This is a genomic window from Chryseobacterium sp. HNCC26DJ241, assembly GCF_057180505.1.
Genome location: NZ_JBXUGL010000004.1, coordinates 57,672 through 139,910, shown reverse-complemented (window position 1 = coordinate 139,910; position 82,239 = coordinate 57,672). Strand labels below are relative to the sequence as shown.

Below are 82,239 nucleotides of genomic sequence, written 5' to 3'. Positions count from 1 at the left end.
ATAAAACGGGGATTTTGGATTTCATAACTTAGTGGATTTACCTCTGCTAATTCGATAATGGATTTTCCTTCCGGAGTTTCGTCTGACATGGAACTTAATACTACCGCTTTTTGAAAATGTTTTTCATTGGTTCCGTTTATGGGATGAAAATGGGTAGCTTTTCGGTTTCCGATAGTGATGGTTCCTGTTTTATCTAGCAACAATACATCAATATCTCCCGCAGTTTCCACTGCTTTACCACTTTTCGTAATTACATTAGCTCTCAAAGCTCTGTCCATTCCCGCAATACCGATTGCTGATAACAATCCGCCGATTGTGGTAGGAATTAAACAGACAAATAATGAAATGAAGGCTGCTATTGTAATGGGTGTATTGGCATAATCTCCGAAAGGCTTTAAAGTAACCGTAACGATAATGAAAACTAATGTAAACCCTGCCAATAAAATAGTTAAAGCAATTTCATTTGGAGTTTTTTGCCTTGAAGCCCCTTCTACCAAAGCAATCATTTTATCAAGAAAACTTTCTCCTGCTTCAGTAGCTACCCGTACTTTTATCATATCAGAAAGGACTTTTGTCCCACCCGTAACACTGCTTTTGTCACCTCCAGCTTCACGAATTACAGGTGCACTTTCTCCGGTAATGGCACTTTCGTCTATCGTTGCCAAACCTTCAATAATTTCACCATCAGAAGGAATAATATCTCCCGGTTCACAAATAAACAGGTCTCCTTTTTTCAATTGGGAAGACGGAATAATTTCTATTTCATCATACATAATCTCCCCATTCGGATTTATCCATTTTGCGGGTGTTTCTTCTCTTGTTTTCCGTAGAGAATCGGCCTGGGCTTTTCCTCTGGCTTCTGCAATGGCTTCTGCAAAATTGGCAAACAGTAATGTGATAAACAGAACGGCTGTAACAATAATATTATATGTTAAACTTCCTTGGCTTTGTTCACCGACCGCAATCCAAATACAGACTCCTGTCATTACTAAAGTTCCTATCCAAACCATAAACATTACCGGATTTCGGAGCATTTTAGAAGGATTTAGTTTTATAAAAGATTGTTTCAGCGCTTCATTCACTAATTCCGGTTGAAACAAATTATTAGGGTTTTTATTTCTTTTCATTTTTTTGATTATAAAAAGTTATAGTGAAAAATATTCTGCAATAGGACCTAAAGCTAGTGCAGGGAAAAAGGATAACGCTGCAACAATGGCAATCACAGCAAAAACCATCAATCCAAAAGTAGGAGTATCTGTTTTCAGAGTTCCTGCACTTTCCGGGATGTACTTTTTAGCGGCCAGACTTCCTGCAATGGCAACCGGACCAATAATTGGTAGATATCGTGCAATCAGCATCACAATTCCGCAAGCGATATTCCAAAATGGGGTGTTGTCTCCTAATCCTTCAAAGCCACTTCCGTTATTAGCACTTGAAGAGGTAAATTCATACAGCATTTCACTGAATCCATGGTAACCGGGATTATTCAGCCAGCTTGCATACGTTTCTGGATTATGTGCATAAGTATAGCTTGCGATTGCTGTTCCGGCAAGAATCAAAAGCGGATGGAGAAGTGCAATAATCATGGCAATTTTCATTTCTTTCGCTTCAATTTTTTTACCAAGAAATTCCGGTGTTCTTCCTACCATTAATCCGCTGATGAAAACGGCGAGAATAATGAATATATAAAAATTGAGAAATCCAACACCCACTCCGCCATAGAAGGCATTTACCATCATTCCGAGCATGGTGTTCATTCCTGAAAGTGGTGTTAAACTATCATGCATTGCATTTACCGATCCATTACTTGTAACAGTGGTATTAATCGCCCAATATGCAGAAGCCGCCGAACCAAACCTTACTTCTTTTCCTTCCATGCTTCCCATATCTTGAGAAATTTCCATTTTTGCAAAGGCAGGATTTCCGTTCATTTCATTAACTACAGTAGGAATTAACAATAATAAAAAACCTATCATCATTACTCCAAAAACAGTTAAGGCTAATTTTTTTCTTTTTAAAATATATCCCATCGCAAATATCATTGCCATTGGAATCAAAGTAATAGAAATTGTTTCAAGAATATTGGTGAAATAATTGGGGTTTTCTAATGGATGAGCAGAATTGGGTCCGAAGAAACCGCCTCCGTTGGTGCCTAATTGTTTGATGGCAACAAATGCGGCAACTGGACCACGGCTTACCTCTACTTTATCTCCCTGTAGATTAATGATAGAATCTTTTCTTTCAAAAGTCATAGGGACTCCGTTGAAAACTAATAATGAAGCCATAACAACCGTAATAGGAAATAAAATTCTTGTACAGCTTCTTACAAAAAGGAAATAAAAATTTCCTAATTTATCAGTAGTTCTTTCTTTCATTGCAAAGAAAACTACGGCTGCAATTGCTATTCCGCAACCGGCACTGATGAACTGCCAAAGCATCAATGTAAGCTGACCTAAATAAGACATTGCTGTTTCTCCGGAATAATGCTGAAGATTGGTATTGGTGATAAAACTTACTGCTGTATTGAATGCCAAATCTCCGTTCATGGAAGGATTATGATCTGGATTTAGTGGAAGCCAGCTCATGTTGGTTAGCACAAATATTGCGACTAAGAACCACAACAAATTAATGGTAAGCAATGCTATCAAGTGCTGTTTCCAGTTCATTTCCTTTTCAGTATTGATACCGCTTAGTTTGTAAAAAAGTTTATCAATGGGATTAAAAATTATATCCAACCACGTTTTTTCGTTACTGAATATTTTACCGATGTATCTGCCCAATGGTATTGCCAAAGCGATTACTAAGACAAACATCAATAGTATTCCTAAAATTTCTGAATTCATTTTTATTATTAATTTTCAGTATTAAAATTTTTCCGGTTTTACAAGCACATAGCACATATATACAAATACGGCAATGGCAATAATAAATAATGCAATCATATCTTTTCAAAGTATTTTACGGTTAGAAAGAAGAGGGCAAATAGTAAAATGCCCGTAATAATTACTAAAGCTGTCATAATTTATGGATTAAAAATTCTATATATAATTCCTATAACAATAATGCTGCTGTATAATAATGCCAGCAAATGCCACGGCTTACCTTTTTTTCTGATCAGATAGTTCCAATTTTTTCATTTTATATAAAATTTTTTGCAAGAATAATCACAAATCGGATTCCATTATAATGACATTAATTACAAAATGGTGATTTACAACAATTTAATCTCTTTTTAAAAATTCAACAAATCAAAAAACCCTTTCAAAATGAAAGGGTTTGGGCTATTATTTTGGAAGGGTTTATCTAATTTGATATTCTTCCAGTTTTCTATATAAAGTAGTGAGGGCTATGTTTAATAGTCTTGCAGTTTCAGTTTTATTTCCGTTGGTATAATTTAAAACTTTCTGAATATGAATTTTTTCAGCACTTGCCAGTTCAAAGGCAGAGAGTATTTTAGATTTTGTATGTTGTGGAATATTTTGTTGGAATTCGGCAGGTAAACTTTCCATATTTAATTGAGTGTCATCGGTGAGAATCACGCTTCTCTCAATTACATTTCTAAGTTCGCGGATGTTTCCTTTCCATGAATGTTGTTTTAAAGCTTCAAAATATTCCTGCGAAATCGAATTGATTTTTTTTCCAATTTTATGAGAAAATATTTTCAGAAAATGATTCGCTAAGTTTTCAATGTCCACAATTCTTTCTCGCAAAGGAGGTAATGGAATATTGAAAACGTTAATTCGATAGAATAAATCTTCCCTGAAATTTCCGGCTTCTATTTCTTTTTGCAGATCACGATTGGTAGCGGCAATAATGCGGACATTAACCTTTGTGGGTTTGCTATCCCCAACTTTCAAAAATTCTCCCGATTCCAAAACGCGAAGAAGCTTTGCCTGTAAATCTAATGGCATTTCTCCGATTTCATCCAAAAAAACTGTCCCGTTATTAGCTTCCTCAAAAATCCCTTTGGAATCTTTTATGGCTCCAGTAAAAGCTCCTGCTTTATGTCCAAACAATTCATTTTCCAGCAATTCTTTACTTAAAGCAGAGCAATTTACAGCAATGAAATTATGTTTATTTCTTGTACTTGCGTTGTGTATTGCCTGTGCAAATATTTCTTTTCCGGTTCCGGTTTCACCTGTTAAAAGAATGGTTGCATCTGTAACTGCCACTTTTTTACTAGATTCAATGGCACTTTTGAGAATTTTAGATTTGCCGATAATATTTTCAAAAGATTGTTTACTACCAAGTTGTTTTTCGAGTTGATTTATCCTTTTGGAAAGTCCTGCTTTTTCAGCAGCTTTGTAAAGAAGGGGAATGATTTTATTATTATCATCTGCTTTTGTGATATAATCGAAAGCTCCATTCTTAATTGCCAGAACACCATCAGGAATATTACCATATGCCGTAAGCAATATAACTTCTATCAAAGGAAATTTTTCTTTTATGATTTTTGTAAATTCTACTCCAGTTCCGTCAGGAAGTTTTACATCACAAAGCACAACATCTATTTCCGAAGTTTCTAGTCTTTTCAATCCACTTCTTAAATCTGATGCCTGAAATATTTCAAAGCCTTCCAATTCGATTATTCTTGAAAGTAAGGTTCTTATTTTTTCTTCGTCGTCAATGATGAGTATTTTGTTCAATTTGGTAGTTTTGAAGTATAAAGATAAAGATTTAGATATAATTTATGGAGAATTTATAAGTAGTGTTTAAGGGGGTGAAGTAAATATCTACCTTTCATTGTTCTCGAACCATCCATTTTTCATTTGGATTATTCTTTAAAAATCAATAATACAAATGGATTTCAGAATTTTGAATACTAATTTTCTTTACCGAAGTTGAAAATTTACCATTAAAATACCAATTAGTATCAAATCGATTTTTTGCATTTTTTTACTTTTATAAGTATTTGAAAAACAAAGATATACAGGGATTGTCTAAAGCGAAATCCCGCTTAAAAAAGCGGGATGACCTATGATGGGTGGATGGCAGGTCACACCTCGAACCGCTTATCGCTGATTATCAAAGTTTTACATTGATTCACAACCCTTTATGGGTCTCGAACCATTTTATTTTTCTAAACAGTGACTGATTTTAATTTTTGCTTAGTTCAACGCTTACTTTTCTAAACTCTTTAAAAAGTTTGCTTAATTCCAAAGCAGATTTTCTTGCTCTTGTTCCTGCTGCTTTGTTTCCTTTTTCTGATTGCTGTTCTGCTTCTTTAGAAAATAATTCAAATTCCGCATTGATTTTTTCGATTAATTCTTTCATCGTTCTTGATATTAAAAGTTAAAATTGGAGTGCAAATATAGAATATTATCAGAATTTCACCTTTCATTGCAAGATAATTTATCAACTTTTAGCTTGTAAAATTGATATTGTATTAAAAATCTAAAAAATAATATCCCCAAAAATAAATTCTCAATATCGCATTTAGAATATCTAGACTTTTGCTGAAACAAATCCTTCTTAGTCTTTCGTGAATCTCCAACCACTTGTTTTTTAATCTTTGTATCTTAATTAAAAAAAACAGACATCCTTATCTTTATTTTTACAACTCTAACAATTTTCTCGTTTATATATGTTCTGTTCGTACAACGAAATCATTCTAAAAACTCTAATAATTAAGAATATAAACGAAACAAACACTCCAATTGTTAAGCCTAACCAAATACCTTTTAATGATATAATATTTGATAAATACAAAGATAGTGGAACAGAAATAATACAATAAGCTATTGATGTTACAAAAAAAGGAATATAGGTGTCTTTTATTCCTTTCAATGTTCCTAAAACTATTGTTTCTAAACTATCTATTAGTTGAAATATAGACAAAAAAATAAGTGTATTTGCAACGGTTATGATTACTGAATTATCATTTATATAAATTAATGGAATTTGGTGTTTGAAAACAAATATAATTATTGTAAAAATAAATGAACAAGATAATGACAAAATAGAAAGCGTTTTTACTGAGTTTTTAAAAAATAAAATGTTTTTCTGGGCTAAAAATTTACTTGATTGTATCGCTGACACCGTTCCCAAACTAAAAGGTATTGCAAACATAATAGCTGATAAACTCAGCATTATTTGATTAGATGCTTGATAAGTTGTATTTAATTTTCCAGATAAAATAACTGTTGATGTCAGTAACACTATTTTAAAAAAGACTTGAAAACTTGAAAATGAACCTAAACTTATTATTTGTTTTGCAGAACTAAAATTAAATTTATGATTTATTAAATTTTTAAAAAAAATATTTGTTTGTCTATTTTTTAATAAACAAATCAAAAAAAGTAAAAATAAAAAACATCTTGATATCAATGTTCCTATTGCAGAACCTAATATTCCCAATTTAGGCAGTCCAAACTTCCCGAAAATCAGACAATAATTAATTGATACATTTAATATTAAAGAAATTAAAATACAATACATCGCTATTTTTGTTTTACTCAAACCATCTGAAAATTGTTTTAGCATTTGAAACAAAAATGCAGGTATGAATGAGTAAAGTAAAACCGACAAGTAAGGTTTTGAAATTATTACTACTTCCTCAGATTGTCCTAAACTAGAAATATTTAATAATGCCATTTTAAGTAAGAAAAATAAAAAAAAACCCAAAGTTAAGTATACTATAATACCGTGAAAAAAAATATTTTTTGTTTCTCTTATTTTACCTAAACTGTGCATTTCAGAAATCAGAGGAGTAAACATCATGGTAAATCCAATATTTAAAGCAAAAGCTAAAAACATAATATTGTTACCTAATGAAAAAGCTGATAAAGATACCGCTCCTAGTCTACCTATCATTACATTATCAATAAACCCAATTAAAGTAAAAGATATTTGTCCTAAAAATATTGGTATCGCAAGTCTTATGTTTTGCTTTAGAACTGTCATCATTGTTCGATATTTTTTAAATAATCATCAATTCTGCTTAATATTTTATCTTCCAGCACGTTATTTAAAAAAAATCCTTTTTTTAGAGCGACATTTTTACTACACCTTTTGAATATTGAAATGTGATTATTTAGAACTTCTAGGTTATTTTTATAGTCAGTCGAAAAGGTTGTTTTTGAAAGTTGTAAGATAGTATCTTTTTCTGCCCATGAGTTTATTTTTTTTCCATAATAGAATAAGTCATCTTTATTGTCAAAAAAATATTTACTTTCCCAAGCTATCATCTCTACCATCCTATTTTTAAGCACATTATCAAGTAATATTAATCCGTAGTAAATATCACCCCTTACAATTTTTCCTAAAAATCGGTATGCAGTTTGCCAAAATTCATCATAGCATTCTAAAAATTTTTTCTCATCTAATTTTTCTTCAACTATTGGAAAAAATTGATTAATGTCTGAAACCGTTTTCTTTATATTTTTTTTATCATAAACAATAGAGTATCCTCTTTTTAAATATGCATTGAAAGTTGTCAGTTCCTTTTCAATATTCATATAGTCTGGGATAAACTTATTTAATTTCATCTTTTTAAAAAACAAATAAATTTTTATCAAATTAAACTTGCTGTAACTAATTAGAATAACATCTACACTAAAAAGATTTTCATACATAATACGAGTAATCATATTCCCTTCAACTGGATTTTTTATAGTCAATACCGAAATAGGCTTTCCAAGACATTTAAGCCATCCGATATTATCTATGTTTAATGAAATGTTCGGATTCTTTGTAAAAACAAACAAATCCAAATCTGAGAACTCATCATTATGATCTTTATTAGAAGCACCAGAATGAAATGAGCCAAAAGATATAATTCCTTTGATATTACTATCATTTAATTGTTTTGCAATAATATCTATCATACGATGTCGTTTTTAATAGTAGATAGTTCTTCTATTCTTGTATTTGATTTGATTACTAATTTTGATCCAATTGAACTATAATTTCCTATGTAACAATTATTTTTCACTTCAGTTCTTTTACCAACAATACACTTTTTTCCAATAATAGAATTGTCTCCAATAATAGAATTGTCATCTAATACGCTTGCATCGTAAATTCTAACATTTTCCCCAATTATACAGTTAACGCCAATTGTAACACCAAATCCTATTATTGAGTTATTTCCAATTTTAACACCTTGTGCAATTTTACAACACGCTCCAATTTGTACATAATCTCCAATTTTTCCCATTTCTAATACTAGTTTACGATTTTTTACAAAGTGACCACTAATCAATGTTGAGTATCCTATAAATATATCTTTACCAAAAACGAATCTATCTGGATCCAATATTAAAACTCCAGACGCCATAACCAAAGATGAAATGTTTTTTACCCCAAGAAGTCGATAGTATATAATCTTAATGAAATCGATTCTATTTGTAATATTATTTAAAAAACTCGAAGACAATACAACATCAGATATTAAATCTCTCAAGAACCATTTAATAAATGGCTTAGAAAATGGAGGATATGCTCCTACACCAACCTTTGGTGTAACCCTGTATAGTAATCCTGAAAATAAAATAATTATCAAAGGAACAATTAACAATGAAAATATTATTAAAAATAATTTTAATAAAGAAGTCTCAGTAAAAACAAGAAAATAAGCAAGAGGAATTATAGAAATTAAATAGATAATAAATCGGACAAGGAAAATAAAAACAAATCGGATAAAATAAATTTTCATAATTTTTTTGGTTAATAAAATGTTACATTTGTTTTTAATTTAAATATCTAAACAAATGGAAAACATTATTGATAAAGTTGCATTGATTCATATTAATAATTATAAGATTTTAAGCACCATTTCTAAAAGTAAAGACCGATATTTTTTGCCTGGCGGAAAAAGGGAAAATAACGAAACCGATTCCGAGTGTTTGAAAAGAGAAATTTTGGAGGAACTAAATGTAAAATTAATTGATGATTCTATAACTTTTTTTGGTTGTTTTGAAGCTCCAGCATACGGACATTCTGATAATGTAATTGTACGGATGTTATGCTATTTTGCTGATTTCACGGGTGATTTAATGCCTAATAATGAGATAGAAAGTTTTAGTTGGCTAGAATTTAAAGACAAAGAAAAAACATCATTTGTTGATCAATTAATTTTTGATGACTTACATAGCAAAGGGTTAATCAGATAACTAATGTTTTAATTTTTGTATTTCACTGGTATTGTCTTTTTCTGTCCTTTTAATTTCTGGGATAAGAAAATTTTTCTCAAGAATTTCTAATTTTTTATTTTTTATTAATTCAATCATTGAATTGTCATATTTATTCATTGCTATAATATACTCACTAGACATAATCCAATCATTTCCATTTAAATCAACAACAACACCTCCAGCTTCTCTAACAATACAGACTCCAGCACACGAATCCCATGGTGCTAAAGTACCACTCAAAATAACCTCAGTATTACCTTCCGCTAAACAAGCAAAATCAAAACTAGAACAGTGATGAATCTTGGTTGTACTCATTTGTTCAATTAATTCAATAATTGCCTGCTGTTTCTCTTGATACTTATAAGTAGGCACTGAATAGCAACCGTCAGTATAATCTAATTTTGAAACTTGTAGTTTTTTCTCATTATTATATGCTCCAAGCTCGTGTCCAGCATACACTAATTTATTCAATTTTGGAAAATACAGAACCCCTACAATTGGAGTTTGGTTTTTTGACAAACCAATACTTACCCCCCACATTGGATATCCTCTAATATAATTATATGTTCCATCTAAAGGGTCAATATACCAAGTGTACTCTGAATTTTTATCAATCAATCCGCTTTCTTCACCACAAAGATTATGCGAAGGAAATTGAACACTGATCATTTTCATAATCAACTCTTCACTTTTTTTATCCATTTCTGAAACATAAGCACCAATATCATTAAATTCATTTTTTTTTGAAAATACATGATTGGTTTCATGATTAAGTAATAAGTTACCAGCCCTGTATGCAAGACCAATAGTGTAATTCAATATTGATTCCAAATCCATTTTAATCTTTTTTAATTAATTTTTCAAACATGGTTTTATAAAGTTTTCTTTTTTAACCTTTTCAAGATGTCTCGAAAATATATATTTAGATTCTATCCCATCAATTGACTTTGTAGAATCATTTTGAACAACACCTGTGTTATCAACATTTACTACAAAATAAGTTAGCTTTTTAAAACCAAAGTCTTCAAAATTCTTTTTCAAATCATCTAAGGTATTAACTTCAACAATATTAATATCCCACGCTTTACCTAAATATTCCCACTTAAGATCATTCATTGTTGTTTCGATGCCACCTCCAGATTCCAGTATCCTATTATTTATAACTATTATAGATAAATTGTGTATTTTTTCTTTAATAGATGAGATAAGTGACAAAATACTAATACCCATTAAATTACTTCCATCCGTATCAATAGCAATAACAGGCTTATTTTCTAGTCCCAATGCAATCCCACAAGATATTGAAACAATATCCCCCATAGAATCCAAAAATAATGTTTGGTTGGGTAACACATTATAGACTTCTTGGGATGTTCTACCTAAAGAACTAACTATAGAGGTATCTTTATCAATTTTATTACTGAGATAATTAATTACTTCTCTACTTGTCATTGTTGATGTATTTTAAAACATTAGGCTTCAATATTATTGCAACACTTGATTGTCTGGCTTGAAAATCATTCACAGCATCTTTAAATACTTTCTTAAAATCTTTTATATCATCAATAAAAACGTATCTAAATCTTAACAAATCTAACAACGGCTGCATCGTGGTTGAATGAGCTTGTCCCCACCAATTTCTCTCCCCAAAGTCTCCTCTAAAAGATATTAGGTAGATATTATACAATGCATGGGATAAGTGAAATCGTGCAATAGTTTCACAAGCATTTCTAATTCCAGAGTTTTCCATTATTACAACACTTAAATTATTAGTAATATTCAAACCAGTACTAACACCTACGCAATCAGATTCATGTGTAGCTTGCACATAAAAAATAGATTCATTATTTTTAATTTCGTTGATTAAAGGAGAAGTTAATGAATCTGGTAAACATATAGCATATTTAACCTTTTCTTCTACCAAACAGTTATGAATAGTTTTTTCAGGTTTCATCGGCTAGTTATCAATTCCTATATTATGCCCCATAATATTATTTTTAACAGAAAGATAGTCTTTGTTAAATGGAGTAACTGAAGAATTTATTTTCACTCTTTTCACTTCTATACCTTCATTTTCTAGATCTTTTATTTTCAACGGATTATTTGTTATTAGTCTTACTTTGTTAATGCCGAGACTTTTTAATATTTGTGATGGTAATACATAATTCCGATCATCTACAGGAGTTTGTATTATTTTATTTGCATCTATCGTATCGAAACCTTGTTGCTGAAACTTGTAAGCTCTTAATTTATTCCCAAGCCCTATTCCTCTTCCTTCATCTCTCATATATAAGATTATACCTCCTTTACCTTTCTGCGTCTCTTCTCCTATAAATTTAAAAGCCCTGTCTAATTGTATTCCGCAATCGCACTTACTAGATTTAAAAACATCTCCAGTTATACATTCTGAATGTATTCTCACTAAAACATGCTCATCTACATTAATGTTACCAGAGATAATTGCTAAATGTTCTTTCCCCTTATGATCCATATACACGTTAAAAAACATTTTACCATATTCTGTGGGTATTTCAACAGAGTCTTCAATACACATCCACTTTGGCTTTACTGACAGTTTTGCCTCCTCTAGGTTTTTAAATTTATTCCTAATATCCATTAGAATCCTGCCCAAAACATTTTTCCCTAACCCATCACTCCCGATTCCCCAAAAACTATCTGTAGGAGAATTTTCTTTTATTAGTAGTTTGCCAGTTTCCAACAATTTTTCTTTTAAAAAATCATGTTGAGAAAATTTCTCATAAACTGCCCTTTCCATAATTTGGACTCTTATGTTCTCCCAATCATCTACTCGACTTTCTTTAAGATTATTACCTAATAAGTATGCCTCCTCAGCTGTTTTTGCTAATCTAATTTTTTCTTTTGAAGAGTCATTTGTGAATTTTTGTGCTTGATAGAAATGTTCTGAAGTCAACCAAAAAGCCCCATCAATTTTAACTGGTAATGGATAAAAGTTACTAAATTCAAAAAACAATCCATCTTCGTCATAGAATAAAATATCGTTACTATCTTTCATCTTCTATAATTTTTTATCAATCTTCACTAAATGTTGCTTTGAACTCAACAACTATATTCTTGTACTCTTGATTATCATTATTAACTAATCTATGAGGAATGTCCTTTTTTCTAAAATCAACAATTCCAATTTCATCATCTTGATTTTCAATTTCTCCATTAATATATTCTGTAGCAACTTTTCCATTCTTGACAACAACGAACATATAATCCATTTGGTGTTTATGCCATTTGGTTGCTTCGCCAGGAGCTAAAGTTAAATCCCAAACTTTTACGTGTTCAGTCTCAAATAATACTTTTGTTCCAATTTCTCCGATTTTTACATCAATTTGTTCCATAATTTAAAATTTTAATTAGTTGTTAATTTGTTTAATTTTTGTTCACATATTTTTTTTAAACCAATATCTTTAATCTCTTCATTTATTGATTTCACTTTTATAATAAATTCGTTTCTTTCCAAATGTTCATTATTTGATAACATTAATTTATTCCACAGATCGTTATCTTGGAATGTCGCTTCGTTAAATAAATCTGTTCTATTTTGTAGGAAATTGTCAATATCTATAGAACTTGATAATTCATATAACTTCATCCAATAATTTGTTAGATTTTTTAAATATAAACTAGGCTCAAAAGTTCTTGAACCTCCATCATAGATTACACATCTTTCAAAAAAAGAAGAAAGATTATTCATTCTTTCAAATTCAAGTTCAATTGTTCGAGGATAATTCTTTATAAAAAAATCAGTTTCAATCAAATTCAATTCTTTATAAGGAATATTTCCCTTATTAAGATCAAAGATCCCCTCTAAAAATAAAATACTTATTCCTTTAAAATCAGATCCAAACTCTGATTCAAATTTCTTTGATATACTATCAATCACTTCAATAGTGTAATTTGTGCCGACAGTAATTAACAATACACCTACAGGGCGTTTTTTTTCATTCTTATACTGCTGTAAAGCCAGATCTATTACAAAATTAAATGTCGTGCCTGTAGCACTTATGTCTCCAATAACCAATAAAGATTTATCATGAAGATTCCACTTATTATAATTGGTTTCTGAATTAAATATTCTATCATCTTCAACTACTCTTTGACTCGAACAAAAGCTAACTTCACAGTTTGTATTTCTTTGAGATGGCAGAGTATGAATATTAAAATTCAGTCCTCCTCTTAAAATATAAATAATGTCTAAACATATAGATTCATTAATTAGTTTTGTCGCCAAAAAGTCATTATTGTTTTTTAATTCCGATAATGAATTATCAATTCCTTTGGAAAATTTTTCCTGAAAATCTATCCCTCTTATTTCAGGATTAACAATCAATTCTCTAAAATCGGAAGAACCACTAATCAGGATTTCTGTTTTCGTTCTAAAAGTATTTATTCTGTGTATTTTATTTTTTATCATATCGTTATTTAAAGCAAATTAATCTCGATTATATTTTGAAACTTGTGATACAAATCACATTTTAATTAAAAAAATAAATCTTAAACACATTTAATACTACAAAAAACGCACAATAACAACGGAATAGATGAAATACTCACAATTTGAAATTGTCTTATTTAAAAAAATTCTCATTTATCTATATTCAATAGTTATAAACAAATTTTCATAAACCTCATAAAGACAATGGTCACTTGCTCTAATAATTTGAGCAAGTGACCATTGTTATATATTTTAATATTGTAGCTATAGTTGAATTTCAATAAAATGTCATATTACAAAAATTAATGATATTGAAAATCAATAAATTAATAAAGTTTAAATATGTCTAATTATTTTGGTTCAACTATAGCTGATAAGAAAATTTAAATAGATAATATTATTTTCTTATTCCGAGTATAAGTTTCCCGTGTAATTCCTAAAAAAGAAGCTAAGATATTATCACTTACTTGATTTATTAAATTGGGAAAATCTTTCTTTAAATGCATTAATTTTTCATTTACATCCACCGTATTTAAACTTTCAAAACGCCTAATATGCAAACTATTATATTCTTCTAATATATCAGCATAAATACTTTTAATGTTTAAAGAAGATTTTAAAAGGATATCAAAATCGTCTTTATTAATACACAAAATCTCCCCATTCTCAATACATTCAATAATTTCGTTATTTTCTGAATGATTTTTAAAACTTCCTATGTTTGTCAAAAATCGCTTTTCCCAAGCAATCATTCTAGTAATTTCTTTACCTTTTTGATTAATATAGTATGCCCTTAAAAGTCCTTTGTTTATGAAAAATAGCTTATTACAAGGAGAGTGATTGAAAACAAGAACTTGATTTCTTTTTGTTTCAACAGGCGTAAAATATTTTTTTATATTCTTTTCCTCATTCTCTGATATTTTCCCATATTTTTTTATTTGGTTAATTAGTTTTTCATGCTTCATTGTGTGTTATTAATAATTTGTGATTTTTTATACAATATAGTTATTAAAAATAAATTTTACTATAATAATTTCCATCAACTACTAAAAAATAATAAAGGTGTGTAATTAACATCACCCTTATCTCAGGCTACTCGAATAACCTACTCAAGAAATGAAGTAACACACACCCAAAGGGTGCATACCACAATCATATTTCTTGAGTTTATGCTACAAGCACAAAATATTTCGAGTATTTTGAGATAAGAAAATGAATTGCAAATGCAATATTTATATGTTAATGTATGATCCTGTTTATTCTTATATGTTTATTTTTTATTGTTCTAACAAATATAGAAAGAAAAAATAAGTTTAGGAAAACTCATTTTTAATATTCTATTTTAAACCTAAAGTGTTTTACTGTTTAATAAAAACACAATAATATTTTTAAATTACATTTTATTTTACTATTAATTATAATTTTAGCCTAATTTCTCCATCCATTTTTTTTGTAGGATCGTTAAATAGTGTGCAAGTAAAACCCAACGATTCGTAAAACGAAATTAACCAAATAAAATCAGAGGAATCTGTTGGCGATAAGTCGCCATAGATTTCTTGCAACTTATAATTCTTAGCTTTTTCAATAAGAAATTTCATCAAAAATCTACCATAGCCCTTATCTTTAGTGTTGGAAATAAAATCCTCTATTTTTAGATTATTTCTATGTAAACTTAGATTAATTCTTGAATCATTTGTGGGGTGGTCTCCATATTCTCCGAGTAAATAGATACTGTCGAAAATATCTTTTGAATTATAGTAAACAATAAGAATTTCATCATTACGACTGAATATCTCCCTTGTGTAAAAATTATCCCGTTCGAGAAGGTCTATGATTTTATTTTTATTTTTTTTATAATTTTCATTTTGCTGGGTGACGGCATCCAATTGGGCTCTAATCTGCCTATTAGTCTTATAAGATGAATCTAGCATTTTCTTTTTTAATTCAAATTCCTCTTTATTGATTCTGTATGCTATCCGTTTGATCACAAAAAGAAATAAATGCACTGGAAGAAGGAAAATATCTTTTATTATTTGTAGCATTAAGTATAAAAAGTATTTTATTTGAAGTCATAAATATGTCCTTTTTGAGGCTCTCCTTTTTCTTTATTAACAATTGTAGGCATTATCCAAATTAGTTTTATATCACTGAAATTTTCTCCAAATTTTTGATTTCGCCAATGTCCTCTTCTCCAATGAGGAGCAACTTCTCCCCCAGAACTGTTAATGGGCTTGGTTGTTTTTAATTTATATCCAACATATTTAATTTTAGTAAATCCATTCTGTGAAATTTCAGAATGTGCAACTTCTTTTTTTCGTTTTGTATTAGCATTTTCTAATTTGGATTTTAAATGAATAGGTAAGTCAATTGGATATCTTTCATCAACATCAAACTCTTTTGTTGTTAAATATAGAAGGCAATTAATGATAAAATTAATGGTTCTATCTACAAATTGTTTGTGAATACTATATAAGCCATCTTTAGTAATTTCATCTCTGTCATCGAAAATTGGACTGCCTACAAACCCGCTCTTATCAAAATTTATCGCATCTTGAACAGTTCTTAGATTATCTTTTCTATCAAGAAAAAGCAAAATAGAATGGAATCCACGTTCAGTATCCCAACATAAGTCCTTGTTAACGTTCCAATATTTTTCGATGTATTCTTTACTGACAAAATCAATATTTATTGCCCTTTCATAATCATCTCCATCGTGATAATCATCTCGGATAAATGCTCCTTCAATTATTTCAGAACTATTTTCTTCAAAAGGAATTTTTGCAGATGATAAATCAATATAAAAATTTGAATAGGGCAATTTAATAAGGGAGATATCAATATCAAGAACATCTGTTTGTTTTAATAGTTCGGTTATATTTTGAGAAAAATGAAAAATGTTTCGTCCTTTGTCTTTCCATTCTTTCCAAATATAAAATTCCTGCAATAGATAGGCTCGTTTTACACCTTCTTTCTCGGAGACATCTCCAAGATCCAATTTTGTTCCCCAATTACCCTCATCTTGATAATAAGGCACTTCTTTTCCACTGCAAAACTCTTTAAACCTTTTAATATCTTTAAGATGCTTTTCAAATTTATTTCCGATTGCAAGCTGATTGGGATAATATTCAGTGTATTTTTTTGACATGATTTAATGTTACAATGTATTGGCGAAATGTGGAATAGAATGAAATAAATCAATTTCCATTTTTTAAATTTTCATTTCATACTCCCTATTCTATACCATAGTTTTTTTCTAATATTTTAAAAATTTCATCTATAAGGGTGTACCAATTATCAGTATAGTGTTTTAGATCTTTGATATTGAATTTGAAATTATCGGCCGTTCGATAAGAGATTGATATTTCATCATTCTCCAAATTCATTGGAAATTCGACAATTAAATTTTCGTAGTGCATTATCTGATTTCTTGGAAGTACTGCCAATTTTATCCATTGATGATAATTTTCAAAAATAAAATTTAGTAATTTATCTTCAGATTGATGCTTTGCGACATAACTCATAAAGCCTTTAGCTTTTCCATCCTCATTAATATGTCCAAATGTTGAACTGGAAGCAAATCCTTTGTAAAATATTGAAAGTATTTTTACAATTCTATCCAAAGACATTTTAATGTTTATTAATAAATTATTCACTTCAAGTTTTAAATCTAAGACAGAATTGAACATACTATTTTGGTCAATCGCTCCCTTTGACATCATATCTGCCATTTTGGTCTCAAAATATTCTTCTTCAGTTTTAATGAGTTTTTCTAAAAAGAATTGTGGAGCAATATAATTATACCTAAATTCAACTAAAATCAAACTTAATTTTAAAAATTCATCAGAACCATAAACCTTTCGGTTTATTGATTCATTTATTTGATTGAATTTTTCAATTCTTTGATTTAGTATTGTTTGTTTCATATTCTTTCTTCATTGAGATATTTATTCGTAATCATCATTTATTTTAAGCAATTCAATAGTTTCAATATTTAATTCATTATCAATCAATAATGAAACTTCAAAGGCTATATTTACTGTATCAGAAACAGCAATAACATGATCATTCCAATCTAAATCAATAATACTGAAAGTTGTTTCATTGGTACTCCAATAATCACTTTTATCAACATAATATTCTATATCAACATCTATATTCATGGTCAGGTCAACCAAATATTCTTGAGAATTAATCTTTTTAACCTCTAATTTTGATAATTCAAATTCTTCATTTACATAGCTTACAGTGGGATCATCATTTGACAATGGAGCAAATGAATAATAATTATCAATATAGCTTCCTTCAAATTTTTCTTTTAGGAATTCAAGAACAGCAGGAGTAATCGTAAAATCCCAAAACTCATTTTTGACCAACTTATTTTTAAATGCTTCTGAATGAATGAAATAGTAATTCAAGAACTTATCTTTAAACTCAGATAAAGTTTCAATAATTTCAACCGATTCAGAATTTAAAGATTGATTTTCTAAATCTTCAATTAGATCACTATGGATATTATTATTTTCTATGAAGTCTTTATGATTTTTTGTTATAAATATTAATTCTGGAGTTGCGGGGATTTCAATATCTTCATTGGAAATAAGGCTTTTAATATTTTCCCAAATAAGATTGTCCCGATAACCTTTTTCATTTTCGTTAAAAGGTTTTTTCTTTAGCATCGCTTTTTTTGCCAAATACTCGTGAGATGTGTTTGGGTATTCTAAAATCTTAATGTTATTTTCAGTTATTGTTTTGTTCAGATAAACTTTATAATCCTCGAATATTTTATCTTCCGTTTCTTTTGTAATAAGAATGGAAGTTATTTGCTTAGATAATTTTTCAAATGACCTGACTTCTTTTGAAATGTTAGAAGAATGTGCTCTTATTCTTTCGTTAAATTTATTACAGACTTCATCAAGAACAACCTTCGGAATATATAAATCAATTTGACCACTTTTTGAGTTTTCAAGTAACATTTTGGATGGAATTGATTCCAACCAAAAATCTGAAATGATAATATTTGAGTCAATTACAACTTTCATTTCATAAAATAACTTTAAGAATTTGTAGAAGCTATTTGATGTTTTTCTTTTTTTCCTAATTTTGTAAGAGATAAATAATTAATTATAAGTCTTTTATTAACCATCATTATTTGTAATTTTTTAATTGTCTCATCGTCAGCTTTTTCTTCCTCCATATCATGCCATAAATTTTCAGTTGCAAATGAAAATCCTGTATGAACAATTTTTGATCGAAATGTATATAATTTTTTGTATTCCTTTTTCAGGTCATCACTTTCTCCTACAAAGTATAAAAGAAAATCAGTATATCTTTTTGCAATTGAATATCTTGATTGCCCACATTCTTTACAGTTTTCTGGTTTAAAGTCTTTATAGTAGAAATTCATTAGAGTTTCAATCGAAGTAAAAGCAGACAGAACTCCAATAGTGGTTTCCGATTCAAGGTTTTTCATACAAATATTCGAATATTTTATACTTGTATCTATAATCTTTTTTTCCTCTGCATTTAAATCAAAATACCCATCTAAACCATAATTAATGATATGGGGAAATTTGATTGTGTCCAATACATTATAGTCATAATTGGGATCATTAGAAAAGTACTCATTATAATCAACTGGTGGAACTTCATTAAATTCTTTAATAATCTCATTACTGAAATCATCAATAATACATTGATTTTTAAAATCTTTCAGAAAAAATAATTTATAAAGAAAGTCTGAATGCTCGATGCTTCTTATATCATCTTCTGTTTTGTCAGAAGTAGCAGGAATTATCCAAAAGCCATCATTGTTTTTATATCGAAAGAACAAATTTGTACTAAACAGATTAATCAAATCAATTATACGGTCTAGTTTAGTCATTGCAGTAGCTAAAAGTTCATATTCCTCTTTGTTAAAAATATCTCCAACAAAAGAAAAATCTTTTTTAGGTGATACCCATTCAGAATCTTCTATTTTAAATTCAATAACTATCGGATGATGCTTATATTTTTTTACACGATCCAGATATTCGCTTTTTAACGGATAAATTTGGAATTCATCTTTATATCTAAAATATCCCTCAAATTTAGTTTTTGAAAAGATTATTGATTTGTAGTACTTCATATAACCAAATTATGAAAAATGTTTAAACAAAAAAAACATTTGTAGTTGAATAAAATCCATTGTCTTAAAATTTATTTGATTTTCAACCAAGTTTTAATTTTTTCAATAAGCTCTTCTTTTGTATGGGCTACAGCTGTTTTAAAAATCTTTTTTTGGATATTATTATATTTTTTCTCAATAATACCATCTTTAATAAAAGTTAAAAGTTCCGCATTATTCATAAAAAAATAATTTTCACTATTCTCAGAACCGATTATCCATCTTAAATTATTTTCAAAATATAATGGTCGCTTGGATAATATTTCAGGTTGAAAACCCTTGCCTTTTCCTTGACCTACGCCAAGTCTGCCATGATTACTTTTATGATATTTAATTTCAATAAAATATAGACTTGGAAAATCGTTATCCTCATTACAAATTATCATATCGACAGCTTTCTTGTTTTCTAAAATGTGAAAATTCGGATTATCTATTAAGATTTGCTCAGCAATTATTTTTCTGATATGGGTTTCAAATTCTAATTCACTATTTATTCCTTGCACTATGATTAAATATTATCATTCAAAATTATAAATATTAAAAAAAAATTAATTACACTTGCAATAAAATTTCGCTCTTGCAATCTGTTTTTGATTTGATTAGTATAAATGGTTGTTTTATCTGTTTTTACTAATTCTATGAAATCGTATACTCTAAAATCATTCAACAGCGGTCAGGTCACTTTGCCGAAAAAATGGAGAGACCAGTTTAATACCGATCTGTTTATAGCAGAAGAAACCAAAGAAGGACTGTTAATAAAACCGATTCTTTGAAACTCCCCTGCTCAAACTTCCGACAAGGTGATCGCTGATTTTATCGAGAATTTTAAAATCCAAGCCAAAAAACAAGGTTTTTCAGAAAAAGAAATTGAAGAAATGGTTTCAAAATTGTAAAATTTGGGCAAAAAACAGTTGATAGAAGTTCATCTTTTTAGAAAATGTAAAGCCGATTTTTTAGACATCGTAGAGAAAACGAAGTTTCAGACTTTATTTTTCTTTTTTCAAAAAAATGAAAATTCTCTTGATTTTATCAATTCAATCAATACAACTAATTTAGTCAATTTGACTAATTCTTTTATCTCTTTTCCCACATCCCAATGTTAGAAAACGAACTTATCAGCCATCTTCAAATGATTGCCAGTCAAAAAGAAGAAAGCATCAAAAAAGAAGTGGCTAAAGAATGTTTAAAATCCCACGAAGTAAGGTATTTCTTTCAAAAACTCTGTTATGAAGGTTGCCAAAGCGGAATGATTGACCATCTCAAAACTCCTTCACAAGCCCATCTTTTCTTTGACAGGTATCAGAAGGAAATTAATGCCCTTACTGTGGAACCTAAAGAAAACATTTCAACTCCTTTAATTATTACGGGAGATATTAAAACTTCGCTTGCTTATTTCGCTTTTGATGAAGTTGGGTACAGGTTGAGCCAGGAACTCGGATTAGAGCTTTAGGCTCTTTTTTTTAAACTTCATTTTAAATCTTTAATTTTCTGTTTTTCATCTTTCTCCAAACTCTTTTTCCAATTTAATATCAATGGCAATGTTTAAATATTTGTTGACGATTCCATTTTCGTAATCTTTTTCCACCAGTTTGTACAGAAAGGTATTATTCTGCTGAAGCTCCTCTACTACGGACTGGGTAAATTCGGGAGTCAGGAACTCCTCTCTTAAGATTTTAAGTTTTTGTTCTCTTTCCAAACGCGATTGTTCCGTCTGCTGCTGCTCCGATTGTTGCTGTACTTTGGTTAGTTCTTTTTTTACTTTTTTAGTGGCTTGCTCGTTAATTTCTTCTTTGTAGTAGCCTTCTTTTAAGGCTTTGAGGAAAAACCCGCTTTTCTGTTTGACGGCAACAGTTTTAAAATATTCTTTACAGTATTTAAGGGTTTGTATAATAAACTCTTCTTCATAATTTCAGATAATCTGTGATTCTATCGTTGCTTTCGATACGCCGAAAGCCTTGATTTCATCATACCAAGAAACAGTTTCAGAGGGATTGTCGTTTTTTGGCGGATATTCTTCCTCCTCATGAGTTTCAATAACTACCTTTTTATTTTTGTAGATGGCAAAAGCAATTTTTTCGACACGTCTTGAAGTTTCGGAGATTTCTTCAAAGCTAAAACGGATGTCGGTGTATTTTTCCAGATCCTGCTGAGATTTGAGCAGTATCTTTTTTTTGAAGTTTGCATATTTACCATACTTATCTTCTACACACAGGATTTGCTTTAACTCCTCTACTCCAAAAATTCTTTTTCAGATTCATTCATAGGATTTTAAAAGCTCGTACATTTTTATGGAATTTGAAGAAGTTAATTTGAGAATATTTTTAATGTCATAGAGTAAAAATCTATTTTTTAACTGCAAAAGAAATGGTTTCAGCACAGGATTAAAATGAACTTCAAGCATTCCGCTTCCATTCTTTGCATATTTGAATGAACCGAACAAAGTGGTTTTTAGTTCCTTATCAATATCATTTTCTTTTACTGGAATGGTAATTATTTTTTTGAGCATGGAGGTGGATAGCTTATCCATTTCGGCATAAATGGTTTTTGACTTGATATCATATAGGCTAATCAGATTCTTAATCGGGATTTCATACTGTTTAAAATCCTCGTCTTTATCATCAATCAAGCTGACAACCATTGTGAAGAATCTAATTTCCATCAATGAAAATCAAAATCTTGCCGTAACCAGCTCATGGGATTTCTTGACCATCAATTGTGTATTCATTATGGATGATTTTAAATGATAAATTGCCTGTAGCGTATGTTAAAAGCTACATTGAAAGGCTACGGTAGTATTTCAGGGTTATATTGTAATATAATTTTTAGATTTTACCCCGAATTGGTAGCCTTTAGTAGAACCCCCAAATTGGTAGCCCTTACACCCTGTTTTTGTAGCTGTTGAGTACCAAAACAGTACTCTTTCGCCCCAAATTAGTAGCCTTTGACCCCAAATTGGTAGCCTCTCGCCCCATATTAGATACCTTATGCTTTGTAAATCGTTTGTGGTAGTCATTTCTTGTACACTATAAACAATATAAATATCTAAATTATATAACAACTTAAAACAACTCATTTTCTAATTGATGTTGTGCTTTTTTGAAGTTTGTCTCTAAGAAGAAGAAATAATACTGTAGGAAACACCTTTTATCATTTGCTAATCATCAATTATCGTTAATCATTCATCATTGATAATGATGGAACGGCTACTTTTTCGGGGTATGGGTTTTGTAGTTATGGCTACCTTTTCGGGGCGATGATTTCATTTTTAATTTTGAAAATCTCATACTCCTCTGCTTTAAAATTTCAGGTTTCCTGTGGCGACAAGAACAACAAACAGGAGCAATACAACAGATACAGCAATAGAAATAATATAGTAAGTGGTGGCTTTTTTGGAGATTCCAAGCATTTCTCAGTACATAGTAGTGATTTGATTTTTAGCTTCCTGTTGGTTCATCAGCAGTTGCGAATTGTTTTCTTTATAAAATTCAATGATTTGGTTGTTGGACTTGATCTCCTCTTCCTGTTCCTTGATTTTGAGTTGAAGCATAAATTTTTCCTGTACAAATTCTTGGGCTTCTCACTCCTCTGCTCCTCTGCTTTCCGTTTTCGGATATTCTTTTTCAGGGGCGGATTCTGTTTTCAATGTTTTCCCCATTGCTTCTGCCATTTTCTCCAAATCGGATTGGACAAGGTAACTACTCTTTCCTTTGGAGTCTACTTTATTGATGAATTTGATATTCATTTTGTTTGCCCGATTGTACAAGGTGGTGGAACTTACACCCAATAATCTTTCTGCCTCTGATTTTGAAATTTCCATAGAATTATTTTTATAGGATAAATACTCGCTTTTCTCACGATAACTTTTGGTTATCATACAGAATACAATCAATTGAATGCTTGTTTTTAGTTACTTTGCTCTACGTTTGACAATAGATGATTAAATCTTTGTCATAGGTTTTACAAAACTTCTTCAAACATTTGTCAAGGTTTTATTAAAGGTTGTAATACCCCTTTTTAATCCCTTACGGATTTATAAGCATAGAAAAGGCTTTTTCAAGTGATTTACCTTAACAATCCCTTGACATTCATTGCATAAGATTTGTTAAAGGATTAATAAAGTTGATGTAAACTTTGACAATGCCTTGTTAAGGTGTAGCAGAGGAGTGTATCAACCTTTGACAAACGCCTTGTTTATTGTTGTTGAAAAGCAAGTATTTATCTTATTGTTTCTATGTATGTAATCTTTATAAAGCTGTGAAAAGCATTGTCAATGTTGCAGGCAGAAGAGAGGAGTGAGGATTCAATGTAACAATCTACCAATGTAACAGTTTAACAATGTTTTGGATAGTATATTTTATTTAGCATATTGCTAAACTTTCAGATTGTCATATTATTAAAACCGTTGTTTTCTTATTTCATTTGCAATTCTAGCCGTCATCAATGGAGGAACACTCATTCCACAGACATAGCGGGTCGATATGTTACAGAAATCAAAATCACTCGGAAAACTGCTCATGCGGATGTATTCTGTATCATTCAAATTGCGGACTTCATTGTAATAAACAGCAGTTCCACTCGAGGTTAAAGTAGGAGCAACAATGTTATCGTACAAAATATAAGTGCTGAAAAATGCGTTGTAAGTGCTTAGGTTTCTGTATTTGGCATCCGCAAATTTCAGATTTTGGTCTCCAAACTCTACATACGGCCGTCTTTTGACAATAGAAGGTCGAAGATGGGGATGAGAAGTTGAGTTTCTGTCGGCAATTTTCCCGAAATATATAGGGGATTCATTGAAATTTAAAATTAATTGGGGGAGCTCCAAGCTCTCTTTTCTTGCAATAAAGAAGATGCGTTCACGAGCTTGGGGAACTCCCATCGTGGCGGAATTTAGCATGAATACTTGCACGTGATATCAAAGCAGGCTAAGCCTGTCATAAACTTCAATCGCATATTTTTTTGCTCTTCCGGCAACGAGTCCCGGAACATTTTCCATCACGACCACTTTGGGTTGGAACTTGGCAACGGTCTCGCAGAACACAAACACGAGTTCATCCAATATCTGTTTTTTCTGTCCTTCCTTGAATACTTTTTCTTTTCCCCAACATTCTTCACGTTTTCAAGACATCGAGAAGGCACTGCAAGGAGGAGAACCATCCAAAATATCTAATTCGTAGAGTTCTTTTGGTAAATCAGTTCTTTGGTTAAAATCTCTGATGTCTTCATGATAAAAATGTTCGGGGGAGTGGTTGGTTTGGTAAATTTTTGCCATTTTGTTATCGATTTCCACACCCCCTAAGTGGCGGAATCCTGCTAGCTTATATCCCATTGTAGAACCGCCACCGCCTACAAAAGTTCAGAATACTTTCAGATTATTTGGAGGTGGGTAATGATGCTTTAAGTTTCGGTCATATTTTAAATTTTTCGTAATCTTTTCTGATTTTATGGATGGGGATTTCTTCGTTTTTGAAAACTCTCTGTTTCATTCTTGGTTTAATCTTACGCATCACGACATTTTTTCTTTGATGGTTGTATTTTGGTTTTGAGGTGTTCATTTCATTTTTGTTTTAAACAACTAAAAGATTTAGAAATTAAGAGATTGAATGATTGAAAATTAACATATCCACTCCATCGTTAAACTGTTACATTGATTTATTGTTACATTTTATATCGGATAATTCGCCACCAAAACTTCTGTTTTTCTTTTGTTTAGAGCTTTTTTGCTGTTGTGAGAGGCTGACAAAGGTTGGTCAAAGGTTTTTACATACCGGTTATGTTCCTTTACAAACCTGTCAAGTATTTTAGATGGAAAATTGCTCAGTAAAAATTTTCATTTGATTTGTGATAATACCGTGAGGTCTCTGATAAAATCTTCTTCGTGATAACCTCCGTAATGTCATTGGTTCGTCCCGATATAAGGAGGGTCGCAGTAAAAGAAGGTATCTTCATGATCTCTCGATTGGATGACCTTATCCGCCTGATTCTGTTCAATTTGCGTGTAAGAAAGACGGTTACTCATTTCTTCTTTAAAATTTTGTATTTTATTCTGAAATGTTGTAGGGCATTTGTTGTCCTTCGAATATCAAAAGCTACCTATACGACTGCAAAATCATTGATTGCATGAGACGTAAAAAGCTCGTGCTCTTATGATAGGATTGTCCGCAAAAAGCCGTGGAGTTTCATAAATGAAAAGTGCTTTTTTATAGGTTTCCCTGCTGTGAAGAGTGGCTTCGATTTTTTCGTATAACGCTTTGTAGTTTTTCTTCAAAACTTCGTAGAAATTAACGACATTCATGTTGGTGTCATTGATAATTTCAGAAGCAGAAGGCTCTTTAGCCCGAAACAGTGCACCGCCTCAAAAGTAAGGTTCAACATAGATTTTATGGGGAGGCGTCAATCAGAGAAGTTTTTTGACTAAATTCTGTTTCCCACCGTAATATGTAATCGGGGTTTTCATTTTTGCTTTAAGCAGGGGAGTTTTATTTTTTATTGTTATTTTATTTTCAGAGAAATTGTTCATTTTCACTTTTTGTAAATAAAGTAAATGTATCTATTGCAGGGGAGTGTTGCTTAAGAAAGTAAAATAGCCCGAGTAAAAAACTTGGGCTATTTCCATGAGTTCATTTTTGGAACGGAAACCATTCCCAGCCTTTGAATACCAAAGGCGTTACTTGCTTTTTTCAGTTTTCTTGTCCTCCTGCTTCCTACCGAAATGCGGTTTTTCTGAAGCAGGTTTAGAATCAGGATTGAAATTCTGTTTCTCTTCCAATTTATTAACTTCAGATGATACATCCAAGGATTTCGGAGATTCCGAATTGGTTTTGTTGGAATTTTCAGAAGCAGAATCTTGTTTTTCAGAAACAAATTCAGTTGTTGGAGTATGCTCCAAATTTTCTGATACAGTTTCTTCCGATTTTGATTTCAAGTTTTCTTCCGTTTCCTTTTCGGGAGAAGAATGTACTTTGGAATGCATCCATTCTTGAAGCGTTGGAAGTTGTGACACTTCTTTACTCCACCTGCTCATCACATAGGAAATGATTTTGAAGTCATCTCCGATAAGCTGTAAAAGTTCATTATTTTCCATTTCCACAAGGTTAAATTCTGATGGAACTTCGCCCTCGAAGTTGTGGGTAATGATTTCAATCAATTCTTTTCGGGAAAAATGTTTGACCATTTCCGTACTGATGGATTGATACTGAGGCTCAGATTTTACTCTGTCCTTTAGCACCGCTGAAAATATTTTCAAGAGTGCCGTTTTGTTTTCGTTCATACTATTGGATTTTAATTGTTAGATATTTTGTTTAAAGATTTTGTTTTGAATTTTGTTTTCGTGTTAATTTGCGCAAACCACCATGAAGCGTTCTCCTTCAACAAAGGAATTGTTTTCAGACAGCTTTCCGCTTCGGATAAGAGATCGTCTTACTTGATCAGCCTTTGTATAACTTTGATAAAAGGATTTCGGTTGAAAATAAACGATATCCAGACCGCTGGTTTTATGTACGATGATAAAAACGGTGAGGATAAATACACCATGATCCTGCCTGTTCATATCATTATCGTATAAATGATGACAAACTGAGTGGCATTTTCATTCGGAATAATCTGTTCAATTTTTTTCTCTTCATTGAATTGAGTTCCAAGACCGAAATTCACAAAGTCTACAAATTCCATAGGTTCTTCTGGAAAAGATTCAAGATAATTTTGATGCATTTCAGCATTAATAATCATGATTTGTTTTACTGTTTTTTTGTTTTCCATTTTTTTTGATTGATTTTTATTGTTCTTTTTCTGGTTTTACCCTGTACATTTTTTTGACAATACAGTTACTTTCGGTAACAGATTCTTCATTTTCTATTAATGAATTTCTGATTTCCAAGGCTTCTGCTTCGGTAAGATAATAGGGTTTGGGATGAATGTAGATCCAGTCAAATTCCCCATCATTATCTGCAAGAGCAATCACATAGACTTCCTCTAGAGTTGTCTTGTTGTTTTCTGTGTCCATACGGTTTATTTCTGCCATATCTTTTCTGATTCACTAAAGCCAATCCATCTGTTGTCTGCATCAAAGCCTCTGCAACCGAGTTCATGACGGATAATTTTATCCAAAGGAACTTGATACTTCAAAATAAATTTGAGCAGTTCGCCCTCCATTACCGATAACTTTCCAAGGATGTTTTCCCAATGCTCTAACATTTCGGGATCGCCTGCAATTCCTTTCAGATCGCCAAACGTCCAATGCTGGTAATTTTCGGGAAGCGAGTAATAATGACGAGCTATGTCCATCTCTTCGGCAGTTTGCAGATCGGCAACGGCATAATTATCCTCCGGTCCGTCAAACACCACAAACTGTTTGGGAATATTTCTGTACTCAAACTCCAGCCATAAAGCTCTGTCTCTGGCTTTATCCAGATTATTATAAAATTCTAATATTGATTGTTTCATTTTTGTTTTAAAAAATAATTGGATAAAAGATTACAGGCTTAGGATCTGGAGCTGATGTTCCTCAAACTGTTCTTCCGAAATGAGAAGTGATTTTTTAGACTCTGCTTCCCATTCAGTTGTATAATATTTGGAAAGAGGAACAGAAATATATTTGTCTTCTTCTTGTATAGAAGATTCAAATACGGCAAATAACGGTTCGGGAGTTCCCGCCTTTCGGCAAAGTGCCTTGAAATTGCTGTGGTCGTACTCGTCCCAATCCGCCAAAATTTTGGTCATCAGATAATGGGTTTCGAGTTGAAGTTGGCAAAGAACATCATAGACTTTCTGTGGCGTGATTTTCTCTTCCAATTCCTTTTTCCATTTTTCGATGGAATACGACAGAATATGAATATCGTCTCCGATGGCTTCAAGTAAATCTTGTTTATCCATCGTTTCCAAGTCATACGTTTCAGGTACTTTATCCAAATACAGCCACTTCAAAATGTTTTGAAGTTCTTCTTTGCTTAAGATACTGCCAAATACAGGACTTAGAGTTTCCACTTTGTCTCTTTCGATTCTTTGCTGTAGCATTTTCATAAAGCACTGCACCAAAAGGCGGTTTTTGTTTTTGTTCATTGTTTTTTAGATTTTAGGTTAGACACTAGATATCAGACATTAGAAGTCATAGCTTAAAGCCTACTGCATATTGCTTACTGCCCACTAAGTTGAGCATTGAAGCAAAAATTCGTTTTCATCGGGAAGTTGATCCAACGGAAATGACGCAATGATTTTGACAGGATAATAATCGTTTTCTCCATCATAGAGAGAAAAGAAACGGTCTTCTTCTGAAATCCCCGAGGTGTTGAGACCTTTGTACACTTCAAAAGCATTTTTATCGTAGTCAATCACATACGCCCATTCGCAGAACAGACTATCAGAAGCAAAATCATAAGCATCGGTGGTTGCCAGTTCATCAAGATGAGCGAACTCCAACAATACTTCCAAGATTTGCCCTTCTCTTAATCTTCCGTAGCGTTCACGGTAACGAAAGGGATACTTTTCTTTGAATTTGTCTTTCTGCCTTGAATTAAGAATTCCATTGGTACAGCCGATAGATTCTAGGAATTCGTCCTGTTGCTTTTGGTCTTTTTCATTCCAAAGACGTACTTTCGGAAGGATTTCTTTTAATTTTTCGGTGTTCTCAGGATTGCTAAAGAATTTTAATAATTTTACTCCAAGGGAATCGGGGAATCCGTCATACTGCCCATATTGAGCAACTTTCACTTCTTGGTTTTGTACCACCACGGTTAAGTTTCTTGTTCCCATTAGTCTTCTTCGTTTTCTGAGTTAAAGTTGTCTTCAGGTAAACAATACTCACAGATGGTCGCAATCGCATGATCGTAATCTCCGCTTTTGGCTTCTTCGAGGACGGCATCAATTTCTTGTTGCGTCCACTTCTCACGTCTTGCTTGTCTGGAGAAAGCTCCAAATATGGCAAAGATGTTACTGTCGATAGTTGTCAAATCCAAGTTGACGGTTTTGTTGATTTCGTTTTTGTTTTCCATTTTGTTTAAGTTTTTAGAATTTTTTGATTTTGTTTTTCTTGATTGTTTTTGATTTTTGTGTCACTTGTTGATTGTTACCTTGTTGATTTTTTCATTTTAAGGGGTTTTAATTTGTTAATGGTTAGTTTTTTGTTTCATTTTGTTTTAGAGATTTTTTGTGTTAAGAATTTTTTTCAGTTGACTGTTTTTGAGTTTTGATTTTGAATAGGTTTTGTTAATTTTTTGTGTTTTGATAGATTTTGAATTGATTTTTTTTTGATAGTTTGTTTTACATTGTTAGATTTTCGGTTGTTTGTTTTTCGTTTAGTTTTAGGATTTTAATTTTTTGAATTTTTGTTTTTGATACATTGGTAGATTGATACATTGATAGATTTTTTGTGTCTTTACATTTTTGTTTTAATTGATTTGGTATGTTTGCCGGCGATGGCGCTTGTATGGATTTTTGGTTGACTTGCAAGAGAAGTTGATGCAGTTTGACTTTACATTTTTACTTTTTAGAGATAGGAAGATGGCAATAATGGAAAGTGGAAAAAGGAAGATATTATGGCATAGAAATTGCAGTTAAAAACTCGATAAAAAGGGCGATTTCCGCTTTCCTTTGGAGGTTACCAAAAAGGTAGTCTAAAAGGTTCTCAATAAGGTATTCTAAAGTATATTGACATTTTTATTTGCAATCGTCAACCTTAATCGAAAGAACTTGACTTCCCATAAAAAATCCATAAGTAGCACCATCACTTTTGTGAGAAACTATTCCGATATATTTTAACAACCCATTCTCGGAAATTCGATCAAAAGCCAATACTTCTGTTCTTTATTTCCTTTATAAAACCATGCTTTTTTAAGCCAAGTTTTAATTCAAAAAAACAAATGCATCGTATTCTGTTTTATTTCTTCTGCCGAGTCAGGCAATTTGTTAAGTTATACCACTTAAATTTTTAAAATTCAAACCTGAATCCTTTAAAAATTTAATCTGAAAATTCAAACCGAAACTTAAACCCAAAACTATTTTATCATGAATTCAACCATCCAATTCTGGAACAAAACTTCCTTTCTATGGAAAATTAAAAACCAAGAACCTTATATTTTAGCAGGAAATTATTTTCTCGGAGGACATTCTTCGGGTCGGGACGCTTTACTTTCAGAACGAATAAAAGCAATCAATAAAAACCTCTCCCGACTGGATAGAAATTCAATTCATTACCGCAAAGAACTTCAAAAACGATTTCTGACCTTCAAGGAATTTGAAGAAATGAGAACCAAGAAAGCGACAAGCAAAGAAAAATTGGAGAGGGCAGTATGCGTTTCGCCTGCTTTGGAATATTGGAATCTTTTATTGAAACACCCGAAAATTTTATCTTCTTTTACCGGCGATGATGAACACGACTATCAAAAACTTCTTTCACTTTGTCTACCTTCGCTACACTCATTATTTTTTGCTCCAAAGCCTGTCCCATTTCCCGTTTCCGCTTTAGACAGGCATTGCTTTATTAGCGGCAGGACAGGTTCCGGAAAGACGGAATTTATGAAAGCGATTGCTTACCAAATTCAGCATCAATCCCAATTGAAACAGCAACACTCAATAATTCTTTTGGATCCTCATGGAGACCTATCCGAGAGCTTATTAGGATTCCGTATCAATCTTCAAAAGCCCGACCGTGTTTGGTACATCGATCCGCAATTGGAAAATGAAAAAATTCCCTGCATCAACCCATTTTGGCGGAGAGTCTCCGAGCCGTTTTTAATTGATGTGATGTCCCAGCAATTCGCCAAAGCGTTTTCGGAATTAATTCCCGAAGCAGGAATGTCGCTTCAAATGGAAGCGCTGTTGAAACCGTGTTTAGCAGTTTTGCTTGAAAGAGGAGGATGCGGATTATCCGACCTGCAAATATTTATGGACGATACCCAAAATGCAAAATGGGTGGAATTGGGAAAGAAATCTTCATTTCAGGTTTACCGCCAGTTTTTTGAAACGGCATTCCTCAGTAAGAAGTATGCTCCCACTAAACTGGCAATCTATACAAGATTGCAACACCTCCAAAACAATATGATGTTCTACCACATGATGAACGGACAGAGCAATATCGACCTAAAGAAAGGAATGCAGGAAGGCAGGATAATCCTGTTTAATTTATCCAAAGGAAAATTGGGAGAAGATGCGAGCAGAGCACTCGGAAGATTTATTTCGGCAACCATTCTAAGCATTGTATTTCAAAGAGCATTCGAGTCCGAACATTCAAGAAAGCCTTGTTATCTGTTTATTGATGAGTTCCATAATTTCACGACAGAAAGCGGAAGTATTCAAACCATATTTTCTGAGGCCAGGAAGTACAAACTGCGTTTGATTGTTGGAACACAAAGTGTCGGTCAAATCCCATTATCATTAAAGAATTCAGTTTTGAATAACTCAGCTGTTAAATTAGCAGGAATCAATGGCTTGCCTGCACTTAAAGAATTGGCAGGGGATTTTGGAGTTTCTTATTCGGCAATGCAGAGTTTGTTACCTTATGAATTCTACTTAAAGCACGATCATTTTCCAGCCATAAAAATTAAAAGCCCCGATTTTCTGATCAAACAGCCGAAAAGATATTTTTGCAACAAGGAAGAACTTAAGAAATTGAAAGCTTATTTGTTGTCCGAATCGGAAATTTACAGAGACATCATCAATGTCAATCCAATTCAAACGCAAACGCAGTTTCAAAATAAAAGCCAGAATCAACCGAACCAATCTACACTAAATCCGGTTCATTCCCCAACTTTGATTCCTTCAAAAACCAAATCGGATTCAGAAAATACAACTCATGAAACGATAAATCCGGCATCAGATTCCGAAATTATAATTCTTCCAGCAACAGAAAATTCTGAAATTGCATCTCAAAATTCCACGGAGTCCAGCGGAAGTATTAAACCTAGGTTTCATCTGTAATCAGTTCCTCTTATAAAGCAGATGGCTTTTTTTGCCGACTTTTTTAATTTTTTAAAACTCAAAAAAATGGTTACCAAAAGATTATTCTTTCAAACACTTTCTCCCTCACAGGAAAAAATTCTTTTAGCTTTAGCTCGTTACAAATATTTGACAGCAGGGCAGTTGCTCCGTCTCGGAATTATGTCGGACAGAGCGAATCTCAACAAGCAAATTGCAGAACTCAGACTTCGGAAAGATCCGTTGGTGGGTTCTATTGCATTCGGTGTTCATCCTGCAATAGGGAAACTCGAAAATGTACATTTTCTAAAAGCTCATGGTGCTGAAATTGTCAAAGATTATTTGAGAGAAGATGTTGTCAGGTTTCCGAAAAATGAAGGTCAATTTTATCAAAAGGATTACTTCCATAGAATGAACATGATTAATGTTCAAATCGCTTTGCATGAAGGCATTTCCAAAAATGACGGTTGTGAAATAGTGTTGTTCTCAACCTATTTTGATAAGGTTTCTACAGGAAAGAAGAAAGGTTACAGAGCGGAATCGTCCATTCAGATCTCTGAAAATGATTATCTGATTGCTGATGCACTTTGCATGCTGCAAACACCCAATAGAAAAGAGTTGTATGCGATTGAAATGTATAATGGAGATGATACAAGTCGTGTTCACAAATCGTTGTTCCATCATTTGAGGGCGTTATCGGTCGGGCAGCCGAGCAGAATGTTTAGGTTGGATTATGGAAGCCGTATTCTCTGTATCTTTGAACTGGAGGTGTATAAGCAAATGGCGATGAAGAGACTTCTTGAAGACGAACGTTTTACAGAATCGAAATTTCACTTCTTATTTAAATCTTTAGATGAGATTAAACAAAATGCTTTTGAGGATTGGTGGTTGTTTGACGGAACTCAAGTCAAACTATTTTAAAAATAAAAGAGAGCTATTAAAGCTCTCCGTATTTTGATCTGTATTTTTCAAGTTCATTTTTCTGTTGTCGCATTAGCTCTTCCATTAAAGTGAATTTATCTTCGTAGAGTTTTTTGATAAGCTCAATTTCTTCTAAACCAGAGCCAATAATAATGCTTCCACTATAACTACTTCCACTGAAATCTCCTTCAGTGTTAGTTATACTATTGAAATATTTCTGACTATCAAACTCTTTTATATCTTCGGGCTTTACTTCTAAAACTTCAGCTATTTGAACTAATTTTTCTTTGGATATTTTTATTTCTCCCTTCTCCAATCTACTGTATGCAGATTGAGAAATGTCCAACTTTTCTGCAACGAACTCTTGTGTAAGGTTCTTGAGCTCTCGAATATTCTTAATGTTGTTGCCAATCATAACTCATAAATTATGCAGGTTTACTCATATATTATAACCGTACAAAGGTAATAAAATCAATGAGATATAGGCATATTTGTGAGATAAAAAAAATAGAATGGTTTATTATGCCATTATCTATTAAAAATACAAAACTGAGAAATATGAAATTCAAAAAAAGATTAATGTCGTCCTTGATATTATTACTTACATCTGTTACAGCATACGGACAATATACTTATGACGAAGCTTGTGATATCTTACGTAAAAACGGTTATACAATTTCAGATGGAAAATATAATTATCTGCAACAAGGATATAGTTTTGACTACACAAGAAAATTTCAAGCAGGTAACCATTATGCTGTTATTGCTTACACAGGATCGGAATATGTTAAGGATATTGGCTTACTCTTATGGCTAGATAATGGGGAATTATTATTCCACCAGCCTTACCTTGGTTCAAACTCTGAATCAGCAAACTTTGCTGTGAAATGGGATCGAGAAGTCAAAATTGAAATTAGAAACGAATCATCAACTTATCCTGATTACAAATTCTATTGTGGATTTGTGATAGGATACAAAAAAATGGATGATCAACGTTCCAATGGAGACGGAAATCGTTCTATTGAAATAAAAAACATAAGAAAAAATTAAACCCTACATTATGAAAAAAACACTTTTAGCTTTTCTATTTTTAGGAGCATTCACATTTACTAATGCTCAGACTGAGTTCAATTATTTTAGCCGTTATGGTTTTTCTTATTTTTCGCCTTGTATAAATAATAATTTTGAGGATTGGGGCTATAATGATAGCTTAGGGATATTTTCCGCCAATCTGCTCGGCAATGGCACTGACTATAAAAATGATATTGAAGATATCGAAGTTTGGGCATGTCGTTCCGATAATAAGCAGTCTCAATACATTATCAAACAAAAATTTCAAATCCATAAAGATAATTATTATGGTACTGAAATCAATTTTTATGATCATAAAAACGGTTTTAGAGTTTTATATGATAAAAGTAAATATGATAACACCTCTTATAATTTTGTTATTTATAAAGAGGGATCAAAACATACGCACCTTGTTATGGGAAGTATTAAAGCACAATCCTTCAATAATTTCATCAATGTCCTTAATAACTTTGAATTTCTGTAAACTCTTATTTTTAGTATAAATCCATGAAATCGTTTCTTATAGGAGTTTTTATGTTGCTTTTTGCTTTATCTCAAGCTCAGCTCAATCAACTGCAAACTTGGAAAGACTTTGTCTTGCAGGGAAAAGTAAAATTTGTTGAGGAAAACTATGTTGCCAAAAAGAAAAAAAATAGAGAAACCACTACCTTGGAGTTCAGTCCGAAAGGAAAAATTTTGAAAAAAGAAGAAATTATTAAAAACAGAAAAACCAGCACTATTTTTTCGTATGATTCACAGAACAGACAGGAGAAAGTATGGTTTCGGAATTTTGATAAAAATAAACTCGTTACCGAAAGCATAATGACATTCAGATACAGGAACGATTCCGTTTTTGTACATACCGAAATAGTCGATAATGGAAAAAAGTCCAATAAATCTTTTACAGCTATTCTGAAAGATGGTCTTCTCATAAAGTATTTCGGAGAAAAGAAAGGGAAAAGCAGAGTAACTGAGTTTGTGTATGATGATCATAACAATGTGCTTTCGCAGACCAACTACAGAGACGGAGAAATAAGCAGAAGGTATGAATTTACCTATAACTACGATGAAAACGGAAGTATACTTTCACAAACAGATGTTAACGAAAACACAACCATTGAGTTTTTCCCTAATGGACTGAGAAAATCAGAGAACGAATTTACCTATGAGTATTCCCACGACTCATCTGGAAATTGGATACAGAAAATGGTATTCAAAAACGGAAAAAAATATTCAAAAAGTATAAGGAAGATTACCTATTATGATTGATGTTTTTCGATATACATAAATTCATAGGTATTATCCAAACAAATCAGAATGACTTCCGATCTGTGATAAAAAGCATATATCACCTTCAATATAATAGATCAGTAGTATATCCGGGGCAAGATGAAGTTCCCAAAAATCTTTAAAAGCTCATTGAAGTTTATGATTTTTTCGTTTGGGAGAAAGATTTCAAGACAATAATTGGGAGATACATTCTGAAAATTTTTCCAAAACCTTTGGCTGATTATGATATTTTTTAAACTGTCTTTTGAACTTGGAAGTCCTTTGAAATTTCATTTAGGCTAAAAGTTCAGACAATAAATCTTCTGCATTATTATACACAGGACTGTTTTTCTTAGCTTCTCCAATATCTAAGCGCCATTCTTCTGCTTTTTGCAACTGTTTAAAGTATTCATATTCTGTCGGGGTAAGAATTACTGCCTCAAGTTTGTTATTGAGCAAAACATATTTGGCTCCTGTATTTAAAGATTCAAGAACTAATTTCGTCTTATATCTCAGGTCACTTACCGATATCATTTGGTCTGCAAGCATTTTTTTCGTTTAAAAGATAAATTATGATGGAATTTATATGTAAATTTTGATGGATTGCAAGGGGAATTTTTTTATGGAACTTAACGATCTTCAATATAGTGTCTGAGATTTCTTATATTTCAGCAATTTTAACTTTGCATTTTCTAAAAAAATACTTAGAAAATATAGATTGGAAAACGTTTTTCGTCTCTTCGCACAATGAAACTTGTGCAAAGTAAAAGGTTTTTTTTGGCCTTAGAAAATTGATAAAGAATACTATATCAATTTAAAAAAGTAGCAGTTAAAATTTCACAATCACAAAACTTTCCGTATAGAATTTTTATAAGAATACTGTTATTTTCTGAAGTTTTCCAATTCTTCTTTAACCATTTCTTCTAATTTTAATGATTCTCTTAAAGCCGTTTTTAAATAGTCTCGATATTCAGGGCGAAGATTTTGTTCTTCTAATATTTTACTCATCTCATTGATTCCTATATGAATTATTTTTGAAGACAGTTCAAATTCTCGTAACCTGAAAAAACATACACTGATATCATAATAAGCATTTTCAATACCTTCATATCCATCAACATGCTCTGACTCAAGTAAGAATAGTTTTCTAATATAATATTGTACAGCCACATCCCATTTCCCATATTTATTAAAAATATCCCCAACAATTTGGTAATATTGATTCAAAATATCATATCTCAAATCTTCTATATTAAAATTAAAAGATTTTAGTTCTCCAACTTCTTGTAGACTATTGTCAAACACCATATTATAATCAACCCTAAAAACCTCCGCTCTTTTATCTAAAACCTCCGTCCAATTTTCTGTAGTATTCTTCCAATTAATATTGTCTTTCATATCTAACAAATCAGATAAAAAATCAAAGATTTTTTTTAGCATACCAAAAACAGGGGCTTGATGGGAAATATTTTTAGAATCACAGTATGTTTCAGCTAACAGAACATTATTTTTAATGAAAATTCGGATAAATGGTAAATTATTGGTATGGATGACTGTTTTTAATAAATATTCATTAAGATGAAATAGTTTTTCATTTACTTCCGCATTATCAGCTTCTTTTTCCAAATGTAATGATGAAGCAATACCGTATATTTCAGCCGCCATTTCAATCTTTCCTAAAAATACACAACACATCCCTAATCTGATATAGGCATTACTCAGAAAAAAATAATTTTCACCAATACTCAACAAAAATCGTATTTCTTTTTGAGCATAATCATACGCTTTTTCGATATCGTTGTTCTCATAATAGATGCAGGATAAGTGATGATAATATTCCCATAAATCCGTCGAGTTTTTATTTGCTTCAAATAATAAATCAAACCGGGAGTGTATACTTTTATCAATATTTTCTTTGGCATTTTTTTTCTTTTCTAATTTTTCGAGACCTATAACATCATTTTTATAAGAAATAAGGTTTGCATGATTGGGAGGGAATGTTTCACAAAGTTTCCTGTTTTTCTCAATATAATATTTTGCACTATCCAAATCTTCCCACCACAGATAAAGTGAGGTAAGAGAATGGTAATTGTTAAAAAGTACGTAATATTCATTGCTTAGTTTGGTTTCTAAAATTCCCAACATACTCTTTAAATATGCTTCCGCTTTTGTAAATTCCTTAAGTTCAATATAATAAAAACCAACATACCTACAATAACTTTCCTTTTGTAAAAAAATATCTTTGTAGACCTCAATTAAAAAAAGAAGGTCTTCAGGAAGATTCTTTTCAAAAATAGACAGCAACCGATCCCGAATGGAAATAGCTTGTTTCAAAGCATTTATTTTCTCATATATATTTTTATTCTTATCATTTTTGGTCGTGATTAAATGACAATTAAATGCCATAATTATTGACAAGACCTTTACTTCTAAATCTATATTTCCTTCAAAAACCGAAGTTGTTTTAATTTCAGCACTCTTAAGAAAAGTTTCAAGCTCATCGGTAATCATTTTAAAGTCATTTTCCCAAGTTTCAGCATCTAAAAGTGAATATACATGATTTGCATAGTAAAATGCTTGCTCATTATTACCCTGATTCATAGAAGTTACAGCTAAATTATGATACTTTGCAATTATTGCATGTATATTACCCATTTCAGGTATTTCGCTCATAATCGTTTTTGATTTTTCAAACAACCCCAAAGCTCCATAAATATTCGCCAGCACTTGTTTTAAATAGATGATGTCACTATTTTCTCCGTTAAATTGTTCCAATAAGGACTCCAGTAATCCGAGATATTTTATCATGACGGCCTCATTTATGGAGTTTTTATGCAATACTTTCTTAAAATACTGAATAGTAGAGTCAATGAAATCACTTCTGTAGGAAAATCTCTTAACAATAATATTTTTCACCAAACCGTGTAGTCGTATTCTTTCGTTTTCAACCTTAACCCAACCTTTTTTTACAAGAGTTTTAAGATTATAATTAAAAGCATCTGTGATGCTTTCTTCAGAAGAATTATTCAAGTAAACTTCCTCAAACAAATCCATAGATATAGAATCTTCTTGTAACAAGGCTATATTCAAGAGTATTTTAGATTGTTCTTCTTTTAATGAAGAGGTATCGAAGATAATATTGAGATATTCTTCGATATTTTCAATAGTAGCCCTTTTTCTTTCAATGCTGTGTTCTGCCTCTATTCCAATCTGCTCCACGACATTGATTCCTTTTTTAGTAAACCGATTAACTAGAGCTATAATGCTGAGACCTCTTTCATTAGAAGTTTTTGCTAATAATTCGATGGCTAAAGTATGATACTCAATAGCCGATAGTATTCGGATTAAATTGTCATCATCTTTCTCAACCTTATAAAAAGTGTAAAATAAATCCAGCGCTTCCCTTTTAAAATCGGGAGCGCTATAATTTTCAAAACCTTTTAGGTGATGTTGCGAAGTTCCTATAATATTCCAGTTTCTACTGAGGAGCGCCAATTCTTCTTTGTAACTGGAGATGCTGTCGTCTAAATTATCTAAAACCAAAAGGTTGTTTCCTTCAATTTTCGCTAAATTCCCAATGACTAAATTCATCAATCCTTTTTCATTTCCCAAATAAGAATAGTATTCCTTGGCAAGACCTAAGCCTCCAAGTAGCCCTATCCCTTTTTCCTGAGAAAAAGCCTTTGGAAAACCTTCTGTACAATTGAGCCAGACCATATTGGTAAATTGTCTCTCATAATGTTGCGAAAGGTGTTTGGCTAAAAACGTCTTTCCAATACCTGAAATTCCAGTGACATTCACTTTTCTGCTTTTCTCAAAAAGAGAAAAAATTTCTTCGAGAACATCCACTCTTAACACAGATTCTTCCAAATCTATAGTAGGAATAACGTTGAGTTGCTTATGAGTCGCTTCATTATCTTGAAATTCAACAGGTTCTTCCAAATCTCCCTTTCTTGAGGAGAGAATCTCTTTTAGGAAAGTTTTGTCATCATCCAGCATTTTTCTTAAAAACTTTACTGGGAAGATATTGAAGAATTCCTTATAGCCTCCGAAATAAAAGCTATAAAGTTCTATGGGCTGTTGGATGTTTGTTTTTGGTAAGCCATTTTTAAGATGTAATTGAATTGCTTTTTTCCCATAAGCAACATTTTTAGCCCCTTCTTCCCCCGCTAAAAATTGTTTAAAAGGATTGTATCGTATCTTATCTTTGAGTTTGTTTTGAAAATAATCTCCTGACTGCTTATGAGATTCTTCATAACAATTTTTTAATCGTGCCAGTTTATTTTCCATAAAATGGGCGACTTCTTTTACTTCGTGGGGAGAAATATTCTTAACAAGTTCCTCAAGTTCTTCAAATGTCTTTTGCATAAGGGCTTCGGTATTACATGGGTATAAATATACCAAATATTGCGTCTTTAAAAAAAAGGAGCATTAAAACTCCTTATATGATTGATATTTTTCTATAATGACGTCAAAAATATTCTTTTAGAATTGTTTATTTATTTTTTTGTTTACCAAGTGAAGGATCTACTTTCAGCAAAAATGATAAAGGAATTTTGTCTTCTCTATCTCCATTAGAATGCAAGATCGAAGCTTTGTTTTCGCTATCATATCTAACAATAGAAACAATTCCTTTTTCATCAATCTTATACGGGATCGATAAGTTTGCCCCTGTCAAAGCATGAAGAACCGTCATAATCAAATTAATCTTTTTTTCATTTTTGGGGTTGTCCAGAAAATTCTCGAATATGTAATCTTCTTCATATCATAATTGGTCTGCTACTGCCTGCATGAGCCTGAAATGAAATTCGTTGCTTTCTTCAATGTTTTCAAAAGATTTCGCATCTGCCTTTTTCAAAAGTGCGGTATAATTCTTATTTTTTTTCAGATTGGTAAATAATTTTTCTTTGCTGTAATCTCCCAAATCATTTTTTAGGTCATTGAGCATATAGGATTCTCCAGATGCTTCCAATGAACAAAATGTCATCCCGTTTAGGTTATGAATGGTAACGCCTTGTTTATTAACTCTATTGCTATAATTGACTCCTAAATATTTCATATACATTTCATAGCTGGATGGGTTACCTAAATCAAAGTGTGGTAGCCCTCTCTCTACAAGCCGTTGTAAAAAGCCTTCATTACGCCATTCCTCTTGCTCTCATTGGATGCGCGATTTTATATAGTTCTTCAACTTGTCCAAAGAGATGAATTTGCCATTTTTGTACAAAATATGGTCTTCTTGTTTAGCCTCCATCGTTTTCAGATTTGAATCAAATTGAACTCGTGCCGGAAATTTTCATTGGTATCTTTTGATTAGCCCATCAAAAAAATCTTTGTTTTCCTGCATAAATTCGAGAAAGTCTTTTCCTTCTTCTGGGGTAAGTGTTTCGGTTTCATCATCCAGTGTAAGGATAATTTTTTTGATATGCTCTTCTTTAAATTTGCTGTGCGGTAGAAGATGATCCACCAGTTTTTTTGCAAAATTACTTTGCAGGGCTTCATAAGGCCGGGTAATCGCACATTGCTTAACTTCTTTATCCAGTTGGAGATGGTTTTCGGGAGTTTTGGACATTGGATGGTAATACATATAAAAACAGCTTACTTGTAGAAATTTTACTCATTTTTTTCAGCCTGTCAAGAAAATGACGAGAATTTTCACTTCTTTTTTTCAAATCTTAATAGAAAAAATTTGGTTTTTAAGTCAAAAAACAACCTGTTTTCAGATTTTTTGAATAAAATTTCAAAATTTTTATTTTTAATTATTCGATTCAAAATGTTAAATATCAGCTACTTACACAAAGCCGTTATTTTATTCATTAGGTAAAAACCAAAATTTATTTTGATTTTCCGTGTTATTGGTGCTTTACAGCACCTTTCATTTTCAAATTTTCCTTGAATTTTCCCAAATCTTAAATTTTTCCCCAAATATTCTTCAAATTTTCTCTTAATTTTCCATTTAACAATTTATTTATCAGTTAGTTATAATTGTTTGTGCGATTTTTTCTTTATTACTTTGGGGTATAAATAACAACAAAAATTACATGAAAAATGAAAACACAAGCATTTATTTTAGGCTTCCCGAACGAATCTAAAATTTCTTTAAAAACTGAAGATATTTTTAAACTTCCTGTAATTAATAGTTTTTGCTTAACTATTGGAGTTACGATTCCTCCCACTACAATTGCAGGAGAAAACTTCCACAACACCCCTTGGATCAAGGCATTCAGCCAATTCTTCAAAAATAATGATGGCAATGATATTACTGCTCGTAAAATCTTTAATTCTGATCCTGAGTCGGTTGAGAGAACTATTATTGCGTGTAAAATCTGTGAAACCAATATAGAAAGCATCAACATTAAATTGAACAAATTTCTTGTACTACTTCGTGAGTTCAAGAGACAAAATGCATTGGAATATGTAACTGTTTCTATTGATGGTAAAGAGCTAAAACTTGACATTCAAATAGAATAATCCATATTTCTATATTCCTGCAATTTCTGACCGCATCCTTAGGTCAATTGCAACAGCCTCTTCCTAGTTCTACGAGGATTCTCCAACTCCGAAGAGGCTTTCTTTAAAAAATTACTAAAAAATCAAAATATCACATTATGACAGAAATTAACACCTCTCAACCCAGCGAAATCATTCTATTTATAACAGGCAAAGAGAATAGCTCTTTTATAAACTCCAAACAGCAACGTCATTTGGTTATGCTTGCTACCGCATCAGTTTTAGTTTCATTGCTCTTTGCTACATCTGCTTCAGTTTGGGTTTATCTCCATTCTAATAATTCATTTTTAGCAGTAAGCACGTGGGTTTTCTCTTTCATTATTTATACTATGTTAAACCGCGCTTACTTCTTATTCTCATCCGGAACCCATCAAAAAGGGAAATTAAAGTTTATTCTGGTTTATATTATTCTGTATTCCATTTCTGCTTATCTGATCGTTTGTGATGTATTCTGCTTTTATCTTTTAGAGGAAAAAATGGTTCTGTTACAGAATATAGATTCTCCTTTGGAGCGCTTCTCTGCTATGCAAACCGTTACGGAAGCTCTTCAACCCAATGAGCAAAAAGCCTATCGTCAGTATCAATTTAGCGTTTTAGCCATCGTTTTTATTATTTCGCTTATTCCACTGCTGATACAGTCTTTACTCATCCAACAAGACGCATTCAACAGCACGGAAATGAAATCCGATGAACTCAGACAACAGATTGTAGCAGAATTGGAAGCTAAAAAACGGGAATACACCCAACTTTTTAACGCTGTAGAATCTGACGGAGTATTCCAAGAAGATTTCCTATCCGGCGAAGATCGTAAAAAGAAAGCGGAAGAGCTACTTAATCAAATTAACCATTTAAAGCACAGTTTACAGGATATTTTGTAAAAACAGCACCCTTATCAAAAAATCCATTGTCACCAGAAATTAACACAAAAATTATACATCATGCAAAAGTTAAAACAATTCTTAGCCTCGCTTCTTCCTACCTTCAGAAAAAGAGACGAACTGGCCCGATCTAAAGATTTCCTTCAGCGGTTAATAAATTCGGAAACAGAAGATTTACGAAAGTTAGCCTTGACTAAAATCCCTCAAAAAATTTCAATTTTTGAATTTAAAGATAGTTCTATCGCAAGGTTTATCTCCGAACTCAACGTCATTAAAAACAAACACTTGGCTCAATGCAAAAACTTTAAAACTGATCTTAAACGCTATTTAAACTTTGTTTTACTTGAAGATAAAAGCAATGAAATAATGGCAGTTGTAGAGCAGAAAGAGCTGGATGAAGAAAAATTGAGGTTACACCAACTGCATCAAAATCATTCTGATCTTTTAGTAAGTGATATTCATGCTACACAATCGGATATTGCATTAAAAAAATTACAATCAGAATCTTTAAAGGCTACCGATCATTTAAAAATGGTAGAGATGAAAGGGACGGCTATTCATCTAGCACACGCAGAACACGAACGATTAAAGGAATTAAGTATTGAAAATCCTAAAAAGGCTTTAGAGGAATTGGGTTCCTTACCGAAAGAATTTGAAGCACTTCACTATCCTGATGCCCCTGAATTTGATTTGAATGTAAACATTGGTGTGGGTAATGAAAGTAACACTAACGCCACTTCTTCTTTTGACGTAAAAAGTAACCCAAAATATGCGGCAACTGCTCAAAAGAAAACTGAAAAAATTGCTGAGAAGCTAGCCAACTTCGCTCGCAAAATAGAATTTACCAAACCTGTTGATGAATTTACTTTATTATCAAATCATTTGGAAAAACAAATGACTTTTGGGTATCGATTCGGAGAAATTTACAATGAAGAGGAAACGCCTGAAGAGGATATTGTACTTGAACACAACACTTCTCAATCGATTCATATTCCACCCATAAAAGAAAATTCGGTGTTGGCTACTGTAGAAAAAAAGGAGGTTTATGTCATCAATGGAGTCAATTTACTGGCGGTAATTCCTGAAACCATTATTATGGCTACTGCTGTTTCTTTTATTTTTCATGTAGATCGTGAGAGTTGGAAGTTTTGGCTGATGGGTATGGCTTTCCTGTTATTCTCTAAGATTATTTCCATTCTGCTTATCAATCCAGTTTTGAAATACTTTAAACGAAACGGTCAATTATTCCGAATAAAGAAAATGGCAGTTAACCGACTGATGTTTACGGTATTCATACTCTCGTTTTTGTATTGTATTTCGGTATCGAACTTATTCCTTGAAATGTCCTACAACGAGCAATTAACCCAAAAATATGTTTTGCTTAAAAAGGAATATGTAAATGCAACAAAAAATGCAGCTCTGCAAGATGACGCTTCCACCGCTTCAGCACAGGAAATGAAAGATAATGAACAACAGTTGAAACGTCTAAAAGACAAACTATTTATCGCAAATAACGAACCTACACTTCTACAGATTATCACAATTTGTTGTACTATGGCGATTACGCTTTTATGTTCCAGTTTACTGAATGCCATCGGATTTATCTTGGGTACATCGCTTTTCCTGAGAAGAAGGCTGGAGATAGCAGCCAATAGCATAACGCATTTGCAGGAGCTTTTTGATACCACTAAAACAGAACTGGGATTATTCCGTGCTAAAAGCCAACGTATTATAAGACTGTATTTTGAATTGGAGTATCTGCATCGCTTGACGGACAATAACCTGTCTCCGCATACAACCATTCATCAGTCAAAAAAATTCGAGGAAACTTTCTTACCGCTTAATGGTAAAAACCACTCTTCTCATAATTATCAAAATCATACTTCTTAATATTTAATATTTAAAATTATCACAATGAAAAAATTCAATCCATTATTCATTAGAATTAAAACCGACTTAGTGAAAACTAACTTTTTAGTTTCAGTATTTTGTTTCCTGCTTTTATCCTGCAACAAAAAGCAGGAAAACAATTCCCAACAGGAAAAATCCGTCATCGTTGTCGTCCAGGATCTTTCAATGTCGATGAATCCTTCTTCGGCAGAAATCGCTCAGGAACGGAAGTTTGTATCTCGATTTTTAGAGAAAGAAATGAATTCTAACTCCGATTTGATGGTACTGTATTCTAATTCGACTTCAAATTCGGTCACCAATAATTTTAAAATCGAATGGCAAGTAACAGAGAAAGCCTCTTCTGGCTACCAAAGCACGAGTGCCAAAATGCTTGAGGAATCTGCAATAGAATCCGAAAATGAGGAGCAAAAATCGACAATGATTAATAAGCTGTGTAAAAAACTCTTTGATGAAATGCCGCAACAAAAGTCTTCACAGACGGAGATCATTGAGCTTTTGGCGGAGTTTGAGAAACTGAATGGGCAGTACTCCAATATAAAAGTGCTTTTTATCAGTGATATGGTACAGTCCAGCAATATGTCTAATTGGGATTCCGATCTCCCGAAAGACAAAAAAGATGCGGAGAGTAAAGCACAAATTGATACTGAAAAGCTGAAAAAGGTGTTTGGTCTTTCTGACTCGGCATTGAGTAAGGTCTCCCAAATCTTGGTTCTGATCCCGGATTCGGTGGACAGGCAGAAAACAATTACACCTCAATATTTTTACAATAAACTGTTTGGGAATTTTGGCTATCATAAACCTATTGAGTGGCACTCTTTATAATCTCATTCAACTTTCACAGAGGCGGTTGAAATAGTACTGCCTCTATTTAAAAAAATTTACAATTATAAAACAAAAACATCATGGAAAATTTATCACAAAAAAGTTATATTGACATCCTAAAAGATCTTGATACAGTGGAACAGAATTTTCACAGAAAGGAATATTTAATTTCCAACTTCTCAAGATTAAAATCTTCTGTCCCTTTTAGCCCTCGTTTAAATGACTGGATCGTGTCTTGGTTTGAGCAACATAAGTCGTTTTTTGAGTTTGTGGACGAGGATGATTTTGACCCGAAAGATATTAAGGGAACCTTGCAACGACACATCGATCGTTTTAATACAAAAAGAAAAATTCACGTATGGACTGGTGGTAGCAACTTGACTATTTTCGGAGAACCACAGATAAACCATTTTTTTAGAGCGGCACACGAGTTCCAGCACGTAACTAACAGACTCGGATTCAACTTTATACAAGAAAGCATGGTTTGCAGCATCCAAATGGCACAATTACCTAATGATTGGGTTTTTGAACGTCAATTAATCTTCAATGAAATTATTGCCCAGAACCTTTACCACCATTTTCAAAAAGATTATGTTTTAGATCAACGAAAATTTAGTATAAGTTTCATTCTAGACCCCTCAAAAGCAATCTTTACCAAACAGGTTTAATTTTTTTCTAAAACTAATTCAGAACTAATTTCAAATTTCCTGCTTTCGCACTCCTCTGCACTGCTGTATTCTCCAAAACAGCTATAAAATTTCAAATTTTCAGCAGGAATTACACAACTTCTCTGTTGTACCAAAAACCGCATAAAATCAGAGGTTTACAGCCCAGATTCTGCCCTCTTTCCTTTGATTTTCAACTTAATACCATTATGTTCGCATGAAATCAATATCGAACCCAAAAACCCCTAAAAATCAAGACAATACGCCAAAATACTCCGAAATGGAATGGGCAAGGATTGCCCAAAAACTACGGGTTTGGGCGTTGATTGAATATGAATGTTATCAACAAAAAATGAAGAAGAAATGAACGTGATTATTTACACCCGTGTAAGTACGGACGAGCAGGCAGACAAAGGTTTTTCTTTAAAGCATCAAAAGGAATCTTTAGAAAATTATTGTAATCAGAAAGGATACAATATATTAAGGCACTTTGAGGAAGACTATTCTGCTAAAAATTTTGAAAACCGTCCCGAATGGAAAAAATTAATGACCTATATAAAAGCCAATAAAAAAATTGTTGATTCGGTTTTGTTTACCAGATGGGATCGATTTAGCCGTAATACAGAGCAAGCCTATAGCGTTATTCGTCAGTTTAAGGACTGGGAAATTGGAATAAACTCAACAGAACAGCCATTAGATTTAACACAAAGCAGTGCTAAAATGTTATTGGCGATTAGCCTTACTTTACCAGAAATTGAGAACGATTCCATAAGTCTCAGAACAAGACAAGGATTAAGAAAAGGGTTAAAAGAAGGTTGCTATATGGGCGGTGCTGCTCCTTTCGGATATATAAAAATCAGAAATGATGAAGGAAAATCGACACTCACTCCCCATCCCGAACAATCCATTTTAGTGAAAAAGGTGTTTGCTGAGTATGCTAAGGGAATTTATTCTACGGAAGATATTCGAAAAAAATATTATAATAAGGGATTAAAGATGAGCAAAAACGGTTTTACGCACCTCTTAAAAAATGTGATGTATACCGGTAAAATCTATATTCCCGAATGGAAAAAAGAACCCGAAATGATTGTGGAAGGTTTGCACGATGCCATTGTCGATACGAATACTTTCGAGCAAGTGCAAAAAGTGATGGCTGGTAAATGCCCGAAGCCCAGAAGGGCAACCGAAAATATTGTGGAACAACTTCCTCTTCGTGGATTTCTGCTTTGTCCTGATTGTGGAAGGGTTTTAACGGGAAGTGCATCCAAAGGACGAAACGGGGTTAACTCTTATTGGTATTATCATTGTAATCCGCCTTGCAAGGTACGGTATAAGATAAATGAGGTTCACTCGCTGTTTAGTCAGTTGCTGGATGAATTTTCTATACAAGAGGATCAAATAAAGGTGCTTTACAAGAAAATCCTGACAGAAGTTTTTCAGGACGAGGGCGAAACGAAAGAGGTGCATATCCAGTCTTTAAAAAGGGAACTCGGTAAATTAGAATCCCGACTGGAATCGGTGGAACAGAAGTTTTTCGATGATGTGATTGATGTGAAAACATACAACGAGATGAAGCGTAAAACAGATGTTCAGATGGGCGAAATAAAAATGGAGTTGGAGCAGATCAAAAGCAGGGGCAAAGATTTTCAGAAGCATCTCGAAGAGGGAATTTCAATTTTTAAGAATGTAAACGGGTTTTATGAGAATGCTACCCTAGAGGGAAAAAGACAGATTATAAAGTCTATTTTTAACGAAAAACTCATCTACACACCCAAGTATTTTAAAACTTCCCATTTGGACGAAACTATTAAGCTGGTGCTTACACAGATGAAGAAACTTAAGTTTTTGAGGGTGAAGTGAAACCTTAGAGTCTTTTTCTTCATATTTAAATTGTCTCAATCCCTTTATTGTAAAGGGATTTTTTGTTACAGGGGAAACACCTATTATTTTTTAGGGAAAACCCTGTGTGATTTTTCTTATTTTTTAGTTAACTTTAGTGAAAAGTTATTTCAGCAAATAAAAAGATTACACAAAAGGGTAATTGACTAGCAATAATAAAAAAAATAATTTTGGTTAAATATAAACTGTAAGTTTAAATAACTGTTAGGTGCTAAAGAACAAATATTAGATAAAAAATAAGCATTATCTTAACTTAGTTAGTCACATCTATACGAAGGTGATTGATGCACTGCATAAATTAGAGAGTTGGTGGCAATTTTCGCCAAGCCCTATACTAAAAATATATTAAGCTTAACTACCTAAATATACTATTAAACCATAAAACTCTAAAAAATGAAAAACAAGCTTCTACTCTTTGCATTTTTATTTGCTTTTTTTTTCCAAACCAATGCACAATTTTTAAAGGATATTGGGAATTTTGTTTCAGGTGTAGCAAATACTACGATTAAAACATTAACAGCTCCAACAGAGATAGTAGTAAATACAGGAAAAGTGATTGTTGGTCAAGGGAACGCATCAGACATTTATAAACCTTTACAACAAGCTATACAACAAACAGGAAATACAACAGTACAAGGTTATAATATTTTATCTACTCCACAAGCATACTTTATGCAAGAAGCAGAGAAATTTGCACAGAATAGTGGTGGAAATACAGGTGCTTTCATTTTTGATGTAGGTGCTTTTTCAAATAGATACTATAACCAATTAGCACAATCAGGTGTAAATAGTGCTAACGGAATTCTTCAAGGACAAAATCCTTTACAAATTTCTGCAATACCTTTAGCCGCAGCAATAAGAGCAGCAAGAGCAAGGCATTATAATCAGTCAATGCCATTACCAGAGGATGTGAAAAATTCTTTGAGAGGTCATTTTAGCGACCAAATTTTAAATAAAGCAAGATATTGTATTGGTAATATTCAAATTACGCTTCCAAATTTCATAGGACAAGGTCAGAAATTGTTTGGAAATGATGCCTATGCCGTTACAGTGGATGATATAATTGTTTTTAACACAAACCCTGGTTCTTTTGCACAAAATGCTTTTTGGTGGACTCATGAAATAATGCACGTAGAACAATATTCAAATTGGGGTATAGAAACATTTGCATTTAATTATTTGAAAAATTATAATGGAATTGAAAATGAGGCTGATTCTAAAGCATCGCGTGTTACAGGAAATAACTTTAATAATCGTAATGCTTTGGTATCGAAAAGTTTTGACAGGAGTTCAAGTGCTATTGACCAAAATACTAATTTTAATCAAAATCCTGAGACTTATGTTGCCCAATGTGTTTTTCCTAACGACTTTTCTGGATTTAGTTATTTAGTAACCAATTACGGAAGAATAATTGCAGTCAATTCAATAAATGGCAGCTGGTATCATATTGGATACAGTACTCCCCCTTATGTAGCCAATTCTTCTTGGACATATTATATTCCAGCATACAATTGGGGATATTCAGTTGGAAACGATGGCAATATCTATAATCCTCAACCAGTTAGAGATTTTTATGGAAATATAATTTATCAACAGTGGAGTATAGTCGGCTATGTTGTAAGACTGTAAAAAACTACCGTCAACATCGTTACCTATAACTTTAACTAAATACAATCAAAAATGAGCATTTGTAAATTTTGTCAAACTAATGAAGCAGATAAGAAAAACACTCATTATTTAACTGATGCAATTATAAGGAGTTGCTTAAATCTTGAAGGTTCAAACAATAGAGAAAAAGGATTATATTTTGCAATTAATAGTAAAAATCCATTTATTGAATTAAATTTCCAACGATTAGATGAGCAAACAATCGAAAATGCCATTGGAAGGAAGCCAACTGACGAAGAAATAGAAAATGCAAAACAAATTCCCTTTTCCGTTGATTATATATTTTGTAATTATTGTGAGAAAAAGTTTACAGATATTGAGACTGAATTTATAGAAAAAGTATTGCCAAAATTCAGACAAAATAACTTAACAGGTTTAAATTCCATTTCAATCAAAGAGAATTTAATTTGTAGAAATTTTTTCTATCTTCAAATCTTTAGGAGTGCAATTTGTGAAGAAGTATTTGAGTTACCTAAAGATCTTATTGATAAACTTCGTAAAATACTATTTGAAAATATTGAAGATTATTCAATACCACTTTCTATTACTTATTTGCAAACAACTGGCGGACAAGAGAATTATACAGAGAATTATGTTGGATACACAAGTGACAAAAATCCATTTATTATTTTCATGAATGATTTTATTGTTCAATGTTATGATAGAAAAGAAAATATTAAATATGTGGAATTTTATGGTTTAAATGATGATGACTACAATAACTTTATTAATATCAACGAAGAAGAATTTATTTTCAATGTTTTTCAAAATAATGACCGAAAAGCATTTCTTAACAACTTAATCACAAACGAAAAAGTTAAGCAGACAATATTTAGTTTAGAAAATTACTTTGATCAAATTTGGATAAGATTATTTGGAGCCAAAGCTCCTTCTTACCAAAAACAAAAATATATTCTATCTGTTGCAAATCAAAGCCAAGAAAAACTGAATTCACTTTCGCAAGATGAGATGTATAATTTTACATTTTCTTATTTGGTTAAATTATTAAACATCAAAGAATAAAAACTACCGATAAAATCAACTATAAAACATTTAGTTAGCTGATATTTATAACAACTGTAAAAAATGGAAAATGTACTAAAAGGAGTTAATACCATAATTTTTTGTGACGAAACTAAGTTTTATAAAAACAATGGAGATATAGAAGATGAAATTTATTATTTTGGAGTAGCCTGTCGAAAAGAACAAGTTCTTAAAATAAATAACGAACTGAATAAACTATATTTAAAGCACAGATTACAAACAAAAATTTTTCACGCAACAACAGTGTTTCGAGAAAAGAAGCCTAGAGAGCCTCTAATTAGAGATTTTACAGACTTAATTATTGAAAACAAACTCTATTGTTTCTGTTATAAATATTTACAGCCACGACTATTTGACGTAACAAAAATTCTAAATAAATTCAATAATGATATTTTAGATTTTAACAAAGTCGAATTTCAGGCACTTTTTTATTATGTCACAACATTAAATACATACTTAAGAGATTTCGATTCAAAACTATTAGAAAAAGAAACATCTATGTATTTTGACAGGAATGTTTATGGAAAAGATGATACAGAGATGTTTAATTTTCCAAGTAAAGATTTTGTACTTAAACAAATGACTTTCTGTGAGAAATCAAAAATAAGTTTACTAGCACTTCCAGATTTTTTCGGATATATTTTTAGAAAATCAAAAATATCAAATAATAAAGTTCAAGCGGGAGATAATTCATTAGAAAAGTCAGTTCTAACAATTTCCAGTTATGAAAACCTAATTAGAATCTCGGACTCAGGACTATTTAAATTTATTGACATTAGAGAGGAAACGACATTAGAAGCATTAAAAATAATAGAAAATATAAAAAAGTAACGGTTAGTCAAAAGCAGCGCTGAACAGCTTCGATTGAGAATTTCTGTAATAAAATCCCCACTTCTGGAAATATTCAAACTGCATTCAAAAATTTCAATGGTTATAAAATGGGATTTCATTAAAATTTTAACCTATTTTTAATGAAATCCCATTTTGAATATTACTTTTTATTTTTTAGAAGTAAAAATTTATTAAATTTAACGTTTAATTCGTTTTAATGGTAAAGACTGAATTTGGAACATTTGATGGAGATAAATGGGAATCTATAAGTCAAATTTGTTTTAAACAAAATTTTAGAGAAGAAGGATATCAGGAAGTAAAAGCTACTCCAGGAGATTATGGCATTGAAGGTTTTACAAGAACTGGAAAAGTATTTCAATGCTATTGTCCCGACGAATTATATTCAAGTGCTGAGTTATATATAAAACATCGAGATAAGATTACTGCTGACTTAAATAAGCTCAAAACCTATGAAAGTCAGTTAAAGAAATTTTTAGGAGATACAAAGATCAATAAATGGTACTTCGTCACTCCAATTTATGGGAAGAATGATATTGTCGCTCATTGCACTTCTAAACGTGATGAAGTTAAGTCTTGGGGCTTATCAATTGTTGACAATGATAATTTTGAAGTAATTTTTGAAGACATTAATTTCCTACATCCACATTTAGCACTCGCTTTAGATGCTACTAGTCAAAAAATAAACTTATCTCCAAATCAACCAGTGACAGAAACAGATAAATTGAAGTGGAAAGGCAAGCAGATTTCATTGGTTGAAAATGCTCAGAGAAAGCATTCGTTAAGGTTCGATAGTAAGACAACTGATGTTGATAAGAAAGTTGATAGATTGACAGAAATAACAATAGCTTCTTTCTTGGGAGGAAATATATTATTGAGGATTTGGCAAAATGAATATCCCACTGAATATGAAAAGTTTTTGTCTATTGTAAGTTTGATTGAAAATGAAGTTATTGAAAAATGTATGTTTCCTACACAAGATAAAAATGACTTATACTTTAGTTTTAAAAGTTTGGTAGAAGAAAAATTAAATGCAGCTTTTCCTAAATTAGAACAAGAGATGATTATGAATCTAACAAATCAGGTACTTGCAGATTGGATTTTGCGATGTCCAATAAATTTTGAGTAGGATGAAAAAATTTGGAATAAAAGATTTAACATTTTCTAAAAAACCTATTTCAATTCCTGTTGATTATAGACCAATGTATAAAATAGCTCAAATAGTAATGATTCTCTCCATTACTTGTATAGGTAATAAATGCAGTTTATTAAAGTTACATTTGTTAAGTTGGGCTTTAAAAGATGATGAAAATAAAGATAAAGTTCTAGAACTTATAAAAAACAACTATGAGCCAGATATTGCGGTTTGGGGAATTGAACCAGCACTCAATAGGGCTCTTCTATTTTGTGTAGCTGAAGGTATTTGCATCATAGAACACGGGAAATATTTATTAACAAAAAAAGGAGAAGAATTTTTCAAATTGATTGTTAATGCTGACGTTTTTAAAGAAGAGTTTATATTTTTAAATTTTGTAGGCAAACGAAAAATAACAGACAATAGAATAGAATCTATTTCAAATAAATGGTCATTATTCAATGTTAAAAATTAATAAAATAAAATTTGAAGTAAATACAAGCTCAGGATTGTATGGATCAAAATATGAATTCAGTAATGGACTCAATATTATTAGAGCCGACAATACTAGTGGCAAAAGTAGCCTTTTTCAGGCGATTACCTATTGCCTAGGATTTGAAGAAATTATAGGTGGCAGGAATGAGAAAACAATGCAATCTGTTTTTAGAGACCAAGTTGAATATCCAAAAGATTCCTTTCATAAGGTTATACAGTCCTTTGTTTATTTGGAAATTGAAAATAGCGAAAATGAGATTGTAACGGTTAAAAGAAGTGTAATTAGTAATTCAGACAGAAAGCCTCAATTAGTAGATGTTTATTTTGGAAAATTAATTGACGATTCTGAAGATATTATTCCTGAATCCAAGCCGATGTACATTCATGATAAAGGAGGAGCTACTGATGAAATATATGGTTTCCATCTATTTTTAGAAAATTTTTTAAATTGGAATTTGCCCAATGTTTTAACAAACTCTGGAGATTCAAAAAAATTGTACATTCAACAAGTTGCTTCATCATTCATGATAGAGCAAAAATCAGGTTGGTCAGATTTCTTTGCTACAATGCCACATTTTAGCTTAAGCAATAAAGAAGCTAGAGCAATTGAGTTTCTATTGAAACTTGATGTCACTGAGAACAAGAAAAAAAAGCAACAAATAGCATTTAACAAAAGAATAATTGAAGATAAGTGGTCAACTTTAAATAATCAATTTATTAGACTGGCAGAAAAAGGAGGTGGAAGAATTAGTGGTATTGAACAAAAACCTGTTATTATTAATGATTACAGCGGATTGAACATTTTACTAACTAAAGATGAAGAAGAATACACAATTTCTAATTATATTGATTTACAGGTTGATGAATTAAATAATTTACAAACTAAATCCGTATTTTCAGTTGGTCAAAATATTTCAAATGATGAAAACCAGCTTGAAAAATTGAATAATTTCATCAATAAGCTATCTATAAATTATGAATTACTATCAACGGAATTAAGTTTTGATATAGACCGATTAAGCAGTTATAGATCGCAATTATCATTATTAAAAAGTGATTTGAGAAAAAACAAGGGAGCTTTAAAGGTAAAAAATTTAGGTGCTGATTTCAATTTAAAAACTTCCACTGAAATATGCCCAACATGCAACCAAGAAATTAATGACTCTCTATTGCCTTTAGAGGTTGAGCAAGTTCCAATGCGTCTAGAAGATAATATTGATTTTATTGACGCTCAAATTAAAATGATTAGTGTATATATTGAAGGTCAAGAAAAAACTATAAATGAAAAAGAAAAAAGAATAGACTTTTTTAAAACAAAATTATCTGAAGCAAGAGCCAATGTGAGGCTAATAAAAAAAGAACTGGTTTCGGATGAAAGACTCCCTTCAATTATTGAAATTGAAAATAGGTTAAATCTTAAAAAAAGAATAGAATTTTATAATAAATTCCTCGAGGATTTCAACGAACTGGTTAACCAATTAAAAGAACTCTCAAAACAATGGGAAAAAATTATTAGTGATGAAAGTAATTTACCAACCAATTTTTTTTCAATTAATGATCTTGAAAAATTACAGTTTTTGGAGTTGAAATTTAAAGCCCTTCTAAAAAAATTCAATTACACAAGTCAGCAAAGTGAATTTATTAAAATTTCAAGAGAGAATTATTTACCTGTTATAAGTAAGCCTTTTGGAGAAGAAACAAAAGATTACAGCATAAGGTTTGATTCATCAGGAAGCGACTTCATTAGATGTATTTGGGCTTACACATTTAGTTTACTTGAGACTTCAATTAAGTTTGATGGAAATCATCCTAGACTTATTATGATGGACGAACCCAAACAACAAGATGCAGCGATTGAGAATTTTCACAGTTTCTTAAAAACAATTTCAAAACATACAGAGTCTCAAATTTTAATTTTTGCTTCCTTTGAAAACTCTGATGAGGCTTTTAAAACGGCAACAAAAGAAGTAGATTTTAATTTGATTTACATTGAAGACAAATTAATAAAGCCTATTGATTAGACTACTCTATATTAACAATTTGTAAGTAAAATAATCGTTAAAAATATCACAACCTATAGTGGGGATCGAACCACTTCTTCTCAATCCCTTTCCAATAAAGGGATTTTTCATTTTTATTAGGGAACTTTCATACGATTTTACCCCTTGCGGTTCGATATGGAACGTAAAAAAAGCACTAAAAAAATCAGCAATATCGAACCGCTTTTTCCTGAATTTTTAGTTTTTGTAAATGTTTGAAAATTAAATATATACAAGGTTTATTTAAAGCGAAATCCCGCTTAAAAAAGCGGGATGACCTATGATGGGTGGATGACCGGGATCGAACCGGCGACCTTCAGGACCACAATCTGACGCTCTAACCAACTGAGCTACAACCACCGTTTTGTGGGTGCAAATATAACGTTTTTCGGGAAATTATAAAATAATTCCATCAAAATTTTTAAAAGCAAGTAGTTTTTCTGTTGTAAACCCTTCTGCATAAGCAACTCCGGAAAGTCTTCCTAAATCTTGCGCTCTGTATGTAAGACTTTCTAAAAAGTCTTTAGTGGAGATAGGAGTAAGAGGTTCATCCGATTCAGGATTATAAAATTGGGTTTTGTAAGCCAAACAAGAATTTATTTTTTTATCCAAAAAACCAGATATATCAATGACAAAATCAGGAACGATATTTTTCCATTGGATATAATGGAAGATTTGTTTTGGTCTCCAAACTTCTTGAGTTTGATTGTTTAGTTCTGTTTCAATTTTTCTTAAACCAGATAGAAAACATGCGTCGGAAACCAGCTTTGCTGCCTTTGCATGATCCGGATGACGATCATCGATAGCATTTGCTAAAACAATTTCCGGCTGGTATTTCCGAATCATTTTTATGATTCTTATTTGGTATTCTTCAGAATTTTGGAGAAAACCATCCTTCATTCCGAGGTTTTCTCTGGAAGCAAGTCCTAAAATTTCTGCCGATTTTTTTGCTTCTTCTCGTCTAATTTCTTCTGAACCTCTGGTTCCAAGCTCTCCTTGAGTAAGATCTATCACAGCCACTTTCTTTCCTTCTGAAACCATTTTTGCGATAGTTCCGCCACAGCCTAATTCTACATCATCAGGATGTGCACCAATTGCTAATATATCTATCTTCATTTCTATTTAAAATTCAAATTTATAAAAAAATCCGGCCAAAAATTGACCGGATTCTGATTATATTATAAAAATAATTATTTATTTAATTCTGCATTAAGTTTTACAGCATCCTGATAAGAAGGATTTAGTTCTACTGATTTGGCTACATATTGTTTTGCTTTTGTAACATCTTTGTCTTTTTCAAGATAAGCAATGGCAAAATATGCATAAGAAAGAGATTCTTTATTTGCTTCCACTTCCGCAGGCTTTACTTTAGAAATAAATTTTTCATAAGACATTTTAGCCATTTCATGGTTCTCTGCTTGCTGATAAGCATATCCTTGACTGTAATATGCAGGAGACCAGTCAGGAAGAAGATTAATCATCTTTTGCCAAGCAAGAATAGCTCCGTTCCAGTTTTTTACATCCTGATATCCGGTTGCAAGTCTGAACAATGAATCTGTATCTTGTGGATTTTCTGCCACTTTTTTCTTCAATGCTTCTATTTCTGGTGTAGTTGGTCCTGCATCTGCAGCAGCTTGTGATGCACCGCCACCTCCGGCAATTTTAGCTAATTCTTCATCCCATTTCATGGTATTATCTTTAGCATTTTTTGCAAGAGTAATTTTCTGTTGAGATTCTGCCATCAATGCAGATTTTTTAGCAGTGTCAGTTTCATTTTTAGCTAAACCTGCAGCAATAAGCCCCATCAAACCTTGGTCAGCAGGAAGTACCCTAGATTTGTCTACTTTAGATGTAAAATTGTCTATGTTTTGTTTTGCTCCTGCATAATCTCCATCTGCGTATAAAATATAGGCGCGTAGTTTATATTTTATTGGATCATCTACTTTATCAAAAATTTTATCCAAAGTGGCTTTTGAATTAGCATAGTCCTCATTTGTAAAGAAAAGTTTAGAAATCTCCAGTTGAGTGTATGGATCTTCATCAGCATATTTTGCATAGTTTAATAAATCCTGAGTAGCTAAAGCATTTTGCTGATATTTGATGTCAAAACCTGCCTTCGCTTTATAAGCCGGTGCATAAGTAGCATCTGCTGCAATTGCTTTATCAATATTTTCTTTTGCTTGTTTCCATTGTTGAGCAGCCATCCAAAGAGTTGCCATTCTTGTATATACAGAAGCCTTATTTCTTGCTACGGATAATGCATTATCATAAGCTGTCATTGCAGAACCAGCAACTTGTGGATTATTGGTAATTTTCAAACGATAAGCATCACCAAGTGTGTAATAGTAATATGCAGGAACTCCCGTACTTGGAGCTTTCTCAATAGCTTTGTTAATATATTCTACAGCAAGATCCGGATTGCTTGCATTTTCAAACAATGTCAATGCTTCACCAGCTCTATACATTACTTCAGAATTTTTTCCTTTAGATTCTGCAACGATTGCCTGAATGTCTGCGATACCGGATTTATCTCCTTTTCCTAATTTTACAGTGGCTAAACCTATTTTATTTAAGTAACTTTTTTTATCAATAGCTAAACCTTTATTGAAATTTTCTGTTGCTAAATCAAAATTAGGCTCAAACTGAGTAAGATAAATATTCCCTAAATAAAAGTAATTTTCAGCGGTAGGTGATTTTGCCACCATATCTGTGTATACTTGTTTTGCCTTTGCATATTTGTGACTATCTGTATTAGCAATTCCTTCCTGCAAAGTTTGCCCAAAAGCAAAATTTGAAAAAAATGCTACAGCAACACCTAATACAATCTTCTTTTTTAAATTCATCTTATCTTTTGTTTATTATGTTAGTAAATTTTTTAACAGTTTTGTATTAAAAAAACAATTTTCAGACCAAAATAATAAAATCATTTGGTGTAATATAATTTTTTTGATAAAATTAATGCATTTGTACTTCCCGTTTATAAATGTTGTAGGGTTGTAACCCTTCTTTTTCCACAATTTTTTGCCCTATTTGTGTGCAAGAAAAACGAATGAAACCATTAGCCATATTAAATCCATTTTCATTAACGAGGAAATAAAGAATCCGGGTAAAAGGATAGGTCATTTTGCTTAATGTTTCAGGATTGATATTGTATGATTTCCCTTTTTCTTCAACAGGCAGAATTTTAATCATTTCGCGAAGTTGTTCCGATTTTTTATCATAAGGTCTGCTAAAGGTATTTAAACCGATAACTCCAATTTTATTCGGATATTTATTAAGCTCTTCAATTAGGTTTTCATTTCCATTGATAATGGAAAATTTTAAATCTGAAGGTTTTTTATTAAGTTTCTGAGCAACGAAATTCAAGTTACTAGAATTAGTACCATCAAAGATAAAGTCTTTAGAATCCGACAGAAGTCCTTGTTTAATCTCTTCGACAGAAATACTAGATTTGGATGAATTTTTGGGTACAATAAATACTACTGCATCTGCTGCAAATTTTGCAGGAAGATATTTGAGCTCTGTCTGTTTCTGATATTCTTCTATTTCTTCTTTCGAAAGATTTCTGGACATTACAATTATCCTTGCCTTGTCATTCAACAAATCTAAAAAAGCTAAATCTTCTTTTTTGGTTTGTACCTTTATTTTTGTTTCCGGGTAATTAATCATATAACCATCAGCCAGAGCTTCCGATACACTTTTAAAGGAATCATCTGTGAGTATTGTCATTTCTCCCTTAAAATAAGAAGCATTATTTTTCTTTTCTTTTTTACAGCTTGTAAACAAGAAAAATAATAGCATAATTAAGAAAAAATTATTCTTCATTTTTTTGTTGCTTTATTTTATAAAACGCTCTGACTATTCTGAAAATTCCATATAAAATCAATAATGCACCCAATGGATAGGCAATATTGGGTTCAAGATAAATGATAAAGAATTTGTAGATAATCACCACGATTCCTAAAACGATATAAAAAAATCCGGTAACTAAAGATAACCAATTGAACATCATAGCAACAAAAATAAAAAAAAAGAGAGACATTGTCTCTCTTTATATCAATTAATTTGAATATCTTATTCAAAGTTCATTGTAAGTGGTAATCTGAAACGATAACGTACAGGCTGACCATTAATTTTAGCAGGAGCCCATTTGTTTTTAATAGACTTTACTGTTCTCACAGCTTCTGAGTTAAAATCTGAATTTGAACCTGTTGCTTTAACATCAGTGATGCTACCATCTCTTTCTACTACGAATGTAACATCAGCTTTTACAGTTCCTTCATCACCATTCATTACAGAAGTATCAAAGCTACTTCCAACCTTACTTCTAAATGCATTGATTCCTCCTGGAAATTCTGCAAGCTGTTCCACTTCTGCATATACCTTGTTTTCATCTACCTGAGGTTTAACTTCCGCAGTAGAAGTTTTTGTACCTGTAGAAGGTGGAGGTGGAGGTGGAGTATAGTTTGGAGTTTTCACACCTTCCTGATTCACCAAACCTGTTGTAGTTTCCAATTGTTGTGTAATTGGTGGAGGTGGAGTCTCAATTTTTGGAGCTTTCACTGGTTCCGGAACTACGTTCTGAATAATTTCTTGTTTTGGTGGTTCTTCCTCTTTTGGTGGAGGTGGAGGTGGTTCTTCCTCTTTTGGTTCTTCGATAACTTTATCTTCATCCAAAATGTTTACCAAGTCTGCTTTTACTTCTGTTTTATCAGGTGCAGTCAATCTTTTGATTGTAGCATAGATAAATGGAGATAATGCAGCAACAAGGAAAACTATTGTACCAATGATAAAAGATTTCGTTAGAAGTCTTGGATATGAAGTTCTTAAATCATACGCTCCATATTCCTTATTTCTGTGCTCAAATACAATTTCATCTAAAGTAAGATTGTCCTTGTATTGTAAATCATTTGCCATTCTATTAAGTTTTAGAAATATTTGTTAGTTTGTAGCAGCTGGAGCAGGAGAACTTGTTCCTACTTTTTTCTCATAAACAGCTTTTTCCCAAGGCTTGATTTCGGTTACCCCGTATCGTTCATTTTTGGTAATAGCCATCTCATCCAGAATGTCTACAAAATTCTTATATACAGCATCATCTGTAGGCTTGATAATTACAGTAAATTTGTCTTTATCTTTAGCTCTTGCTTTTGCTTGCTCTACTACTTTTCTGATACCTTCACGATCAAATGTGGTTTGATTTAATGTTTGATCATTAAGACCCAACTGATCTTGCTGGTGCCAGAAAATTTTATTGTCTTTTCCTATAATCAACGAAATTGAGTTGGATAAATCAATTTCTGTTGGAGGTGGTTTTGGCTGATCTTCTTTTGGTTTTGCCGGAAGTCCCAAATCCATTACATTCGGTTTACTAAAAGTGGTGGTAAACATAAAGAAAGTAATCAATAGGAAACCTAAATCCACCATTGGTGTCATATCTACTCTTGTACTCTGCTTTTTCGAGCGGACCTTCCCGCCTTTCTCGCCTTTTTCCTGTACTTGTACTTCTGCCATTTCTTGAGGATTTTATGGGTTAGGGTTACCTTCTTGTGATGTTATCAGCCAGAATTTAAGAAAATCAATATCTCTTAAACCTTCAAATAAGTCTTTAACTTTTGGATATTTCGTATTAACATCTCCTTTTATAGCAAGTTTATAATTCGGATTTACTGCTAAACTTTGTTTTACCCAGTCAATTAATTCCTTTCTTGTACTGTCCATAGGAATTCCTGTTGGACTTTTATAATTTTTCTGCTCATCATCCGGAAGATTCAAATAGCTTTTCAGCTGTGACATTGGAACTCCGATTGCCTGAACTTTTTTGAACGCATCAACTTCTTTAGAAGTAAGGCTTAACTTGTATTTACCTGCCATTCTTTTAAGAAGATCTTCTCTTTCGGAAGCATTCTCAACAGGCTGAAAATAAAATTTACCTTGTGGTGTTACATTAATGGTCATTAAACTTGCGTCAGGCAATAATTTTTCTGAAATAGATGATGGCGGCTTTATCTGCTCAACGTCAGGTTTTTTAAACTGCGTTGTCAAAATAAAGAATGTAAGTAACAAGAATGCAACATCGCACATTGCAGTCATATCTGTTACTACACCATGTCTTTTTGGTTTTACTCTCGCCATTTTTTATACAATATTATTTTAACTTCTGATTAAATTCTTATCAAATATTTTGCCGAAAAAAATTCTTAGTAGAATTCAGCGAAAGATTGTTGAATAGACATTGCGATCTCGTCAATCTTATATGTCAATCCGTCAATTTTAGAAGTAAAATAGTTATAAAGAATGATCGCAATAGCTGAAGTACCAATTCCTAAAGCTGTATTAATCAAGGCTTCAGAAATACCTGTAGAAAGTGCAGCTGCATCTGGAGTACCACCTCCGGAACCTAGTGCGAAGAACGCCTTGATCATCCCGATTACCGTTCCAAGTAGAGCAACAAGAGTTGCAACAGTACCTAAAGTGGAAAGAATCATCATATTTTTTTCAAGCATTGGCATTTCTAAAGTAGTAGCTTCTTCGATAGCTTTGTTTAAAGCTGCCATTTTTTGCTCTTTATCCAAAGTTGTATCATGTGCAAGAGCTTTGTATGTAGTAAGACCTTCTCTTACAACATTTCCAACAGATCCTTGTTGTCTGTCGCACTCTTCCAAAGCTTCATCAATTTTATTTTGATTCAGCAAACTTCTGATTTTTACAACAAAATTATCCAAGTTTCCTTTTCCTGCTGCTCTTCCCAAAATAATAAATCTTTCAATTGAGAACACAATTACCGTCATCATAAAAGTGATAAGCACAGGTACAATTATACCTCCTTTGTAAATAATACCCAAGAAAGATTCAGGATGAATGTCCTTTCCTTCCACATCTGAAAAAGCGACAGAACCACCACCTAGTTTTTCTGCATCCTTAAAATTACCAGGACTTCCCAGTACAAATAAATAAAGACAAACCCCAATTGCTAACAAGATAGGGATAATAACTGCAGGATTAAGACCGCCTGCTTTCTTTTTTTCAACTACTAACTCTTCGTTGCTTGAAACATTCATTTCCATATTAAACTAAATTATAATTGTTAAAAATTTTCGATTGTAAATTAAAGTTAAATATTTTTATAATGCAAGTGTTTAAACAATTCTTAAACAAAAAATCCCTACAAATAAAAACAAATCCATTGCATTTTATTTAAATTTTTGAAAAAAAATTGAAACAACTTTCCATTTATTGTCAAAATATTATATAATCAAAAAAATACTCTTTTATTTTTAAGAAATTAATAAAGTGATTTTATTTCAAAAATATTTAAATAACGATATTGATGATCTTTTTAGGAACGATAATTATTTTTTTCGGATCATTCCCATCCAAGTGTTGTATAACTCTTGTATCTTTCAATGCAACTTCTTCTATTTCTTTCACTTCCATGTTTGCCGGCAATGCAAGTTTGAACCTCATTTTTCCGTTGAAACTTACGGGATACTCAATTTCGTCTTCTACAAGATAAGTCTCATTAAGTACAGGAAATTTCACAAATTCGATGGAGGAGTCGTGTCCAAGCTCTCTCCAAAGCTCTTCACAGATGTGCGGAGCATAAGGTGAAATGATCACTGCAAGAGGTTCCAAGATTGCTCTTTTGTTGCATTTCAGTTTTTGCAATTCATTCACGGCGATCATAAATGAAGAAACGGAAGTATTGAAAGAAAAGTGTTCAATATCATAAACTACTTTTTTAATTAAAGTATGCAATGCTTTATATTCCGCTTTGGTGGGCTCTTCATCAGAAACTGAGAATGTATCTCCATCAAAATATAGATTATAAAATTTCTTCAAAAATCCGTAAACACCGCTTAAACCTTGCGTATTCCACGGTTTTGATTGCTCTAATGGACCCAAAAACATTTCGTACAAACGCAAACAATCTGCTCCGTATTCTTCGCAAATATCGTCTGGATTTACCACGTTGTGCGTTCTTTTTGACATCTTGTCAACTTCTCTTTCAACAATATATTTTTCATTTTCAAGAATAAATTCAGCATCTTTAAATTCAGGACGCCAATTTCTCAACGCTTCTATATCCAACTCATCATTTCCTTTAATCATAGAAATATCAACAGGAATTCTTTGAGTTTCATAATCTTTGGCTAAATTTTTAGAAACAATTTTGTTAGTCCCGTCAATTCTGAATATCAAAGCACTCATTCCCAAAATCATCCCTTGATTTATCAATTTTTGGAAAGGTTCATCTTGGTTAATGTAACCTCTGTCTTTCAAAAACATATTCCAGAAACGGGAGTACAATAAATGTCCGGTTGCGTGTTCGCTTCCACCAATGTATAAATCTACTTGTCCCCAATAATCTGACAAATCTTTTGCACAAAATTCCCCATCATTTTTCGGATCCATATATCGTAAAAAATACCAAGAACTTCCCGCCCAACCCGGCATTGTAGAAAGTTCAATTGGAAAAACTGTTTTATTGTCTATCAACTGACAACTAACAACCATCAACTTTTCTTCGTCCCAAGCAAAATTTTTCGCATTTCCTAATGGTGGATCTCCGTCTTCAGTTGGCAAATATTTCTCTACTTCTGGCAATTCCAAAGGCAATGCAGAAACAGGCAAAGTGTAAGGCATTTCTTCTTTATAATATACCGGAACTGGCTCTCCCCAATATCTTTGACGAGAAAAAATCGCATCACGCTGTCTGTAATTGGTGGTTCCGTGTCCGATTCCTAATTTTTCAATTTCTGAAATAATTCTGGTTTTGGCATCGTTGTAATTCAGTCCGTTCAAAAATCCTGAATTTACACAAACCGAATCTTTGGAATCATACGATTCTTCCTGAATATCTTTATCGTTTTCAATAACATTGATAATTTCCAAACCGAATTTTTTCGCAAAACGATGATCACGTTCATCGTGTGCAGGAACTGCCATAACTGCACCTGTTCCGTAACCCATCAAAACATAATCGGAAATATAAATTGGGATATTTTTCCCAGTGAAAGGATTTACCGCATAACTTCCTGTGAACGCTCCGGAAACATTTTTCACGTCTGCCATTCGATCGCGTTCTGTTTTTTTGGAAGTTTCTTCGATGTAATTTTCGACTTCAGATTTTTGTTCCGGCGTTGTCAATTTTTCCACCAAAGGATTTTCCGGAGCCAAAACCATAAATGTTGCTCCAAAAATAGTGTCAGGACGAGTGGTGAAAACTTCTATATAGTTGTTGGTTGTTGGTTGTTGGTTGTCGGATTTTCCACCATCAACTGACAACTGACAACCATCAACTAAAAATTTAACTGCTGCTCCCTGAGATTTTCCGATCCAATATTCCTGAGAATCTTTCAAAGGTTGTGGCCAGTCTAATTTTTGTAAACCTTGCAACAATCTTTCTGAATATGCAGAAATTCTCATGCTCCACTGCATCATTTTCTTTTGGTAAACAGGGAAGCCTCCTCTTTCCGATTTTCCATCTTTTACTTCGTCGTTTGCTAAAACCGTTCCGAGAGCCGGACACCAGTTTACGGTGGTTTCGGCTCTGTAGGCTAATCTATAATTTAATAAAATATCCTGTTTTTCAATTTCTGAAGCGTTGTTCCATTCTTCTGCAGTGAAATTCAGATCTTCATTTTGATTGGCATTTAATCCTTCTGTTCCTTTTTCTTCAAAATGTTTGATTAAGGTTTCGATAGGTTCTGCTTTGTCTGTATTTTTATTATACCAAGAATGAAATAATTCGATGAAAATCCATTGTGTCCATTTATAATAAGAAGAATCGGAAGTTCTTACTTCTCTGTTCCAATCAAAGGAAAAACCAATTTTTCTTAATTGTTCTTCGTATCTTGTAATATTTTGCTCAGTAGTAATAGCAGGATGTTGTCCTGTTTGTATGGCGTATTGCTCAGCAGGAAGTCCAAAACTATCATAACCAATTGGATGAAGAACATTGAAACCTTGATGTCTCTTATATCTTGCATAAATATCCGATGCAATATAACCAAGCGGATGTCCTACATGAAGACCTGCTCCTGATGGATACGGAAACATATCCAAAACATAAAATTTTGGTTTATCTGTGCTATCGGAAGTTTTGTACGTTTTATTTTCTTCCCAGTATTTTTGCCACTTTTCTTCTATCTGCTGATGATTGTAAAACATTCTTATTGAATTAATAATTAGTAATGAATAACTTTTTAAGGTTCACAAAAATAAAGATTTTGGAAGAAATATAAGTTTAATTTTTTAAAAGCATCTTCCAACGGATACTCTTTTCGGAAGTTCTTAAGTAGTTGCATTTCATTCTAAAAAAATAAAAATAGTAACGGTTATGCTCAATACTGCAAAATAGCTATTTTTGCAAAAAATTTTGCATGCAGGATATAGCAAAAAATAATTTTGATTTTATACGTGTTTTATTGGCTTTTATTGTTTTTATGGGACATTTAGGTGCACTAAGTGCTTCCAAAGAACTTGCCTTTCTAATGCACAGTCCCGTTGAAATTGCCGTTTTTTCATTTTTTATAGTAAGTGGATTTTTGATTGCGAGAAGCTATGAAAGAACGAAAGGCTTATTTCATTATTTTAAAAAGAGATTCAATAGAATTGTTCCCGGCTATATGCTTGTGGTAGTTCTTTGCGCAATATTGTTGAGTTTTGTCAGCTGTTTGCCTTTTAAATATTATTTCAGCGATATCCGTTTATACAAATATTTGCTGTGGAATTCATTGTTTTTAAATTTCAAAGCTTCGTCTCTTCCTTGTGTTTTTAATAATAGTGCGGTAAATGGGGCATTGTGGACCATTAAGATTGAATTGAGTTTTTATATAGTGGTACCTATTATTTTCTTGTTATTTGGTAAAAACAATAAATACCGAAATGTCAGCTTGATAATATTGTATTTTTTATCATTGGTATATCTTAATTATTTTGATAGTATACAAAAGCCTGCTATTTCAAGGCAAATTCCGGGATCGCTTTGTTATTTTATAGGAGGGATGCTTGTTTATTTTAATTTTGATACATTCATAAAATATAAAAACGTCCTCATCATTATTGCTCTTATTACAGTTTGGATTGATTTATATATAGGTATAAAATTATTTTCTCCTTTTATGCTGAGTATTATAGTTTTATACATTGCATATTCTTTTAAATTTCTGAACAATTTCGGAAAATACGGAGATTTCACCTATGGTATCTATATATTTCATTTTCCATTGATAAGAACCTTTACAGCTTTAGGACTTTTTGCCAATTATAATCCTTTTGTAATGGGTATAATATGTATGATAATGGTGATAGGTATCGGTATAATGTCTTGGCATTTTTACGAAAAGAGATTTTTATAATTTATTTTAATTCATCCTTTATTTAATGAAAGATCTGGTTTCAATAATTACACCTTGCTATAATTCTGCTGAATTTATTGAGGAAACTTTACACTCCGTTTTGAATCAAACGTATGAAAATTGGGAGTGGATCATAACGGATGATTTATCTAAAGACAATACGGTCGAAATTATCAAAAAATATAATGATCCCAGAATAAAACTGAATGTTCTAAAAGAAAATGGAGGTGCCGGAAATGCCAGAAATCAAAGTTTGAAATTGGCAAAAGGAAGATACATTGCATTTTTAGATTCTGATGATTATTGGTTGCCCAATTATCTGGAAGAAATGATTGATTTCTTGCAAAAAGAAAAGGTAGAACTGGCGTATTGCAACTATCAAAGATGTGATGAAAACCTTAACCCTGTTTTGAAGGATTTTCAAGCGGATACAATTGTAACATTCAGTAATTTATTAAAAACATGCAGACTGGCTCCGGTTTCTACCATCTATGATTCTCAAAGGGTAGGAAAAGAATATTTCCCAATAGGAAGCAAGCGTGAAGATCATGTAATGTGGCTGAATTTACTCAAAAAAATTCCTGAAGGAAAACCATTGCAGAAAACGTTGGCAAAATACAGAATGCGCGAAAACAGTGTATCCCGAAAAAAAACAAATATTATGAAAGATCAATATTTGGTTTATAAGGATTATATGAAATTTTCTACGCTGAAATCTTTGTATTACACCGCAAATTGGGCTTTCAACGGATTTTTGAAATATTCTAAATTTTTTAATTAGGAGAAGCAGTAAACGTTTTATCGTCTGATAAAATTTTCTTTGTAATAATCTCGGCAGAATTCGGTTGGGAAATAACAAACTCTTTCGCATTCTTGCCCATAGATGTTATTATTTCCGGATTTTTCAATAATTCTCCAATATATTTCGAGGCAAAAAACTCATCATCAAATGATTTTCCTCCTTTACTTGCAATCAATGCATCTGCTTCCGGATTTTTTTTGTAATGATTCCCGAATAATACAGGGATTCCAAATACAGCCGCTTCTAAAATATTATGCAAGCCCGCATTGTGAAAACCTCCACCAACAACCGCCAGATTTGCATAAGAATATAACCTGGAAAGCATTCCGATGGAATCAATAATCAGGATTTGAGATTTGAAATTGGAAATTGGAGATGCTTCAATTTCGCTATACAAAAGAGCATCGGCAAAAGTTTCCTTCAAAATTAGAACACGTTTCAGATCATGAGGAGCAATAATGATTTTTATATCTTCATGTTTTTTCGCAATCATTTCGGCAAGCCTTTCTTCCGATTCCCACGAACTTCCAAAAACTACGGTTGTTTTTCCTTCTTTGAATTCTTCGATATATTTTAAAGAATTGTCTTCGGAAAGTTTTTTACGAACTCTGTCAAATCTGGTATCTCCCGAAGTAGAAGAGTTTTGCAGACCAATACTTTTTGCTAAAGCGGTAGACTGCTTCGTTTGATGAAAAAACCAATCAATATTTTTCCGAAGCTGCTTTACAAACCAACCTCCATAGATTTTGAAAAAAACTTGTGTCTCGTAAAAATAAGCCGAAACAACATACGTTTTTGCTCCCTGATTTTTAATTTCGTTCAGAAGATTATACCAATAATCATATTTTACGGTGAAGAAAATTTCGGTTTGGAAATAGGATAGAAAATCTTTCACCCAATCTTTTCTGTCAAACGGAAGATAGCAAACCACATCTGCAATATGCTTTTTTTTGATCACGTTTTCATATCCGGAAGGTGAGAAAAAAGTAATAAGAATTTTATATTGAGGAAAATTTTCTTTAAGTTTTTCTAAAACAGGAAGACCTTGTTCATATTCGCCTAAACTTGCAGCATGCATCCAGATAACTTTATCGTTTTTTGAAAATTTAACCTGAACATTTTCACAGCTTTGTCTTCTTCCAGCCAATCCACGCTTTAATTTATAATTGAATACCGCCCCGATTTTCATTCCGAAAATGAGTAGATTGATGAATATGTTGTAAAAGACTTTCAAAACGGGACTATTTTAGCTAAATCAAAATTCTATCATTCTCAGTGGAAGAGGTAGAAATTACCAAAAATTCCAAATCTTCCGGATTTTCATTAGAAATAGAATGAATGTTTTTAGAACGAACAGAAATTCCTTCTCCTGATCTCACATTAATTTTTTCATCATTGAGATGAAAAGCGGCATTTCCATTTAAAATGTAAAAAAACTGATCTGCTTTTTCGTGATAATGAAGTTTTTCTGAAGTTCCTTTTGGCATTTTTTCTTGCTTGATAACAAGGTTTTCCGAATTATTCAGAATCCAACTTTCGCAATTTTCACCCCATTTATAGAATTCAGAATTGTCTTTATTTTTTTTCATATCCGAAAAGAATTAATCATTTAGAATTTTCTTTACAAATCTAAGTTTATGAGTATGTTGATTTAGTTCTTTATTAAAAATTCCGGTGCTGTCCAAAGTATCAATTCTCACTTTTCCTGAAGCATGAATAATTTGCTGATTTGCCATCATAATTCCGACATGTACTACTTTTCCTTCGGAATTTTCAAAAAAAGCAATATCGCCGGGTTGGCTTTCTTCCACAAATGTAAGTGCTTCTCCCAATTCCGCTTGCTGATAAGAATCTCTCGGAAGTTTAATTCCATGAATTTTATAAACCAACTGAACCAATCCGCTGCAATCCACCCCAAAAAAACTTTTTCCGGCCCACAAATAAGGAATATTCAGAAATTCTTTTGCCGTGAGAACGATGCTTTCCCGAAGATCATGACTTCTTCTGGAAGCAACCACAGGAAATTCTACTTCAGAACCCATAGAAAGAAGTGTTCTGCCATCTTTCATAATCACCGAAGAAAAATCTTCCGTGATAACTGTTACTTTTCTTTTTGCTAAATATTCTTCCGAAACGTGCGAAATCTGTTTTACATCAATCCATCCTTCATAGCCGTCATAATGCATTTTTATTTTCGTCCAATACTTCTGTTCTTCCAGAATATCGCAGCTTTCACCAAAAAGCATTTGAGTGACCATTTCTACTTTTTCGGATGGCTCTTCCCGAACCGGAGCTACACTTACAGAGCAAATTGCTTTATTCATATTCTAAATTCGAGGTTCAACTCTTCGACTTCGCTCAGAGTGACAACAAGTTTATAGTTAAATTTTATTTTCTACGAAGAAGATTTACTCCGTCTCGCAAAGGTAGAATAAGATTTTCGAAATCTTCATCTTTTGCTATTAAATCATTTAATTCCTTAATTTTTTGAGTGGGAATTTGTTTTGGATTTTCTTCTAAAACTTTTCCGTACCAAAGCACATTATCAAACAAAATTACCGAGCCTGATCGAGTTCTTGGTTTTATCAGTTTAAAATATTCTACATAATTTTCTTTATCGGCATCTATAAAGACCAGATCAAAAATTTCATCCGAATTTCTCAAAAATTCTTTTGCATCCTGAATCCTGAATTCTATTTTTTCTGAAAATCCACTGTCATTAAAATATTTTTGTGGTAAATAGGCCAGATCTTCATTCACATCAAGCGTGATTAGTTTTCCGTTTTCTGCCAAACCTTCTGCAAGACAAAGTGCTGCATAGCCTGTAAACGTCCCTATTTCTAAAATTTTTTTAGGTTGCAGGATTTTGGAAATAATTGTTAAAAGCCTTCCTTGCTGATATCCCGAAATCATGTGTGGCTGTGTGGTTTTCTGGTAGGTTTCCTTTCTTAGTTTTTTTAATAGCTCCGGTTCGTTGGAAGCATGTGTTTCCAGATAGCGATCCATTTCGGCATTTTTTTCTTCAAAGAAGCTCATTGGTAAATAGAATATTTCTTCAAATTTAAATAAAAAAGCGTTGTAAAAATGGAATTGTACGTTTGTATGTAAACAATATGCAGGATTATAGAAATTTAGATTGACAAAATTTTTGTTTTCCTGTAATGATTAGGTGTTACTTCATACTTCTTTTTAAAATGCCTGTTAAAATTAGAAATATTAAAAAATCCGCATTTGTTGGCAATAGTTTCTATGTTTTCTTCTGTTTCCAAAAGTAATTTAATAGCCTTGGTTAGGCGAAATTCTATTAAATAATCGGTAAACGATACCCGTGTTCTTTGAATAAAAAAACGGGAAAACGAAGTCTCCGTCATATGTACCAAATCAGCAAGTGTTGCTATTTTTATTTCTTTATGAAAATTGTTTTTCACATAATCAAAAACCTTACTCAAGCGCATCGATTCCAAAGGATTAGATGCTTCTATATCGTCTGTGAGAATATTGGTAAGATTTTTAGACTTACTTATGATTTCTAAAATTTGTATCAACGAATACCATTTTTTAAGAGGTGGGTAATGCCGCATTTTTTTCATAATCTCGGCTATTTTTTCCTGATCATAGCCATTGATTTCGTACGCTTTTTTATTGTCCTTCAAAAAAGAACAAATGGGTTTTAATTCAGGTAAGGACAAAATTCCTCCAAAACTTTCCAAACTGAAGTGTATTACGATAGATTGTGCTTTCAGGTTTCTTTTTTTTTGATAATATTTTTCCTCGTTTTTGTAGGTGTGTGGTACATTACTTCCTATGAAACACAGATCGTTTTCGGAAAATTCTTTTACATGATTTCCTATATATCGGGTTCCTGTGCTGGAAACTACCAAGACAAGCTCAAATTCCGGATGATAATGCCAAGGAGTGGGAAAATATTCGTAATCAAAATAACGATATACAAATGATTCATCATCATTTTTGGTAAGATGTTCCAGTGCAGGAATCATAATATTGGTATTTTTATGCCCCATTTGTTCGTTTTTGAAAAGTACCGAAAGATATAAAAGTATATATTTTTATGAAAATTTTATGAGTTTATATCATTTTATGATTTTTATCAGTCATAAAAATATCATTTTTGGACATAATATTATAATTTTTATTAAAAAAAATAAATGATTGATATAAAAATATCAGCAATAAGCATAATAATATCATTACTAATATTGGTTTGAAAAATATTTTTAAAGGAAATAAAATTAAAAATATGTGAACAAAGTTTTTACAACACTTGCAATAGAAATAGTGATGAAACTAAATGTAGTATAAAAATCGAAAATAGAAATGAAGTAGTATTTATTTACAAGAAAGTAAATTTCAGAAAAGGAAAAATTTCTACAGATGGATACAGAAAAATAAACGCAAGATATTAGATTCAAGACACAATGCTTCAAATCAGAAATAGTACAATTAAAAATGTATGATTAATTTTATAAACTACTTAACAATATTTTTCATGAAAAAATTTAAAATTGTACTGTTTTCATTAGGTTTTTCTTTGATTTTTGCCCAGGACTATTCCCAAAAAGATACTTTTATTAATGACTTAATGGGCAAAATGACCTTAGAAGAAAAAATAGGTCAGCTCAATCTCATCTCTCCTCCCGGAGATATTAAGACAGGGGCTGCAGTAAGCGCCGATGCAGAAAAGTATATAAAAGATGGCAAATTGGGAGCGGTACTTAATATGACTACTCTTGACCGCATAAAAAAAACACAAAAAATTGCAGTCTCACAGTCTCGTCTGAAAATACCGCTCATTTTTGGTCTTGATGTCATTCATGGATACAAGACAGGATTTCCCATCCCTCTTGCTTTTTCCGCCTCCTGGAATCCTGAATTGGTAAAATTAAGCGCAGAAATTGCTGCCAAAGAAGCCTCTGCAGATGGCATTAACTGGACCTATTCTCCCATGGCGGATATTGGAAGAGATCCGCGTTGGGGAAGAGTGGCTGAAGGAGCAGGTGAAGATCCATTTTTGAGCTCAAAAATTACAGAAGCCCTTGTAAAAGGATATCAAGGAGACGACTTATCAAAAAACAATACCATAATGGCGTGTGTAAAGCACTTCGCATTATATGGTGCTTCTGAAGCTGGAAGAGATTACAATTCCGTAGACATGAGCCAAAACAGAATGTACAACGAATATTTTCCTCCCTACAAAGCCGCAATTGATGCAGGAGTTGCTACAGTAATGACTTCCTTTAATGACATCAATGGAGTTCCTTCCACAGCAAACAAATGGTTGCTTACTGATGTTTTGAGGAAACAATGGGGTTTTAAAGGCTTTGTAGTTACCGATTTCACGGCAATTAAAGAATTGATTGCACATGGTTTGGGAAATAATCAGCAGGTGGCTGCTAGAGCTTTGAAAGCAGGAACAGATATGGATATGGTAGGTGAAGATTTCCTTAAAACACTAAAAAAATCAGTGGAAGAAGGAAAAATTTCAGAACACGAAATAGATCAGGCTTGTCGGAGAATTTTAGAAATGAAATACAATCTTGGCTTATTTGATGATCCTTATCGTTATCTTGACGAAAAAAGATTAAAAACAGACATCCTTACACAAGAACACCGAAATGTTGCCAGACAGATTGCTGCACAGACTTTCGTGCTGATGAAAAACGAAAAACAAACTTTACCACTTAAGAACGGAGAAAAAATAGCATTTATCGGTCCTTTGCTTGATGACAAAGCCAATATGCCGGGAACATGGGCTGTTGCGGTAGATTATAAAGAATCAGTTACTTTAAAATCTGCTTTAGAAGAGCTTCCAGAAAAAGCTCAGTTCCTTTATTCCAGAGGTTGTAATATCACCGAAAATTTAAATTTGGAAAAAAACGCATATATAGAATTTCCAAAAGATCAACCTAAAAAGTCACCTGAAATATTGTTAAAAGAAGCCATAGAAACCGCAAAAAAAGCAGACAAAATTGTTTTGGTTTTAGGTGAGGCTTCTGAGATGACAGGAGAATGTTCAAGCAGAACAGATATTAAATTTCCTGAAAACCAGTTGAAACTGTTGCAGGAAATGAAAAAAATAGGAAAACCAATTGTAGTCATACTTTTCACAGGAAGACCATTGGATTTATCAGATATGATTGAATTTCCAGATGCAATTCTGAATGTCTGGTTTCCCGGAATTGAAGCAGGACACGCCATTACAGATGTACTTTTTGGAAAAGTTAATCCTTCTGGAAAACTAAGCATGACCTTTCCTCGTTCTGTAGGACAAGTTCCCATTTACTATAACCATAAAAATACAGGACGTCCCTTAGAATTTACGGATAACCGCTTTGAAAAATATAAATCTAATTATTTAGACGAAAGAAACGATCCTTTGTTTCCATTTGGTTTTGGGTTGAGCTATACTCAGTTTAAATATGACAATTTACAAATTTCCAAAACACAACTGAAAGGAAATGAAACACTGAAAGCAAGCATCACTATTACCAATTCTGGTGACTATGATGGGGAAGAAGTGGTACAGTTGTATATTCAGGATAAAGTAGCAAGTATAACACGCCCTGTAAAAGAACTGAAAGGTTTTCAGAAAATAATGGTAAAAAAAGGAGAAAGTAAAACCGTAACTTTCGACATCACTCCGGAACTTCTGAAATTTTACAATGAAGATTTAATCTATGATTGGGAAGAAGGCGAATTTGAAATTATGATAGGAACCCATTCACAAAAAGTAACTGCTAAAATAATAACATGGCAAAAATAAATTTACACTCAATATTCTTTACATTAATCTTTGGTTTTTCGTTAGCTCAAAAACCTAATGAAGCCAATGTCAAGGAAAAAATTCCCATTGTGGGCGTAAAAAAAGGACTTTCTGATGAAGAGTTAATGGAAACCGTACAAAAACAGACCTTCAGGTTTTTCTGGCATTACGGACATCCCGTTTCCGGAATGGCAAGAGAGCGAAGCAATACCGTAAAATGCAATTATTATTGGGATTACATCAACGAAGCTTGGGATGAACCTAACCTCAGCAAAGGAACTTTCGGTCCGGAAGCTATCGCAGTTGGAGGTACCGGATTCGGAATTATGAGTACCATTGTCGCCGTAGAACGCAAATGGATTTCCAGAGAAGCAGGATTAGACAGAATTATCCAGATTGCGGACTTTTTAACAAAAGCAGACCGTTTTCATGGAGCATTTCCACATTTTATGGATGGAGCTACAGGAAAAACCATTCCTTTCGGAAGACTGGACGATGGAGCAGATTTAGTAGAAACCTCCTATCTGATGATGGGTTTTCTATGCGCCAGAGAATATTTTAACCAAAATACCACCAAAGAAATTTATCTTAAAAAAAGAGTAAATGATATGTGGGACACCATCAACTGGAACTGGTTTACCAATAACGAGAAAAAATTGTACTGGCATTGGTCTCCTTATCAAGGATTTGACATGAATTTCCCGATCTGGGGCTGGAACGAAGCACTTATTACCTATATAATGGCAGCATCTTCTACATGGCATCCAATCAGTAAAGACGCTTATAACGGAACTTGGGCAGGAGCAACCGGTTTTAAAAATGGTAAAAAATATTACGGCTACGAATTACCTCTTGGAAATTATGATACCGATAAAGGAGGACCTCTTTTCTTTGAACAATATACTTTTCAGGGAATTGATCCGCGAGGTTTGAAGGATAGTTTAAATATTGACTACGAAGTACAAACCCGAAATCATACTTTAATTAATAGAGCTTATTGCATTGAAAATCCAAAAAAACATACAGGTTATGGCGAAAAATGTTGGGGTTTAACAGCAGGAGACAGCTATAAAGGTTACATTGCCCATAGTCCGGATAACGATTTTGGTGTGATACAGCCAACTGCCGCTATTTCTTCATTACCATTTACGCCTAAAGAAAGTATGCAGGCAATGCGTTATTTTTATGAAGAATTAGGTGGAAAAATTTGGGGTGAATACGGTTTTCATGATGGTTTTCATTTAGGAAAAAACTGGTCGTCAAATACCTATTTGGCAATTGATCAGGGACCCATTGTAGTAATGATAGAAAACTACAGAACAGGCTTACTTTGGAAATTATTCATGAACATTCCGGAAATCCAAAGAGGATTAAAAAGATTAAGTTTTACAAGCAAAAGTCCGGTTCTAAAAAAGAAATAATACACAAAATGAATAAAAATTAAACACAATGAACAATTTTCATTTAACCCCTGAACAAATAATTCAATATCATAAAGACGGTTTCATCATCATCAGAAATTTTCTATCCCCTGAAGAAACCCGGAAACTACACGAAATTGCTGTAAATGATGATGTCATGCGTAAAAACGCTTTCGATCTTAATGACCAGACCGGAAAAAAAACAAAACTCAGCCTTTGGTACACTCCCGGAAATGATACTTACGGACTTCTCACCAAATCCGAAAGAATGGTTCATAATGTAGATAAATTACTGGATGGAGAAGCTCCTGTCTGTCATTTTCATTCTAAACTCATGCAAAAAGAACCAAAAGTTGGCGGAGCTTGGGAATGGCATCAGGATTACGGTTATTGGTATAAAAACGAATTCCTTTTTCCGGAACAGATGATTTCTGTAATGGTTGCTATTACAGATGCCAATAAAGAAAATGGTTGTCTGCAAGTCATCAAAGGAACACACAAAATGGGAAGAATTGAACATGGTTTTTCCGGTGAGCAGGTAGGTGCTTCTCAGCATTATGTAGATTTAGCATTGAAAACCATGGAGCATATTTTTGTAGAACTGAAAGCAGGTGACGCATTATTTTTTCATTCCAATTTATTGCACCGTTCAGAAGCCAATACTTCAGAGTTTCCGAGATGGAGTCTTATTTCCTGCTACAACCGTGCTTCCAATATTCCGTACAATGAGCCGAATATGAGTTGCATAAAACCTTTAGAAACAGTACCTAATGACGCTCTGATGACTTGGGAAGCTGAAGGTTTATCAGAAAGCACCGATTTTCTGTCTAAGGATAAAGACGAAGCATTAAAATGAAAATCAAAGTTTTAGCTACACAATGGGGAAGTGAAGACTGGTCTGCATCACAGTTTTTGGATTTTGTAAAATCTAATCAGTACGCAGGTGTAGAAATTAATATGCCGCAAAATCAGGAATATATTTCTGAATTTCAACAAAAACTATATGAAATAAGGCAAAATCAGGAATTCATTTTTGTAGGACAAGCAGTTTTAGCCTATCAAAATGAAGGTTTCAAAGAACATTTGCAACGCTATAAAAAACGACTGGGAGAAGTTATCGCCTTAAAACCCGATTTTATTAATGTGCAAACCGGAGCCGATTTTTTTAGTTTTGAGGAAAATTGTGCATTTATAGAATGTGCAATAGAACTTTCAAAAAAAAGCGGAATCAGTATATTTCACGAAACGCATCGGGGAAAATTTTCATTTCATAGTCTGAAAACATTGGAATACCTTGAAAAATTCCCTGAACTGGAATTGACAGCAGATTTGTCTCATTGGTGTAATGTTTCGGAAAGTTTATTGATAGGTCAGGATGAGATTTTGGAGAAAATATTTCCCAGAGTTAGACACATACACGCAAGAATTGGGTTTTCCCAAGCTCCGCAAGTCAATCACTTTTTGGCTCCGGAATGGGAAGAAACTACCCAAAAATTCCTAAATTGGTGGAAACAAATTTTGGAAACTCACAAAAATTACACTCGATTTACTTTTCTTACAGAATTTGGTCCACAACCATATCTGCCGGGTTTGCCATTTAGCAATGTTCCGGTTGCTGACCAATGGGAACTCAATTTAGCAATGAAGGATTTATTCAATAAAAATTTTGTAATTAATGACTAAAAAAATATTCTTCTTATTGTTTTTTTGCTCGGCATTTACATTTGCACAAAAGACTAAAAAAGTACTTTTCGTAATTGCGGATGGGATTTCGTATGATGTTATTCGGGATATGAAACTTAAAAATGTAGAAAAAATTGCTAAAAAAGGACTTTTTACTCAAGCTCACGTCGGTGGTGAAAAAAACACATACAGCGAAACTCCTACAATTTCCGCTGTCGGCTACAATTCTTTGCTTACCGGAACCTGGGTAAATAAACATAATGTCTGGGACAATGATATTACAGCTCCCAATTACCATTACCCAACTATTTTTAAAATCTTTAAAGAACAATTCCCTAACAAAAAAACCGCCGTTTTTTCTACATGGGAAGACAACAGAACCAAGCTTTTGGGAAGTTCCGCAAAAGAAACCGGAAATTTCCAACCCGATATTTATTTTGACGGTTACGAAAAAGACGAAAAAAAATTTCCTCACGATTCTGAAGGTCATTTTTATAATATCATTGATGATTTTGTAACAGATAAAACCGTAGAATCTGTGAAAAAAGATGCTCCTGATTTATCTTGGGTATATCTGGAGTATACTGATGAAATGGGACATCGTCACGGAGATTCCGAATATTATTACAACGCATTGCGCAAAACGGATGAACGTCTCGGGAAAATTGATCAGGCTATCGAATATCGTGAAAAAAACTTCAATGAAGAATGGCTTTTTATTGTAACCACTGATCACGGGAGAGATACTTTTGGTTGGCACCACGGCGGACAAAGCGCAAGAGAACGCAGTACATGGATATTAACCAATTCTCCGAATTTTAATCAATACGCTAAAAATCAGCAACCGGGAATTGTAGATCTATTTCCTACCATTGTCCGATTTTTGGGGATGAACATTAATAAAGAACTTGCCTTTGAATTAGACGGAACTCCTCTTATCGGGGAAATTTCTGCAATAGAACCTGTGATAAAAATAGAAAATGGCAAAGTGAAAATCTGGTGGACTTTTCTGAAAGAAGAAGGAGATGTGAACATTTATCTTTCACTTACCAATAACTTCAAAAATGGTGGAAAAGATGATTACAAACTGACGAAAACCGAGAAAGTAAAAAACTGGTACACAGAATTTGATTTACCCAAAGGAAAACCTGATGGTTATTATAAAATAGTATTAAAATTTCCGTATAATACCATTAATAGATGGGTGAAACCTTAATGAAAAACAGATGAATTATGACAATTGAATTTGATATTGATAAGTTTGTCAATTATCTGAACAGGTATAAATCCGATTTGCCCAGATTGTATAAATGGAAACTAAACATTGATAAACTTGTAGAGCTTAAAATTTTAAATGATACTGAAATTGAAGAGATAAGTACAGACAATTCCTATGAAAATTCAATAATGCTTAAAAAAATTATTGGAAAAAAACTTAATGAAACCTTGAAAGGTAACAAGCCATTGTTTGATGAACTGAGTTTATGGATCATAAAAAAATGGGGTGGAATTTCGTCTGGGAATGATAGTGATGCAATAAACTTAATTGATAATTTAATAAATAAAGATGAGGCAGATTTTAATAGGATTGCGAGTTCTTCAAAAGTGGGGGCATTTATGTTTCCTGATAGTAAGATAATTTATGATTCTCGTGTAGCTTATACCCTTAATTGGATTATACTTTCAGAAGATGCGGGAAACTATTTTTTTCCAATACCTACAGGTAGAAACTCTAAAATGTCTGCATTTGATATGAATGTTTTAATAAGATTAAAAAACATCAAGCATTATCAACCAAATAAAATAGAAGATTTAAACGGAAAAAATTTTATTAATAAAATGGATAGATCTCTTTTTATTGATAAAAAAGTTGCTTATTTGGAATTGAATGCTCTTGTAAAAAAAATAAATCAAAAATTATGGGCAGGAGATTCTGAAAAAGAAAAAAATTTGTACTACACCGAAATGCTATTATTTGCAATAGCTGATAAGCAAATAATTATGGATATTATAATGAATTGGAAAAACCTATGATACTAAAAAAATAGTATCTTTTTTTAGAAAAAAATCAAACACTTTCACTTTGTCAAAGTTCTTAAATCTTTGACAAAGTTTAAAAAACCATTAAAAAATGAAATACCTCTTTATATTTTTTCCATTAATGATGTTTTCCCAGGAATCGGTGGGAGAAATTACCAATTATCATAAAACCAATCACGGATTAGAAGGAGAAACTGCAAAACAATTCTTTAAAATTTCAGTATATAATCCACATACAATCCGGGTGCAGGTTTCTAAGAATAAAAACATTGAAGATTTTTCCTTTGCATTGGTTGATGAGAAAACTCCCAATTTTTCTGATTTTAAAATAGCAGAAAACAATTCCTCACTCACAGTTTCCACTTCAGAAATTACAGCAGAAATCCAGAAAAAACCTTATTTTAAAATTACCTACAAAAATGCTGATGGCAAAATCCTAAATGAAGATATTGATGGGAAAGCTTTAGGAACTACTTTTCAGGGCGATAAAGTTACGGTCTATAAAAAATATTTGGGCGAACATTTTGTAGGAATGGGTGAATCTTTGGGAAATCTTGACCGGTATAAAAGCATTGTCACTACTTGGAATACTGATTTTTATAAATATGATGATCCCAGAAATCCTATGTACATCAGTGTACCTTTCTATATTGGTATTCTCAAGGATGAGGTGTATGGAATTTATTATGACAATTCGTACAAAGGAACTTTCAATTTTGGTTCGTCTAATAATCGTTTCATGTCTGTTAGTTTTGAAGGAGGAGATATGGATTATTTCTTTATTCACGATCATTCTGTGGTGAAAGTCATTGAAAATTATACAGCCTTGACAGGAAGAATGCCTCTTCCTCCAAAATGGAGCATCGGTTATCAACAATCACGGTGCAGTTATTATAATGAGGATCAGGTAAAATTCATTGCAAATACTTTTAGGCAAAAGAAAATTCCTTTAGACGGAATTGTGCTGGATGCTGATTATCTGGTAGAATACGAACCTTTCCGTATTGACACCAAAAAATTTCCGGATATGAAAAGAATGGCTTCACAGTTAAAGCAACAAGGCATTGAACTTACAGCCTCGGTAAATCCCGGAATTAAAATTGACGAATCCTATTCTGCCTACAAAAGCGGCTTGAAAGAAGATATTTTCCTAAAATATCAAGATGGAGAAAATTACATCACTGATATTTATCCAAACACCAATCATTATCCCGATTTTACCAATCCGAAAGCTAGAAAATGGTGGTCAGATCAAATGAAAATTTATCAGGATGTGGGAATTAACGGCTATTGGAACGATATGAACGAACCTGCAATAGAAGGACAAATGATGCCCGATAATGTAGTTTTTGATTATAATGGAAGAAAATCCAATACCGCAGAATCTCACAATTTGTATGGTTTTTTGATGGCGCGTTCCTCTTTCGAGTCTTTCAAAAAATATGGCGGAAACAAACGTCCGTTTGTGATGACACGTTCTGCTTTTGCAGGTGTACAGCGCTATGCAACAGTTTGGAGTGGCGATAATCAGGCAAAAGATGAGCATTTGCTTTTAGGTGTTTTGCTCAATAATCAGATGAATCTTTCGGGAATACCTTTTGTAGGTCCCGATTTGGGAGGTTATATCGGTGACGGAAATAAAGATTTATATAAAAGATGGGTAGAAGTTGGTGTCTTTTCACCTTACCTCAGAAATCATAGAGAGCAGTTTGCAGCTTCTAACGAACCTTGGAGTTACGGCGAAGAAAATGAACTTATTTCTCAGTCGTATATAGGTTTTAGATATCAATTAATGCCGTATTTGTATTCCAAATTTCATGAAACTTCCCAAAACGGAATGCCGATCTCTAAAGCATTATGTGTAGATTATCCTTTTGATGCTAAAATTTATGATATCAATTATCAACACCAGTTTTTCTTTGGCGATGCCTTGTTTATAGCACCTGTAACCAGCAAAGAAAAGCAGAAGAAAATTTATTTTCCTGATGGAAATTTCTATAATTTGTTTACAGACGAAAAAATAACGGGAAATCAGGAAAAGATATTGAATATAGACGCTTATCATTTACCCATTTTTGTAAAAGAATCTTCTATTATCCCGCTTCAAAATGTAACCCAGTCTACTAAAGAAAAACCGGATGACACACTTTTACTTCATATTTATAACGGGAATAAAACCAACATTTTTTCTTATTACGAAGATGATGGTGAAACTTTAAACTATGAAAAAGGTGATTTTTATAAACGTTTAATAGAATTTAACCCGGAAAAAAGAATGATCCGTTTTTCTAAAGCAGAAGGAAAATGG

The 82,239-nt window shown here is 32.3% G+C and carries 85 protein-coding genes, 1 tRNA gene and 3 pseudogenes (1 of these 89 cut by a window edge); 30 read left to right on the top strand and 59 right to left on the bottom strand.

Features of this window, described 5'->3' with window-relative positions; genetic code table 11:
* The 8 genes from AC2A1C_RS04610 to AC2A1C_RS04575 all read right to left on the bottom strand — a co-directional run.
* Window positions 1-1,127: HAD-IC family P-type ATPase (locus AC2A1C_RS04610; protein ID WP_484023870.1), on the bottom strand; the 1,127-nt coding region annotated here is incomplete at its 3' end.
* A gap of 18 nt (window positions 1,128-1,145) precedes the next feature.
* The gene (kdpA, locus tag AC2A1C_RS04605; protein WP_484023869.1) at window positions 1,146-2,843 is read right to left on the bottom strand and encodes a potassium-transporting ATPase subunit KdpA; all 1,698 of its coding nucleotides are present in this window, start codon (window positions 2,841-2,843) and stop codon (window positions 1,146-1,148) included.
* A 21-nt stretch (window positions 2,844-2,864) separates the two neighbouring features.
* A complete protein-coding gene (locus tag AC2A1C_RS04600; protein WP_484023876.1) occupies window positions 2,865-2,942 on the bottom strand; it encodes a potassium-transporting ATPase subunit F in 78 nt (25 codons plus the stop codon).
* A 357-nt stretch (window positions 2,943-3,299) separates the two neighbouring features.
* Window positions 3,300-4,646 carry a sigma-54-dependent transcriptional regulator gene (locus tag AC2A1C_RS04595; RefSeq protein ID WP_484023867.1) on the bottom strand — a complete coding sequence of 449 codons (1,347 nt, stop codon included), beginning with the start codon at window positions 4,644-4,646 and terminating at the stop codon, window positions 3,300-3,302.
* A gap of 451 nt (window positions 4,647-5,097) precedes the next feature.
* On the bottom strand, window positions 5,098-5,274 hold the full coding sequence (locus AC2A1C_RS04590) for a histone H1 (RefSeq protein WP_484023866.1): 177 nt from the start codon (window positions 5,272-5,274) through the stop codon (window positions 5,098-5,100).
* A 288-nt stretch (window positions 5,275-5,562) separates the two neighbouring features.
* The gene (locus tag AC2A1C_RS04585) at window positions 5,563-6,906 is read right to left on the bottom strand and encodes an MATE family efflux transporter (protein WP_484023864.1); all 1,344 of its coding nucleotides are present in this window, start codon (window positions 6,904-6,906) and stop codon (window positions 5,563-5,565) included.
* Window positions 6,903-7,826 carry an aminoglycoside 6-adenylyltransferase gene (locus AC2A1C_RS04580; protein ID WP_484023862.1) on the bottom strand — a complete coding sequence of 308 codons (924 nt, stop codon included), beginning with the start codon at window positions 7,824-7,826 and terminating at the stop codon, window positions 6,903-6,905. Before AC2A1C_RS04580 ends, AC2A1C_RS04585 begins: the two co-directional genes overlap by 4 nt.
* Complete coding sequence (locus AC2A1C_RS04575; RefSeq protein WP_484023860.1) at window positions 7,823-8,656, bottom strand: hypothetical protein; 834 nt, start codon at window positions 8,654-8,656, stop codon at window positions 7,823-7,825. The genes AC2A1C_RS04580 and AC2A1C_RS04575 overlap by 4 nt, the downstream gene beginning before the upstream one ends.
* A 55-nt stretch (window positions 8,657-8,711) precedes the next feature.
* On the opposite strand from AC2A1C_RS04575, the gene AC2A1C_RS04570 reads away from it, so the two are divergent.
* On the top strand, window positions 8,712-9,113 hold the full coding sequence (locus AC2A1C_RS04570) for an NUDIX hydrolase (RefSeq protein WP_484023858.1): 402 nt from the start codon (window positions 8,712-8,714) through the stop codon (window positions 9,111-9,113).
* On the opposite strand, the gene AC2A1C_RS04565 is transcribed toward AC2A1C_RS04570, so the two are convergent.
* The 13 genes from AC2A1C_RS04565 to AC2A1C_RS04505 all read right to left on the bottom strand — a co-directional run bounded on the left by AC2A1C_RS04565 (window position 9,114) and on the right by AC2A1C_RS04505 (window position 20,268).
* Complete coding sequence (locus tag AC2A1C_RS04565) at window positions 9,114-9,971, bottom strand: inositol monophosphatase family protein (protein ID WP_484023857.1); 858 nt, start codon at window positions 9,969-9,971, stop codon at window positions 9,114-9,116.
* Window positions 9,972-9,986: 15 nt separating this feature from the next.
* Complete coding sequence (locus AC2A1C_RS04560) at window positions 9,987-10,586, bottom strand: thiamine pyrophosphate-dependent enzyme (RefSeq protein WP_484023855.1); 600 nt, start codon at window positions 10,584-10,586, stop codon at window positions 9,987-9,989.
* Window positions 10,576-11,088 carry a thiamine pyrophosphate-binding protein gene (locus AC2A1C_RS04555; RefSeq protein WP_484023854.1) on the bottom strand — a complete coding sequence of 171 codons (513 nt, stop codon included), beginning with the start codon at window positions 11,086-11,088 and terminating at the stop codon, window positions 10,576-10,578. Before AC2A1C_RS04555 ends, AC2A1C_RS04560 begins: the two co-directional genes overlap by 11 nt.
* 3 nt (window positions 11,089-11,091) lie before the next feature.
* Window positions 11,092-12,168: a GTP cyclohydrolase II gene (ribA, locus tag AC2A1C_RS04550; RefSeq protein ID WP_484023852.1), complete on the bottom strand. Its 1,077-nt coding sequence runs from the start codon at window positions 12,166-12,168 to the stop codon at window positions 11,092-11,094.
* Between the two features lie 16 nt (window positions 12,169-12,184).
* Window positions 12,185-12,505: a cupin domain-containing protein gene (locus AC2A1C_RS04545; RefSeq protein ID WP_184167294.1), complete on the bottom strand. Its 321-nt coding sequence runs from the start codon at window positions 12,503-12,505 to the stop codon at window positions 12,185-12,187.
* 11 nt (window positions 12,506-12,516) lie between these two features.
* Window positions 12,517-13,581, bottom strand: coding sequence for a hypothetical protein (locus tag AC2A1C_RS04540; protein ID WP_484023850.1), 1,065 nt, complete (start codon window positions 13,579-13,581; stop codon window positions 12,517-12,519).
* A gap of 404 nt (window positions 13,582-13,985) precedes the next feature.
* Window positions 13,986-14,567: a Crp/Fnr family transcriptional regulator gene (locus AC2A1C_RS04535; RefSeq protein ID WP_484023848.1), complete on the bottom strand. Its 582-nt coding sequence runs from the start codon at window positions 14,565-14,567 to the stop codon at window positions 13,986-13,988.
* Window positions 14,568-15,017: 450 nt separating this feature from the next.
* Window positions 15,018-15,644 carry a hypothetical protein gene (locus tag AC2A1C_RS04530; RefSeq protein WP_484023847.1) on the bottom strand — a complete coding sequence of 209 codons (627 nt, stop codon included), beginning with the start codon at window positions 15,642-15,644 and terminating at the stop codon, window positions 15,018-15,020.
* A gap of 17 nt (window positions 15,645-15,661) precedes the next feature.
* Window positions 15,662-16,747: an AcrVA2 family anti-CRISPR protein gene (locus tag AC2A1C_RS04525; RefSeq protein WP_484023845.1), complete on the bottom strand. Its 1,086-nt coding sequence runs from the start codon at window positions 16,745-16,747 to the stop codon at window positions 15,662-15,664.
* An 85-nt stretch (window positions 16,748-16,832) separates the two neighbouring features.
* On the bottom strand, window positions 16,833-17,525 hold the full coding sequence (locus AC2A1C_RS04520) for a hypothetical protein (protein ID WP_484023844.1): 693 nt from the start codon (window positions 17,523-17,525) through the stop codon (window positions 16,833-16,835).
* A 21-nt stretch (window positions 17,526-17,546) separates the two neighbouring features.
* The gene (locus AC2A1C_RS04515; RefSeq protein ID WP_484023842.1) at window positions 17,547-18,641 is read right to left on the bottom strand and encodes a PIN domain-containing protein; all 1,095 of its coding nucleotides are present in this window, start codon (window positions 18,639-18,641) and stop codon (window positions 17,547-17,549) included.
* A gap of 14 nt (window positions 18,642-18,655) precedes the next feature.
* On the bottom strand, window positions 18,656-19,726 hold the full coding sequence (locus tag AC2A1C_RS04510) for a hypothetical protein (RefSeq protein WP_484023841.1): 1,071 nt from the start codon (window positions 19,724-19,726) through the stop codon (window positions 18,656-18,658).
* 71 nt (window positions 19,727-19,797) lie between these two features.
* Window positions 19,798-20,268, bottom strand: a complete 471-nt coding sequence (locus AC2A1C_RS04505; protein WP_484023839.1) for a hypothetical protein — start codon at window positions 20,266-20,268, stop codon at window positions 19,798-19,800.
* Window positions 20,269-20,373: 105 nt separating this feature from the next.
* Between AC2A1C_RS04505 and AC2A1C_RS04500 the strand changes: the two genes are divergently transcribed.
* Together AC2A1C_RS04500 and AC2A1C_RS04495 are read left to right on the top strand one after the other, a co-directional pair.
* On the top strand, window positions 20,374-20,538 hold the full coding sequence (locus AC2A1C_RS04500) for an AbrB/MazE/SpoVT family DNA-binding domain-containing protein (protein ID WP_484023837.1): 165 nt from the start codon (window positions 20,374-20,376) through the stop codon (window positions 20,536-20,538).
* A gap of 323 nt (window positions 20,539-20,861) precedes the next feature.
* Window positions 20,862-21,215: a DUF7222 domain-containing protein gene (locus AC2A1C_RS04495; RefSeq protein ID WP_484023836.1), complete on the top strand. Its 354-nt coding sequence runs from the start codon at window positions 20,862-20,864 to the stop codon at window positions 21,213-21,215.
* Window positions 21,216-21,260: 45 nt separating this feature from the next.
* Here AC2A1C_RS04495 and AC2A1C_RS04490 read toward each other — a convergent pair whose 3' ends face one another.
* From AC2A1C_RS04490 to AC2A1C_RS04415, 16 genes and pseudogenes are all read right to left on the bottom strand, one after another.
* Window positions 21,261-21,461: a hypothetical protein gene (locus AC2A1C_RS04490; RefSeq protein ID WP_484023834.1), complete on the bottom strand. Its 201-nt coding sequence runs from the start codon at window positions 21,459-21,461 to the stop codon at window positions 21,261-21,263.
* A gap of 213 nt (window positions 21,462-21,674) precedes the next feature.
* Window positions 21,675-22,007 (bottom strand): hypothetical protein, encoded by a 333-nt coding sequence (locus tag AC2A1C_RS04485; RefSeq protein WP_484023874.1) that lies wholly within the window; start codon window positions 22,005-22,007, stop codon window positions 21,675-21,677.
* 12 nt (window positions 22,008-22,019) lie between these two features.
* The gene (locus AC2A1C_RS04480; RefSeq protein ID WP_484023832.1) at window positions 22,020-22,424 is read right to left on the bottom strand and encodes a replication initiation protein; all 405 of its coding nucleotides are present in this window, start codon (window positions 22,422-22,424) and stop codon (window positions 22,020-22,022) included.
* Between the two features lie 750 nt (window positions 22,425-23,174).
* A complete protein-coding gene (locus AC2A1C_RS04475; protein WP_302716191.1) occupies window positions 23,175-23,312 on the bottom strand; it encodes a hypothetical protein in 138 nt (45 codons plus the stop codon).
* A gap of 30 nt (window positions 23,313-23,342) precedes the next feature.
* Window positions 23,343-23,639, bottom strand: a complete 297-nt coding sequence (locus AC2A1C_RS04470; protein ID WP_484023830.1) for a hypothetical protein — start codon at window positions 23,637-23,639, stop codon at window positions 23,343-23,345.
* 519 nt (window positions 23,640-24,158) lie between these two features.
* Window positions 24,159-25,103: pseudogene (locus AC2A1C_RS04465) on the bottom strand (DNA cytosine methyltransferase); the annotation flags it as partial.
* Window positions 25,104-25,170: 67 nt separating this feature from the next.
* Window positions 25,171-25,317, bottom strand: a complete 147-nt coding sequence (locus tag AC2A1C_RS04460) for a hypothetical protein (RefSeq protein WP_484023829.1) — start codon at window positions 25,315-25,317, stop codon at window positions 25,171-25,173.
* 341 nt (window positions 25,318-25,658) lie between these two features.
* A pseudogene (locus AC2A1C_RS04455) lies at window positions 25,659-25,808 on the bottom strand (DNA adenine methylase); the annotation flags it as partial.
* Window positions 25,809-25,871: 63 nt separating this feature from the next.
* On the bottom strand, window positions 25,872-26,108 hold the full coding sequence (locus AC2A1C_RS04450; protein WP_484023872.1) for a DNA adenine methylase: 237 nt from the start codon (window positions 26,106-26,108) through the stop codon (window positions 25,872-25,874).
* Window positions 26,109-26,429: 321 nt separating this feature from the next.
* The gene (locus AC2A1C_RS04445) at window positions 26,430-27,032 is read right to left on the bottom strand and encodes a hypothetical protein (RefSeq protein WP_484023828.1); all 603 of its coding nucleotides are present in this window, start codon (window positions 27,030-27,032) and stop codon (window positions 26,430-26,432) included.
* A 275-nt stretch (window positions 27,033-27,307) separates the two neighbouring features.
* Window positions 27,308-27,520: a hypothetical protein gene (locus tag AC2A1C_RS04440; RefSeq protein WP_484023826.1), complete on the bottom strand. Its 213-nt coding sequence runs from the start codon at window positions 27,518-27,520 to the stop codon at window positions 27,308-27,310.
* A gap of 16 nt (window positions 27,521-27,536) precedes the next feature.
* A complete protein-coding gene (locus AC2A1C_RS04435) occupies window positions 27,537-27,764 on the bottom strand; it encodes a hypothetical protein (RefSeq protein ID WP_484023824.1) in 228 nt (75 codons plus the stop codon).
* A 5-nt stretch (window positions 27,765-27,769) separates the two neighbouring features.
* On the bottom strand, window positions 27,770-28,204 hold the full coding sequence (locus tag AC2A1C_RS04430; RefSeq protein WP_484023822.1) for a hypothetical protein: 435 nt from the start codon (window positions 28,202-28,204) through the stop codon (window positions 27,770-27,772).
* A gap of 30 nt (window positions 28,205-28,234) precedes the next feature.
* Window positions 28,235-28,819 (bottom strand): hypothetical protein, encoded by a 585-nt coding sequence (locus AC2A1C_RS04425; protein WP_484023820.1) that lies wholly within the window; start codon window positions 28,817-28,819, stop codon window positions 28,235-28,237.
* Window positions 28,820-28,903: 84 nt separating this feature from the next.
* Window positions 28,904-29,509, bottom strand: coding sequence for a hypothetical protein (locus tag AC2A1C_RS04420; protein ID WP_484023818.1), 606 nt, complete (start codon window positions 29,507-29,509; stop codon window positions 28,904-28,906).
* Entirely contained in the window at window positions 29,509-29,748 is a 240-nt protein-coding gene (locus AC2A1C_RS04415; protein WP_484023816.1) for a hypothetical protein, read from the bottom strand. Before AC2A1C_RS04415 ends, AC2A1C_RS04420 begins: the two co-directional genes overlap by 1 nt.
* A 1,012-nt stretch (window positions 29,749-30,760) precedes the next feature.
* On the opposite strand from AC2A1C_RS04415, the gene AC2A1C_RS04410 reads away from it, so the two are divergent.
* Together AC2A1C_RS04410 and AC2A1C_RS04405 are read left to right on the top strand one after the other, a co-directional pair.
* A complete protein-coding gene (locus AC2A1C_RS04410; RefSeq protein WP_484023814.1) occupies window positions 30,761-32,671 on the top strand; it encodes a type IV secretory system conjugative DNA transfer family protein in 1,911 nt (636 codons plus the stop codon).
* A gap of 66 nt (window positions 32,672-32,737) precedes the next feature.
* Window positions 32,738-33,589 carry a hypothetical protein gene (locus AC2A1C_RS04405; RefSeq protein WP_484023812.1) on the top strand — a complete coding sequence of 284 codons (852 nt, stop codon included), beginning with the start codon at window positions 32,738-32,740 and terminating at the stop codon, window positions 33,587-33,589.
* 16 nt (window positions 33,590-33,605) lie between these two features.
* Here the strand turns inward: AC2A1C_RS04405 and AC2A1C_RS04400 are convergent, their stop codons facing one another.
* Window positions 33,606-34,004: a helix-turn-helix domain-containing protein gene (locus AC2A1C_RS04400; protein WP_484023811.1), complete on the bottom strand. Its 399-nt coding sequence runs from the start codon at window positions 34,002-34,004 to the stop codon at window positions 33,606-33,608.
* Window positions 34,005-34,168: 164 nt separating this feature from the next.
* On the opposite strand from AC2A1C_RS04400, the gene AC2A1C_RS04395 reads away from it, so the two are divergent.
* Genes AC2A1C_RS04395 through AC2A1C_RS04385 form a run of 3 tightly spaced genes read left to right on the top strand, consistent with a single transcriptional unit; the run spans window position 34,169 to window position 35,929 of the window.
* Window positions 34,169-34,639: a hypothetical protein gene (locus AC2A1C_RS04395; protein ID WP_484023809.1), complete on the top strand. Its 471-nt coding sequence runs from the start codon at window positions 34,169-34,171 to the stop codon at window positions 34,637-34,639.
* A gap of 10 nt (window positions 34,640-34,649) precedes the next feature.
* Window positions 34,650-35,144, top strand: a complete 495-nt coding sequence (locus AC2A1C_RS04390) for a hypothetical protein (protein WP_484023807.1) — start codon at window positions 34,650-34,652, stop codon at window positions 35,142-35,144.
* A 23-nt stretch (window positions 35,145-35,167) separates the two neighbouring features.
* Entirely contained in the window at window positions 35,168-35,929 is a 762-nt protein-coding gene (locus AC2A1C_RS04385) for a hypothetical protein (protein WP_484023805.1), read from the top strand.
* Between the two features lie 30 nt (window positions 35,930-35,959).
* Here AC2A1C_RS04385 and AC2A1C_RS04380 read toward each other — a convergent pair.
* The 6 genes and pseudogenes from AC2A1C_RS04380 to AC2A1C_RS04355 all read right to left on the bottom strand — a co-directional run.
* Window positions 35,960-36,061, bottom strand: a pseudogene (locus AC2A1C_RS04380) (type II toxin-antitoxin system YafQ family toxin); the annotation flags it as partial.
* A 162-nt stretch (window positions 36,062-36,223) separates the two neighbouring features.
* The gene (locus tag AC2A1C_RS04375; RefSeq protein WP_484023803.1) at window positions 36,224-36,463 is read right to left on the bottom strand and encodes a hypothetical protein; all 240 of its coding nucleotides are present in this window, start codon (window positions 36,461-36,463) and stop codon (window positions 36,224-36,226) included.
* A gap of 348 nt (window positions 36,464-36,811) precedes the next feature.
* Complete coding sequence (locus AC2A1C_RS04370; protein ID WP_484023802.1) at window positions 36,812-40,297, bottom strand: hypothetical protein; 3,486 nt, start codon at window positions 40,295-40,297, stop codon at window positions 36,812-36,814.
* Between the two features lie 127 nt (window positions 40,298-40,424).
* Window positions 40,425-40,625, bottom strand: a complete 201-nt coding sequence (locus AC2A1C_RS04365) for a hypothetical protein (RefSeq protein WP_484023800.1) — start codon at window positions 40,623-40,625, stop codon at window positions 40,425-40,427.
* Window positions 40,626-40,694: 69 nt separating this feature from the next.
* Window positions 40,695-40,988: a hypothetical protein gene (locus tag AC2A1C_RS04360; protein WP_484023798.1), complete on the bottom strand. Its 294-nt coding sequence runs from the start codon at window positions 40,986-40,988 to the stop codon at window positions 40,695-40,697.
* Window positions 40,989-41,225: 237 nt separating this feature from the next.
* Window positions 41,226-41,501 carry a hypothetical protein gene (locus AC2A1C_RS04355; protein WP_484023796.1) on the bottom strand — a complete coding sequence of 92 codons (276 nt, stop codon included), beginning with the start codon at window positions 41,499-41,501 and terminating at the stop codon, window positions 41,226-41,228.
* Window positions 41,502-41,977: 476 nt separating this feature from the next.
* On the opposite strand from AC2A1C_RS04355, the gene AC2A1C_RS04350 reads away from it, so the two are divergent.
* The 13 genes from AC2A1C_RS04350 (at window position 41,978) to AC2A1C_RS04290 (ending at window position 55,826) form a co-directional block, all read left to right on the top strand.
* A complete protein-coding gene (locus AC2A1C_RS04350; RefSeq protein WP_484023794.1) occupies window positions 41,978-42,400 on the top strand; it encodes a hypothetical protein in 423 nt (140 codons plus the stop codon).
* A gap of 137 nt (window positions 42,401-42,537) precedes the next feature.
* Window positions 42,538-43,317, top strand: a complete 780-nt coding sequence (locus tag AC2A1C_RS04345) for a hypothetical protein (RefSeq protein WP_484023792.1) — start codon at window positions 42,538-42,540, stop codon at window positions 43,315-43,317.
* 60 nt (window positions 43,318-43,377) lie between these two features.
* Complete coding sequence (locus AC2A1C_RS04340) at window positions 43,378-45,207, top strand: hypothetical protein (protein WP_484023790.1); 1,830 nt, start codon at window positions 43,378-43,380, stop codon at window positions 45,205-45,207.
* Between the two features lie 69 nt (window positions 45,208-45,276).
* Window positions 45,277-46,050, top strand: a complete 774-nt coding sequence (locus AC2A1C_RS04335; protein WP_484023788.1) for a hypothetical protein — start codon at window positions 45,277-45,279, stop codon at window positions 46,048-46,050.
* A gap of 80 nt (window positions 46,051-46,130) precedes the next feature.
* A complete protein-coding gene (locus AC2A1C_RS04330) occupies window positions 46,131-46,718 on the top strand; it encodes a hypothetical protein (RefSeq protein ID WP_484023786.1) in 588 nt (195 codons plus the stop codon).
* A gap of 214 nt (window positions 46,719-46,932) precedes the next feature.
* Entirely contained in the window at window positions 46,933-47,082 is a 150-nt protein-coding gene (locus tag AC2A1C_RS04325; protein ID WP_484023784.1) for a hypothetical protein, read from the top strand.
* Complete coding sequence (locus tag AC2A1C_RS04320) at window positions 47,079-48,575, top strand: recombinase family protein (RefSeq protein WP_484023782.1); 1,497 nt, start codon at window positions 47,079-47,081, stop codon at window positions 48,573-48,575. Before AC2A1C_RS04325 ends, AC2A1C_RS04320 begins: the two co-directional genes overlap by 4 nt.
* Before the next feature lie 432 nt (window positions 48,576-49,007).
* On the top strand, window positions 49,008-50,243 hold the full coding sequence (locus AC2A1C_RS04315; protein ID WP_484023780.1) for a hypothetical protein: 1,236 nt from the start codon (window positions 49,008-49,010) through the stop codon (window positions 50,241-50,243).
* A 51-nt stretch (window positions 50,244-50,294) separates the two neighbouring features.
* Window positions 50,295-51,305, top strand: a complete 1,011-nt coding sequence (locus AC2A1C_RS04310; protein ID WP_484023778.1) for a hypothetical protein — start codon at window positions 50,295-50,297, stop codon at window positions 51,303-51,305.
* Between the two features lie 63 nt (window positions 51,306-51,368).
* On the top strand, window positions 51,369-52,157 hold the full coding sequence (locus AC2A1C_RS04305; protein ID WP_484023776.1) for a hypothetical protein: 789 nt from the start codon (window positions 51,369-51,371) through the stop codon (window positions 52,155-52,157).
* 217 nt (window positions 52,158-52,374) lie between these two features.
* Window positions 52,375-53,304, top strand: a complete 930-nt coding sequence (locus AC2A1C_RS04300; RefSeq protein ID WP_484023774.1) for a hypothetical protein — start codon at window positions 52,375-52,377, stop codon at window positions 53,302-53,304.
* 1 nt (window position 53,305) lies between these two features.
* Window positions 53,306-53,785 carry a hypothetical protein gene (locus AC2A1C_RS04295; protein WP_484023772.1) on the top strand — a complete coding sequence of 160 codons (480 nt, stop codon included), beginning with the start codon at window positions 53,306-53,308 and terminating at the stop codon, window positions 53,783-53,785.
* Window positions 53,772-55,826, top strand: coding sequence for an AAA family ATPase (locus tag AC2A1C_RS04290; RefSeq protein ID WP_484023770.1), 2,055 nt, complete (start codon window positions 53,772-53,774; stop codon window positions 55,824-55,826). The genes AC2A1C_RS04295 and AC2A1C_RS04290 overlap by 14 nt, the downstream gene beginning before the upstream one ends.
* Window positions 55,827-56,130: 304 nt before the next feature.
* Here the strand turns inward: AC2A1C_RS04290 and AC2A1C_RS04285 are convergent.
* The 10 genes from AC2A1C_RS04285 to leuS form a co-directional block, all read right to left on the bottom strand.
* A tRNA-His gene (locus AC2A1C_RS04285) sits at window positions 56,131-56,204 on the bottom strand.
* A gap of 36 nt (window positions 56,205-56,240) precedes the next feature.
* Window positions 56,241-56,960 carry a bacillithiol biosynthesis deacetylase BshB1 gene (gene bshB1, locus AC2A1C_RS04280; RefSeq protein ID WP_484023768.1) on the bottom strand — a complete coding sequence of 240 codons (720 nt, stop codon included), beginning with the start codon at window positions 56,958-56,960 and terminating at the stop codon, window positions 56,241-56,243.
* Window positions 56,961-57,034: 74 nt separating this feature from the next.
* Window positions 57,035-58,687, bottom strand: coding sequence for a tetratricopeptide repeat protein (locus tag AC2A1C_RS04275; RefSeq protein WP_484023766.1), 1,653 nt, complete (start codon window positions 58,685-58,687; stop codon window positions 57,035-57,037).
* Between the two features lie 112 nt (window positions 58,688-58,799).
* On the bottom strand, window positions 58,800-59,669 hold the full coding sequence (locus AC2A1C_RS04270) for a PstS family phosphate ABC transporter substrate-binding protein (protein WP_484023764.1): 870 nt from the start codon (window positions 59,667-59,669) through the stop codon (window positions 58,800-58,802).
* Window positions 59,659-59,886: a C4-dicarboxylate ABC transporter gene (locus tag AC2A1C_RS04265; RefSeq protein WP_484023762.1), complete on the bottom strand. Its 228-nt coding sequence runs from the start codon at window positions 59,884-59,886 to the stop codon at window positions 59,659-59,661. Before AC2A1C_RS04265 ends, AC2A1C_RS04270 begins: the two co-directional genes overlap by 11 nt.
* A 32-nt stretch (window positions 59,887-59,918) precedes the next feature.
* On the bottom strand, window positions 59,919-60,761 hold the full coding sequence (locus AC2A1C_RS04260) for an energy transducer TonB (RefSeq protein WP_484023760.1): 843 nt from the start codon (window positions 60,759-60,761) through the stop codon (window positions 59,919-59,921).
* 24 nt (window positions 60,762-60,785) lie between these two features.
* The gene (locus tag AC2A1C_RS04255; protein WP_484023758.1) at window positions 60,786-61,355 is read right to left on the bottom strand and encodes an ExbD/TolR family protein; all 570 of its coding nucleotides are present in this window, start codon (window positions 61,353-61,355) and stop codon (window positions 60,786-60,788) included.
* Between the two features lie 12 nt (window positions 61,356-61,367).
* Window positions 61,368-61,976 (bottom strand): ExbD/TolR family protein, encoded by a 609-nt coding sequence (locus AC2A1C_RS04250; protein WP_484023756.1) that lies wholly within the window; start codon window positions 61,974-61,976, stop codon window positions 61,368-61,370.
* A gap of 65 nt (window positions 61,977-62,041) precedes the next feature.
* A complete protein-coding gene (locus tag AC2A1C_RS04245) occupies window positions 62,042-62,908 on the bottom strand; it encodes a MotA/TolQ/ExbB proton channel family protein (RefSeq protein WP_484023754.1) in 867 nt (288 codons plus the stop codon).
* A gap of 247 nt (window positions 62,909-63,155) precedes the next feature.
* On the bottom strand, window positions 63,156-66,014 hold the full coding sequence (gene leuS / locus AC2A1C_RS04240; RefSeq protein ID WP_484023752.1) for a leucine--tRNA ligase: 2,859 nt from the start codon (window positions 66,012-66,014) through the stop codon (window positions 63,156-63,158).
* A gap of 212 nt (window positions 66,015-66,226) precedes the next feature.
* Between leuS and AC2A1C_RS04235 the strand changes: the two genes are divergently transcribed.
* Together AC2A1C_RS04235 and AC2A1C_RS04230 are read left to right on the top strand one after the other, a co-directional pair.
* The gene (locus tag AC2A1C_RS04235; RefSeq protein WP_484023750.1) at window positions 66,227-67,204 is read left to right on the top strand and encodes an acyltransferase family protein; all 978 of its coding nucleotides are present in this window, start codon (window positions 66,227-66,229) and stop codon (window positions 67,202-67,204) included.
* Window positions 67,205-67,229: 25 nt separating this feature from the next.
* On the top strand, window positions 67,230-67,985 hold the full coding sequence (locus tag AC2A1C_RS04230) for a glycosyltransferase family 2 protein (RefSeq protein ID WP_484023748.1): 756 nt from the start codon (window positions 67,230-67,232) through the stop codon (window positions 67,983-67,985).
* Here AC2A1C_RS04230 and AC2A1C_RS04225 read toward each other — a convergent pair.
* The 5 genes from AC2A1C_RS04225 to AC2A1C_RS04205 all read right to left on the bottom strand — a co-directional run bounded on the left by AC2A1C_RS04225 (window position 67,978) and on the right by AC2A1C_RS04205 (window position 72,028).
* Window positions 67,978-69,240 carry a 3-deoxy-D-manno-octulosonic acid transferase gene (locus AC2A1C_RS04225; RefSeq protein ID WP_484023746.1) on the bottom strand — a complete coding sequence of 421 codons (1,263 nt, stop codon included), beginning with the start codon at window positions 69,238-69,240 and terminating at the stop codon, window positions 67,978-67,980. The two genes, AC2A1C_RS04230 and AC2A1C_RS04225, sit on opposite strands and share 8 nt — an antisense overlap.
* Window positions 69,241-69,256: 16 nt before the next feature.
* Complete coding sequence (locus AC2A1C_RS04220) at window positions 69,257-69,595, bottom strand: cupin domain-containing protein (protein WP_484023745.1); 339 nt, start codon at window positions 69,593-69,595, stop codon at window positions 69,257-69,259.
* Between the two features lie 12 nt (window positions 69,596-69,607).
* The gene (locus AC2A1C_RS04215) at window positions 69,608-70,330 is read right to left on the bottom strand and encodes a C40 family peptidase (protein WP_484023744.1); all 723 of its coding nucleotides are present in this window, start codon (window positions 70,328-70,330) and stop codon (window positions 69,608-69,610) included.
* Window positions 70,331-70,394: 64 nt separating this feature from the next.
* The gene (locus AC2A1C_RS04210; RefSeq protein WP_484023742.1) at window positions 70,395-71,042 is read right to left on the bottom strand and encodes an O-methyltransferase; all 648 of its coding nucleotides are present in this window, start codon (window positions 71,040-71,042) and stop codon (window positions 70,395-70,397) included.
* Window positions 71,043-71,137: 95 nt separating this feature from the next.
* Window positions 71,138-72,028: an AraC family transcriptional regulator gene (locus AC2A1C_RS04205; protein ID WP_484023741.1), complete on the bottom strand. Its 891-nt coding sequence runs from the start codon at window positions 72,026-72,028 to the stop codon at window positions 71,138-71,140.
* 485 nt (window positions 72,029-72,513) lie between these two features.
* On the opposite strand from AC2A1C_RS04205, the gene bglX reads away from it, so the two are divergent.
* From bglX to AC2A1C_RS04170, 7 genes are all read left to right on the top strand, one after another.
* On the top strand, window positions 72,514-74,787 hold the full coding sequence (bglX, locus tag AC2A1C_RS04200) for a beta-glucosidase BglX (protein WP_484023739.1): 2,274 nt from the start codon (window positions 72,514-72,516) through the stop codon (window positions 74,785-74,787).
* Window positions 74,775-76,208, top strand: coding sequence for a glucoamylase family protein (locus AC2A1C_RS04195; protein ID WP_484023738.1), 1,434 nt, complete (start codon window positions 74,775-74,777; stop codon window positions 76,206-76,208). The genes bglX and AC2A1C_RS04195 overlap by 13 nt, the downstream gene beginning before the upstream one ends.
* A gap of 28 nt (window positions 76,209-76,236) precedes the next feature.
* Complete coding sequence (locus AC2A1C_RS04190; RefSeq protein WP_484023737.1) at window positions 76,237-77,064, top strand: phytanoyl-CoA dioxygenase family protein; 828 nt, start codon at window positions 76,237-76,239, stop codon at window positions 77,062-77,064.
* A complete protein-coding gene (locus AC2A1C_RS04185) occupies window positions 77,061-77,891 on the top strand; it encodes a sugar phosphate isomerase/epimerase family protein (RefSeq protein ID WP_484023735.1) in 831 nt (276 codons plus the stop codon). Before AC2A1C_RS04190 ends, AC2A1C_RS04185 begins: the two co-directional genes overlap by 4 nt.
* The gene (locus AC2A1C_RS04180) at window positions 77,884-79,107 is read left to right on the top strand and encodes an alkaline phosphatase family protein (RefSeq protein ID WP_484023734.1); all 1,224 of its coding nucleotides are present in this window, start codon (window positions 77,884-77,886) and stop codon (window positions 79,105-79,107) included. The genes AC2A1C_RS04185 and AC2A1C_RS04180 overlap by 8 nt, the downstream gene beginning before the upstream one ends.
* A gap of 86 nt (window positions 79,108-79,193) precedes the next feature.
* Window positions 79,194-79,925, top strand: a complete 732-nt coding sequence (locus tag AC2A1C_RS04175) for a hypothetical protein (RefSeq protein ID WP_484023732.1) — start codon at window positions 79,194-79,196, stop codon at window positions 79,923-79,925.
* Window positions 79,926-80,022: 97 nt separating this feature from the next.
* Window positions 80,023-82,239: the 5' portion of a glycoside hydrolase family 31 protein gene (locus AC2A1C_RS04170; protein ID WP_484023731.1), read on the top strand. Its footprint extends 228 nt past the window's final position; 2,217 of the gene's 2,445 nt are visible here — the first part of the coding sequence; it begins with the start codon at window positions 80,023-80,025; the stop codon falls past the right edge of the window.

Coding starts and splice junctions, on each gene's coding strand:
- AC2A1C_RS04600 (WP_484023876.1), bottom strand. CDS start 2,942: ATGATTGCATTATTTATTATTGCCATTGCCGTATTTGTATATATGTGC.
- AC2A1C_RS04510 (WP_484023841.1), bottom strand. CDS start 19,726: ATGAAGTACTACAAATCAATAATCTTTTCAAAAACTAAATTTGAGGGA.
- AC2A1C_RS04415 (WP_484023816.1), bottom strand. CDS start 29,748: ATGGAAAACAAAAACGAAATCAACAAAACCGTCAACTTGGATTTGACA.
- AC2A1C_RS04425 (WP_484023820.1), bottom strand. CDS start 28,819: ATGAACAAAAACAAAAACCGCCTTTTGGTGCAGTGCTTTATGAAAATG.
- AC2A1C_RS04355 (WP_484023796.1), bottom strand. CDS start 41,501: ATGTCCAAAACTCCCGAAAACCATCTCCAACTGGATAAAGAAGTTAAG.
- AC2A1C_RS04365 (WP_484023800.1), bottom strand. CDS start 40,625: ATGACGGTTCTTCATGCTTTGACAGGGGCAAACTTATCGATCCCGTAT.
- AC2A1C_RS04340 (WP_484023790.1), top strand. CDS start 43,378: ATGCAAAAGTTAAAACAATTCTTAGCCTCGCTTCTTCCTACCTTCAGA.
- AC2A1C_RS04470 (WP_484023830.1), bottom strand. CDS start 23,639: ATGATAACCAAAAGTTATCGTGAGAAAAGCGAGTATTTATCCTATAAA.
- AC2A1C_RS04525 (WP_484023845.1), bottom strand. CDS start 16,747: ATGTCAAAAAAATACACTGAATATTATCCCAATCAGCTTGCAATCGGA.
- AC2A1C_RS04195 (WP_484023738.1), top strand. CDS start 74,775: ATGGCAAAAATAAATTTACACTCAATATTCTTTACATTAATCTTTGGT.
- AC2A1C_RS04290 (WP_484023770.1), top strand. CDS start 53,772: ATGTTAAAAATTAATAAAATAAAATTTGAAGTAAATACAAGCTCAGGA.
- AC2A1C_RS04300 (WP_484023774.1), top strand. CDS start 52,375: ATGGTAAAGACTGAATTTGGAACATTTGATGGAGATAAATGGGAATCT.
- AC2A1C_RS04345 (WP_484023792.1), top strand. CDS start 42,538: ATGACAGAAATTAACACCTCTCAACCCAGCGAAATCATTCTATTTATA.
- AC2A1C_RS04590 (WP_484023866.1), bottom strand. CDS start 5,274: ATGAAAGAATTAATCGAAAAAATCAATGCGGAATTTGAATTATTTTCT.
- AC2A1C_RS04235 (WP_484023750.1), top strand. CDS start 66,227: ATGCAGGATATAGCAAAAAATAATTTTGATTTTATACGTGTTTTATTG.
- AC2A1C_RS04230 (WP_484023748.1), top strand. CDS start 67,230: ATGAAAGATCTGGTTTCAATAATTACACCTTGCTATAATTCTGCTGAA.
- AC2A1C_RS04405 (WP_484023812.1), top strand. CDS start 32,738: ATGGTTACCAAAAGATTATTCTTTCAAACACTTTCTCCCTCACAGGAA.
- AC2A1C_RS04480 (WP_484023832.1), bottom strand. CDS start 22,424: ATGGAAATTAGATTCTTCACAATGGTTGTCAGCTTGATTGATGATAAA.
- AC2A1C_RS04265 (WP_484023762.1), bottom strand. CDS start 59,886: ATGTCTCTCTTTTTTTTTATTTTTGTTGCTATGATGTTCAATTGGTTA.
- AC2A1C_RS04410 (WP_484023814.1), top strand. CDS start 30,761: ATGAATTCAACCATCCAATTCTGGAACAAAACTTCCTTTCTATGGAAA.
- AC2A1C_RS04305 (WP_484023776.1), top strand. CDS start 51,369: ATGGAAAATGTACTAAAAGGAGTTAATACCATAATTTTTTGTGACGAA.
- ribA (WP_484023852.1), bottom strand. CDS start 12,168: ATGAAAGATAGTAACGATATTTTATTCTATGACGAAGATGGATTGTTT.
- AC2A1C_RS04580 (WP_484023862.1), bottom strand. CDS start 7,826: ATGATAGATATTATTGCAAAACAATTAAATGATAGTAATATCAAAGGA.
- AC2A1C_RS04400 (WP_484023811.1), bottom strand. CDS start 34,004: ATGATTGGCAACAACATTAAGAATATTCGAGAGCTCAAGAACCTTACA.
- AC2A1C_RS04310 (WP_484023778.1), top strand. CDS start 50,295: ATGAGCATTTGTAAATTTTGTCAAACTAATGAAGCAGATAAGAAAAAC.
- bglX (WP_484023739.1), top strand. CDS start 72,514: ATGAAAAAATTTAAAATTGTACTGTTTTCATTAGGTTTTTCTTTGATT.
- AC2A1C_RS04275 (WP_484023766.1), bottom strand. CDS start 58,687: ATGAATTTAAAAAAGAAGATTGTATTAGGTGTTGCTGTAGCATTTTTT.
- AC2A1C_RS04495 (WP_484023836.1), top strand. CDS start 20,862: ATGTTAGAAAACGAACTTATCAGCCATCTTCAAATGATTGCCAGTCAA.
- leuS (WP_484023752.1), bottom strand. CDS start 66,014: ATGTTTTACAATCATCAGCAGATAGAAGAAAAGTGGCAAAAATACTGG.
- AC2A1C_RS04295 (WP_484023772.1), top strand. CDS start 53,306: ATGAAAAAATTTGGAATAAAAGATTTAACATTTTCTAAAAAACCTATT.
- AC2A1C_RS04390 (WP_484023807.1), top strand. CDS start 34,650: ATGAAAAAAACACTTTTAGCTTTTCTATTTTTAGGAGCATTCACATTT.
- AC2A1C_RS04535 (WP_484023848.1), bottom strand. CDS start 14,567: ATGAAGCATGAAAAACTAATTAACCAAATAAAAAAATATGGGAAAATA.
- AC2A1C_RS04180 (WP_484023734.1), top strand. CDS start 77,884: ATGACTAAAAAAATATTCTTCTTATTGTTTTTTTGCTCGGCATTTACA.
- AC2A1C_RS04325 (WP_484023784.1), top strand. CDS start 46,933: ATGAAATCAATATCGAACCCAAAAACCCCTAAAAATCAAGACAATACG.
- AC2A1C_RS04430 (WP_484023822.1), bottom strand. CDS start 28,204: ATGAAACAATCAATATTAGAATTTTATAATAATCTGGATAAAGCCAGA.
- AC2A1C_RS04255 (WP_484023758.1), bottom strand. CDS start 61,355: ATGGCAGAAGTACAAGTACAGGAAAAAGGCGAGAAAGGCGGGAAGGTC.
- AC2A1C_RS04330 (WP_484023786.1), top strand. CDS start 46,131: ATGGAAAATTTATCACAAAAAAGTTATATTGACATCCTAAAAGATCTT.
- AC2A1C_RS04205 (WP_484023741.1), bottom strand. CDS start 72,028: ATGGGGCATAAAAATACCAATATTATGATTCCTGCACTGGAACATCTT.
- kdpA (WP_484023869.1), bottom strand. CDS start 2,843: ATGAATTCAGAAATTTTAGGAATACTATTGATGTTTGTCTTAGTAATC.
- AC2A1C_RS04515 (WP_484023842.1), bottom strand. CDS start 18,641: ATGAAAGTTGTAATTGACTCAAATATTATCATTTCAGATTTTTGGTTG.
- AC2A1C_RS04395 (WP_484023809.1), top strand. CDS start 34,169: ATGTCGTCCTTGATATTATTACTTACATCTGTTACAGCATACGGACAA.
- AC2A1C_RS04370 (WP_484023802.1), bottom strand. CDS start 40,297: ATGCAAAAGACATTTGAAGAACTTGAGGAACTTGTTAAGAATATTTCT.
- AC2A1C_RS04445 (WP_484023828.1), bottom strand. CDS start 27,032: ATGAACGAAAACAAAACGGCACTCTTGAAAATATTTTCAGCGGTGCTA.
- AC2A1C_RS04560 (WP_484023855.1), bottom strand. CDS start 10,586: ATGACAAGTAGAGAAGTAATTAATTATCTCAGTAATAAAATTGATAAA.
- AC2A1C_RS04540 (WP_484023850.1), bottom strand. CDS start 13,581: ATGATAAAAAATAAAATACACAGAATAAATACTTTTAGAACGAAAACA.
- AC2A1C_RS04585 (WP_484023864.1), bottom strand. CDS start 6,906: ATGATGACAGTTCTAAAGCAAAACATAAGACTTGCGATACCAATATTT.
- AC2A1C_RS04460 (WP_484023829.1), bottom strand. CDS start 25,317: ATGAACACCTCAAAACCAAAATACAACCATCAAAGAAAAAATGTCGTG.
- AC2A1C_RS04185 (WP_484023735.1), top strand. CDS start 77,061: ATGAAAATCAAAGTTTTAGCTACACAATGGGGAAGTGAAGACTGGTCT.
- AC2A1C_RS04435 (WP_484023824.1), bottom strand. CDS start 27,764: ATGGACACAGAAAACAACAAGACAACTCTAGAGGAAGTCTATGTGATT.
- AC2A1C_RS04475 (WP_302716191.1), bottom strand. CDS start 23,312: ATGCTTCAACTCAAAATCAAGGAACAGGAAGAGGAGATCAAGTCCAAC.
- AC2A1C_RS04320 (WP_484023782.1), top strand. CDS start 47,079: ATGAACGTGATTATTTACACCCGTGTAAGTACGGACGAGCAGGCAGAC.
- AC2A1C_RS04420 (WP_484023818.1), bottom strand. CDS start 29,509: ATGGGAACAAGAAACTTAACCGTGGTGGTACAAAACCAAGAAGTGAAA.
- bshB1 (WP_484023768.1), bottom strand. CDS start 56,960: ATGAAGATAGATATATTAGCAATTGGTGCACATCCTGATGATGTAGAA.
- AC2A1C_RS04570 (WP_484023858.1), top strand. CDS start 8,712: ATGGAAAACATTATTGATAAAGTTGCATTGATTCATATTAATAATTAT.
- AC2A1C_RS04565 (WP_484023857.1), bottom strand. CDS start 9,971: ATGGATTTGGAATCAATATTGAATTACACTATTGGTCTTGCATACAGG.
- AC2A1C_RS04215 (WP_484023744.1), bottom strand. CDS start 70,330: ATGAATAAAGCAATTTGCTCTGTAAGTGTAGCTCCGGTTCGGGAAGAG.
- AC2A1C_RS04530 (WP_484023847.1), bottom strand. CDS start 15,644: ATGCTACAAATAATAAAAGATATTTTCCTTCTTCCAGTGCATTTATTT.
- AC2A1C_RS04385 (WP_484023805.1), top strand. CDS start 35,168: ATGAAATCGTTTCTTATAGGAGTTTTTATGTTGCTTTTTGCTTTATCT.
- AC2A1C_RS04190 (WP_484023737.1), top strand. CDS start 76,237: ATGAACAATTTTCATTTAACCCCTGAACAAATAATTCAATATCATAAA.
- AC2A1C_RS04545 (WP_184167294.1), bottom strand. CDS start 12,505: ATGGAACAAATTGATGTAAAAATCGGAGAAATTGGAACAAAAGTATTA.
- AC2A1C_RS04270 (WP_484023764.1), bottom strand. CDS start 59,669: ATGAAGAATAATTTTTTCTTAATTATGCTATTATTTTTCTTGTTTACA.
- AC2A1C_RS04520 (WP_484023844.1), bottom strand. CDS start 17,525: ATGAAACAAACAATACTAAATCAAAGAATTGAAAAATTCAATCAAATA.
- AC2A1C_RS04220 (WP_484023745.1), bottom strand. CDS start 69,595: ATGAAAAAAAATAAAGACAATTCTGAATTCTATAAATGGGGTGAAAAT.
- AC2A1C_RS04555 (WP_484023854.1), bottom strand. CDS start 11,088: ATGAAACCTGAAAAAACTATTCATAACTGTTTGGTAGAAGAAAAGGTT.
- AC2A1C_RS04315 (WP_484023780.1), top strand. CDS start 49,008: ATGAAAAACAAGCTTCTACTCTTTGCATTTTTATTTGCTTTTTTTTTC.
- AC2A1C_RS04245 (WP_484023754.1), bottom strand. CDS start 62,908: ATGGAAATGAATGTTTCAAGCAACGAAGAGTTAGTAGTTGAAAAAAAG.
- AC2A1C_RS04360 (WP_484023798.1), bottom strand. CDS start 40,988: ATGAAATATTTAGGAGTCAATTATAGCAATAGAGTTAATAAACAAGGC.
- AC2A1C_RS04500 (WP_484023837.1), top strand. CDS start 20,374: ATGGTTGTTTTATCTGTTTTTACTAATTCTATGAAATCGTATACTCTA.
- AC2A1C_RS04575 (WP_484023860.1), bottom strand. CDS start 8,656: ATGAAAATTTATTTTATCCGATTTGTTTTTATTTTCCTTGTCCGATTT.
- AC2A1C_RS04210 (WP_484023742.1), bottom strand. CDS start 71,042: ATGAGCTTCTTTGAAGAAAAAAATGCCGAAATGGATCGCTATCTGGAA.
- AC2A1C_RS04260 (WP_484023760.1), bottom strand. CDS start 60,761: ATGGCAAATGATTTACAATACAAGGACAATCTTACTTTAGATGAAATT.
- AC2A1C_RS04440 (WP_484023826.1), bottom strand. CDS start 27,520: ATGGAAAACAAAAAAACAGTAAAACAAATCATGATTATTAATGCTGAA.
- AC2A1C_RS04375 (WP_484023803.1), bottom strand. CDS start 36,463: ATGATATCGGTAAGTGACCTGAGATATAAGACGAAATTAGTTCTTGAA.
- AC2A1C_RS04250 (WP_484023756.1), bottom strand. CDS start 61,976: ATGGCGAGAGTAAAACCAAAAAGACATGGTGTAGTAACAGATATGACT.
- AC2A1C_RS04350 (WP_484023794.1), top strand. CDS start 41,978: ATGAAAACACAAGCATTTATTTTAGGCTTCCCGAACGAATCTAAAATT.